The sequence below is a fragment of the Gaetbulibacter sp. NE genome, assembly GCF_025548475.1.
GTDB classification, from domain to species: domain Bacteria; phylum Bacteroidota; class Bacteroidia; order Flavobacteriales; family Flavobacteriaceae; genus Gaetbulibacter_B; species Gaetbulibacter_B jejuensis.
On record NZ_JAOQHY010000010.1, the window covers coordinates 1 to 108,896 of the forward strand.

A 108,896-nucleotide genomic window follows, 5' to 3' on the forward strand; every position below is an offset into this window, starting at 1 on the left:
TCAAGCACATTTCCAATGGGGCGAGAATTGCGAAGCAATGTAGCAACATTGGTCGGCTTTAGCCGAATGTGCTTGAATAATAAAGATATGGATAGTTTTAATTATCTATATCGACAGTTAAACGAAGGTCGACTATTTTTTTGATAAAGTCAAATAGCTTAAAACCCAAACTGAATTGTACACTCACTGCTTTTTTGGGTGTTTTTACAGTGCTTTTTTTAGTTTACTATTATTGGAATCACAACGTCTCCTTTGTCAAAAGTTTTAATTTGAATGGCTCCATTTTTTCCTTCTCGTTTTCCCCAAATTGCAATTGCTTGATTAATTCCTATTCTATTTATTTCTTTTATTTTTCTCGAAATTAGATATTCAGCGACAAAATTGTAATTGTGAGTTGGCATTCCATCAATCATATAGAAAATTGATTTTTTAGGGTCAATTTCTTTGAAGAATTCATAATCAATTCCTAATTCAGTATTAAATTCCGATACTTTATTTATTCCGATTATTTTCTCAATATTGTTTTCGTATTTAATTTCAGAACGAGGTAATTCGACAAGCTCTATATTCGGTTCAGTTTTTATTTTATTAATAAAATCATTTGGGTTAATCAAAACCCATTCATTATTAACAACAACTAATGTATTGTTATCAATTTTTATATTATCCAATGTCAATCTCGATTTACAATTTGTTAAAAGGATTGAAAATAAAAGCAAAATTCTTATTGATTCCCTCATTTTTCTCAAATGCACTATAATATTGAAGATAAGGACAGTTTTAATTATCCATATCACAATTAAACGAAGTACGACTATTTTTTTGATAAAGTCAAATACCTTAAAATTCAAACTGCAATTGTACACTCACTGCTTTTTCGGGTGTTTTTACAGTGTTTTTTTTATTTTAGTAGATAGTAGCTTGTTATTGGTTTAGCAATAAGCGAGTAATAGATTATACACGTTGTTACCAGTAGTTTTTATTTAAAAAAACCTAATTCTTTCAGAACTGTGAGTTTTTTTAATTCAAAAAGTTCATTCGGATAATTACCATATAAAACCTTAACCTTTCCATTTTTAATCTCATAATAAGGTTCAGGGTATTTTTCTTTTATTAATTCCAAATTCTCTTCTTTAAACTCAAATTCCATTGGTTTTTCAAATTCAATTTTTCTTGGCTTTATGTGAAATGTCGAATCAATTTTTCTATAGATATAAGGATTATATGGTGAAGCCCATTTTCCGTCAATAGTTTTATATAAATTGTGATATTGATATTTTACATGAATTAACTCACCACAATAATCAGCAACATATATTAATACATTTTCAAAATCGCTATATTTTTTTATAGAAAAATGGTCATACGAAATAAAACTTATTGTATCTTTAGGATAATCACCATGCAAATTTTCAAGGATTTTATATTTAGCATCATATTTTGAATCCATTGAGATTATATTGCAATAATAAACGTCATCAGCAGGTTCTACATTTATTTTTTTTCCAATAAACGCATAAAGCATTTTAGGTTTTTCTTTACAAGGAATGTATTCAGTGCAAACTTTTGGTTTTAATTCAATTCTTATACTATCTCTTTTAGCCAAATCTGAAACAAGATATGATTCAGTTATGTGTTGCGGAGATTTGAAAAATAATGAGTCAGTCAATTTTACCTTTATTTTAAAATTTCCATTTTCATCTGCTGTCACAAATAAATCTTTGTTTTTAGTAATTTCTGAATGTCTATTGTATTTTGGTAAATCTGCTGAAAAATATTTTGAAAGTGTATCGTTAACTGAAATTCTAACTCTATTCCTGTTTTTAGTAGTATCAATTGCAACTCCCTTGATTATAACTTTTTGCCCAAAAGTAATTGAACTGAAAAGCAGGAAAATTATGACTAAAATGTTTTTCATGAATTTTACATTTTGATTTTCAAATTTAATGTTGAATTACGTTTACTAAAAACTAAAATGAGCGAGTATGTCTTTTGACTGAGTAAATAATAAAGATATGGATAGTTTTAATTATCTATATCGATAATTAAACTAAGATCGACTATTTTTTGATAAAGTCAAACGCCTTAAAACTCAAACTGCAATTGTACACTCACTGATTTTTCGGGTGTTTTTACAGTGTTTTTTTTAGAGGTTTCAGTGTTTAAATTAGATAATGAAATACCCAATAAACGTACCGAATTGCTCAACTTGTCTTGGTACAATAAATCTTTAGCAGTGTCTAAAATAATACTCTTATCACTAATAAAATAAGGTAAAGTTTTACTACGTGTTTGTAGTGTAAAATCGCTGTATTTTATTTTTAAGGTGACGGTTTTTCCAGCAACTGAGCTTTTGTTTAAACGTCGTGCTACTTCTTCTGCAATATGGTCTAGTTTTTCGAGCATGAACACTTCAGAAGACAGGTTTTCGCTAAAGGTACGTTCAGCAGCTAAAGATTTTCTGGTTCTATTTGGCTTTACTTCGCTGTTATGAATGCCTCTAACCACATAGTAATAGTAACGCCCAGATTTACCAAAATGCGTGTCAAGATACTCCAGCGATTTTGCTTTTAAATCTTTTCCTGTAAAAATGCCTTTTTGGTACATTTTTTCGGCAGTAACTTTACCAACACCATAAAATTTTCTAATGTCTAGAGCTTCTAAAAACTCAAGCACTTCTTCAGGATTCACGGTTTTTTGTCCGTTAGGTTTGTTGTAGTCGCTTGCTACTTTTGCAATAAATTTATTGATAGAAATTCCTGCAGAAGCAGTTAAACCAACTTCATTGAAAATACGTTGCCTTATGTCTTTAGCAATAAGTGTAGCGCTTGGGTGTCCTTTTTTGTTTTGGGTAACATCAAGATAAGCTTCATCAAGCGATAACGGTTCTACCAAATCGGTATAATCATGAAAAATTTTCCTGATTTTTTTAGAAATTTCATGGTAGCGATCAAAACGCGGACGCACAAAAATAAGCTCAGGACAAAGACGTCTTGCTTTAACGCCACTCATAGCACTTCTTACACCAAATGTTCTGGCTTCATAGCTAGCAGCACTCACAACACCACGTTTACTACTACCACCAACAGCAATGGGTTTACCTTTTAATTCAGGATTGTCCATTTGCTCTACAGATGCATAAAAAGCATCCATATCTACATGAATAATCTTTCGTATTGGTAAATCGTTTTGCATAGTGTAAATTTAGACATTAAATGTCTTTTATTTTTATGATTGAAATAGAACGTAAATTTTTAGTAACTTCTCATGCGTTTAAAAACCAAGCGTATTCAAAAACGCATATAGTACAAGGGTTTTTAAATACTGACAAAGCACGAACAGTTAGAGTAAGACTGAAAGGTGATAAAGGTGTATTGACTGTAAAAGGACCATCTACAACTGATGGATTATCACGTTTTGAATGGGAAAAAGACATCGATAAAACAGATGCTGAAGCGCTTTTAAAACTCTGTGAAAAAGGAGTGATTGACAAAATGCGTTATGAGATTAAAGTTGCACAACATATCTTTGAAGTTGATGAATTTTTTGGAGACAATGAAGGCTTAATTATTGCCGAAGTTGAACTAAGCTCCAAAGATGAACATTTTGAAAAACCCGATTGGTTAGGAGAAGAAGTAACAGGAGACATTAAATATTATAATTCACAAATAAGCAAAAAACCATACAACACCTGGAAGTTATGAAAAGACTATTACTATTGTGCGTTGTAGCATTATTATATGTTGCATGCAAAGAAGAGCCTAAACAAACCACTACTGAAATAGAAGAACCTATTGAAGTTGTTGAGGACTCAACTCTAATTGAAGTAGAGGAAGAGGCAACACCTGAAAAGTCTATTAGTGAGTTAAAAAATGAACTTGCTGCAAAAGGGTTTAAGACCTTTGATTATGTTGATGAAAAAACGCAAGACACTATAATCATGCAACAGTATTTTATTGCCTTTTTAAAGCGTGGTACAATACGAAATCAAAATGAAGAGGAAGCTGCAATTTTACAAGAAGAGCATTTAGCACATTTACAAAAAATGTACGATTTAGGTTATGCTGATATTTCAGGACCTTTTGGTGACGATGGAGATATAAGAGGTATTACCATATACAATGTGCCAACACAAAAAATGGCCGACAGTTTAGCAAATGCTGATCCAATGGTGCAAGCAGGACGATTGGAAATTGAAATCCACCCTTGGTGGGCAGCAAAAGGGTTTCCTTTAAGATAATAAAAAAGCCACTCAAAATGAGTGGCTTTTTATTTATAACTTAGTATTTTAAAGTTACGCTTTCTTTTTATCTGCGCAACATGCCATTTTACAGTCTTCGGCGCAAGCTTTTTTAGCGTCTTCGGTTTTATCTGCACAACATGCCATTTTGCAATCTGCTTTACAAGCTTTTTCGTTAGAGAATGATTCAACCGTTTTCATGTCATTAACTTTGTACATGTCACCAGCTTTAGCAACAGCTTCTTCTAAAGAGTTAGGAGTTACTTTAGCTTCATCATACTCTACCATTGCTAAATGCTTGTCAAAATCTACAGTAGCAGATTTTACACCTTCCATTTTAGCAAGTTTCTTTTCAATGGTTTTTGCACAACCAATAGCACATGTCATTCCTTCAATACCAAACTCAGCTTTTGCGTAAGTAGCATTTGGGTCTAATTTTACTGAAGTTTCTTCAACATTAGTATCTACAGTTTTAACTTCAGGTTTTGCATCGTTTTTACAAGACACTATAAAAAGTGCTAAAACAGAGACAACTAATATATTTTTTATTGTTTTCATAATGAATTAAATTTTTCTCCTTTAGGGTATTTAATGAATTTTAATCTGAAACAAATCTAATAAATATTGCTGTTTTTAGTGAAATAATTAACGAATTTTGTGATTTACAGCAATATTGCATAAAAAAAACCGAAGTGTATACACTTCGGTTTTTAAAAAATTATTTAAAGACTTAATTAGTCAAAATCAGCATCAGATACACCTTCGTTGATTTTAACTTCTTTAAGTTTAAACTCAATAACTTGTCCCATTTGACTTCCAGATCTAACTCCAGGAAACTTTAATCCTTCAATTAACTGGTAGTCTTTTAAATCGGTTTCTTGACTTTGAGTTTGACCTTGCATATTAGTTGTTTGAATCTCTTTTACTTTTAATCCAGTTTCAACATCATAAAAATACGTTAGAGAAATTACTTCTCCTGAAACTTCAACTCTATAAGCATCTTTACCATCAATAGACTCAATTCCAGCTAATTTTACATTATCAGCAGTAAGCATATTTAATTCTGGGAATAAACCAGCCATAATGCTCATGTCTTTAGCCATATTTTCTGGTAATGGGTTTTTGTTCATTGTAACTTTTTCTTGAGTCATTACAACAGCCATCATAGGGCTACCATTCATAGAAATGCTTTGAGAAGCTTTTCCGTCAAGACGTTTTTCTTCACTTACAATAGTTGCTCCCATTGCTGATGCTTCGTAAGAGACTAATATAGAGTTAGTAGATTCAATTTTTGCTTTTCCACCAACAGCTTCTAAATAGTCATTAATAACTTTTTTGGCATCTACACCTTCAGGCATTGCTACATCATAGGTTGGTTTTTCAACAGGGTTTGCATATGCATCGTAATATTTAATTGGAATACCAGTTTTTTCAAGGTTTTCTAAAACATCACTTCCTTTACCTACAACTACTACACGAGCATTTTCAGTTTTAAAGTATTTGTTAGATACTCTTTGTACATCTTCAACAGTTACATCGTTGATTTTTTGAAGATAAGTAGTATAGAAATCTTTAGGTAAGTTGTTTAACTTGATGTTTAAAGCATAGTTAGCCACAGTTTGTGGTTGCTCTAATCCCATAATAAAGTTACCAACATATTTTGCCTTAGCGTCTCTAAGTGTTTGTGGGTCTACAGGTTCAGTTTTAATACGATTGATTTCTTTTAATGCTTCAACTACAGCACTATCAGTTACCATGTTTCTAACTTTAGCAGAAGCGTTGAAACGCCCTAAACCATATCTGCTAGCTCCAAGACTAGAGTAAGCACCATAAGTATACCCATGCTCTTCACGAAGGTTTTTAAACAAGTAACCTTCTCCACCACCACCTAAGATGTTGTTTGCAATTAAAGCTGCATGATAATCTTTATCATTCATTTTTAAATCAACATTGTTAGTTACAGTAATGCTTGATTGTGTAGCTGTTGGGAAATCTACAAAATTGATTTGAGTGTATTGCGCATTAGGTGCAGCAGGAAGGACTTTATTAGAAACGTCAATAGATTTTTCCCATCCATCAAAGTGAGCTTCAATTTGCTTTTTAATAGTTCTGTAGTCAATATCACCTATAACAACTAAATAAGCGTTGTTAGGATTAAAATACTTTTCATAAAAAGCAACTACATCTCCAAAAGTTATATTGTTAATGGTTTCTTCAGTTATGTATTCACCATAAGCATGATTTTTTCCATAAGCTAGTACGTTACGTACACGACTACTAATAGCGTCAATACTTTTTTCTTCTTGTTTTAGGCTTTCAATTAGTTTTACTTTTTCTTTTTCAAACTCCTCTTCAGTTAATAAAGGATTAATTGCAGCATCTGCCATTAATTCTAAAACACGATCAGAGTATTTTGATAAAGAGCTAGCGAATCCACCACTAAACCCAAAGTTAAGACTAGCACCTAAAAAGTCTATTTCTTCATTAAACTCATCTTTAGAAATAGAAGTAGTACCATTTCCTAACATGCTCCCTAAGATGCTTTCTACACCTGCTTTTTGACCAGTAGCTATTGGGTTGTTGTCAATACGTAATGAATACGATACTCTTGGTAATTTATGATTTTCAACAACCAATACTTTTAATCCGTTTTTTAATTCAAACTCACTAGGAACTTCCAACGAAATTTTTGGTTCTGGTCCTGCTTTAGGTGGTTTAGAACGGTCTATTTGAGCAGTAACACTTACTGTCACAAAAAACAGTACAATTAATACAGATAGTTTTGTTTTCATGTTATTATATATCGTTTTCATCTTAGTTTTCGTCTTTTTGAGGTAAGTATTCCAATTCTACACGCTGATTAGGGCTAAGATATTTTTTTGCCACATCACGAATTTCTTCTCTAGTAATTGATCTGTAAATATCAATTTCTTTATTGATTAAATTTACATCTCCATAAAGTAGGTAGTATGTAGCTAATGAGCTTGCAATACCTGCAATACTTGAGTTAGAGTTTACAAATTGATTTTCAAATTGATTGATAAGTTTTTGGTAATCACGCTCAGAGATTAATTCAGTTTGCATTACAGCAATTTCCTCATCCATTTCAGTTAAAAGTGTTGTTAAATCAACTTCTCCTAATGGAATAGCAAATAAAGCAAATACACTGTAATCCATTTGACCAAGGTTTACAGCTTGTACAGCTAAAGCTTGTTTTTGTTCGTCAACTAGCTTTTTGTACAATACAGAACTTTTCCCTCCACTTAAGTAAGAAGAAATCATGTCTAAAACATAAGCATCTCTTGTTCCAAAACCAGGAGTTCTATAAGTAGCTATAATTGCTGGTACTTGAATGTTTTTGTCAAATGCTTGAGCTTTGATAGTCTCAGTAATTGGAGTTTCTTTGGGGAAGTTTCTTACTACTTCAGGACCTCTTTTTACTTCACTAAAATAATCGCTAACCATTTTCTTGGTTTTATTAATGTCAATGTCTCCAGCAACAACTAAAACCGCATTATTTGGTCCATAATAATCTTTGAAATACTGATTAAACTCTTCTAATGTAGAAGCGTCTAAATCTTCCATGTAGCCAATATTAGGGTCTTTGTATGGGTGAACTTTAAACAAGTTTGATCCAATAGCCTCTAAAATTCCACCATAAGGAGCATCATAACGTTGGCGTTTTTCTTCTTTTACAACTTCGTTTTGAGTATCAACACCTACTTGGTCAATAACTGGATGAAGCATTCTTTCAGACTCTAACCATAACCCTAACTCCAATTTATTTGAAGGAAAAATTTCATAGTAGTACGTTCTGTCTTGAGAAGTATTAGCATTAAATGTACCACCATTTGCAGGAATAATTTTCATAAATTCCCCACGCTCAATGTTTTCAGACCCTTCAAATAAAAGGTGCTCAAAAAAGTGTGCAAACCCTGTACGAGGTGCATCAGGAGTTCCTCCAACATCTTTTCCACCTACGTTGTACATAACTGAGGTGATAACCACTGGAGCAGTATTATCTTGATGCAAAATAACGTGCAATCCGTTATCTAGATCAAATTCTTCAAATTCAACTTCTTGTGCAGATGTAGCAAAACCAGCTAATACAAATGCAGCTAAAGTAAATAAGCTTTTTTTCATTGTGAGTTTGTTTTTAGTTTATAATATAAATTGTAAGTCTTCGAGTTGCGAAAAATGTTACAAGTTTCACAAAAATAGTAAATCATAACTACGCATTGTGTGAAATAAATGTAAAAAAGAGGCATAAAATTATTTATATACGCAAATTTTCACGAAATTTAAAGGACTTGATTTCAAACATTTATATTATGAAAACATCTTTATCGGTAGCATTAAAATATGGAATTTTTATTGCGGTAACTTTAATAGCCTATTTTTTGTTTGTAAGATTGTTTAATCTTCATGAGAATATTTGGTTAAGACTTTTTAATGGGCTTATTATGGCCACAGGTATTTATTACGGCATAAAATATTATAAGTTATCTGTTAGTGACAGCTTTACTTATATTGACGGTTTTAAAACAGGATTAATAACAGGTTTTGTAGGAACAGTTTTATTTACAGCTTTTATGGCTATTTACATGTTTCATATAGACCCAAAATTTACTGAAACGCTTTTAGGAGAATGGTTTAGTAACTATGGAGAAGGCACTGGAATTTTAGTGTTTATTATCTTAATTGAAGGATTGGCTTCAACCGTTGTGCTCACCTTAACATTCATGCAATTACTCAAAAAAAGCTATAATATCTCTCAAAAAGCATAAAAGGTTTGTAGATTAAAGATTTAGGCGTATATTTGCACTCATTTTTGAGTAAAATTATTAACACAAACTTAAACGTTACGCTATGTACGCAATTGTAGAGATAGCAGGGCATCAATTTAAAGTTGAAAAAGACCAAAAAGTTTTTGTTAACCGTTTAGCAACAGAAGAAGGTGAGAAAGTTTCTTTCGATAACGTTCTTTTAATTGGTGATGGTAACAATGTAACTGTAGGCGCCCCAGCTATAGACGGAGCTCAAGTAGGAGCAAAAGTCGTTAAGCACCTAAAAGGTGATAAAGTTATTGTTTTCAAAAAGAAAAGAAGAAAAGGTTACCGTGTAAAAAATGGTCACAGACAAGCCTTATCTGAAATCGTAATTGAAAGCATCGTAGCTTCAGGAGCTAAGCCAGCTAAAAAAGCTGAGAAAGCTGCTCCAAAAAAAGAAACTAAAAAAGCTGAACCTAAAGTAGAAGCTAAAGCTGCACCAAAAAAAGCAGCAGGAAAAGCTGACGATTTAAAGAAAATCGAAGGTATTGGTCCAAAAATCGCTGAAACTTTAATTGAAGCTGGTATTGCAACTTATGCAGATTTAGCAAAAGCTAAACCTGAGCAAATTTCAGAAATCATCGCAGAAGTTCGTGGTAGTCATGTACCAGACACTTGGCCAAAGCAAGCTAAATTAGCAGCTGATGGAAAATGGGATGAATTAAAAGAATTACAAGACAAATTAGATGGTGGTATAGAAAAATAATTTCTGTATCATTTAATATTAACAATATAAAACCTTAATACAATGGCTCATAAAAAAGGAGTAGGTAGTTCCAAGAACGGTAGAGAATCAGAATCGAAACGATTAGGTGTTAAGATTTTTGGTGGTCAAGCTGCTGTAGCTGGAAACATCATCGTAAGACAAAGAGGTACAGCTCACAATCCAGGAGAGAATGTGTATGCTGGGAAAGACCACACTTTACACGCTAAAGTAGATGGTATTGTAAAGTTTGAAAAGAAAAAAGGTGGTAAATCTTACGTTTCTGTAGAACCTTTCGAGGCTTAAGAAACAGTTCTTTTAAAAAATTAAAGCGGCTAGATGTATTTCTAAGCCGCTTTTTTATTTCATAACATTAATATCATACAAACAATAAGTTTGGGTAACACTTGTAGCGTTTCTTTATAGGTTTATAAAATAGTTTGCATTTTGTCTACTTATAAACAAACCATTACAATATTTGCTTTTTTTATATCTGTGTCTCTTTGTGCTCAAATGTCAATCAATACTACAAATGAGATCGACACTAAGTTATATGATTTAAAAAAGGAACTTGAGTTGGCTAAAACCAGTTCCAACACTTCAAAAACAGCACAAGTGCAAGTTAAACTAGGAGATTTTTTTAGTCGCTTAGAACTCTATAGTGAAGCGATAAAGAACTATCAAGCGTATCTTAATATTCATAAAACTAAAGATTCAGGACTGGTTTATATTCAAAATGCACTTTCAACAATAAACCTTGATTTAAAAAAGTATAGTGAAGCCAACAAGTATGCGCAAAATAGCTTAACAATTTCTGAAGACATAAATTATTCAAGAGGAAAAGCAAAAGCAAATGCTTTGTTGGGTAGTGTAGCTGAAAAACAAGGCAATTATGAAAAGGCTTTAGAATTTCAAAAGTTAAGTCTTTCTATTTTTAATGTGCTAAATGACAGTACAGGTTTAGCAAGCACCAATGAAAATATTGGAAGCATTTATGAAGACTTAGAGCAGTATGACTTAGCATATCAATATTTTAAAACTGCAAATACGTATGCTAAGAATAGTGAAACGGATCTTCAAATTAACATCATTAATAACCTTGGTGATGTCAATCGTAAAACAGGAAATTATAGTAAAGCGCTTGGGTATACTGAGCAAGCTTTAATGCTAGCTCAAAAAACTAATAATGAATCTCAAATAGAAAGTGCTTTAAAAGATTTAGCAAGAACTTATGCTGATTTGGGAGATTACGAAAAAGCTTACGGTTACCTTAATAACCAAAGCATAGTTAACGAACAAGAACTTAGACAAAACAATGCCGAAATAGTAAGTGCAATGCAAGTATTATATGAGGTAAAAGAAAAAGAAGCCGAAGTTAAACTTCTAAACAAACAAAACCAGATTAATAAAGTAAGGCAGTATATTATCTTAACTATTACTGGAGCTATTATTTTAGCGCTTATAGTTGGGTTTTTGTACTGGAAAAAAAGACGAAAACACGAGAAACATATTTTAGAATATCAACAACAGTTACTGCAAGCCGATTTAGACAAAAAAACAGCCGAAGAACAAGCTCTAAAACGCGAAATAGATATAAAAGTGTCTTCGTTAACTAATTATAGTTTACACATTGCGCATAAAAACAAAATGCTTTCTGATGTTTCAAAAACACTTACCAAATTAAAAGGAAGAAATAGTGAGCTAGTAAAAACCAAATTACAAGAACTAGCAAGTGAAATTGAAGCTGACTTAAACAATAATAATGAGTGGACAGAACTTATGGGTTATTTTGGTCAAATTCATCCAGCGTTTTTTAAAATTTTAAAACAATCGGCTTTAGAAAAGTTGTCGTCTTCTGAAATGCGCTTATGCTTATTACTAAGATTAAATTTATCATCTAAAGAAATCGCAGAGATACTTCATATTACTTCTGATAGCGTTAGAATTGCTCGATACAGACTAAGAAAAAAATTGCCGTTAGACTCCAAAGACGATTTGCAAGCCTACTTACTCAATTTATAGGGAATGTTTTCCAAATCTTTATCGAGTGTTAAGTAATTGTAAATGTTGCTATGTTTTATAGGTGTTTTTCAAGGGTTAGTTACTATTTGTTAACACATTCTAAAGCTACAAAACATGGCTTAGGTCTAGTTTTGTCTAAAACAAAATTAACCTATCAATGAAACATTTATTTACTTTACTATTATTTATATCTGTACCCTTTTATGGGTTTTCTCAGTCAGGAAATCTACAAGGTATTATAACAGATGACAACGGAATTACAGTTCCAGGAGCAACTGTAATGATTGAAGAGCTTAAGAAAGCTGTCGTTTCCGATTTTGACGGTAAATTTACTATGGTAGATATACCTGAAGGAACGTATAACCTTTTAATTAAATATTTGGGTTATGCCGATTTTAAGAAAGAAGTAACAGTGACTGCTTCTCAAACAACAGAATTGAACATTACACTAACATCAAAAAGTACTGAGCTTGATGAAATAGAAGTAGTGGCTTATGGCTTTGGAAGTCAAGCCAGAGCACTAAACACTCAAAAAAATAAAACAAACATTACCAATATTGTATCAACTGATCAAATTGGTAAATTCCCAGATGCCAATATTGGTGATGCTGTAAAGCGTATTCCTGGTATTACAATGCAGGTTGACCAAGGTGAAGCGCGTAACATTATTGTTCGTGGTCTTTCTCCTCAATTAAATTCAGTAACATTAAACGGAAGCAGAATTCCTTCGGCTGAAGGTGATAACCGTAACGTACAAATGGATTTAATTCCTTCAGACATGATCCAAACTATTGAAGTAAATAAAGCGGTTACTCCTGATATGGATGGAGATGCTCTTGGTGGTTCGGTAAACCTTATTACTAAAACGTCACCTCAAGGATTCCGTTTATCTGCAACAGCAGGTTCTGGTATTAACTTTATTACTGACAAGAGAATTTTAAACGGATCTTTCTTAGTAGGAGACCGTAGCAAAAACAATAAGTTCGGATGGATGGTTTCAGCATCTATCAACGATAACGACTTTGGTAGTGATAATGTCGAAGCAGAGTGGACTGATGAGTTTGAGTTTAACAATGGAGATGAAGATAACCTTGAAGAAGTTGACGTAAACCCTTATGCAAACGTATTTGAAATTAGAGAGTATTTAGTACAACGTGTGCGTAGAAGTTTTTCAGCTAATTTAGATTATAAGTTAGATAAGAATAACACAGTTTACTTTAAATCTATCTATAACTGGAGAGACGATAGAGAAAACCGTTTTAGGTTAGAACACGAAATTTTAGATGGTGAAGATATTGGAGCAGGAGATTTTTCGGTTGATGCTAATGGTAACTTAACGATGTTTCCTGTAGAAGCTAAGCGTCAATCAAAAGGAGGAATTGACAGCAAGCGAAATAAAAATGCAAGATTAGAAGACCAACGTATGCAAAACTACAGTCTTGGAGGTGAGCACCTTTTAGGTAGTGTTCAATTCGATTGGATGGCTTCGTTTTCAAAAGCTTCAGAAGAACGTTTAAATGAGCGTTATTTAGAGTATGAAAGTGAATATGCAGTTAACTTTAATAATAATCAAGACAAACCATTGTTTTCACCTGTAAGTGCAACTGATGCTAATTATGAAGATTTTGAGTTTGGTGAATTAACTGAAGAAAACCAATATACCGAAGAAAAAGACTTTAACTTATTTGTTAATGCACAAGTGCCAATGTCTGTTGTAAATGGTAGAGATGGGTTCTTAAAATTTGGAGCAAAAACCAGATTGAAAAACAAAAATCGTGAAAACGACTTTACAGAATATGGTGACGAGACTGGAGCTTTGGAGTTTTTAGGAATGGTACCAACAAGAAACTATTCTGATTCTGATTTTCTTGCAGGTGGTCAATACCAAGTAGGTAATTTTGCAAGTCCTGAATTTTTAGGAGGACTAAACTTAAATGACTCTAACTTGTTTGAAGCTGAAAACCTTCCAGAAGAATATATTACTGCAAACTTTGATGTAAACGAAAACGTATATGCAGGTTACGCAATGTTAAACCAAGATTTATCAGATAAGTTAAGCGTATTAGCAGGTGTAAGATTGGAGCATACTTCTATTGAAAGTGAAGGAAATGAACTTGAGTTTGATACTGAAGGAGATGTTTCAGGGATTAACGTTGTAAAAGACAAAAACTCATACACTAACATTTTACCAGGTGTTCATTTTAAGTATAACCTTAACGATAACACAATATTACGTTTTGCGTGGACGAATACTTTGGCTAGACCTAATTATGTTGATTTAGTACCTTATAGAGAAATCAATAACGAAGACGAAGAAATTTTCTTAGGAAACTCTGAGTTAGACCCAACAACATCTATGAACTTTGATGTTATGGCTGAGCACTATTTTAAATCAGTAGGTATCATTTCAGGAGGATTATTCTATAAAGATATTCAAGATTTTGTGTACACTTTCCAAAGTGAAAACGAAGATGGATTCGAAGTATACCAACCATTAAATGGTGATGATGCATCAGTATTTGGAGCTGAGGTTTCTTTTCAACGTCGTTTAGATTTCCTTCCAGGATTTGCAAAGAACTTTAGTGTTTACTTAAACTATACGTACTTAACATCTAGTACAGATGGTATTCGTAATGAAGATGGTGAAGAGCGTACAGACTTAGATTTACCACAAACAGCACCTAATATGTTCAACGGTTCTTTAGGGTATGCAGGTAAAAACTTTAGTTTACGTTTATCAGCTAACTATTCTGATGCTTACATTGATGAAATTGGTGGAAATGCGTTTGAAGATAGATATTATGATGAGCAACTTTTCTTAGATTTTAATGCAAATGTTGCTATCAACAAAAACTTGAGTTTATACCTTAACATCAACAACATTACCAACCAACCATTACGTTATTATCAAGGTGTAAGTAGTAGAACCATGCAAATGGAATACTACGAAAAGCGTTTAACATTTGGTTTAAAGTATGATTTGTTTAAGAAGTAAGAAGATGAAGAACACATTTATATTAGGCATTATTGCTTTAGTACTGTTTTCTTGTGGAAACGGATTGCCAGAAGTGGCGCCAACACTAAAAACTGAAAAACTACCACACGATAGTGATGATCCAGCAATATGGATAAATCGTGAAAATCCTGAGCAAAGTATTGTCTTTGGAACCGATAAAGATGAGGTAAATGGAGGTGTTTATGCTTTTGATTTAGACGGAAAAATCATAAAAGAAAAAAGCCTTACAGGAGTTAGCTATCCTAATAACGTTGATATAGAATATGGTTTTAAATTGACTGATTCTACTGAAACAGATATTATGATGTTTACTGAAAGAGAGAAAAACCAAATTCGTTTATACTCAGTTCCTGATATGAAACCTTTAGATAATGGAGGTTATAAAGTGTTTACTGATGAAACTAATATAGAAATGAAAAGACCTATGGGAATTTCAATCTATAAAAACCCAAAAACAGGAGAAGTTTCAGCATTTGTAAGCAGAAAAGCAGGACCAACTCAAGGTTATCTTTATCAATATGCTTTGGTAAGTGATTCATTGGGAGTTCATGCTAATTTATTGAGAAAGCTAGGAACTTTTAGCGGGCAAAAAGAAATTGAAGCTATTGCTGTTGACGATGCTTTAGGATATGTGTATTATTCTGATGAAGGTGTTGGAATTAGAAAATACCATGCTGATCCAAAACAAGGAGATAATGAAATAGCATTGTTTGGTAGTGAGTATTTTAAAGATGATATTGAAGGTATTGCTATAGCAACTTACGGTGGAGATAATGGATTTTTGATTGTGTCTAACCAGCAAGATCACAGCTTCAATATTTTTAAAAGAAGTGATAATAGTTTTGTTAAAACGATAAACTTAGGAACGATAGAAACCGATGGTTGCGATGTAGTAACAGAATCCCTTGGTAAAAAATTTCCAAACGGATTGTTTGTATCTATGAATGACCAACAAGATTTTTTCTATCATGCCTTAGATTCTCTAAAGTTAAAATAATCGCTGAGTTATTTTTTTAAATTGATTAAGAGCCCTTTCCTAATTTTTTGGAAAGGGTTTTTTATTATACAATTTCCATCTTCTTCAACAGAAAACTTGCATTCATGTTTTGGCAAACCCCTTTCTTTAATTTGTAGTCAAAAAAGAGTTCGTCGTTTTTAATTTCAGCATCAAAGAAGTAGTTTTTTACAGCTTCTAATTCGGTTTCAATTTCGGTAAGACTTAAATCGTGCGTTGCAATAATTCCTGTTGCTTTTTGGCCAACTAATTTTTCTACAAACTTTCTTGATCCAATAGCTTTATCTGTTGAGTTGGTACCTTTTAAGATTTCATCTAAAATCACAAAATAGTTTTTGTCTTCAGCAATTGTATCTACAATAAATTTTAGTCGTGTAAGCTCACTAAAAAAGTACGAACTATCATCTGTCAACGAATCTGTAGTGCGCATACTTGTAATGAGTTTAATCGGCTTGTATTTGCTTGTTTTAGCACAAATAGGCAAACCAACATTTGCCATAACAATGTGCAACGCAACGGTTCTTAAAAACGTACTCTTGCCTGCCATATTTGCGCCTGTTACAATAAAGAATTGCTCTTGTAATAATTCTAAATCGCTATCAATTCGCTTTTCAGCATTTAATAAAGGATGTCCTAAACTTTCGGCTTTAATTGTAATATTTTCTGAAGTAATTTCAGGATAACTAAAGTCTTGATGATTATACGCATAGTTACCCAAAGTGTTGTATGCATCAAAAAACGTCACCACTTCAAACCAATCCTCAACCTTGTGTGCATACTTGCTAATCCATTGCTCTACGCGATACGTTTGCCTTATATCCCAAAGCAAATATCCATTTCCAAAAATGGCTGAGATAAAGTTATTTCGGTTATCTAAGGCGTCTAAAGCTTTTGAGAATTTTGTAAATATTTGTGAGGCTTTTTCACCTTCAGACTGTATTTTTTGTTGCTGTTGTTGCAATAACTCAGACTGAAATTCTTTCTGTTCAATTTCTTTCAGTAATAAAGCATATTGCCTAAAAGTGTCTTTAGCTTTTTCGGTGTTTTGGGCAACATTATTGATTGATTTTAAAAATCTTCCAGTAATCGCTAAGCCTAAAAGCAACCAATATCCAGCATATTTTATTGGAATAATTTCAGTAAATCCTAAGACCAAAAGTGCTACTGAAGCAACACTAAAACCAATTGTTAACCAATATAATGTTGCGTTTAAAAATGGTTTATAATCCTTTAGCCATTCAATAATAGATTTTGCAGAGTGCTCCACTTTTACACCTTGCGCTACACCAGAATAGTATTGCCTCCATTCGGGCTCATCAGCTAATTCTTTAATCACATTTTGTCGTGCTTCAATATTAGTAATATCGTTTGCCAACAAACAATTAACAAGCGATTGCGTGCCTTCATTTATAGTTGTTCTATTTATGTACTGAAAGAAAGAACCTCTTCCAAACAAATCGATATCTAAACTATAGGCATGAGCAGGATTTTGAAATACTTTTCCATCTGCTCTATCATGAAAATCACCTGAAGCTATTTTGATTTCATCCTCATTAATAGAGGCTAATCGTTTGTGTAGTTCGCGTTTGCTTTTAAGATCTGTATGTCTGGATAGTAAAAACAGAAACACAGCAATGCCAACCACAGCTATAATTACTGCAACTTGCCAGTTTTGATAGGTTAGATAGATACCAAAGCCAGCCAACAAAAATACAGTAAGCCTAAGCACACTGTATAATCCCATTTGTTTATAAATGCGTTTTGATTCTGATTTATGATGCTCTAAATGAGTTCTGTAAAATTTATTTGGGTCTTGCATTTAAATTTTTTATTCAAAATAAAATCCCAAGATATAAATTTACCTTGGGATTTTTTGATTTTATATACGTTTGAAGACTTCGACAAGCTCAGTCTGACAGCTTCAGTTTTAGCCTTTAAAAGCCGCTTTTAAGTATTCGCGATTCATACGCGCAATATTTTCTAAAGAAATACCTTTAGGACATTCAACTTCACAAGCACCTGTATTAGTACAGTTACCAAAGCCTTCTTCGTCCATTTGCTTCACCATGTTTAGTACACGATCAGTGGCTTCAACTTGACCTTGTGGTAATAATGCAAACTGCGATACTTTAGCACCAACAAATAGCATTGCAGACGAGTTTTTACAACTCGCTACACAAGCACCACAACCAATACATGTTGCAGCAGCAAAGGCATCATCTGCATCGTGCTTATTTACAGGAATAGCGTTAGCATCTATCGTATTACCAGAGGTATTTACAGAAATAAATCCTCCTGCATGTTGTACACGATCAAAAGCACTTCTATCTACCACTAAATCCTTAATTACAGGGAAAGCTGTTGCTCTAAATGGCTCTATAGTAATGGTATCACCATCCTTAAACATACGCATATGTAACTGACATGTTGTTACACCACGATCAGGACCATGTGCTTCTCCATTGATATAAAGTGAACACATACCACAAATACCTTCACGACAGTCATGATCGAAAGCTACAGGTTGCTCACCTTGCTCAATAAGTTGTTCGTTTAAAACATCTAACATTTCAAGGAAAGACATATCTGGTGAAATATCACTTACTGGATAATCTACCATTTTTCCTTTATCGCTTGCGTTCTTCTGACGCCAAATTTTTAACGTTAAATTCATAGTCTTTCTTATTTATACGAACGTTGTTTTAATTCAATATCTTTAAATTCCAAGTCTTCTTTATGAAGCACTGCATCTTTAGGTTCTCCTTTGTATTCCCAAGCTGCGACATACGTAAAGTTTTCATCATCACGTTTTGCTTCACCTTTTTGAGGCCCATCTTCTTCAACAGATTCTTCTCTAAAGTGACCTCCACAAGATTCTGTTCTGTGTAAAGCATCTTTAGCAAACAATTCTCCTAACTCTAAAAAGTCTGCTACACGACCTGCTTTTGCAAGTTCTTCGTTGTATTCATCAGCTGTTCCTGGAACTTTTACATCTGCCCAGAACTCTTTACGAAGTGTTGAAATCTCTTCAATAGCTTCTTTTAATCCTTTTTCATTACGAGACATTCCTACTTTGTTCCACATGATTTTTCCTAATTTCTTGTGGAAGTAATCTACAGAATGTGATCCGTTGTTGTTGATTAAACTTGCTATTCTATCTTTTACATTTTTCTCTGCTTCTTCAAACTCTTTAGTGTCTGTAGAAATAGGTCCTGTTCTAATATCATCAGCTAAATAATCTCCAATGGTGTATGGTAATACAAAGTAACCATCAGCTAAACCTTGCATTAATGCCGAAGCACCAAGACGGTTAGCACCATGATCAGAGAAGTTAGCTTCACCAATTGCATATAATCCAGGTACGGTTGTCATTAAGTTATAATCTACCCAAATTCCTCCCATAGTATAGTGTACCGCAGGATAAATCATCATTGGTGTTTCGTATGGATTTTGATCTACGATTTTTTCGTACATCTGGAATAAGTTACCATACTTAACTCTTACAACTTCTTGACCTAATTTTTTAACCAGAGCTGCATCGTTTTCATCTAAACCTTTAATGTGCGCTTGCTCTTTTCCGTAACGTTGAATTGCCGAAGCAAAATCTAAATAAACGGCTTCACCAGTAGCATTTACTCCGTAACCAGCATCGCAACGCTCTTTAGCTGCACGAGAAGCAACATCACGAGGTACAAGGTTACCAAACGCTGGATAACGACGCTCTAGGTAATAATCTCTATCTTCTTCAGCTATTTGTGTTGGTTTTAATTGACCAGCTCTAATAGCTTCTACATCTTTCATGTGTTTTGGTACCCAAATACGACCATCGTTTCTTAAAGATTCAGACATTAACGTAAGTTTAGACTGATGATCTCCAGAAACCGGAATACATGTTGGGTGAATTTGTGTATAACAAGGGTTAGCAAAGTAAGCACCACGTTTGTGAGCTTTCCAAGCTGCAGTAACATTACTTCCCATCGCATTAGTTGATAAGAAGAATACGTTACCATAACCACCTGTTCCTAAAACAACAGCGTGTGCTGAATGTCTTTCTATTTCTCCTGTAATTAAGTTACGTGTTATAATTCCACGTGCTTTACCATCTACGATAACAACATCTAGCATTTCGTGACGGTTGTACATTTTTATTTTTCCACGACCAATTTGGCGGTTCATAGCAGAGTAAGCACCTAATAATAACTGCTGACCTGTTTGACCTGCTGCATAAAACGTACGCGATACTAATACACCACCAAAAGAACGGTTGTCTAAAAGTCCGCCATATTCACGTGCAAAAGGCACACCTTGCGCCACACATTGGTCAATAATATTTGCTGAAACCTCAGCCAAACGGTATACGTTTGCTTCACGAGAACGGTAATCACCACCTTTTACAGTATCGTAAAATAATCGGTATGTAGAATCACCATCTCCTTGATAGTTTTTTGCTGCATTAATACCACCTTGAGCCGCAATAGAGTGCGCACGTCTTGGTGAATCTTGAAAGCAAAATGCTTTTACATTGTAGCCTAATTCTGCTAAAGTTGCAGCAGCAGAGCCTCCTGCTAATCCTGTACCAACAACAATAACATCAATAAGACGCTTGTTTGCTGGGTTAACAAGATTGATATGATTTTTATAATTTGTCCATTTGTCTGCAATTGGACCTTGAGGTATTTTAGAATCTAAAGCCATATTAGATATTTTAATGTCCTGTTAAATGATGAAACAATGCAATAAAGATGAATCCTGCCGGAATGCCTATTGCATAAATTTTACTAAATGTTTTCAATCCTTTTGTGTACTTGTTGTTAGCACCAACCGATTGAAATGCCGAATTAAAACCATGCAGTAAGTGCAATGCTAAAAACACAAATGCTACTACATAAGCTCCAACACGAAGTGGACTATGGAATTTTTCTACTAATTCGTGAAAGTATCTGAACTCACCATTGTGCATACCAGACATATCACCAACAATATATTTTGTATTAATCTCTGGAATCCAGAAATCAATAAAGTGAAGCACTATAAAAGCTAAAATTGCTAAACCACTCCAAATCATGTTACGGCTCATCCAAGATGAATTTGCAGCTCCATTGTTTTTAGCGTAGCTTATTTGTCTTGCTTTGTTGTTTTTAATTTCTAGTACAAAACCCATCACAAAGTGAAAGATTACGCCAAAAATTAATACAGGTTGCAATAAATACTGTACAGCCCAAAACGTTCCCATAAAATGAGAAGCTTCGTTAAATGCGTCTGCACTAAAAACTGAAAGAATATTAATTGCAAAATGCTGTAATAAGAAAATCATAAGGAAGAATGCCGAAAGTGCCATGGCAAATTTTCTTCCAATCGAAGAATTTAGAATTCCGCTCATTGTTGAAGTTTAATTTTTATCCCAACAAAGATAAGCTACATTGCTGTTTTAGACAAAGCTCAAACGTTATAATTGTGTATTTAGAATGATTTTAAACAGAAATTAATTTGAAACTATAGGAATTAATCCACGAAGTCCCATATCAACCACTTGCTCTCCAGCACTTGGTTCGTATTTTCCGTCAGCGTTAACTTCGGTCCATTCAAAACTGTTGTTTATTGAAAATGATAATGTTACTACAATATCTTGGGTTTCATTTCCTGTTATGGTAAATCCATTTTCAAACTCACCAGTAACCACACAAGACCCTTGAGGTATAGGTGATGAGTCAAATAATGGGTTTGGAACTGTTGTAGCACCTTCTGGAGCTTGCCCTTGGGTAACAAACCCTTCGGCTTCAAAAGCCCAAAAACCTTGTAATTTATTTCCGTTTACGTCTATGGTTTCACCATTCAAATCAAAAGATGTGATGTAGGTATTGTAGCCTACAAAACTACCTAAGGTACCAGTATAATCTGTACCATTTAATAGAAAATCAATTTCTCCTTCTTGGTAAGCTAATGAAACACGAACCCACTCATAGGTTCCTGCTGTGACATCACTTAGAGGGATAGTTAAAAAAGTTTCATTGTCACCAGCAAACTGAGCATTTTGGAAGTTAATCGCATTGTTTCCTCCAGCAGTTGTTTCGTCTCCTGAAAAAATAACTTCACCATCACCAAGCGCTGTAAATGCTCCAGGAGCCAATTCAATATAGTTGGCACTCATACGGTTTACGTTTGGCGACTGTGCAGCATTTCCTGATGGAATAGTTGCTGGTTCTCCAATATTGTTTAATCGTTCTTGGTTTGGGTCAAATTTTAGTTTTATGACTAAATTAGGGTTGTTTGCTTGTTGGTTGTCATCATTATCTTCACTGCACGCAAACAAGAGCAAACACATTAAACAAGTAAAAAGATTTAGAGTTTTCATAAGATTTGAGTTTTCTTTATAACTAGAATATATGCTAAATATTATAGTTAATTCTAACAGTTCTGTCAATAAACTTTGTTTGCTCTTTTTTTGATGCTATTACATGGTTTATATTATCAACAAATGTTATTAGTTCTCTTTTTTTATTAAAAACACCATAGTCTATGAGGTTTTGATTGTTTGAGGCGATAAAAAACACAACATATCCAAACCCTGTTTCTAGATTATAACTTGGTAAACCTAGATTGTTAAAAGAACTTACTTTTTCATATATAAAATCTTTATAGTTTTTAAGTATTTTTTCCATGCTATTTAACTTCAAAAGATTGTTTTTCGTTTCCAACTTGAACAGTATAAGTTCCTTTTGGTAAATAGTACTTTCCGTTTTCAGATTTGTTAATGTCTAAGCTAGAGTTTTCTTTTTCTAATGCTTTTTTGCCTTTTTCAGTTATAGTTAAATCGTAGCTAGCGTAATTGAATCCTTTACTTGAAGTGACTTTAATAGTATTTAATTCAGAATTATTTTCTGATACAATTTTTATGTTCTTAGGTTCAGATGAGTTTGAATAAAATGCAATTTCAATTTCAGGTTCAAAAGTATCGTACCATTGTCCCCAAGAACTTCCCCAACGCGAAGAGTGTCTTACATCGTTTACATCAAATAAGGTAATAGCATTGGTTTGCATTTTAGAGTTCATTTGCTGTAAATGCGCAATATTGGTTTTATAGATGCTACGACCATGCGTTCCTAATAGTAAATCATTTGCTTCAGGTTGAATTACAATATCATGAACAGCAACATTAGGTAAGCCATTACTAAACGCTTCCCATGAGTTTCCCATATCAAAAGATACATAGACTCCATTATCGGTTCCTAAGTACAGGATGTTTTCGTTTTTAGGATCTTCTTTAATAACGTTTACTGGAGAAGCAGGAATGTTTGAACCAATGTTTTTCCAGGTTTTTCCATAATCGTCACTCATATAGGCATACACTTTAAAATCGTCCCAACGATAACCATTCAACGTAGCGTAAACACGTTCTTTTTTGTGTTGCGAAGCAATAACACGACTTACCCATAGGTCTTTAGGGAATGTACTTGATATGTTTTGCCAACTTCCGCCAGCATTTTTAGTGATTTGCACTAGGCCATCATCACTACCTGTGTAAATTAGTCCGAATTGAAAAGGTGACTCGCTAATAGTTGTTAAGGTTCCGTAGGCAACATTTCCTTTTTTTCCACCATTGGTTAAATCACCACTTATGGCTTGCCAATCGGTTCCTTGATTCATGGAGCGCATTAACTTGTTTCCTCCTAAATACAAGATGTCTTGATTGTGAGGTGATAGTAAAATAGGCGTTTGCCAGTTAAAACGATAAGGGTTTTCTCCTAATTCGTGTTTTGGTTGAATATAAGCTTGGTCGTTAGTTTCCAGATTCAATCTAAAATAGTTTCCAAATTGATAACCAGTGTAAACGATGTTGTGGTTTCTACTGTCAATTTGTACTTGCATACCATCTCCTCCCATGATGCTTTTCCATGGATATTGACCACTTTGATGCCAACTTTTATCTTCTCTTGCAGTATGAGACCCAACCCAAACACCATTGTCTTGCAATCCTCCATAAACGTTGTAAGGACTTGCATTATCTACATTGATAGTGTAAAACTGACCTACTGAATTTACATTGAGTTTTTCCCAACTTTCACCATCGTCATAGCTCATGTTTAAACCACCATCATTACCATTAATTAAATGACCAGATTTTTTAGGGTTTACCCAAAGTGCTTGGTGATCGCTATGAACGTTTTCTGCACTAATAGATTTAAAAGTTGCTCCACCATCTTTTGATTTTAAAATTGGTACACCTAAAATGTAAATACCATTTACATCTTGAGGGTCAACACGTATTTCTCCAAAATAATAACCATAACTATAGTATAAATCGTCAATATAATCTTTGTGAGTTTTTTTCCAAGTTGCTCCACCATCTTCACTTTTGTAGACTTCAGCTCCAACAACAGGAGTGTCAAATAACATGGAGTTAGCATCTTCAAGATATCTTGCTAAGTCAATTGGTTTTACAGTACCACTGCTTACCAGTTGCTTTACGTTTTGTGCTCTATATTTTTCTTGAAAACCGTTGGTTTTTAAATACTCGTTTAGCTTTTTGTCGTCAAGTTTTAAAAACGCATCAGTGGTCATGGTTTTAAAATCGTCTTTTGAAAGCGTGTTTGAAGTTTCTTTTTTACCTTCAGAAGCTCTTCGGAATTGACTGTCATGCAATGCATAAATAACATTGTCGTTAAACACAGCTAAACCAATTCTACCTACTCCAGTTCCTGTTGGAAAACCGCTTTTCTCAGTTGAAATTTTAGTCCAGGTTTCACCAGCATCAGTACTTTTATATATTGCAGAATTATTTCCGCTTCCATCAAAATTCCAAGCTTTTCTGTCTTTTGTCCACGACGCAGCATACATGATATTGAAGTTGTTGGGAACATGTTGCACATCAATAATTCCACTCATATCGTCAACAAATAATTTTTGTGACCATGTATTTCCACCATCAGTAGTTTTGTAAATTCCGCGTTCTTGATTAGGAGAGTATAAATGTCCTGTAACACCAATAATAACTTCGTTAGGATTATTAGGGTTTATAAGAATTCGCCCTATATGATGAGAATCTTTTAAACCTACATTGGTCCAGTTTTTACCATTGTCAGTCGATTTTAAAATTCCAATTCCAGCATAAGATGAACGAGAGCTATTATTTTCTCCTGTACCAACCCATATGGTTTTGTTGTTCCAGTCTACTGCAATATCTCCAACGTTTTGTGTGTTTGCGTTATCTAGAATTGGTGTAAAGGTTGAACCGTTGTTTGTTGTATGCCAAACACCTCCTGAGGCATAAGCCACATAAAACTCGGTAGGGTCATTAGGGTTGACATCAACATCAGTAACACGACCACTCATTACAGTAGGTCCAATATTTTCAAAAGCGATGTTTTTAACTAAAGAGTTTTGAGTTAATTTGTTTTTTTGTTGAAGTGCTTTTTCAACAACATCAGCATTGGTTGAAGGTTGTTGGCTAAAGCTAAAAAGAGAAAAAAGGGTTGTACTTAAGAAGAGCGTGTTTTTAAATTTCATGATGTTGGTTTTCTAGGAATGAAAATTAACGATAATACTGCTAGTTGCAAAATTTGGATTAAAAGTTTAACAGAATATCATAACATGCTTGGGCTTGCGTTTTTGTTTGCTTATTTTTGAAAAAAAAGAAACGTTATTGTCTAGTTGAACTTGTCGAATCTAAAGCTTTAATCTAATAGAAAAATAGTTAGATAAACTCAGCGTGACAGATAACTAAATATTAATAAGATTCCCATTTTCAAGGGAATAAAAAAATAAATTTTTCTTATGAAATACTACCCAATAGATAGTAAACTTTTTATAAAAAACCGTAAAAATTTTATGTCACAAATGAAACCAAGTAGTTTGGCGGTTTTTAATAGTAACGACATCTACCCAGTAAGTGCAGATAGCACGATGCCTTTTGAGCAGCATAGAGACATTTTTTATTTAAGCGGAGTAGACCAAGAAGAAAGCATTTTAGTGCTTTTCCCTGATTGTCCCAATCCTAAACATCGTGAAATGTTATTCTTAAAAGAAACCAACGCGCATATTGCAGTTTGGGAAGGCGAAAAACTAACTAAAGAAGCCGCTTTTACTACTAGCGGAATCAAAACTGTGTATTGGTTACAAGACTTAGAAAAAATTATGTTTGAAGTCATGACGCAATGCGATACGGTTTACATAAATACTAATGAACATTACAGAGCCAATGTAGAAACTGAAACACGCGAAGACCGTTTTACTAAATGGCTTAAAGATAAATATCCTGCACATTCGGTAGCTAAGAGTAATCCTATTTTACAGCGTTTACGCTCAGTAAAAGACCCAATAGAAATTGAACTCATGCAACAGGCTTGTAATATTACCGAAAAAGCCTTCAGAAGAGTATTAGGGTTTGTAAAACCTGGTGTTTGGGAGTTTGAGATTGAAGCAGAAATGATGCACGAATTCTTAAGAAATCGTTCTAAAGGTTTTGCTTATACTCCAATTATCGCTTCAGGTAATAATGCCAATGTGTTACACTATATTGAAAACAACCAACAGTGTAAAGATGGTGATTTAATTTTGTTTGATACTGCTGCTGAGTATGCTAATTATTCAAGCGATTTAAGTAGAACCATTCCTGTAAACGGAAAGTACACCGAACGCCAAAAAGCGGTTTACAATGCAGTGTTGCGTGTTAAAAATGAGGCAACTAAACTATTGGTTCCAGGAACTATTTGGGCAGACTACCATGTGGAAGTTGGTAAACTTATGACCTCTGAATTATTGGGTCTTGGACTATTGGATAAAGCTGATGTACAAAACGAAAACCCAGATTGGCCAGCGTACAAAAAGTACTTTATGCACGGTACAAGTCACCATATTGGTTTAGATACGCACGATTATGGTTTGCTGCACGAACCAATGCAAGCCAACATGGTATTTACTGTAGAGCCTGGTATTTATATTCCAGATGAAGGTTTTGGTATTCGTTTAGAGGATGATGTAGTGATACAAGAACAAGGTGAACCTTTTAACTTAATGGCGAACATTCCAATTGAAGCCGACGAGATTGAGGAGTTGATGAATTCTTAATTTTATTTTTGTTATTTCTAAAACAAATATTAAATTTTGTTTATTATTCTGGAATGAGCCTTGTTAGGAAAATCAAAAAAGACATATAATTAATTAAAATGGCAGTAACTTACAAGTTAGAAAGAGAATTTTTATTACTATTAGAAGAACCTCAATTGAGGTTATTTGAAAGTGAATTCAAAATAAAGAAAGATGAGTTTCTAGGAATTAAATATGAAAAGCGTGGTTACACAGTAAATGATAAAATTGAGTTGATAATTGATAGTAAGATTCAAACTATTGGATTCTTTTCTGGTGCTGGTGGTTTAGACGTAGGTTCTCAATTGGCAGGAAGTAAGGTAATTTCAAGTTTAGACTTTGATAGAGATAGTGTAGCAACAATGAAGAGAAACAAATACTTTTCACATTCAACACATTTTCATAAAGACATCAAAGAAATGAGTGCTTTAGACTATTCTAAAATAATTAAAGAGAATAATCCTGAAAAACTAATTCTAGTTGGAGGTCCTCCTTGCCAACCCTTTTCTAAAGCAGGATATTGGGTAACCCACAAAAACAGACTTGGAAGCGAAGACCCAAGAAATATGATTGGACAGTATTTAAGAATGATTCAAGAACTAAATCCTGATGGTTTTATTCTTGAAAATGTTGAGAGTTTACTTCATCCAAAAAACAGACAAGCTGTCCAAGAATTAGAAGAAGCAATTGATAAATTGGGATATAAGTTTATAATATATAGAGCTAACGCTCTCGACTTTGGTGTACCTCAAAAAAGAAAAAGGGTATTTTTTATAGCTTCAAAAAATGGCATTGTTGGAGAACCAACTAAAACACACGGTTCAGAGAAAGAATTACTTTTAAATAAAGATTTAAAACCTTATGAACGAGTAATCGATTGGATTGGAAAATTTGATGATGATGAATATTTTGAACCTGAAGAAAGTACAGTAGGAAAAACTTATGATGAAGAATTAAAACAGATTCCACCTGGTAAAAATTACTTTGCATTAACAGAAAGAGACGGACATCCAAATCCTAAATTTGAAGCAAATAAAAGATTTTGGAGTTTTCTATTAAAACTACATCCTAATCTACCCTCTTGGACTATTGCTGCACAACCAGGACCTTGGGTTGGACCTTTTCATTGGAATAACAGAAGGTTAAGGGTTCCCGAAATTGCAGCATTACAAACCTTTCCGGAAGATTATCATTTTGTTGGAACAAGACGTTCAATACAAAAGCAGATCGGTAACGCAGTTCCTTCTTTATTGGGTGAGGCTATTGTTAAACACTTAATTTCAAACATATGAAAAAACCTAAAATTGTAAGTATATTTTCGGGTGTAGGCGGTGTTGACTTTGGTTTTGAAAAAGCTGGTTTTAAAACAGTATTTGCGTCTGATATTTGGGATAGAGCGTGTGAATCATTAAAGGTAAACTTCAATGATTGCGAAGTAGTTTGTGATGATATTGTAAACATTGACTTTAAAGAAATAAAAGCAAAACATAAAGAAATTGATGGTTTGGTTGGTGGTCCACCTTGTCCGCCTTTTTCTAAATCTAGATTTTATAGAACCGAAAAAGATAGAGGAATTGATGATATTGACGGTTTTACAACCGTTTCTAATTATTTCCGTGCAGTTGAAGAGTTAGAACCTAAGTTCTTTTTCTTCGAAAATGTACACGGATTTGTTTTTAAACCTCACAAAGCAGCTCTTGAATTGGTAGAAGAAGAAAGCGAAAGATTAGGCTATAAAATATTCCATAAAGTTATTAATGCTGCAGATTTTGGAGTTGCTCAAACAAGACAAAGATTTATCTGTATTGGAGTAAAAAAGGAATTAGAGGATTTCGAATACCCTAATCCAACTCATTCTAACCCAGAAAAACCAATAAAAGATACACTTCCTTGGGTAACTTGTGGAGACATTTTGAATGATATAGATTTTGATTTACCTGAAGATGATAAAATGCAAGCAGGTTCAAAACACAAAGACCTTTTAAAATTAGTGCCACCAGGCGATAATTATTTATTTTTTACTGAAGAAAGAGGTCATCCGAATCCAATTTTTAAATGGCGTTCACGCTATTGGTCATTTTTACTGAAATTATCCCCAGATAGACCATCTTGGACAATTCAAGCAAGTCACTCTAACAATATGGGACCATTCCACTGGAAAAATAGATTCTTAAGAATTCAAGAAATTAAGCGTATTCAATCATTTGAGGATGAACATATTTTTTTAGGCAATTATAGAGAGCAATGGAGACAAGTTGGTAATGCTGTTCCTCCAAAACTTGCCAATGTATTTGCCGAACAACTATTACTACAATATTTTAATAATTATGAGTGTAAGAGACACAATAATTCTAGACAGAAAAGACCTGAGGTATCTTCTTATTGATAGTTTAAGACTTTACTCGGACAACGTTGCATTTATTGATGGGAACAATCCTTACAGATTTTCAATAAATAAGAAAACATATTACGTTTTAATTAAAAACGTTCACGAATCTGGTGATGGTAGAGGAAATCAAGATGAATGCCGAATCCAAGTTGCGAAATCACAAAATTTCAATGCAGCATTAAATTCAGGAAATGACGTTATTGTTTTGGGATATTTTGCTGACGAAAAAGTTTTTACGGCTTGGAATCCTTTTATGATGAGAGATAGGTTCAACCAAAGACAAACAATCTCATTATATTCAAGATTTTCAGTTCAAAAACTTGCTAAAATTCAAAAAATCGCAGCTTACCGAGACAATAATGGACAATCTGTAATTAGCTTTATTCCTGACTATTTAGGTTTATATCTAGAGAACTTGAATTCAATTCATTTACTTTCGGATTTAGAACTAAAAAATCTTGTAGAACAATCTGACAATCTTAACAATCAAAATGCAGATGGTGAATTTGATACTTCAGAAGGTGTTCTTACAATTACACACGCTAGACAAAAAAGAGACCCAAATTTCAGAATTAAAGTTTATGATGCCTACAATAACAAGTGTGCAATGTGCGGAATTGGTTTAGAGTTAATTGAAGCAGCTCATATCGTACCACACTCGCACGAATTAGGTACAGATGAAATTGACAACGGAATAAGTCTTTGTGCTTTACATCATACAGCTTATGACCGTTCATTAATATATTTTGATGAAAAATTAGATATTCTAATTAACGAAAGTAAAATGGAATATCTTGAGAAAGTTGGACTTGACTCTGGAATTAGAAAATTTGAAAAACTTGCCTTTGATAAAATTCAAATACCCGAAAATCATACACTTCGACCGAACATTGGAAATATAAAAATAGCGAATCAAACTAGAGGAATATTTGAAAATTAAACTCCCACACCTTTCCCCTCCAAAACATAACGCTGTAGCTTTTTTAAAGTTTCTACTTTGTCGCTAGTGTTTACCAATAGCGAAATATTATTATTACTTCCTCCATAGGCAATCATACGCACATTAACGTCTTGTAATATCTGGAACAGTTTAGGTGTATCAGGATGAAACACAATGTTGTTACCAACTAAACAAACAATAGTTCTGTAGTCGTCAATTTCAACTGAGGCAAATTTTTGTAATTCTTCTGAGATGTGTTGTAGGTGAGAGGTGTCGTCAATAGTTAACGACACTGCAATTTCAGACGTGGTAATCATATCAATTGAAGTTTCATATTTTTCAAAAACCTCAAAGACTTTCTTCAAAAATCCGTGAGCTAACAACATACGAGCCGATTTAATCTTTATAGCAGTAATGCCATCTTTAGCTGCTATGGCTTTTATACCTTCACCATGAATAGTATTTGTGATTAAAGTACCATGAGCTTGTGGAGCCATAGTGTTTTTTAAACGCAACGGAATGTTTTGCTCTCTAATTGGCATAACCGTTTGCGGATGCAATATTTTAGCACCAAAATAAGCTAATTCGGCAGCTTCGTCAAATGACAAGTTTGAGATGGCTTGCGTGTCTTCAACATAACGTGGGTCGTTATTATGAAAACCGTCAATATCTGTCCAAATTTGTACTTCTGTAGCATTAATTGCAGCTCCAATAATAGTTGCAGTATAATCGCTTCCACCACGTTGTAGGTTGGCAACTTCACCTTCAGAATCCAAACAAATAAAACCTTGTGTAATGTAAATGTCTGCTTGTGGTAATTGCTCAATACAACGAGTTAAGTTTTGTTTGATGTAAAAATTATCTGGTTCATGGCTTTTATCGATACGCATAAAATCGAGTGCTGAAATCAATTGTGCATTAATACCTTCCTGTTGTAAAAATCTACTGAATAAAAGGGTAGATAAAAGCTCGCCTTGAGATACAATTCTGTTATACAATAACTCAGTATGAGTTTCTTTAGCCCAAAGACACAAAGATTTAAAAACTGATTGAACATAAGCTTGGGCTTCATTATGCAATTGCGAATCTTGTAGTAAACTATTAACGACATCCACATATTTTAAGCGTAAATTCTCAATAAGTTGAGGTGTTAGGTTGACGTTATTGTGTTTTATAGCTTCAGAAATCGCCACAAGCGCATTAGTTGTTCCAGACATTGCTGAAAGCACTACAATCTTTCTGTTGCCATCATTAATGATGTTTTTTACGTTGGTCATATTTTCAATAGACCCAACTGATGTTCCGCCAAATTTTAAAACTTGCATAGTCTTGTTCAATTAATTTTGAAGCAAAGCTATATTCAAAAGAGTTTAAACACATGAAATTTAAAAAATTAAACTAAATTTGCACACACTGTTAAATAATTAACAAAATGAAAACTATTGCAGCTTGTGTTGAAGAGCTTTTAGTAGCGCAACCTTTTTTAGAAGAAGCCTTATCTAGAAATATAATTAACTATTCTGCATTGGCAGAAGAATTGGCAGATCCTGTAAGTGAAATGCTTAGAAAGCCTGTAAAAACAGGAGCGATAATGATGGCGTTAAGACGTTATAGTCCACCAAAAGATCTAGGAAATTCACCACGATTAAAACGTGTTATAGAAAGTTTGGGAGACATTACTGTGAGGTCTAATTTAAGTGATTTTACATTTCAAAATTCTAAAACACTTATACTAAGTCATTCTAAGGTTTTGCAACATATTGATGCGCAAAGTAATGTGTTTTATGCGTTTACTAGAGGAATTCTAGAGAGTAATATTATCATTTCGAGTTCACAAAATGCTTATATAAAAGAAAGTTTTAAAGATGAAACCTTGCTAGGTTTAAAAGAACATCTTTCAGCAATAAGCATTAGTCTTCCTGAGAACAATTCAAAAGTTACTGGATTGTACTACCAGATTTTTAAGCGATTAGCTTGGGAAGGTATCGCATTGTACGAAGTTGTATCGACTACCAACGAGTTTACGGTTTTGGTTGAAGACGAAGTGGTTGACAAAGCCTTTTCGGTAATCAAACGTCTAAAAAGTTAGTCGTACATCTTTTTAAGGTCGTTTTCAAACAGTGTAAACTCATCGTTGTAAAAAGCTTTAAAATTTTCTTCGCTTACTTGTCCAGGAAATGGTGCATAGTAATGTGTAGGACTGTTTTCGTCGTTTCTCCACACAAGTACATAAGACAGCTCTAAGTCGTTCGTTTTTAAAAGCTTTAGTAAGGTGTCTGTCCACCAAGTAGTGTTAGGAATAGATTCTAATCCTGTTTCGGTAAAAGCAGCAAGTTTGTGTTTCTCTTTAGCATAGTCAGAAACAATTTTTAGCTTTTTGGCAGCAGTTTCTATATCATATCTGTCACGACCTAAATCGGCATAGTTATCCATTCCAACCATATCTACCCATTCATCACCAGGATAACGTTCTAAAAATTCTTCTTCGGTAGTAAATCTGTTATCAGGAGAAAAGGCATAAATAAAATTATGAACACCCAATTCGTCCCTCAAGTAACTAACGGTAAATTGCCATAAACTAATAAATTCTTCTTTTGAGCAATAAGGTTTTCCCCACCAAAACCAATCGCCATCAAACTCATGGAAAGGTCTAAAAATAACAGGAACCGATTTTCCATCAGCTCCTTTCAGGTTGTTTGCCCAATACCCAATTCTTTTAAGGATATTTTTATACTCATGATGTGCTTCACCACCAGGAATAATATATTTTACAGCAGGTTTTGAGATAGAATCCTTCCAATAAAAACCACCTCCAGAAACAGGATTATTAAAATGCCATGCAATTGTGGTAATGCCTCCTCTATTGTAAGTGTCTTCTACATTTTTTTTCAATTCATGCATTACTTGTTGTGTTCTACGTTCGCTAATCCCTGAAAAATTTATAAAATCAACACCTATAACTGCAGGATGAGAACCCACAACAGATTTTACATCACTTCGGTTCTTGTCACCTTTCCAGCCATGACCATATTCAGTAGCATGTTGGTGTCCAAAGAGAATGTGTTTTTTAGAAGTTTCTTTTAAATTATTAAAAAGATTTATGGTTTCGGCAGTAGCATTTTTATCTATTAAATGATTGGTCGAGGTTTTTGAACAACTAAACATTAATAAGGATAAAAGAACAAATAGCGAAAGTGATTTCATAATAAATAAGGTATAGGTTCAAAATTAAAGGTTTTAAGTATTCTCCCATAACACTATCTTTGCATTTCTTTATAGAATAATGACAATAAAATATAAGAACATAAATTTATACTTTACTGATGAAGGTAAAGGCGAAGCAGTAGTCTTGTTACATGGTTTTTTAGAAAACTCTAGTATGTGGACTAATTTAGCTCAAGAGATTTCCAAAAACCATAGAGTTGTAACCATAGATTTACTGGGTCATGGACAAACAGATAGTATCGGTTATATCCATACTATGGAAATGATGGCTGAAGCAGTAAAAGCTGTATTAGAACATTTGCAGATTGAACAAGCAAATTTTATTGGCCATTCAATGGGTGGATATGTTGCTTTAGCTTATGCAGAAAACTACACTAGTGATGTTACAGGTTTGTGTTTAATGAATTCTACCGCTCAAGAAGATAGTGGCGAACGTAAGTTAAACAGAGACAGAGCTATAAAGGCAGTTAAACAAAATCATAGAGCGTTTGTGAGTATGTCTGTTGCCAATTTGTTTGCTCCCGAAAATCGAGAAGCGTTAAAAGAAGCAATTGATTTTGTTAAAGAACAAGCTTTGGAGACTTCGCTTCAAGGTGTTGTTGCAGCATTAGAAGGCATGAAAACGCGTAAAGATAGAACAAGTTTTTTTAAAACACTTCCTATAAACAAAATGCTTATAGTTGGACGTAAAGATCCTGTTTTAGAGTTTAATACAACGGTATCTCATGTTGAACATTCTGATGTAAAAATTGTTGAATTTCCTGATGGACACATGAGTCATATCGAAAACACGAAAGAATTAACTTACAATATTTTGCATTTTATCGAAAATTAGAGCTTTTAAACAGTTTTTATTTTGTTTTTTTCTAAGTTAACAGTCCCAAATCTCGATAACATGAAAAAAACTACAACTAACCCAGCCTCTAAACTTGTTTGTGATATAGTTGGTCACAAATATGAAGTATCAAAAAAAGTAACTTCACATGTAAAAGAATATACGTGTAAACGCTGTAAAAAGCAACTTACCACGAATAGCAACGGAAATTTAACTGAGCTTACGCCTAAGTACAAAGAAATCAATACTATCCTTGAAGAGATTTACACAAGAAGGATGATACGTTTAAAGTCAAAAACACTCAGTTCATCGATATATTAACAATTGCTTGTAAGTTTTTACTTGATTTTCATATATTTAGAAATCCTCTAAAGTAATAACTAAAATAGCAAGTCAAGTGAAAAATCTCTACTGTTCTTTATTTGGTCATGAGTACAAAGTAGCTAAAAAAATTACGTATCATGTAAAAGAATACAAGTGCAAAAACTGTAATGCACAAACGACCATTAATGGTAAAGGAGAAATGATTCCTTTAACACCAAAATACAAAGAAATAAATTCGGTTTTAGAGCGTATACACAACCGAAGAGTTCACAACAAAAAACAAAAAGCGCTTATTCCTGATTATTAAGAGCGTTCCAACCCTTAGCAACTATTGGAATTTTAGCTTCTGCTCTAGTTACCAAATGCATTCCGCTGCTTTTTTCTGTAATAAATCCTATAACACTCAAATTTGGGTTTGCTTTAATTTTAGGATAATCGTCTTGAGAAACCGTCATTAAAAGTTCATAATCTTCTCCACCATTTAAAGCTACAGTTGTACTGTCTATATCAAACTCTTCGCAAGTTGAAATTACTTGAGGGTCTAAAGGTATTTTGTTTTCATACAATTCAACACCAACATCGCTGTGTTTGCACAAATGAATAATTTCAGAAGACAAACCATCGCTTATATCAATCATAGATGTAGGTTTTACTTCCAAGTCTTTTAGAAGTTTTACTATATCTTTTCTAGCTTCAGGTTTTAATTGACGTTCAATAATGTACGTGTACATGTCAAGGTCTGGTTGGTTTTGAGGGTTCACTTTAAACACTTCTTTTTCGCGTTCTAAAATTTGTAAACCCATGTATGCACCACCTAAATCACCAGTAACAACAAGTAAGTCGTTAGGTTTTGCTCCTGATCTATAAACCACATCATCAGCTGCAACTTCCCCAACAGCAGTAACCGAAATAATTAAACCAGTAGTTGAAGAGGTGGTGTCACCACCAATAACGTCAACACCATAAACGGCAGCAGCAGTTTGAATACCACTATACAGCTCTTCAAGCGCTTCAACAGGGAAGCGATTAGAAACAGCAATAGAAACCGTAATTTGTGTTGCATTGGCATTCATAGCATACACATCAGAAAGGTTGACCATTACACTCTTGTAGCCTAAATGTTTTAAAGGCATGTAGCTAAGATCAAAATGAACATTTTCAACTAGCATATCGGTTGTAAGTACAATTTGTTTAGACTTAAAGTCTAGCACAGCAGCATCATCACCAATACCTTTAATGGTTGATTTATGTTTAACCTCAAAGTGTTTTGTTAAATGATCTATAAGTCCAAATTCTCCTAATTCTGAAAGTGGAGTACGTTGTTGGTTTTTATCTTCTATCATGCTGCAAATTTAAAGATTATGAAGTAAATACTTATGCCATTTTATAAAATAATGAGCAAGCAGCTGTGTTATCTGTTTAGCTTATGCAACTATTTGCTAATATAATGTTAGGTTGTATGGTAAAACCCTTCTTATATTGTATATTTGCAGTCAATTTAGACGTAATTAAAACAATTATGATTAAAGTATCAGATACAGCTAAAAAGAAAGTTGTAGAGTTAATGATCGAAGATGGTTTCAACTCAGCAACAGACTTTGTTCGTGTAGGTGTTAAAAGTGGAGGTTGTTCTGGTTTATCATACGATTTAAAGTTTGATAAAGCTCAGAATGAAGAAGACAAGGTTTTCGAAGATAATGGTGTAAGAATAATTGTTGATAAAAAAAGCTTTTTATACCTTATAGGAACAACTCTTGAGTATTCAGGAGGTTTAAACGGAAGCGGATTTGTATTTAACAACCCAAATGCTAATAGAACATGTGGTTGTGGTGAATCATTTTCACTGTAATTTTTTGAAGCGAGATAACTAATGAGTAAGTATACCGAAGACGATTTAAGAGAAGAGTTAAAAACCAAGGAATATGAGTACGGATTTTATACAGATATAGAGTCTGATACCTTTCCTGTAGGTTTAAACGAAGATGTTGTTCGTGCTATTTCTAAAAAGAAAGAAGAACCAGAGTGGATGACTGAATGGCGTTTAGAAGCCTTTAGAGTTTGGGAACAAATGGTTGAACCAGAATGGGCAAATGTAAACTACGAAAAACCAGATTTTCAAGCCATATCTTATTATTCAGCACCTAACAAAAAGCCTAAATACGAAAGCTTAGATGAGGTTGATCCTGAATTATTAGAAACGTTCAATAAGCTTGGGATTTCTTTGGATGAGCAAAAGAAACTTGCAGGAGTAGCAATGGATGTTGTTGTTGACTCAGTTTCTGTTGCAACAACCTTCAAAAAAACATTAGCAGAAAAAGGTATTATTTTCTGCTCAATTTCAGAAGCAATTAAAGAACATCCAGAACTTGTAAAAAAACACATAGGAACGGTTGTTCCAAAAACCGATAATTTTTACGCAGCATTAAACAGTGCAGTATTTAGTGATGGGTCGTTTTGTTACATTCCTAAAGGTGTACGTTGCCCAATGGAATTATCAACCTATTTCAGAATTAACCAAGCAGGAACAGGACAATTTGAAAGAACACTTGTGGTTGCAGACGAAGGTAGCTATGTAAGTTACCTAGAAGGTTGTACAGCTCCAAGTAGAGATGAAAACCAATTGCATGCAGCAGTTGTTGAGCTTATTGCTATGGAAGATGCTGAGATAAAGTATTCAACAGTTCAAAACTGGTTCCCAGGAAATGCCGAAGGTAAAGGAGGCGTTTTCAATTTTGTAACCAAACGTGGATTGTGTGAGAAAAACTCAAAAATCTCTTGGACGCAAGTTGAAACAGGAAGTGCTGTTACTTGGAAATATCCAAGCTGTGTGTTAAAAGGAGATAACTCAGTAGGTGAGTTTTACTCTATTGCTGTAACTAATAATTTTCAGCAAGCAGATACAGGAACTAAAATGATTCACTTAGGAAAAAATACTAAGTCAACCATTATTTCCAAAGGTATTTCAGCAGGAAAATCTCAAAACTCTTACAGAGGTTTAGTTCAAATCAGTTCTCGTGCAGACAATGCTCGTAATTTTTCACAGTGTGATAGTTTGCTAATGGGTAATGAGTGTGGAGCGCACACATTCCCATATATTGAAGCTAAAAATAAATCGGCTCAAATAGAGCACGAAGCAACAACCAGTAAAATTGGTGAAGACCAGATATTTTACTGTAACCAACGTGGTATCGATACCGAAAAAGCAATCGCCTTAATCGTAAACGGTTTTAGCAAAGAAGTATTAAACAAGTTGCCAATGGAGTTTGCTGTTGAAGCGCAAAAGTTATTAGAAATAAGTCTAGAAGGCTCAGTTGGATAAACACTAAAAACAAACAGATGAAAAAAATCTTTTTAGCACTTTTAGTATCTGCAGTATTGTTTTCATGTAAAAACGATTCTAAGAACGATACAAGTTCTACCGAAACAACTACCGAAAATGTTGATGGTAAAACAGCAAAGCAAAATGATGGATTGACACTTGTGGTTGGGGAGTTTGTATACTATGCTGATGCTGCTGTTATTCAAACCAATACTACAGTGTATGGAGTTGTTATCGATAAAAAAATGCATGAGCTAAACGATGTGGCTCAACAATACAAAAAAGAAGCTACAGATTATGTGACTGTTGAGGTTAGAGGAAAAATAATTCCGAAACCACAAAATGAAGAAGGTTGGGATTACAGAGTCGAGATTAAAGAAATACTAAAAGTTTCTGCTTCTAAAGCAGATGAGAATAACGTTATAAAATTAGGAACAAAATAAGATATGTTAAAGATAGATAACTTACACGCAAGTGTTGAGGACAAAGCAATACTAAAAGGAATTAACCTAGAGGTTAAAGCAGGAGAGGTACATGCTATTATGGGACCAAATGGTTCAGGTAAAAGTACTTTGGCATCAGTAATTGCAGGAAGAGAAGACTATGAAGTTGAAGAAGGTGAAATCATTCTTGAAGGTGAAAATATCGATGAGCTAGCTGCTGAAGAGCGTGCACATAAAGGTATTTTCCTATCCTTTCAATATCCTGTTGAAATACCAGGTGTTTCGGTTACCAATTTTATGAAAACAGCCATCAACGAAACACGTAAAGCAAAAGGACTTGAAGAAATGCCAGCTAATGAAATGCTGAAATTAATTCGTGAAAAGTCTGAGCTTTTAGAAATTGACCGTAAGTTCTTATCACGTTCATTAAACGAAGGTTTTTCAGGTGGAGAGAAAAAGCGTAATGAAATTTTCCAAATGGCAATGTTAGAACCTAAATTGGCTATTTTGGATGAAACTGATTCCGGTTTAGATATTGATGCTCTTCGTATTGTTGCAAATGGAGTAAATAAGTTAAAGAGTAAAGACAATGCTGTAATTGTTATTACGCATTACCAACGTTTATTGGACTATATCGTTCCAGATTATGTGCATGTTTTACATAACGGACGAATAGTAAAATCAGGACCAAAAGAATTAGCTCACGAGCTAGAAGAAAAAGGTTACGATTGGATTAAAGAAGAAGTTGGCGCATAAATGCCAGTAATCAGTTAACAGTAAGTGGTAGTTGATATCACAAACTGAAACTGCAAACTGTAAAAAATGGAATTAAAAGATAAATTAGTCTCATCGTTTTTTGCTTTTGAAGATCATTTAGAAGATGCTTCTCCAATTCATGATATAAGAAACGAAGCTATAAAAACATTTGAGCAAAAAGGATTTCCTACTAAAAAAGAAGAAGCTTGGAAATATACTTCTCTTAATAGTGTTTTAAAACACGATTACAGCCTTTTCCCAAAGACTGAAAATGCTATTGAGTATAAAGATATCAAGCCTTACCTAATCCACGATATTGATAGTTATAAAATTATTTTTATAGATGGTAAGTATTCTTCACACTTGTCTCAAACCACACACGATGGTATTGACGTTTGTTTAATGTCTGCTGCTTTGGCTAAGCCTAAATACAGATTAGTTATTGAAAACTATTTTAATAAAGCTGCAACAAAAGACAGTTTACCATCACTAAACACAGCATTTTCTAGTGAAGGTGCATACATTCATATTCCTAAGAATAAGTTGGTTGAAAAACCAATTCAAATCGTGCATTTTTCAACAGGAAATGAAGCCGCTTTAATGTTGCAACCACGTAACTTAATTGTTGTTGACGAAAATTCTCATGTGCAAATCATAGAACGTCATCAAAGTCTTACAGATAATCCTGTGTTGACCAATTCTGTAACTGAAATTTTTGCTAACAAGCGTGCTATTGCTGACTATTATAAAATACAAAACGATAATCAAAACGCTTCATTAATTGATAATACGTTTATCAAGCAAAAGCAAGAAAGTCATGTGTCTGTACATACGTTTTCATTTGGAGGAAAACTAACAAGAAACAATCTTAATTTCTACCAAAATGGCGAGCGTATAGATTCTACTTTAAAAGGCATCACAATTATTGGAGATAAGCAGCATGTAGATCATAATACTTTAGTACATCATATAGAACCAAATTGCGAAAGTCATCAAGATTACAAAGGTATTTTTGGAGATAGTGCTACAGGTGTGTTTAACGGTCAAGTTGTTGTTGAAAAAGAAGCACAAAAAACCAATGCTTACCAGTCTAATAACAATATTTTAGTTAGTGACAAAGCAACCATCAACTCTAAACCTCAATTGGAGATTTTTGCTGATGATGTAAAATGTTCACATGGTTGTACTATTGGTCAGTTAGACGAAAGTGCTATGTTTTATATGCGTTCAAGAGGAATACCAGAAAAAGAAGCTAGAGCGCTTTTAATGTATGCATTTAGTAACAATGTATTGAATTCGGTAAAAATCCCAGAAATAAAACAACGCATTACTAAGCTTATCGCTAAAAAATTAGGCGTTAATATTGGGTTTGATTTATAACGGTTTATGTCTTTAAATGTAGCTGACATACGAAAAGACTTTCCAATACTTTCAAGAAAAGTCAATGGCAAACCATTAGTGTATTTTGATAACGCTGCAACTTCGCAAACACCACAACAGGTAATTGATTGTATTGTTGATTATTACAGTGGATATAATGCTAATATACACAGAGGTGTTCATACACTAAGTCAGGAAGCAACTGACAAATACGAAGAAGCTAGACTGAAAATACAAGCGCATTTTAATGCCAAAACATCTCACGAGATTATTTTCACTTCTGGTACTACGCATGGTATTAATTTAGTAGCTAATGGGTTTTCATCACTATTAAAAAAAGGTGACGAAATTATTGTTTCTGCCTTGGAACACCACAGTAATATTGTACCTTGGCAAATGCTGTGTGAGCGCTCAGGAGCAACGCTAAAAGTCATTCCAATGAACCAAGATGGTGAGTTGGTTATGTCAGAATTTGACAAGCTATTATCTCAAAACACCAAATTGGTATTTGTTAATCATATTTCAAATGCTTTAGGAACCATTAATCCTATTGAAACTATCATTAAAAAAGCGCATCAAGTAGATGCAGCAGTTTTAGTTGATGGAGCTCAAGCGTGTCCACATATTAAACCAGATGTTCAGGCTTTAGACGTTGATTTTTATGTCGCTTCAGCGCATAAAATGTGTGGTCCAACAGGAGTTGGTATACTTTACGGAAAAGAAAAATGGTTAAACCTGTTGCCTCCATATCAAGGTGGAGGCGAAATGATTGCTGAAGTTACTTTTGAAAAAACAACTTATGCCGATTTACCTCACAAATTCGAAGCAGGAACACCAAATATTTGTGGAGGCATTGCTTTTGGAGCTGCAATTGATTATATGAATGCAATAGGTTTTGATGCTATTGCAAATTACGAGCATGAGCTACTTGAGTATGCTACAGAAAAGTTACTAGCTATCGATGGACTTAAAATTTACGGAACTTCTAAGCACAAAACATCAGTTGTTTCTTTTAATTTAGAAGGAATTCACCCTTATGATGTAGGAACCATTCTTGATAAATTAGGTATCGCTGTTCGTACAGGTCATCATTGTGCACAACCTATAATGGATTTCTACAAAATTCCTGGTACTGTTAGAGCTTCATTTGCATTTTATAATACTAAAGAAGAGATTGATGCTTTAGTAGAAGGTGTCAAAAAAGCACAAAAGATGTTGTCTTAACAACTTTGGCTTCTTTTTTGTATTATTAATGGTCTAAACCAAAATACAATCAAGATGAAATTAATTTTACTCATATTAAACCTAGTACTATTGAACTCTTGTGGAGCATCTAAACAAGAATCGCTAACAAATAGTAATGAGAATGCTATAAATAGAGAAAAAGTGACGTTATCAGGAACTTATAAAATAGTAGCCATTGATGAAAACGATACATTACCTGACGATTTGACCATTTCCTTTGATAATAAAGGAAATAAAGTATCAGGATATTCTGGTTGTAATCAATTTATGGGTGATTATACGTTTGAAAATGATTCAATTGCCTTTGGACCTCTAATGTCTACAAAACGATTTTGTATGGACAGTATTAATGCAATTGAACGAAAAATATTAAGTGCATTATCTAAAACCCAAACATTAGTTTTTGCAAATGAAGAGTTGAGTTTTATGAGTGGAGACACAGTGGTATTAAAAGCTTCTAAAACCGAAACAAAATCTAATAAAGTTGCACAAGAAAGCGATTATATAATTGAGTACTCTGCAACTACAAGAGGATTTCATAATTCATTAAAATTGCAAAATGGTATTATGACAACTCTTAAAGGAATGGATTTAAAAGAAGCTAAAAAAACGTGTTCTGAAGAAGACTTAGCTACTTTAAATAAATTGATTCAAGAATTGGATTTAGAAAAAATAAACACACTAGAAGCACCTTCAAAAGCTCATCAATATGATGGTGCTCCAATAGGACGATTAATGATTGAATGTAAAGGAAAAACCTATCAAACACCTGCGTTTGATGCTGGAAACCCTAATAAATATGTTGCGCCTTTAATTGAAAAATTATTGGCTATTGCCGAAATGGGTAAATAATTGAAAAGCTGTATAACTATTCGTATTTTTGCATAAAAGAAAGACTGTGACAATACAAGAGATACAAAACGAGATTATAGACGAATTTTCAATGTTTGATGATTGGGAAGAACGTTACCAATACATGATAGATTTAGGTAAAACACTTCCACTGATTGATGCACAATACAAAACCGACGATTTTATTATAAAAGGTTGCCAAAGTAAAGTTTGGGTACATGCCAATTTAGAAGCAGACAAAGTTGTTTTTACAGCAGATAGTGATGCTATTATTACCAAAGGTATTATCGCTATTTTAATTCGTGTATTCTCATACCAACATCCTAAAGACATCATAGAAGCTAATACAGATTTTATTGATGAAATTGGACTAAAAGAACATTTATCACCTACTAGAGCTAATGGTTTAGTAAGTATGATAAAACAATTAAAAATGTATGCAGTTGCATACCAAACACAATTAAATTAATATGGAAACCACAATAGATACAAACGCTTTAGGTGAAAAAATAGTAAAGGTTTTAAAAACTATTTTTGATCCTGAAATTCCTGTAGACATCTACGAATTAGGTTTAATTTATGACGTTTTTGTTAACGAAGATTATGATGTAAAAATCTTAATGACTTTAACAACACCTAATTGTCCTGTTGCTGAAACATTGCCTTTAGAGGTTGAAGAAAAAGTAAAATCTTTAGACGAAGTAAAATCTGCTGAAGTAGAAATTACTTTTGATCCGCCTTGGAGTCAAGATTTAATGAGCGAAGAAGCCAAGTTAGAACTTGGTATGCTTTAATAAGGTTTTATAAATGCCAAGACGTACGCCTACTTCATTAAAAGACGATAAAAAAACTAATCTTAAGTCGTCTTTTAATGCGCTTGTTTATATTCCTAGGTTTTTTAGAGAAATCTGGAACGTAAACAAAAAACTTTTTATACTTGCTGCCTTTTGCAGATTAATTGGCGCATTGCTTCCTGTTATCATTTTATGGGTTGGAAAACTCATTATAGATGAAATTATTCTTCAAACCTCATTAGAGGTTACAGATTACACCCAACTTTGGACCTATGTTGCTGTAGAATTTACCCTAGTTATTTTATCAGATTTGGTAAGTCGTGCTATTTCATTAACTGATGGTTTACTTGGTGATGAATATAATATTGCAACTTCGGTTACTATTATAAAAAAGACCAATCAAATTAACATTAGCCTGTTAGAAGATGCCGATTTTTACGATAAGCTAGAACGTGCCAGAACACAAACCACAGGTCGTGTTGGTCTTATGTCTAACGTGTTAGGACAAGCACAAAGCGCCATTTCTATTGCAACACTTGTGGCAGGTTTAATTTATTTTGAACCGTATTTAATCATCCTGTTGGTGTTGAGTATAATTCCGTCGTTTATTAACGAAGTTCGCTTTAGTCAACAACAATATTCATTGGCTAAAAGCTGGACAGCAGAACGTAGAGAATTAGATTACTTACGATTTATTGGTGCCAATGATAAAACAGCAAAAGAAATAAAACTTTTTGGACTTACAGATTTTGTTGTAAATCGGTTTAAAAATCTTTCAGAAGAATACTATGAACTCAACAAAACCCTTGCTATAAAACGTTCGGCTTTAGGTTTTGTGTTTAACGTTTTGGGTTCATTAAGTTATTATGGTGCTTATGTGTTTATCATTTATCGTGTGCTTTCTGGCGCTATTACACTAGGTGAACTTACGTTTCTTTCTGGGTCTTTCAATAGGCTTATGAAAAACCTTCAAGACTTCTTTTCAAAATTCACACGTATTTCTGAAAGTGCTTTATACCTTAAAGATTATTTTGATTTTGTTGATATTTCTGTGGCTTCAAAAACCAAAGAAGATGTGCCATTACCAAAACAAATTAAACAAGGTTTTGAGTTTAAAGACGTGCGTTTTTCGTATCCAGGTTCTGAAGTTGAAATATTAAAAGGCATTTCGTTTACATTACAAGCTGGTGAAAAACTAGCGTTTGTCGGTCAAAATGGTGCAGGAAAAACCACATTAACCAAACTGTTATTACGTTTTTACGAACCAACTTCTGGAGAAATTTTGTTAGATGGTATTAATATAAATCGCTTTAATAAAGCCGAATACCAAGAGTTTTTTGGAGTGATTTTTCAAGATTTCTTTAAGTATGAATTTACTGTAAAAGAAAACATTGCTATTGGAGATATTGACGAACTGAACAATCAAGAAAAAATTGAAAATGCTGCCGAATTAAGTTTAGCAAATGATGTGATTTCAGAGCTAAAACACGGTTACAATCAACAATTAGGAAAACGTTTTGTAAACGGCATGGAACTTTCTGGTGGACAATGGCAAAAAGTAGCTTTAGCAAGAGCGTATATGAAAAATGCCGAAGTAATGATTCTAGACGAACCTACATCAGCACTTGATGCCAAAGCTGAAAGTGATGTGTTCACAAGGTTTATTGGACTTACCGAAGGAAAAACAAGCATTATTATTTCGCATAGATTTAGTACAGTTAGACAAGCCGATAGAATTTTGGTTCTAGAAGAAGGTCGTGTTCTTGAAATAGGAACTCACGAAGCGTTGATGGCAAACAAATCGTTATATGCTGAATTATTTACACTTCAGGCAGAAGGTTATCAATAGCTTTCAACATATTAAACACTCGATTATCGAGTAAAACAATTTATCTTTGTAGTATGGCAGAAGAAATTATAAACAGAGTCGCAAATAGTAAACTTGTTACTATAGATTTGGAAGACTACTATCCAAAAGGGCAACGCGTGTTATTTGATATAAAAGACTGGTTGTTTCAAGAACTTATTTTAAAAGAATTTGATTTTAGAGCTTTTGTTAAGGAGCACGATTGGTCACAATATCAAGATGCTTATTTAGCATTAACCTGTTCGGTAGATGCGATAATTCCATCTTGGGCGTATTTACTTATTACATCACATGTTTCGGCTTATGCCAAAAAAATTGTAGTTGGTGATTTGGTGACTTTAGAAACAGCAATTTACCAAGATATCATATCGCAATTAGATGTTTCTGACTATTCTGAAAAACCTCTTATTATAAAAGGATGTGCCAACAAACCTATCCCTGAATCTGCTTACACATTGCTTATTTCAAAATTACAACCTATAGCAAAATCTATTATGTATGGTGAAGCTTGCTCAACTGTACCTTTATATAAGAAAGGTAAAATGTGACTTTTGTAATAAAGTTGAGTCTAAGAAAAAGACTATTTTTGTACAGTAAAAATTTGATTTAAAAAGAAGTATAATGAAGAAACTATTATTTACAATTGCTTTAATTACAGTAGCGTTTACAACTAACGCTCAAACAATGGAAGAACTAAAGGCTGAACAAGCAGCAAAAAAGGATTCGATTGTAGCTATACAAGGTAGAGTTAATGCTCTACAAGCTCAAATTGATGCGCTTCCAGGATGGAGAGTAGGTGCTTTTGGTACAATTGGAGGAAGCATTTCTAACTTTAACAATTGGTATGCACAAGGAACACCAAATAACTCATCAGGTAGTATAGGTGTATCTTTTAACGGTTATGCTAATTTAATTCAAGAAAAATATTTCTGGAGAAATGCATTAACTGCAAACCTTAACTGGATTAAACTTGATGATAAGGATACTGATTTAGATGATGATGATTTTAACCCAACAACAGATGTGTTTAACTTGTCATCTTTATATGGTAGAAACATCACCAACAAATTAGCAGCTTCTGCATTATTAGAATACAGAACGACACTTTTAAACAATTTTAACGATCCTGGATATTTAGATGTAGGTGTTGGTTTTACTTGGACTCCTGTTGATAATTTAATAGTTGTTGTTCACCCTTTAAACTACAACTTTGTATTTGCTGATAATGATGCAATTTTTGATTCATCTCTTGGTGCTAAAATTGTAGCAGACTATACAAGACAAATAGGAGCTGTAAGCTTTAAATCTAACTTATCAATGTTCCAAAGCTACAAGAGTTCAGACCTTTCTAACTGGACATGGACAAACTCTTTTGGTTATACTCTATGGAAAATGATTGGTGTTGGTTTTGACTTTGGTTTAAGAAGTAACAAACAAGAAGCGTTAAACTATGCTTTAGGTAATTTTGATCCTTTATCTGGAGATGACGAGCCTTCTTTTGGCAATGTAGATAATGATTTACAAACCTATTGGACATTAGGATTAAGCTATAAATTCTAATTGAAATTGAATATAAAATTAAAAAGCACGCTAACTAGCGTGCTTTTTTTATGATTCGAAATCTTCGTTGGAATAATCTGGATACAAAAAGTGATTGTAAGGGAAGCGTGTGATATGAATTTTTCTAACTTCATCATAAACACGTTTTCTAAAGTCTTCTAGGTTCTCTTTATTCAATGCAGAAATAAACAAAGCATAATCACCTATTTTATTCATCCAAGTGGTTCTCCACTCTTCAAGAGAGTAATGTGCTTTGGTACGTTCTTCCATTAAATCGTCTTCATCAAATGGTTCGGCTTCATAGGCATCAATTTTATTAAACACCATTATAGTAGGTTTGTCAGAGCTATGAATTTCATCTAATATTTTATTAACCGATTCAATATGCTCTTCAAAATTAGGATGCGAAATATCGACCACATGAAGTAATAAATCAGCTTCTCGAACTTCATCTAAAGTACTTTTAAAACTTTCAACTAATTGAGTTGGTAGTTTTCTAATGAATCCTACTGTGTCTGTCATTAAAAACGGAAGGTTTTGAATAACTACTTTTCTTACAGTAGTGTCTAGCGTTGCAAACAGTTTATTTTCGGCAAATACTTCACTTTTACTTACAACATTCATTAAGGTAGATTTTCCAACATTGGTGTAACCTACAAGTGCAACTCTAACCATTTGACCTCTGTTACCTCGTTGTACAGACATTTGTTTGTCAATGGTTTTTATCTTGGCTTTAAGCAACGCAATTTTATCACGTACAATACGTCGGTCAGTTTCTATTTCGGTTTCACCAGGACCACGCATACCAATTCCTCCTTTTTGTCTCTCAAGGTGAGTCCACATTCCTTTAAGTCTAGGTAGCAAATACTCGCATTGAGCAAGCTCAACCTGTGTTCTTGCATAACTGGTTTGTGCACGTTGTGCAAAAATATCGAGAATTAAATTGGTTCTGTCCAAGACCTTGCAGTTAAGTATTTTACTTATGTTGCGCTCTTGGGCTGGAGATAATTCGTCATCAAAAATTGCGGTACCAATTTCATTTTCATTAATAAATTCTTGTACGTCATTCATTTTACCAGACCCAATAAAAGTTTTTGGGTTTGGCATATCCATTTTTTGGGTAAAACGTTTTACCACTTCGCCACCAGCAGTATAGGTTAAAAACTCAAGCTCATCGAGATACTCTTTGGATTTCGATTCGTCTTGTTCTTTAGTAATTACACCTATTAAAACTGCTTTTTCTAACGTTATGTCCTTTTTTTCTAGCATATATTAATTTAAAGCACAAAGTTACACAATTGTTTGCAGTTTAATTTTCTTATTTTTAGAGCTTCCTTTAGTCTATTCTTTTAAGCAAAACCACATTCAATGCAATACACGATAGCGTTTTATAATATTGAAAATTTATTCGACATTCATAATGATCCATTTACTAATGATGATGATTTTTTACCAACTTCGGATAAAAGATGGACTCAAAAAAAATACGATAGGAAAATTTACAAAATTGGATCGGTAATTTCACAGATTGGAACTGATGAGAATACTACACCTCCAGCAATTGTTGGTTTAGCTGAGGTTGAAAATAAACGTGTATTAAAAGATTTGCTTGCGAGTAAAGATTTGCAATCCATTAATTATGATTATGTGCATTATAATTCACTTGATGAACGAGGAATAGATGTTGCTCTTATATATAATAAGGATGTATTTACTGTAAACTCTTCAGAAACCTTCAATGTTTTCATCACAGATGAAGATGGTGAAATAGATTTCACTAGAGATGTTCTTTTGGTTTCTGGTATGTTGGGAGAAGAAGAAATACATATTATAGTTAACCATTGGCCATCAAGAAGAGAAGGTGAAGAAGCATCATCATATAAAAGAGTGTTGGCTGCTCAAAAGAATATTGAAGTTGTTAACCGTTTAAAACAAGAGAATCCTAATTCAAAAATTATTGTTATGGGCGATTTTAATGACAACCCAAATGATGATAGTGTTGAAGAGTTAGTGGCAGGTGCAAACCTTTATAATCCAATGCAAAATTTAAGAAGCATTGACAAAGGAAGTCTTAATCATGATTTTAATTGGAATGTTTTTGACCAAATAATGGTATCGATAAATTTTCTTGAGACTAAACCAAATACATTAAAATTTTCTGACGCCAATATTTTTGACTCAAAATTTTTAACACAATATAATGGTAAGTATAAAGGTCAGCCTTACAGAACTTTTGTTGGAAAAAAATACAAAGGCGGATTTAGTGATCATTTTCCAGTATTTATTGAGTTAAGAAAAACAGATTAAAAAAGTGCTTAATCATTTTATCGGAGATAAATGCATTTAATCTATTATCATAATGTTAATGGGTTGTTAAGATACTTTTTTTTTATCTTCGGTAGCTTATCAGGTATTGCTTAAATACTATGATTGTTTATAACCCCAGATTAATTTTTATAAACATAGTATTAAGGTATTAACAATCAATATCTTGAGATTATATAAAATAATTTGTTCAATTATTAACTGCTAAAACCAAATGAAAAAAATTACTATTTGGCTAAGTTTAAGCTTTTTGTTGGCATTTTGCCAAACATCAATAGCGCAATTTAGCTGCGATTCCCCTATTATGATAACCGATGGTTATACAGCTGACGGGATAACTACACCAGGAACAGCTGGAATTGAAGATTGGAATGACCCAAATCCAGATTCATGTACTTCAAATGCATTCTACTGGGATGACGATGTGTACCTTTTTGGGTATACCGCTGGAGCTAACGATGAAGAAATATCTATGACTATTTTTACCAGAAATGGTTGGAATGGTATTGGGATCTTTTCTGATTGTAACGGTACTGCTCTAGAAGGGTGTTTAGCATCTGCAAGTTCAACAACAGGTAATGTGTCTCAGACAGTTTTAGCAAATGTTGGAGCAGGTGAAACCGTTTACATTGCAATTGGGCAATGGGGATCACCAAATGACTTAGATTTTGATGTTACAGCGTTTAATGCTGTAGAATTAGTTGACCCTCCATCTTGTTCTACTTTTACCACTCCAGTTGACGATTCGATTGATGTACTTGAAGATACAGCTATCAATTGGACTCAAGCTACTGGTGGAGCAACAGGATATAGAATTTCTATAGGAACATCTACAGGAGGTGTCGATATTGTAAATGACCTAGATTTAGGCAATGTGTTAACTTATACACCAAGCACTCCGTTAGCTTATAGTACTGAGTATTTTGTTAATGTAACACCATATAATTCTAATGGAGATGCTCAAGGATGTGCTGAGTTAAGTTTTACAACTAGAGAAGAGCCACCAGCAGGTTCTATTTGTAACAACCCAATAATGGTAACCACACCATTACCTTATGTAACAACAGATGATACTTCTAATTATGGAGATGATTACACTGGAGGACCAGGAGCTAACTGTGGTTCAACTTCAGGATATTTAGGAGGAGATGATGTTGTGTATTCATATACACCAGCAGTTGATACTTCAATTGATATTGCATTATCAGGTGTAGGCACTTACACAGGTATCTTTGTATATACAGATTGTGCTAATATAGGTTCGCAATGTGAAACAGGAGCTGTAAATGGATTTGCCGGAGGAGATATGCTGATAGATAATTACACTGTTACAAGTGGAACAACCTATTATATAGTAATTTCAACATGGCCATCGCCTCAAAGTACACCATATACATTAACAATTACTGAAAACACTTGTGTAGACGCTGAGGCAATATTTTCAACGGTTAGCGATTGTGCTAATGGTGATCAATTTTTAGTAGAAGTTGATTTAACTAGTTTAGGTTCAGCAGGAACAATTACAATTAGTGACGATCAAGGTAGTACACCACAAACAGTTGATGCTGTAGGAGTTTATACTTTTGGTCCATATGCACACGGTACACCAGTTATCATGACAGTAGCAAACGATGATGATTCAAACTGTACATTGGTAAGTGCTAGTTTAACTGAGAACTATTGTTTAGACAATATCGTAGATTGTGCAGTAGGACCAGTAAATACAACATTCTGTTACTTTAATAATATAGACGATGATCCATCAGTAGCAACTTTTAGTTATACAAGTACAGATGGTAGCCAATTGAACCTGACGATAAATGCAGGTCAAATGGAAGGTTGTTGTGATGAATTAGTTGTAATAGATTCAGATGGGACAATACTATACAACCAAAATACACCAAACCCAGCAGGATTGACATTCCAATCTTCTGGAGATACAATATCATGGTATGTTAATTCAGATGTCTCAGTAAGTTGCGAAAGCAATGGTTATACACCATTTGATGTTACAGTTGCTTGTGCAACTTGTGAAAATCCAGAAGCTACTTTTTCAACGGTTAGCGATTGTGCTAATGGAAATCAATTTTTAGTAGAAGTTGATTTAACTAGTTTAGGTTCGGCAGGAACAATTACAATTAGTGACGACCAAGGCAGTACACCACAAACAGTTGATGCTGTAGGAGTTTATACTTTTGGTCCATATGCTCATGGTACACCAGTAATAATGACAGCAGCAAACGATGATGATTCAAACTGTACATTGGTAAGTGCTAGTTTAACTGAGAACTATTGTTTAGACAATATCGTAGATTGTGCAGTAGGACCAGTAAATACAACATTCTGTTACTTTAATAATATAGACGATGATCCATCAGTAGCAACTTTTAGTTATACAAGTACAGATGGTAGCCAATTGAACCTGACGATAAATGCAGGTCAAATGGAAGGTTGTTGTGATGAATTAGTTGTAATAGATTCAGATGGGACAATACTATACAACCAAAATACACCAAACCCAGCAGGATTGACATTCCAATCTTCTGGAGATACAATATCATGGTATGTTAATTCAGATGTCTCAGTAAGTTGCGAAAGCAATGGTTATACACCATTTGATGTTACAGTTGCTTGTGCAACTTGTGAAAATCCAGAAGCTACTTTTTCAACGGTTAGCGATTGTGCTAATGGAAATCAATTTTTAGTAGAAGTTGATTTAACTAGTTTAGGTTCGGCAGGAACAATTACAATTAGTGACGACCAAGGCAGTACACCACAAACAGTTGATGCTGTAGGAGTTTATACTTTTGGTCCATATGCACACGGTACACCAGTAATAATGACAGCAGCAAACGATGATGATGCTAACTGTACATTGGTAAGTGCTAGTTTAACAGAAGAATATTGTCTAGATAATATTGTTGACTGCGACTTAGGGCCAGTAAACACAACATTCTGTTACTTTAATAATATAGACGATGATCCATCAGTAGCAACATTTACTTATACAAGTTCAAATGGACTACCTCTTAACCTTACAATAAATGATGGTCAAATGGAAGGTTGTTGTGACGAGTTAGTTGTTATAGATTCAGATGGAACAATACTATACAACCAAAATACACCAAACCCAGCAGGATTGACATTCCAATCTTCTGGAGACACAATATCATGGTACATTAACTCAGATGGTTCAGTAAGTTGTGAGAACAATGGTTACACACCATTTGATGTAACAGTTGCTTGTGCAACATGTATAAATCCTCAAGCAACCTATCAAGTAGTTGATGATTGTGATAATGGTGATCAGTTTTTAATTGATGTTAACGTAACATCTTTAGGAGACGCTAACTCATTAACTATTAGTAATAACATTGATGCAACAACTGTTTCAGTGCCTTCAGAAGGAGTTTACCAAATTGGACCATTCCCTTTCTTAGTTGATGTTGTGGTAACTGTAAGTAGTGATGATGATGTTAATTGTGTAATTAATAGCTCACCAATTCAGTTATTGGCTTGTCCACCTGAAAACGACAACCCGTGTAATGCTATAGTGGCTAATGTAAATGAGGATAATTCATGTGATTTAGTAACAGCAGGAACTATAATAGAAGCAACACCTTCTGGAGTTCCAGATGGCGAATGTGGTGGTGACCCAGACGATGATGTTTGGTTCCAATTTACAGCATTAAACGAAGTTCAGCTGATTTCAATTACAAATATCACAGGAGGAACTACAAACTTAGATCATGGACTTTACGAAGGAACATGTGACGGTTTAACCGAGTTATATTGTTCAGCAGACACAGCAAGTGTAACACCTGAATTAGTTGTAGGAAATACATACTATATTAGAGTATTCTCAGGAGGTTCTGTAGGAGAAACAAGTACTTTCGATTTATGTATTAAAGATGCTCCAACAAATATAATCTGTGAAAATGCTGAAAACTTCTGTCAAGAAGGTGGAGCATTAGTAACTTCAAATATTATAGGAATTCCAGACCCTAACGATATTGCATGTTTAGGATCTGCACCAAACCCTACATGGAACATCATTCAAATTGGAGATCCAGGATTAATAGAAATTGAAATTTCTCAAGTAGATGATAATGGTAATGGTATTGATGTAGACTTTGTACTTTGGGGACCATTTGAATCAGTTGCAGATTCTTGTACTGAAATAGCTTTTGAAGATTGTCCTTCTTGCCCAAACAATACAAGTAACCCTGACTTTTACCCATTTGGTAATATAGTTGATTGTAGTTACTCTTTTGTTTCAGTAGAAAACTTAACAATTGATAATGCTCAAACAGGAGAAATATACATATTACTAGTTACTAATTTCTCTGACGATCCAGGAACAATCTCAATTAGTCAAACTAATGGAGGAGATGATGGAGACGGTAACGTAACAGCTGAAATAGAAGTAGATTTAGGACCAGATCAAAGTTTCTGTGGTTTCCCTTCTTACGATTTAGTTGCAGACTCTCCATTTGCTGATAGATATGAGTGGTATTGTGATGGATTCATAATAGAAGGAGAAGAATCTTCTGTTTTAACAGTTACTGAGTCTTGTACTTATACTGTTATTGCTTATGATGATCAATGTGATGCACAAGCTCAAGATCAAGTAACCGTTGTTTTCGGATTAGAGCCTGTTGCTAACCCTGTAGATGATATTGTAACATGTGACGATGCTTCAGGAGACGAAATCGAAGACTTTGATTTAGAAATGCAAACTGCAGGAATATTAGGAGCTCAAGATCCTAGTTTATTTAATGTAACGTATCACTTGACGCTTACTGATGCTCAAACTGATACAGGCGCTTTAACATCTCCATACACTAACATATCTAACCCGCAAACTATTTATGTAAGAGTAGAAGATGCAAATCCAGATGCTTCTTTCTGTTTTGCGACAACAAGTTTTGATTTAATAATATCAGGACCAACACCAACAGCAACAAGTATAGATATAGAAGCATGTGATGATAATTCAGGTGATGGTATTGAGGATTTCGATTTAGCAGCTTATGATGCTGATATATTAAATGGTCAAGACCCAACGGAGTTTACAGTTACTTATCATGAAACTGAAGCAGATGCTGAAGCAGGTCAAAATGCTATAGATACTTCTTCACTTTACACAAGTGACTCACAAACTATTTATGTAAGAGTTGAAAGCAATTCAGCATTTGATTGCTACTCTACTACTAGTGTAAATTTAATTGTGCTTCCTATTCCTGTTGCAACATTTAACACGGCAGATGTTGATTATGAGGTTTGCCCTAACGCAACAGTTCCAATAGAAATAGCATTAATCCCTCAAGGGTATTCTGAGTCAGATGTTACTGTTGAATGGTATCAAGATGGAGGTCTTATTAGTGGTGAAACAGGATTAACCTTACCTGTTTTAACACAAGGTCTTTATACAGCAATTATTACTTATAACGATTCTAGTTGTACTTACGAAGTATCAGAAACAGTTATAGAATTAGAGAGTTGTGTAATACCAGAGGGTATTTCCCCAGGAGTAAGTCCAGGACAGAACGACACATTTGATTTAAGTAGTTATGGTGTAACACGATTAGAGATATTCAACCGTAATGGTGTATTAGTATATTCTAAAGATAACTACACAAATGAGTGGTATGGACAGAGCAATAGTGGAGATGAGTTACCAGTAGGTACTTACTTCTATACGATGATCTATGAGAATGGAGCAAAGAAGCGTAGTGCTTGGGTATACATCAACAAATAAGACTAACCGAAATTAATCTAAGAACATGAAAAGACTCACAATACTAATACTAACGCTCGTAGGCTTTCAGGTCTTTGGGCAGCAGGATCCACAGTACACACAGTACATGTATAATATGAACGTCATTAACCCAGCTTATGCAGGCTCAAGGGAGAATCTAAGTTTTGGTTTACTGTACCGTACGCAGTGGACAGGATTAGAAGGAGCACCAAAGACAGGAACATTCTTTGGTCACCTTCCCGTAGGCGAGAAAGTAGGATTAGGGTTATCGATTATATCAGATAACATAGGTCCAGTAAACGAGACCAATGCTTATGCAGATTTCTCGTATACACTTCGATTAGGAGGCGAACACCGCTTGGCGTTTGGTGTTAAGGCAGGCGCAACGTTTCATGATATAGGACTCACAGGTCTTGATGTCGTGGACCCTAACGATCCTTTCTTCTCGGAGAACATCAATAGTGTGACACCCAACATAGGTGCAGGAGCATTTTATTATACAGACCATTACTATTTGGCAGTATCTGTACCTAATATTTTAAATTCGGTACACCTTGATGCCAATGGTTTTGAGTTAGGCTCAGAAGTTAGCCATTACTTTATAACAGGAGGATACGTGTTTGACTTATCACAAAATACCAAGTTGAAGCCATCATTTTTGGTGAAGTCAGCCTTTGATGCACCAACCTCTTTTGATGTAAACTTAAATGCGTTGTTTTATGATAAGTTCGAGATAGGAGCCTCTTATAGACTTGACGATTCATTTTCAGGGCTTATCAATTTTGCGATTACCCCATCGCTACGTATAGGTTATGCTTATGATAGTGTTACTTCAGATATAAAGAGGTATGCACCAGCATCGCATGAGTTCATGTTATTGTTTGACCTTAACTTCCCTAAGAAGGTATCACGATCACCAAGATATTTCTAACCATTCAAGCCAAACCAAAGATGAAAAACATACAAAAATATTTATTGATAACCTTGCTGAGTGGATTAAGTGTAACAGCTCAGAACAAGGACACCAAGAGAGCAGACAAGCACTTCAACAGGTTTGAGTTTGTTGAGGCAGCAGAAGAATATTCAAAGTTAGTAGAAGACGGAAAAGGCGACAGTTATGTATACGGTCAATTAGCCGAGTCTTATTACAATGTATTCAATACAGAGGAAGCAGAACGCTGGTACGCCAAGGCACTGGAGAGCAGTGACAACCCAGAGATGATTTTTAAGTATTCTCAAATGCTTAAGGCCAATGGGAAGTACGAAGCGTCTAATGTACAAATGGCTAGATTTGCAGAGATGCGTCCAAGTGATGATAGAGCCATTGCTTATAAGAAGAATCCAGACTATCTACCAAAGATATTAGAAAAAGGCAAGAAGTTCAACATCCAGAACATGGGCTTTAACAGCAAGTATTCTGACTTTGGAGGAACGCTACAAGATGGTAAGCTGTACATTACATCAGCAAGAAACACCTCACGTAGAACCTATGGATGGAACGAAGAGCCATTTTTAGATATTTATGAAATGTCAAAGAATGCAGATGGAACCTATCTAGCAGCAGCATTAGTAGAAGATAAAGTAAACACAAAGTATCATGAAGGAGTAGTATCATTTTCCCCAGATGGAAACACGATGTACTTTTCAAGAGAAAGTTTCTTTGAGAAGATGTATGAGAAAGACTCTATCACCAAAAATAGATACAGTGTACTGCAATTGTTCAAAGCAACTAAAGAAGGGGATAAGTGGAGCAATGTAGAAGGCTTTGCAATCAACAGTGAGAACTACTCGGTAAAAAACCCATCAGTAAGCGCAGACGGAAAGACATTATACTTTGCATCTAATATGCCAGGTGGCTATGGTCTTTTTGATATCTATAAGGCCAGCATCAACGACGATGGCACATTAGGAGAAGCAGAGAACCTAGGGCAGAAGGTAAACACCCAAGGTCAGGAGATGTTCCCTTATATAAGCAGTAACGGAACGCTGTACTTCTCATCAAACGGTCACTTGGGCTTAGGAAACCTAGATGTATTCCATACCAAGGAGATAGATGGTAAGATGGCACCAGTTAGAAACATAGGAGTGCCAATCAATAGTAATGCTGATGACTTTGCATTTAGATTAGATGAAGAAAGCGGAGAAGGCTTTGTCTCATCAAATAGAGAAGGTGGAGTAGGAAGCGATGATATTTATGCTATTAAGAAACTACAACCATTATGTGATGTACTTATCACAGGAACAGTAACCGATTCAAAGACAGGTAACCCAATTAACGCAGCATCAGTAACGATGTATGATAGTAAGGGGAATAAAGTATTGTCAAAAGTAACCGACTCAGACGGTACTGTAGAGTTCATTGTAGAGTGCGGAGAAGGTTCAGCCCTTGAGGTGTCTATGGACGGATATGAGAGTAAAAGAGTAACAGTAGAAGGCTCAGAGGAAGAAGAAGTAGCAGTAGCTATAGCACTAGATCCAATAGAAGAGATAGTGGCAGTGGACAGAGTAAACTTAGACCCAATTTATTTTGATTTTGACAAGTCTAACATTACCTCACAGGCAGCATTTGAGTTGGATAAGCTGGTACAGGTGATGCAAAAGTATCCAGAGATGGTTATCTCAGTATCGTCACATACAGATAGTAGAGGGTCAGCATCATACAACATGGCCTTATCGGACAGGAGAGCAAAGACAACAGTATCTTATGTAGTCTCTAAAGGGATAGACAGATCAAGAATAACAGGATCAGGCAAAGGAGAGAGTGAGCCTAAGGAAGACTGTGGATCAGGATGTACAGAGGAACAACACCAGATGAACAGAAGGTCAGACTTCATCATCGTTAGTGGTGGACCTATGTAATATTGCTTTAAGTAAAAAATAAAAAAAGCTCTATCGTAAAAGATAGAGCTTTTTTTATGAGATTTTTACCAGAAATAGTATGGCAATAGCTATGGTTACAATTGGTAAAAGTATTAATGAGACAATACTATATTGAGGATTGTTACTCTTTGTTTTAGTATTAAGAATTTTTCGTTTTTTGCCACTATAGTACATCCAATTTCTAAAATAAAGTGCTATTGAAACTAAGATAAAAAGTGTCCAAGCTTTAGAGGATGACATAGTATTTACTTTCATTTGGGCTAAGAATTCAGAAAAGAAAATACCTAAAAGCAATACTAATGAACATTGTACTAAAGAAATGTAGGCAACACTAATTGTGTTTGAACGCTGTTTATACCTTTTTTTAATTTGATTAAAAAAGGAAAAGAATAAAGTATCAAAGGTTGTCATTTATTAAATATAAAAAAACCTGCTAAATAATTTTAGCAGGTTTTTAATAAGTTATCTAGCTTAATTAATCTACAGATATTTTTACATTATCAACATGTAATGTCATATTTTGGTTTGATGTATCACTTCCTGTATATCTAAACGCTATATAAGCAGTTCCTGTATAAGAAGAAAGGTCTACAGAACCAGAGCTTACCCAAGTAAACCATGTATCAAAATCTACAATATAACTTTTGTCTACTGTTAAAGTTGTCCAAGTTGCAGTTGTTACTCCATCTTCAGTACCATCAAAATCAGTTGAGATTAATACTTCTAAAGGGTCATGACCTGCATCAGGATAAGCATGCTCAGTTGCAAAAGTAAATGTTTCACCTGTTTGAGCATCCATATCAATTCCTGGAGTGATTAACCAAGCAATATTAGAAGAGTCTCCAGAGTTATAAGGATTAAGCTCAGCATAACCGTTTCCAGAATATACTTGCTCAGTCCAAACTACACTACCAGCTTCAGCATAGTTAATCCAACCATCAATATTAAGTTCAGTATTATCGATTGCCGAACCAAATCCTTCTTCAAAAACAGGATCGCAACGTTGATCGTTAAAGTCAATATCACTAGTATCATTAAGGCTTAATACTATTTCATCTCCTCCGTAAGTTTGGTAAACAACTCCTGAAATAGTTCCTCTGAATTCAGTTGGAACAGGTAAGTCAGAAAAACTTGCAAATGAGCTAGTAAATACATCAAATTCATAACCTGATTCACAACTAGACATTGCTCTTTGTGTATCAAAATCATCATAAGGATCAACAAATGGTCTACCTTCTAAATCACTTAAAAACTGCATGTTTTCTAAAGATACAAACATTCCTAAGTGTGAAGAGTTAATGTCTGAAGGATCTACAACTAAAGGAACAATGGTTTCAGTAACATCAGATCTAAAAATATAGTCAGGTACCATCGCAGCTGTTATTTCAGTTACTTCATCGCCATCTTCTAATCCAATACTTAAAAGTTCATTAGAGTTTTCTCCAATGTATAATCCATTTAAAGAAACATAAACTTCTCTACCCTTATTAAATTGATTGTATGAATCAACTTGATTTAAAAGTATACCTATTGCTGCTGTAGGGTTTTCAGGTGCATCTTGCATGTAAAACTCTTTATAGAAATTTCCTGTTAAATCTGAAGAAGATACATAACCTTTTACAACAATGTTAGATTCTATTGCAGTAGGTGCTCCATTATATAAGTTTTTTACATCTGCAATACTCATCATTGACCAGTTGTCTGACATAGCTACAGAATCTAAAATACGTTGAAGACCTAAGTTTTCTTCAGTTCCTAAATTACTAGGAATAGTAAAGTCGTCATCTTCTACACATGAAGTAATAGTAAATAATACCATTAAGCTTAATGCGTACGTTAATAATTTGTTTGTTTTCATAATTTGTTAATTAATTTTATTTAATTTTTCTTTTTCTAGAATCTAAAATACACATTTACAAAGTAGTTAGTACCACGACCGTACCAATATTTTGGTCCAAACACTCTTTTTGGGTTTGCAGTGTCGTCTCTAAGCTCTCTATAATTAGCGTTTCTACCTTGTTCAAAACCTCCAGTTTTGTACTCTTTGTCCAATAGGTTACCTACACTTGCAAAGAAACCAATGTAGTAATCGTCAATTTTCCAAGATTTTCCTCCTATAAGGTTAACTACCATATAATCGTCAAATTCTTCTTGTTTTAATAACTCAGTAGCAATAGCTTCATCATAGTCATTAAATGGTAATCCATCAGCATCTAAATAGAAATTTTCAGTTCTTGTTAATGGATTAATATCTAAGTATGCGTTTGAGAAAAAGTTTGCTGTTGCACCAAACCACCAGTAGTCTGGATCACGATATTCAAAACCAATTGAAGCAGCACGTTGTGGTCCTCCAGCAATTTTATAATCTTTTAAGTTAGCTTCTCCGTAAGAGATTGAACCATCTTCTGAAGTGAAACTAGCTGATGTTAAGTATAAATTAGGATTGTTATCGTATGTGTATTGTCCTACTGAAGCAGCACCTTTTAACTTAATAGTAGGTGTTACTTGCGCTTCAATACCAAACTCTGCTCCTATATGTCTTTTATCTATACCTTGTAATACTTCTTGAACAAAAGCAGAAGTTTCGTTATCCTGAATATCAAAACCACTTAAACCATCAGCATAGTAAAAAGACACTTCGTTAGCATCTTCTATTTTTGAATAGAAACCTGTAAGTCTAGCTTTTACAATTGGAGATCTAAAAATATAACTTGCATCAACTGAGGTTACTTTTTCTTCTTCAATACCTCTTACGATATTATGGTTTTCTCTTGAGTTAGAGTACGTGTTTCTTAAAGAAGGTGCTCTTGTAATGTAACCAGCGTTAACATCAAATAAGTGTTTACCTGTAATTTTATAGGTAAATCCACCTTTAGCACCAAAACCAGTAAAAGATAGTTTTTCACCTTTACCGTATGAACCGTCTCCAGCAAATCTACTGTGTTCCCAAAGACCTTCTCTTTGGTATTGTGTGCTTGTTAAACTACCAGCAACATAAAAATCAACTTTGTTGTATTTAAATTGCGCTTGAGCATAACCTGAAACGATATCGGCATGTAAGTTGTAGTTATATCTAAACTTGTCTCCTTCACCTACACTACGGTCAGGGTTTTGAGCATCAAATTGATAACCATCAAAAGCATCTACGTTTAAAGCTCCAACAGTAGAACCTAAAACATCAATGATTTCACCAAAATTTTCTGATTTTAATTTTCTGTAATTAACAGAAGCATTTAATAATATATTTTGAGAAAGCTCAGAACTTAAAATAGTATTAGCTGTAATTTGCTTGTCGTCACTTCTGTCTTCATATAAAACATAAGCAGCATTATCACCATTAATATTATTGGTAAGGTTGGCGTCTATAATTCTGTTCCAGTCTAACTGACCATCGTTAATAAATTCTTGTTCAGCTGTATAAGCACCTGCATAATCAGGACCATCATTATCTGCTAAAAAGTAACTTGGTAGTTTTTGGTAATAAGCAGGACTTGGGTTAGCTCCACCTGAGAAATCTAATCTACTATTTCCTAATTTACCAAATTGGTAAGCAACATTTGTGTTTAAAGATGTTTTGCTGCTAATATCCCAATAGTGGTTTAACATTAAAATTGGTTCTTCAACTTCTTTTACACGAGAGTTACGCTTTTCACCATCTAAATAACCCCAATATTCATTATACTTAATTCCTTTTAAGTCATAAATTTCTTGTGTGTTAGGAGAAGATTTTCCTCTTCTGTTAGGCGCATAAATTGAAGTAAAGTTTATGCTGTGCTTGTCATTTATTTTTTTCTCTATAGAAGCAAAAAATGAATTAGCATCATATAGTGTTGCATCTTGGAAACCTTCATTTCCCCAACGTCTTCCTACCATAAAAGTGTAAGCCCAACCACCTTTTACTAAACCAGAAGCATAACTAGCCATTAAACGGTTAGTATAACTTCTATTTGAAGATGAATACGTAACACGAGCACCTTTTCTGTAGCTAGAAGCTCTTAAATTAATATTAGTAGTCCCTAAAACACCACCAAAGTTGTAAGCAGAAGGTGTTAAACCAGTAGTTAATTCTTGGTTACGTAACACATCATTAAGTCCACCCCAATTACTCCATTGTGGTCTTCCGTCAAAAACTTTGTTCATTTCAATTCCATTAAGTAATATGGAACCGTTTTCAGAATCTAAACCTCTTACTCTAAAGAAAGAAGAACTAAATTCAAAGGCAGCAGTACGCTGAAAGATGTCTTGCGATGATTGTAAAAGACCAGAAATGTTGTCGGCAGCACTGGTATCATCGTTTAACTCATCGTCAGAAAGAGTGATAGTAAATAAGTCAACAGAGTCAGAGACATCAATATCTAATGTCATGTCTGTAATATTTACTGTTCTTCCTTCATTTACTACAATAGGATATCTTTTAGTAGTATATCCATTTTTTGAAATTCTTAAAACTTGCTCACCTAGTGGCACGTTTGAAGAAAATGTAAACTCACCAAGAGCATCTGTAGTAGTTGTTTGTTGTGTTTCTTCTATTGTAATCGTTACACCAGGAATTGGTTCAGATGTTACTGCATCTTTAACACTACCTTTTACAATTGTGCTTTGAGCATACATTGTAAGAGATGAAAAAATTCCAAATAGAAAAATTAATAAACTTTTTTTCATACTAAATTTTAAGTTAATTGTCTTGTCTACATTAAATAATTATTATTTAAGGCGTGCAAATTTACATTATTTATAATAAATATATACTTTTGGCCTGAGTTTTGTACTCATATTAATGATAACATAACATAGCTATAAATGAAATACTTGAAAATTTGTGCTGCATTACTACTTGTAGCATCTTTTTTTACCGCTAATGCGCAAGAGAAAAAGAAATTTAAAATTCACACAGTTGCTTTTTACAATTTAGAAAATTTATTCGACACTATTAATGACCCATTAAAGTTTGACGAGGCGAGTCCAATTATGGAAATGAGCGCTAACAGACAAGAGGTTTATGAGAAAAAGGTTAAAAATATGGCGCGAGTAATTTCTGAAATTGGTGCAGATGTTACAGGAAACGCTCCAGCTATTATTGGTGTTTCTGAAATTGAAAACAGAGATGTACTTGAAGATGTTGTTAACGATCCTCAATTATTAGATAAAGATTATGGTATTATTCATTACCATTCACCAGATGCTAGAGGAATTGACGTTGCTTTATTGTATCAAAAAAAGTTATTCAGACCAATAAGCACAAGTTCTCACGAGTTGAAACTCTATGATGATATTAGTAGAAAACGTGTGTATACTAGAGATCAACTTTTAGTGAGTGGAGAATTAGATGGCGAGTTAGTGCATGTTGTGGTTAATCACTGGCCTTCTCGTAGTGGAGGTGAAGCACGTAGTAGACCAAAGCGTGTTGCAGCAGCTAAACTTAGTAAGCGTATTGTAGATTCGCTTCAGTCTATCGATCCTTATGCTAAAATATTCATCATGGGCGATTTAAATGACGATCCTACCAATGAAAGTGTAAAAAAGGTTCTTAAGGCTGAAAACAATAAAGACAAAGTAAAACTTAAAGGAATTTATAACCCTTATGAAGATTTTTTCAAGAAAGATGGCTTAGGAACAACAGCATATAGAGACGCATGGAGTTTATTTGACCAAATTTTGGTTACTAAACCTTTAATTGAAAAAGATTACAATTCATTTAGAATGTACAAAGCAGGTATTTTTAACAAAAACTACTTAACTAATAAATATGGACGTTATAAAGGATATCCATTAAGAAGTTTTGCCGATGGTGGATTTACCGATGGCTTTAGTGACCACTTCCCAGTATACGTTTATGTCATTAAAGAAGTAAAAGAATAAGAAGAATTCTCTTCAAATAAAAAAAGCGCAAATATTTATTTGCGCTTTTTTATTTATGCTATACCCAACCAAGTTTTCCATGGTATCATATACAATACAAATGCTAACGCAATAGTATAAAATATAGCCAAAAGTTTAAACTTAGGTTTAGACGTTAATTTCTTTTTATGTTTAGAATAGCCAATTGTAATAAGTACAACAGCAATAATCATTGCAAAAGGATGCTCAATAATTTTAGAGCGTAAATCATCATTTCCCATGATACTATTCATTCCCATATCACTAATCAAAGCCATATAATCAGATACAAAAAAGAATATTAACCCTAATAAGAGCTGTATATGAGAAGTAATAAGAGTGAATAATGAAACTCTAAAATCAAAGGCTTGAAATTCTTTGTTGCCAAAAAACTTAACAAGAGCATTAACAGTAGCTATGATTAAAACCAAAAGCACCAAGTAAGCCCAATAGGAATGTAAAAATTTAATAGTATCGTACATAGTTAGTATATAAAATGTTTGTAAAACAAAAATAACGATTTTATGGCACCAATAAGCATAAGCTTATTCTGAAATTGTAAAATGTCGCTTCGCTTCATTACCAAATTCATCTACCACAGTAATTAAGTGCTTACCTTGTTTGGGGATAATGGCGAGTTCGTGGATGTCTTTCGTGCTTCCCATATAAATATCATCAACATACCAAAACAAAGTAGTTTCAGGTTTGGAATGTGCAATTTGGAGCACTAAATCGTTGGTTGAACCGTCAAAATCTTTTGGCAGAAAAATACTGTTGTTTTCCTTTGGGTAAATAAATGCCATTGAAACACTGTTTTCACCCAAACAATCACTTCTAAATTTGGGCAAAGTCTTGTAAAACGGATTTTTGGTTTTGTAATAATACCCCATCAAAGGTGGCAGCACAAACCACGATTTATGTGTAATATTGCTTGTGCTTTCGCAAGAAGAATTCACTTGAAACGTTTTAGTCTTATCCAAATGCACCAACACATGATACGGACAAGGTTTTGTTTTCAATCCGCTAATTTGAATGAATTTGCTTTCGGTATCATCACAATTAGGCGATGCTCTATGACCACTTTTTTTACAGATAGTAACCTCTTGCATTTCATCAAAAGGTTTTGCAAACCATAGGCTGTTGGGTAACACATCAAACACGTCAAATAAAATAGGAGCAGCTGCTTGTACTCCAACCAAACCTGGTCTGCCTTCGCCATCGGCATTTCCAACCCAAACACCAACCACGTAATCTGTTGTGGTACCAATAGCCCAAGCGTCACGAAAGCCAAAACTGGTTCCTGTTTTCCAAGCAATTTGTTTTGAGCCATCAAAAAACTCCCAACTTTCGTCACCTTCTGGTCGGTTGACTTCTTTTAAACTTTCGTAAGTGAGATAAATGGAGCCTGCATCAAACAGTGTTTTTTCACTGGTTTTTTTTCCGAAGTCAACCGTTTCCGAAGCCAAAAATGTAGGTTCACAAAATTCGTTGGAATAATATTCACTCGACGTTTCAGAAAAATGATTTAAAGTCGAAGACAATGCCGCGTAGCTTTTGCACAAGTCCCAAAGGTTACTTTCGGCACCACCAAGAATAAGCGATAAACCGTAATGATTAGCATTGTATTTTAAATCTTTTAGCTGAAGTGTTTTTAAGTAATGATGAAACCGATCCAACCCAAACTCCTGAAGCATCCTCACCGAAGGCACATTTAGCGAACGAGACAAAGCTCTACTTGCTGGTATGGCACCATCGTATGTTTTGTTGTAATTTTCGGGATTGTAACTCCCAAATTGCGTGGGTACATCGGCCACTAAAGTGTTGGGTAAAATATCACCAGCATCGAGCATTGCAGCATATAAAAACGGTTTTAAAATACTACCTGTACTTCTTGGTTTATCAATAATATCCACATCTTTTTGATGGGATTTATCGGTAGGCGTGTTGCCAACGTAAGCCAAAACCTGTCTGGTTTTTACATCTAGAACCAAAACTGCAGCATTGTAAATTTCATTCTGACTTAATTCATTGTAATGTCTTTTTACAATACGATTAACCTGCTGCTGCAATGGTGTGTTGATGGTTGTTTTTATGTGTTTACCAGAATAATTTTGAGTCACTTTTTGCAACAAATGAGGTGCGATTTGTGGCAACGGATACGGTTTTTTTGGCAAACTTTCGGCAACGGATAAATTATAAGTTAACGAATCAATAATTTGGTTTTGAAGCAATTTTGCTAAAAGACGGTTACGTTTTTTAAGTAAACGTTCTTGGTTTTTCCCAGGATAAATTAAACTAGGAGCATTAGGTAAAACAGCTAAAGTGGCACTTTCAGCCCAAGAAAGTTCATTCGAATTTCTGTTAAAATAACGCCACGAAGCAGCATCTAAACCAACGACATTGCCTCCAAAAGGTGCATTGCTGCTGTAGTAAGAGAGAATTTTATCTTTAGAAGTTCGCAACTCCAAGCGTGTTGCTAGAATGATTTCAATGGCTTTTTCAAAATAGGTTCTGTTTTTGCCCTTTCTGGATAAACGAATCACTTGTTGGGTAATGGTGCTTCCGCCACGTTTTATTCCATCAGATTTTAGATTTTCGCGTAAAGCTTTAAAAATGGAAACTGGATTAAAACCAGGATGCTTGTAGAAATATTCGTCTTCAAACTGAATAATACAATTTTTGAATTTCTCTGGAATACTATCGTTATGCGGAAATCGCCATTGGCCATCTTTTGCAATTTTAGCGCCTAATAATTCGTCGTTTTTACTGGTGATAACTGTTGCAGTTGGGTCTTTGAAAAGTTGTTTAGGCAAACAGAAATAGTAGGCAATCAGCAATACAAAAAGTACTGCTGACTTTATTTTGTTGTTCTTTATGTAGGTTAATATTCTGTTCATTTAACTTTTCACCCTTCCGACTTTAAACCCTTACTTGGGTTTAAAGCCACTTTCCCTTTAAGGGAAGGAGTTTGTTGCTTGCTAGCTTGTTTTTTGTTCGTTAGCTCGTACTATTCTCTGTTTAACTCTCCTCCTTTGCAAGGAGAAGAGGTTTCAATTTCAATAAAGAAATTGAAAGCGAGGTGGTTCTTACTCTCTAAAATGACTACTTATCTCTTCCAGAACTTCAGTTAGGTTTTCAAACACCAATTTATTTTCAAAACGAATTATCTTAAATCCTAATCCTTCTAAAACTTGTGTGCGCTCATAATCATAATTTTGTTGTGCAAAATCTAAATGATATGCACCATCCAGTTCAATGATTAGCTTTTCCGAAGCACAATAAAAATCCACAATGAAATTGGTGATGCTGTGTTGCCTTCTGAATTTTCTGCCTTTTAGTTGCTTTCTTTGAAGGTGTTTCCATAAAGTAGCTTCAGCAGGTGTTAGATTTTTTCGAAGTTCTTTTCGACGTTCTTCTAAATGTTTATGGTTGTGTATTTTGTTTTTCATAGTGTACTTTCCTTAAACCCTTCCGACTTTGATTTCTTTCTTGAAATCAAATCCACCTTCCCTTTTAAAGGGAAGGAGTGAAATTATTCGGTTATTAATTTACAATTATCATTAACAAATTATTACTACTTTCAACTCTCTCCTCCTTGTAAGGAGGAGTGGCTTTAGTTTCAGCATAGAAACTAAAGTCGAGGTGGTTTTAAAGAGATTCCTGCTTTCGCAGGAATTCATACTCACGTTCTACCTTACAAATTTTCACATTGTACCAACTGTACCAATCTTGTCTGCCTTTTTGTTGCGCTACTAAATGTTCGGTGTTTTGTTTCCAGTTTTTTATAGCTTCCAGACTTTCCCAATAGCTCACTGTAATTCCAACGCCTGCACTGAGCGCAGTCGAAGTGTCGTTTCTTGCGCTATCCATACCTAAAAAGCCGTTTTGAGTTTTGGCAAGTGCTTCCATTTTGTTTGCCATTTCAGCATAACCTTCAATATCTTCTTTTTGAGTTGAAGTGAAAATGACTGCATAATAGGGTTTAAAATCTTTCTTCATAGCGTGAGCTTTCTTTTGTCCCAAGTTAAAACTTGAACACCTTTAGAGTAATGTATTCTATCAGGTTTGTTATTGATTAAGTGATTGAATTTAGGGTAATCTAGTTCTAACTTTTTTATTGAAATAGATTCCATTGGCCATTCAACGTGATGCACATCGTACTCAATAATATGGTTTTTATAATCCTGAAAAACCGCATAACGTTCGGTTAGCCAAATATCGGTTTCATCTTTTATAATCTGTTTGTTGTCAAAACGATATTCAGTGTAAAATGAATTGTCGTAATTCTTGTTTATGGAAGTAAAGCTAAAGTCCGTTCGTTCCATTTTAGAATAATAATACGGAAATTTAGACATTGCTTTTAAAACCTTGCACGAGGAGCGTTTACCGCCTTCCATACTTAAAAAGTAAACACTGGGTTTGCCATTGCAAGTAATATAAACCCGTATGTTTATTTCATGAAAATCTGATATGTGTGGGACTTTAGGCAAGCTTCTTACACCAATATTATTCATATTAAAAGCCACCAAACTCACCCAAGTTTTTCCATGAATTGTATCTACCGATACGCCTTTAGGTAGAAAAGGGACTATTTGCTCTGGAGTAATTTCCCAATGCAAAAAAATGACTTTGTTCCATTCCTGATAATATTTCCAAGAGCGCGAAGGAACTTCAAAAGGCCTGTGTTTAGTATGTTTTAGAATTTCTTTGGCTTTCATAGTATTTTTTCAGAAGCTGAAAATTTAGTTGATTTAACACGTCTAATTAACCCTTCCGTCTTTGATTTCTCTTTTGAAAATCAAATCCACCTTCCCTAAAAGGGAAGGAGTTGGGTTTGTTTGTATCTTGTTTTTTATCCTTTAGTTTGTTTACTCTCAATTTTTACTCTCCTCCTTACAAGGAGGAGTGGCTTCAGTTTTCCTGAAAAACTGAAGTCGAGATGGTATTTCCACGCTACTTCTCAACGGCTATCCACTGTCCTTTAGTTCTCACTAAATACTCATTGTCATACATCGCTTCGGCTTGAATCCCTGGTAAATAATAAGTTCCTAAATAGGACGCATTTAACATCACGTTAAAGGTTTTGGTGTCATGTTTTCCTTTTTTACTTAAATCGAAATAGAAATTCACACGGTCGTCTCTTATGTCAGTATAACGTGCTTGACTTGTTGTCGTGTTGCCAAAATCGGTGAAACGTGTGTTCACAATTTCCCAACCAGAAGGGAAAATTTGCGTCAACGCTACATCGTTCACGTTTTCATTTTTAAGATTACTAACGCTAACAGTTGCCACAAAATCCTGACCTTGTTGCAGTTTAGAAACATCCATTTTGTTGCCTTTTAAATCTTTGTATTGCACCGAAACGCTTAATCCACGTTGTTCTGCAATTTCTTCACCCAAAGGCAATTTCCCTGAATTCAATACACGTACATACACCACATTGTCAATGTTATTGGTGAATGAAAGTGAATTAGCACCATCAATAATGTTGAGTTCTCGCTGCGCAATGGCACTTTTGGTGTTTATGGTTTCGGTTTTGCCATTGTTGGTATAGCTTATGTTCAAGGCTTTTCCTCCATTGGCTTCTACCATTTTTGCCATAGCCAATAAACTGTAGGCTGTGGTTTGGGTGCTCATCCAACGATTTCCAGACAGTTCTTTGGCAATGTATTGTGCCAATTCGCGCTGTTTTGGGTTTTGGGTCAAGACCATAGTTTCCAATGCCATGGCTCTATTTCTATCTGCCGAACCATAAGTATAATAGTTGTAACGAGGCGGTTGAAAATCAATATTGGCACGTTGCGAAATGCTTTCACTCGCTTCTTTTTGTCCTGCCAAGGCATAGGCTGCTGCCAATCGCCATTTGGCTTCGTTGGAAATTTCGGTAAACTCACGCAAACGGTTCATACTGGCTAAATCGGGTTCACCTGCCAATGCCAAAGTGTATAATCGGTAGGCTTGTGCTAAATCGGAATTGTAGGTTCTGTAACTCGGTCTCCAATCGCGAGCAGCTTGTTTTTGATAACTTAACCAATTGCTTTTGAAGGTTAACGGCAACACAAAACCTTTCTTTTCGGCTTCCAACATAAAATGGCCTGCATAACTGGTGCTCCAATCGTTAGCGGTGTTTTCTCCCATCCAATAACTCATTCCGCCATTTGGCTGCTGAAAATGGGCTAGTTTTTTAATGCCATTTTCAATGTTGGATTGAATGTTCTGCTTTTTATCATAGGTTAAATCGAAAATATCACTCAAGAATAACTGCGGAAAAACAGCTGAAGTAGTTTGTTCCAAACAACCGTGAGGATATTGAATTAAATATTGTAACCTGCGTGTGAAATCCATTGGAGGCAAGGTTGAAAATTCTACCGTTACGCTGTTGGTTCCTGCAACACCAAAGGTTGAAAAATCCAATGTACCTGTAGCTTTGGCTTCTAAAGTTTTGTCGATAGCTTTTGAAGTTATTGGATTTGGATTCACCACATCCAATTCTACTTTGTAAGTCGATTTTTCACCATTTCCAGAGGCAATGACTTCAACGGTATTGATACCTTTTGCTTTACTCACATCCAATTCAAAATACGCCATTTGCTCATCGGGTTTAGCAAAACTCAAGTTTTGGGTTTGCGCACCAACTACGGAAATGCCATCGCTTAATTTCAAGCTAATATTGACGTTTTTTACTTTGTTTTCCATCGCAAAAACAGTCACAGGAAGCGTTACTTTTTCGCCAGGGCTTAATTTCCGCGGAAGCGAAGCCAACACCATCAACGGTTTTTTCACTTGTACGGTTTTTTCGGTGCTTCCGTAAGCTTCTTTGGTATTGTCTCCAGCAACCACCATAGTGCGAACCGAACCAATATAATTTGGCAGTTTAATGCTGTGCGTGTTGTTTTCACCAGCTTTTAAAGTAAATGGGCCTAAATAGGTAACCACAGGTTTAAAACGGTTGGCTTTTTTGTTCTTTCCAGCCAATGCGCTGCCATCACCACCAATGGCAATTACTTGGTCGATACTACCAGAATAAGCGCCAATAACATCGTCGAAAATATCCCAAGTTTTTACGCCCAAAGCTTGACGCTTGTAAAATTCGTCCCAAGCATTTGGGGTTTTAAAACGCGTTAAATCGAGCAAACCTTCTTCAACCATCGCAATAGTGTAAGTCATGGATTTGTTGTTTTTTTCTGAAACCGAAACTTTAAATTCTTGTTCTGGTTTTAACACATCTGGCATTTTTAGTTGAGGTTCCAACTTGGTATTTGGGTCTTCCACCATAATTGGAATGACGCCATACAAACGAATTGGTAAATCGTTTGCCGAAATAGCGTGTGGCTGCAACAATGAAATATTTACGAACACATTTGGCGCCATTATATTGGTTATAGGAACATCCACAACCGTTTCGCCTTGTTGGGTTTTTACCCATCTGTAATCGAGGACTTCGGTGCCATTTTCGATGCTCACCAAAGCACGTCCTTCGTTACCAGAATTAAAAGTGATTTTTGCCGTTTCGCCAACATTGTACTGTTCTTTATCGGCTGAAAACACTAACATTTTAGCCGCTTCTTTATCGTTTGAAGGTGCTTTTTGCCACCAGTTTTTATAGAAATAAGCGGTTCGTCCTGTGGCGTGACCACTTTTTGGGTCAACCACTCTAATGAGATAACGACCACGTTCGTTATCTGGAATTTTTATGCTGAATGAGCCTTTTCCGTTGGCATTGGTATTGACTTTTGTGTCTAAATACGGTCTGTGGTAGGTGCTCGACACGTAACTCGATAGGTTATCGTAAGAAGAATTCCACCACCAACGCCATTCAATTTTATAGACTTTTACTTCAAGATTGTTACGCTTAATAGGTTTACCATCTTTATCGACCACAACCACATCAAAGGTTTGGTTTTCATCTGTAAAAAACGAACCGTAGGCATTTCCTTTAGGTGATTTCAATCCAACAAACGACTCGTAAGGCGCATATTGTTTGGTAAAAGCATCCATTGAGAAGTCGCCACCATTTTCAAAGGCACGAACCAAAAATTGTACGTTCAGCATGCCAGGAGCATTTTTGCCGACTTCCAATTTTTTGTTGATGCTTGCTAAACCTTCAGCATTTACATTGCCTTCAAACACGTTGATTTCTTCGGTGTTGAACTCGCGAGTTGGATCGTTAAAAACGTAATCGGTATAATTTTTAAACCCTGAATACGATGTGCTGAATTTTGCCTTCACTTCAGCTTTTAAGTTTTTTCCAGCAGCTCCGTGAAGCCATTTTACGTCCAAAGTTCCGTTTAATAGTTCGTTACTTGTTAAAATGTCGTTTTCAAAATCGACTTTAAGTTTTAATCGGTTGGGTTTTACGGTTTCAATTTTCAATCCTTTATGAAAGGTCGCTCCACCAACCGAAACTTTGGCGTTGTAATTTCCGGTTTTGTCTTCGGTTGATGTTGGTACGGTAAACGTGTAAAAATTGTTGAGGTTATCCGCAGTAATATTTTTGTAAACCAACTTGCCGTTAGGGTCAGTGATTTCCAGTTTTACGGGATGTCCTTTGGGGAGTTTGTTGGCAACATCATTCAACATAAAAGTTAAATGTAGCGTGTCTCCAGGTCGCCACACACCACGTTCGCCATAAATATAGCCCTTAAGTCCGCGTTGTAATTTATTTCCTGAAACATCAAATTTACTTAACGACAACGAATTGCCATCAGCCAACTTTACATAGGTTTTGTTGGCGCCTTTGGTAACAATGGCAAATGACGCGTGTTTTTCGGCATCAATAGTTACGAGTCCATCTTTGTCGGTAAATAAAGAAGCGATTTCTTGTTGCTGAAAGTTGTAAATTTTAACCGACGCATTGGCTTCAGGGTTGGTGGTTAAAATATCAGTTACCGCAAAATAATAGGAATTGTTGGTACTTTTTTTAGCAATCACGCCCAAGTTTGAACCCAATAGATTTTGAGATACGATACGGTTTTCGTTGTAATACGCTTCGTGACAAGGGTTATCGCGTTCACGCCAATTGTAGGTGTAGTTTCGGTATCTGTAAGTGAGGTTGTCCCAATATTCTTCTTCCTTTAATTCCTCATCTTCGGTAAAAGTCTCATTGTAATCGCCTTCGTAATAATAGTCTTCTTCGTAGTAATAATCGTCGTATTCATCATCTTCTGCATTGGTGACAGAGGTGTTTGCAGAGCAATCGTACAACGAATAATTTTTGTTGAAACTCAATTCCACACGATACATTGCGCCAGCATCAGCCTTAAAATAATGGGATAAATCAATACTGTAGGCTTTCCATTTCCCAGTGTTTTCGGCAGCAGTTTGTAGTTGAATGGTTTGTTTGGCAATGCGACGACCAACCTTTTTAATATTGTATTCGTTGTTGCTGTTGAGGTTATTGTCCTGAAGGAATTGCAGAATATTATCTTCAAAAATCTTGATGATGCGTACATCAACAGCACTTAAATTTACCGCTTCAAAATTGAATTTCAATTCTTGTGAATTTGGTAAAATGGTACCATTGCTGATTAATCGAACTTGCGGTTTTAATTCTTCAAAAGCAATGCTTTCAGAAAATGGTTTTTTGAGTTTAAAGCCTTCATCGTTGGAAATGCCTTGAAACACATCTACCAGAATATTGCCAACCAGCTTACTGTCAGGATAAACTTTTAGCACATTGCCATCAACAACATATTTTGGGTTTTTTACATTTTGAATAGTGACCAATCCGTCAAAATTTTGCTGCTTCTTTAATGGGTCGGAAAAGTTAATGGAAAGGTATTGTTCAGGTGATTGAATAACATCTACATCAATAATGGTGAAGTTGTTAATCCCAGGAATGACCACTTTGTTTTCGCCAGAATTATCTGCTTTTATAGCTTTTCCATTCCACTTTACGAGAATTTCGCTATCCTCAATTTTTCGGTTGATGCTATCAATTCTAAATTCAAAAACTTTTGAACGCGTGTTGTTTTCATTAAAAACAATGGACAGATTTTTTCCGTCTTGAGAGGCTTCAACTAATTTTTTAGCATCTTCTAAATTAATCACATCTGCCGAACGTAAAATAGACTCTAGATACTGCCAGTTTTTGCTGTAGGATTGTAGGTTGTTGGTAACGATACTGAAATTTGGCGTGATAGTTTTAAACTGAAAGGTGTAATCTTCAAACCCTTTCGGAATGTTGTCGTAAATCTTGTTCAGCTTTACTGAAACAGTGTATTCTGTTGCAGGTTCTAGAGGTTCGTCTGGAGTAAAAATTAGTGTGTGTTTGTTGGCTACTGTTAGTTTTCCTTCAGAATGTGGTGAGATAGACACGATCTTATCGGTAATTTCTTGTCCCATTTCCCAACCCTCAACATCGTTTGCCAAATTAATTTGAATAGGATCAACTACCGAAACTAATCCTGAAGAGGTGTAACTTATATAATCTCTAAATTTAAAAAGGTTGTCGGTTTCTACTTCTTTCTTTTTGCAGGATGCGACTAGCGTAAGCACAGCTACGATAGCCAAAAATTTTCTTAATGGCATAGATTGATGGTTTTAAAAAATTGAACTTAATAAAAAGAAGTGTAGGTAATTCCTTATAAAATAATTACGCTCAATTTTTAAGTTTTAGTCTTTGGGTTTCTGTTAAATAAGTCTTAAATTTTTAATTAAACTTAAAGTTTTAAAGTTACGTTTTTTAAAAATGAACTCTCAAGTTAAAACGACAATTTATTAGTATCTTCGCATAAAAATTTAATAATTCATAAAAAAACGACAAATATGGATGCAATCGCTACCGATTTCGGAATAAAAGAAGCGTTACAACAATTAGGAGTTAAAGATATAAATGAAGGTACATCTACAGGTGTAAATAACTTCTCTAATGGAGATGTTATTGAAAGTTATTCTCCTGTTGATGGAAAATTGATAGCCAAAGTAAAGGCGACAACAAAAGACGATTATGAAAAAGTGATGCAAGCAGCTACTTCAGCTTTTAAAACTTGGAGAGTAATGCCTGCGCCACAACGTGGAGAAATAGTACGTCAGTTTGGTGATAAATTAAGAGAAAAGAAAGAAGCTCTTGGTAAATTGGTGTCTTATGAAATGGGTAAATCTTACCAAGAAGGTTTAGGTGAAGTTCAAGAGATGATTGATATCTGTGATTTTGCTGTAGGGTTATCTCGTCAGCTTCATGGTTTAACGATGCACTCTGAAAGACCAGGACATAGAATGTATGAGCAATACCATCCGCTTGGTGTTGTTGGTATTATTTCTGCATTTAATTTCCCTGTAGCTGTTTGGTCATGGAACACAGCTTTAGCTTGGATTTGTGGTGATGTTTGTGTTTGGAAACCTAGTGAGAAAGCTCCAATTTGTGGAGTAGCTTGTCAAAACATTGCAGCTGAAGTTTTTAAAGCTAATAATTTACCAGAAGGGATTTCTTGTTTAATCAATGGAGATTATACAGTAGGTGAAATGATGACTAAAGATACACGAGTGCCTTTAGTATCTGCAACCGGATCAACAAGAATGGGTAAAATTGTAGCTCAAGAAGTTGCAGGACGTTTAGGTAAAAGCTTATTAGAATTGGGAGGAAACAACGCAATAATTGTTACACCAGATGCTGATATTAAAATGACTGTTATAGGAGCAGTGTTTGGAGCTGTAGGAACTGCAGGACAACGTTGTACTTCTACAAGACGTTTAATCATTCACGATTCAATATACGATAAAGTAAAAGACGCTGTAGTAGATGCCTATAAGCAATTACGAATTGGTAATCCATTAGATGAAAACAATCATGTTGGACCATTAATTGATACTGATGCAGTAAAAATGTACCAAAATGCATTAACACAAGTTGTTGAAGAAGGTGGAAATATTGTTGTTGAAGGCGGTGTACTTTCAGGAGAAGGTTATGAAAGCGGTTGCTATGTAAAACCAGCAATTGCTGAAGCCAGAAATGATATGAAAATTGTACAGCATGAAACTTTTGCTCCAGTGTTATATTTATTAAAATACTCTGGTGATGTAGAAAATGCTATTGAGATGCAAAACGGTGTAGCTCAAGGATTGTCTTCAGCGATTATGACTAATAACTTACGCGAGGCAGAGCGTTTCTTATCTCATGCAGGAAGCGATTGTGGAATTGCTAATGTAAATATAGGAACATCAGGAGCTGAAATTGGTGGAGCCTTTGGAGGTGAAAAAGAAACTGGAGGAGGACGCGAGTCTGGTAGTGATGCTTGGAAAGTGTATATGCGTCGCCAAACAAACACTATAAATTATACTACTGAGTTGCCATTAGCGCAAGGTATTAAGTTTGATTTATAAACTGTTTTTTTTAAATAAATTAAAGCCACATCAAACGATGTGGCTTTTTTAGTTTTAACAAACTTTTAGTGTTGTTTTTAAAATTTTTGGAACTGTTTTTGAGTTATTGTTTTAAACGATTCAGGTTTCTGTAAGTCAAATATATATGAATCAAAAGCACATTCAACACTTATATTGGAGAGCAGGTTTTGGTATTACACCAAAGCAAATTGAGCAACTTATTGGTAAAACCAAAACACAGGTAGTTGACACGCTCTTTAGGCAATCTTCAAAAACTACCCCTTTAGAAATCGACTTAATAGAGCTCGAAAGTTTTTCTGGTGATAGGCTTAAAAAGAGTAAATCCGCTAGGATGGACTTCAATAAAATAAGTCGAGAAAAAATACTTGAATTTAATGGTGCTTGGATGCAAAGACTCATTGATACAAATGAGTTGCTACGAGAAAAAATGACTTTGTTTTGGGCAAATCATTTTGTTGTAAAAGAAGATAATGCAGTATTTGTTCAGCAATATAACAATGTTTTAAGACAATATGCTTTAGGGCATTTTGGTGATTTTGTAAAAGCCATATCCAAAGAGCCTGCAATGATAAAGTACCTTAATACCAAACAGAACCGAAAACAAAGCCCTAACGAGAATTTTGCCAGAGAATTAATGGAACTTTTTACTTTAGGAACAGGTCATTACACTGAGCAAGATATTAAGCAAAGTGCAAAAGCATTTACAGGATATAACCATGATTTTGAAGGTGATTTCAATCTTAGACAAAGACAGCATGACACAGGGTTTAAATACTTTTTTGGTAAGGCAGGAAAGTATGATGGTGATGATATAATTGACATTATTTTAGAACAAAAACAATGCGCTAAGTTTATATGTGAAAAGGTGTACAAGTATTTTGTGAATGATAGAGTAAATTCAGTTCACATTGAACAGATGGTTAATCAATTTTATCCTAATTATAACATTGAAAAGTTAATGCGTTTTGTTTTTTCAGGTGATTGGTTTTATGCTGAAGAACATATTGGTTCAAAAATAAAATCACCAGTTGAATTAATTGTTGGGATAAATAATACTGTACCATTTAAGCTGAAAAATGAGCGCGATTCTTTAAAAATTCAACGTGTTTTGGGTCAAGTATTACTTTCTCCTCCTAATGTTGCTGGCTGGAAAGGTGGAAGAAGTTGGATAGACAGTAACACAATTATGATTAGGCTAAGATTAGCTTCGGTTTTATTGAATAATGCGTTTATATCTAGTAAAGAAGATGGTGATTTTGTTGATGCTTATAAACAGCGTTTATTAAAAAGAAATAAAAACAACCTACCTTTTCAAACAGATGCTAAATGGTCGGTTTTTGAGTCTAATTTCAGCAAAACAAAGGTCAATGACCTTAAAGAGTATATTATTCAACAACCTTTAAACAATGGTACGCTGTCTTATCTTAATAATTTAAACAAATCTTCAAAACAAGATGTATGTATTCAACTTATGTCGTTGCCAGAATATCAAATGTGTTAAGTTATGGATAGAAGAAAATTTATAAAAAACTCAACCTTAGCAAGCAGTTTGTTTTTTGTTCCAAGCTTTGTAAAAGCCTTTGAAACAGTAGCAAGTTCTAAACTAGGCTTTAAACGATTGGTCATTATTCAATTGTCAGGAGGAAATGATGGGCTAAATACTGTTGTTCCTTTTAGAGATGATTTGTACCATAACGCAAGACCAACAATAGCATTAGGAAAAGACGATGTTTTAAAGTTGAATGATGATATAGGATTACACTCTAGCTTGGGTCCTTTAAAACGATTGTATGATCAAGGTTACTTGTCTATCATAAACAATGTTGGGTATCCAAACCCTAATCGGTCACATTTTAGAGCTACTGACATTTGGCAAACCGCAAGCGGCTCTGAAGAGTATAAGCAGAGTGGTTGGATAGGTCGTTTTTTGGATAATTATGGCGAACATCCTTACAATGCAATTGAAATAGATGACAGTCTTTCATTGGCTTTAAAAGGTGAAGAGTTTAATGGTATTGCAACTAAAAACCCTGAAGCATTATTTAAAACCGCAAACGACCCATATTTTAGAGGAGTACTTAACCACTATAATGATGAACACTTAAGTGAACACAATTTGGGCTATTTGTATAAAAGTATGATAGCTGCAGAGTCATCAGCAAAGTACATTTATGAAACTACAAAAACGATTAGTTCAACTCAAGAATATCCTAATAACCAATTTGGAGCGCAGTTAAAAACAATGGCTAAATTTATTAATTCAGGTATTGATACTAAAGTGTTTTATTCCTCTTTAGGAGGTTTTGATACTCATGCAAACCAAAAAGGCACGCATAGTAGGTTATTAGAAATTTATGCAGAAAGTATTGAGGCTTTTGTAAAAGATTTGAAACAGCAAAACACCTTTAAAGACACGCTCATTTTAACGTTTTCTGAATTTGGGCGACGCGTAAAACAAAATGCAGGACATGGTACAGATCATGGTTCTGCAAACAATGTATTTATTGTTGGTGAAAACTTAAAGCGACAAGGACTTTACAATGATATGGCTAGCTTATCTAACTTGGATGCCAATGGAGATATAAAATTTGAAATCGATTTTAGGTCTATTTATGCTACAGTATTAAACAAATGGTTAATGGTAGATGACACTAAAATTTTGAACAAAAACTTTATGAATCTAAAGTTTATATAAAACAAAAACCTTACTTCAATGCCGAACTTTTATCGGGAGAAATAAGGTTGATTTGTAATTGATTAATAGCACTGCTAAAATCATAAAAATTAAATATATAGGTAAAAAAATACTATGAGATGCAGAAAAAAATGTATGAACGGTAAATTCAATAAAAAACTAGCTGTATTTCACTTTTCTTAAAATTCTCATCGTGTCTTTATAAAGTGAATACACGTTGCTTTTATGTGCTTTTAAAAATGGTTTAGCTTCGTCAAGTTTATCAATAGCTTCATGAAAAAGGTTGAGGTAACATATTAAGTATGTTGCTGGTAAGTTTAATAAATCTTCTTCTTCATTTTTATTTAAAAGAAGCCCTTTTTTTAGTTTTTCAAGAATTTTATTGTTGGTGTTGTATATATGATGAAGTACTTTTTTGTCGTATTGTGGAGGCTGAAACAGTAGCTGTGTATTAATGCTGTAGTTTGCGTTGTTTTCAAAACTAATTATGGTTTCCTCTAAAGGATAATACTTATAAGAATTTTGAAGTCCAAGGCTAACGTATTCAACTATTTTAAAAGAACTTTCAGTGTATTCAATAGAAACTTCATCGAGTGTTGAATAAAACAAGCGCACTTCTTCGTTTATCAATTTAATATCTACTCTTGAAAAGAATATTTCATTTTTCACTACTTTTTTCTGCCCTGACCAACACACTACAAAGTATTCTTTAAACACCTTATATTGAGGGTTAAAATCTTTACGTTTGGTCATAAAATCAAACACACCATCAAGTGTGTGTTCTATATTGTTTTGCGCATGAGATTCAATGGCTTCAACAAGTTTTGAATTGACATCTTTTATTTCAATATCAAACACTTTAGGCATGCTCATGCTACCGTCTCTAAAAAAGACTGAGCCACCATAATATTTCCAAATGTTTTTTCTTAATGAAGTAATTTTATCATTTGGTCTAATGGTTACCAAACCCACAACTTTGTCGTCAGGTAAATGAGGAAATGGTATGTTTTCGTATTGTACAATAGGAGGATTTGTAAGATAAGCGTTGATGAGGTTTTGAATTTTACTATCGTCAAAAAAATCAACGCCAATAATAGCATTATCTGAATCTTCAACACCAATAACTATATAAGAATTGTTTTTAGGGTTGCTATTAGATAAGGCGCAAATGTGTTTTAAAAATTTAGCTTTTCCTTCCTTTTGACTAATATCAACTTTTCGCTTTTTGTCATAAAAACTGTTCTCATCGTTATGAGCTAGTAGGTTTTTTATGAGTAGGCGTTTATTAATCATAATTTAAATTTCCTGTGAAAGCAGGAATCTATATTATAGTTCAATGTTCTTTTTTCACAATTGTCGAGCTCGCTTGAGCGGTAGGAAATACAAGTAGGTCAGCGATATTTACATGAGCAGGTCGTGTTACTGCAAAATAAATTATTTCAGCAACATCTTCAGCCTGTAGTGCCTTGTAACCTTTGTAAACAGAGTCTGCTTGCTCACCTCCTTTAAAGCGTACTTTAGAAAACTCTGTTTCAACCAAACCAGGATTTATAGCAGTTACTTTTATTCCAAATTCGTTTAAATCTATTCGCATACCTTCAGTAATCGCTAACACGGCATGTTTGCTGGCACAATACACATTGCCTTTTGGATAGACTTCTTTTCCTGCTGATGACCCAATGTTTATTATATGACCTGATTTTCGCTCAGTCATTTGTGGAATAATCGCTTTGCTAACATAAAGTAAACCTTTTACGTTTATATCCATCATTGCGTCCCAATCGTCGAGACTTCCATCTTGTATTGGGTCAAGTCCATGGGCATTTCCTGCATTATTGATTAATATATCAATGGTTTTAAAATTTTCAGGTAACGAAGCAATAGCATCTAATGTTTCGTTTTTGTGTCTTACATCAAAATTAAGAGTCACAACATCGGTTTCTTTTTCTAAAGCCTTTTTTACAATCTCTAAACGTTCTTGCCTACGACCACAAAGTATCAAGTTGATACCATGTTTAGCAAATAGGTGTGCTGTTGCTCGTCCAATACCACTTGTGGCTCCAGTGATTAACGCTGTTTTTTTCATAGTCTCTTTTTTTTATTTTCTGGCGGAATTAGATACTTAGAGTTTTCAGTTTTATAATATGTGTCGATGATGAAAAACATACAAAAACTAAAAATGCAAGTGATACAAATATGCCACGAAAATGAAACAATTTTACTTTCTGTTTTGTCAGGAAAAAATCTAATGATTACTGCGGTTAATCCCATTAAAAACATTGCAGACCAGAAGAGGTATATGCTTTTTTGATAGGGAAGTTTAACCATAAAAAAGCCTATAACTATTGAAATAGAAAAATAAACTAATAACCTAAGTATTAATTTAAAGGCTTTTTTCTTCATTATATTTTTTGTTTTAAGGTACTTTATGGCCTTGGCAAGCGGTTAAAATTAAAAACCAATCTTCAAGCTCTAAATCAATAGTAGCAGCCTTTGAGGTAGCAACAATGCGTTCTTTATTAGTAGTTCCTACAACAGGTGTTATTTGAGCAGGATGCTTTAATATCCAAGCCAAAAGTAGTTGGTCTTTTGAGGCGTTATATTTATCAGTTAATGCTTCTAGTTGCTTGTGTATGCGTTGGGTTTGGTTAGTTTCATCTTTAAAAACTATTCCTAGAGGAGACCAACACATTGGCTTTATACCGTTGGTTAACATATAGTCTAGTGTGCCATCGTGCATAGCTGTATGTTGTGTAAGTGAAAACTCAATTTGGTTTACATCTATATCTATTCTTAACCCAAGAAGCTCCATTTGTGAAGGTGTAAAATTTGAAACTCCAAACGATTTTATCTTTCCTTCTTTTTTTAAGATTGTAATAGCTTCAGCAATTTCATTAGGATGCATTAATGGACTTGGTCTGTGTAATAATAATAGATCTAAGTAATCGGTTTTTAAATGCTTTAAAGAGTTTTCGGTAGACCAGATAATGTAATCTTTACTGTAGTCATAATGTTTCACTTTATTATTGCGGTTTTCAGTAATATACTGTATGCCACATTTACTTATCAGTTGTATGTGTTCTCTATCAATGCCACTTATAGCATAGGCATCACCAAATTGAGATTCATTGGTGTAGCCTCCATAAATATCAGCATGATCAAAAGTTGTGATTTGTTGTTCTATGCAATGGTGCATAAAGGCTTCCATTTCTTTTTTAGAAAACTGTTTTCCCCAATTTCCCCAGGTCATCGTACCTGCAATAATTTTAGAATAGTTCAAGAGATTTTAATGTTTATTGTAATTATCAGATAAAAATACTTAAAACACATTTATTATTAAACTTTTGTTGGTTTATATATTTATTATGAATTGATTATTAGTTGTTTATTCGTGGTTTCATAAGGGGAAACATCTAAAATGCTATTTAGTACGTACATATTTATGTAACCAAAAAACAATTAATATGATTTTTATGAGACAAGCTAAATTAATTTTAATGTCAGTTTTAACACTAGGTTTCTTAGCATGTAGTGATGATGATACAACAAGTTCTCCACAAGGAACATCAAAGATTTCAGTAAAATTAATGGATGCACCTGGAGATTATGACAATGTATTTGTTGAAGTAGTTGACGTTATGGTTAAAGTAAATGACGACAGTGATGATGATAGTGGATGGGTAAGCGTTGAAGCTATAAATACAGGAGTTTATGATTTACTAGAACTCACAGGAGGAATTAATGTGCTTTTAGCTGATGATTATGAAGTGCCCTCAGGAACACTTAATCAAATACGCTTGGTTTTAGGTGATGACAATACAATTGTAATTGATGGGGAAACACAACCATTAAATACACCTTCAGCGCAACAATCAGGTTTAAAAATTCAAGTAAACGAAACACTGCTCCCAGATTATGAGTATACTTTTCTTTTAGATTTTGATGTAGATGAGTCTGTGGTAATTGCAGGAAACTCAGGAAATATTAATCTAAAGCCTGTTATTAGAGCTTCGGTTGAAGCTGAAACAGGTATTATTAGCGGAAGTGTTTTACCAATAGGAATCCAAACAGAAGTTAGTGCAACCAATGGTGTTGATACTGTATCTGCCTTTGTAGATGAATCAGGTTATTTCCAATTAGTAGGATTAGCTTCAGGAAGCTATACTGTTACAATAACTCCTGATGTAAGTTCTGAATTGCCAATACAGACTATTGAAAATGTTGAAGTCAATGTAGGCTCAAATACTGATTTAGGCGTTGTAACCTTAGAGTAAATTATTAAAACATATAAATATTTGTTAAAGCGTAGTGCAATTGGCACTACGCTTTATTTTTTAACCAATTATTAACAACAGCACACAAAAAATTTTAACAATTTGCATCACTCAAATAAGCATACTATATTCGAGCTTTTTAAAAACCAAAAAATGATGGAAGATACAAGTACAATTGATATTAAGTCAATTAACGAGAAAATTGAAAAAGAAAGTGCTTTTGTTGATTTACTTACTTTAGAAATGAATAAAGTAATTGTTGGGCAAAAACACATGGTTGAACGATTACTTATCGGATTACTTGGACAAGGTCATATCCTTCTAGAAGGAGTTCCTGGGTTAGCAAAAACATTGGCTATTAACACGCTTTCTCAAGCGGTTGATGGTAGTTTTAGCAGAATTCAGTTTACACCAGATTTATTACCTGCCGACGTTACAGGTACATTAATCTACAACATGAAGCAAAACGACTTCTCTATAAAAAAAGGACCAATATTTGCCAATTTTGTACTTGCTGATGAGATTAACAGAGCACCTGCAAAAGTGCAGTCGGCATTACTAGAAGCGATGCAAGAAAAGCAAGTAACTATTGGTGACGACACCTTTAAATTAGATAAGCCGTTTTTGGTTATGGCAACACAAAACCCAGTTGAGCAAGAAGGAACTTATCCGTTACCTGAAGCACAAGTCGACCGTTTTATGTTGAAAACAGTTATTGATTATCCTAAAATTGAAGAAGAACAATTAATTGTTCGCGCTAACTTAAAAGGTGCTTTCGAAAAAGTAAACCCTGTAGTATCACTTCAACAAATTCTCAATGCTCAAAAAGCAGTTAGAGAAGTGTATATGGATGAAAAAATAGAAAAGTACATCCTCGATATTATTTTTGCTACACGTTATCCTGAAAAATATAAACTAGCCGATTTAAAACCACTAATTTCTTTTGGTGCATCACCTCGTGGAAGCATCAATCTTGCAACTGCTGCAAAATGTTATGCTTTTATAAAACGTCGTGGATATGTTATTCCTGAAGATGTTAGAGCTGTGGTTTATGATGTGTTACGTCACAGAATTGGAATTACTTACGAAGCCGAAGCCGAAAATGTAACTTCAGTAGACATCATTAATAAAATCGTAAACGAGATTGAAGTACCTTAATTAGTTGGCAGTATTCAGTCGTGAGTCTTCAGTGTAAAACTGAAAACTAATTACTGGATGCTATTTTAGGACTGCTTACTGCATACTGAACACTGCATACTAAAAAAAATGGATACTAAAGAATTACTAAAAAAAGTACGAAAAATAGAGATTAAGACACGTCGATTGTCTGATCATATTTTTGGTGGTGAGTATCACTCAACCTTCAAGGGTCGTGGTATGACTTTTTCTGAAGTAAGGCAGTACCAATATGGTGATGATGTTCGTAATATAGACTGGAATGTAACTGCACGTTATAACGAACCATATATCAAGGTTTTTGAAGAAGAGCGAGAACTTACCATGATGCTTATGGTAGATGTTTCAGGTTCTGAATTTTTTGGAACCGAAGCTCAGTTTAAAAATGAAGTTGTAACCGAAATAGCTGCAACACTAGCATTTTCTGCAACTCAAAACAATGATAAAATTGGACTCATTCTCTTTTCAGATGATGTTGAGCTGTATATTCCACCTAAAAAAGGACGCTCGCATGTACTTCGTATTATAAGAGAGCTCATAGAATTTCAACCTAAAAGTAAACAAACCAATGTTGCTGAGGCGTTGAAGTTTCTTTCTAACGTAATGAAAAAGAAAGCCATAGTTTTTGTGCTTAGCGATTTTATTACTGATGACTATAAGCAAACCTTAAAAATTGCATCAGGAAGACACGATGTTACTGGTATTAGGGTTTATGATAAACGCGAAGAAGACATGCCAAATATAGGTGTGGTACAAATGCAAGACGAAGAAAGTGGCGAGTTAATGCTTGTAAACACCCAGTCTAAAACAGTAAGACGTAACTACAGCAAATACTATAAAGAGCGAGTAGATTATTACAAGGACAGTTTTACAAAATCTGGTGCAGGAACTATTGATTGTCGAGTAGACGAAAGTTATGTGAAAAAATTGCTAGGGTATTTTAAACGTAGAGGATAAAACAATTTATGATTAACGATTTTAGAAATATGAATTTTAAAATAAAGAACAGAACAATGTTATTGTCTCTGTGCTTTGTGCTTTGTTCTGTATTCTCTTTTGCTCAGGTTACATCATCAATAGATTCTACTAAAATAAAAATAGGTGAGCAAATCACTTATAAAATTCAAGTTGAAGCAGACACCACTGCACTTGTGGTTTTTCCTGAAGGTCAAACATTTTCACCTCTTGAAATGATTGAGTCTTATAAAGTAGATACTACAAAGCTCGATGCCAAGTATAGTCTTATCAAAAAATATGGTTTAACGCAGTTTGATTCAGGTCACTATACCATACCAAGACAAAAAATTGTTATTGGAGATAAAACTTTTTTTACCGATTCGTTAAAAGTTGAGGTTTCCAATGTAGTTGTCGATACGACCAAACAAGGTCTTTATGATATTAAACCACTTATAGGTGTTGAAAAAAGTAAATCCAATTGGATAACAACTCTACTTATTGTAATTGCTATTTTAGCATTAGTTGCCTTTTTACTGTATTGGTTTATATGGCGAAAAAAGCCACTAACCGAAGAAGAGGAAATTGCATTACTTCCGCCTTATGACAGAGCAAAACTTGCTTTAAAAAAGCTAGATGAAACTAATTACCTTCAAAACGCTGAGTTAAAAGAATACTATTCAGAATTGACCTTTATTATCAGAAGGTATTTAGATGAAAAGGTGTATGATAAAGCCTTAGAAAGTACAACGGACGAGCTGATTTCAAGATTAAATCTTTTAAAAGATGCTAATCAAATTGACATTTCAAAAGAAGACATTAAAAACCTTGAGAATATTCTTAAGCGTGCCGATTTAGTAAAATTCGCTAAATCTGCTCCAGATGTTGCACTAGCCGAATTAGACCGAAATACTATCGATCTAGAAATTGACCATGTAAAAGAAGCCTTACCAGAACCTTCTGAAGAAGAAAAACTGCTTGACCAACAGTATAGAGAAACGCAAGAACGTAAGAAAAAGAGAAAGAAAATTATACTAACTGCTGCAATAGTTTTAGCACTTATGGCAGCAACTTTTACTGGGTTTTCAATTAAATATGGGTTTAACTATGTTGTGGATACCATCATAAGAAAAGAAACCAAACAACTTCTAGAAGGTAATTGGGTAACTAGTGATTATGGTGTGCCTCCAATAAGAATTTCAACACCAGAGGTTCTTAAACGCATAGAAGTTCCTGTTCCTGATGAGATGAAGGATAAAATGAAATTGACCACTTTTGGTTATGAATTACCAAATGAGCTAACTATAGTCATTTCAACCACAACTTTAGCCCAAAAGCAAGAAGGTATAGATTTAAACTTAGCTGTTGAAGATAACCTAAAAACGTTAGAAGGTAAAGGTGCAAAAAATATTATTACTAAATCAGATAAGTTTACCACACCTAATGGAGCCGAAGGCTTAAAAACCTATGGAACTTTAGATTTTCCTAAATCGCCAACCGATTTTATACATGGTAAATACACAATTTTGAGTTTTACTAGTAATGGAGTGGTTATTCAACAAGTACTTATCACTTGGATTGAAGATGATGAGTATGCAAATCAAATTGTTGATAGAATAATTAATTCAATTGAATTACAACAAAAAGAAACCGAATAGATGTTTGAAGGTATTGAGTTTTTAAATAAAGAGTTGTTTTGGTTGTTGTTATTACTACCATTGTTGTTGGTTTGGTATATCCTTAAACACAAAAAACAAACAGCCGAATTAAAAATATCTAGCCTTAAAGGGTTTAAGGTAACTAGTTCATGGTTGCCAAAACTTAAGCATCTCTTATTTGCGTTTAGGTTAATAGCATTAGGATTATTAATTACTGCATTAGCAAGACCACGAACGGTTGATGTTTCAACAAAAACCAAAACCACTAGAGGTATTGATATTGTAATGGCTATTGACGTGTCGGCAAGTATGTTGGCAAAAGACCTTTCACCTAACCGTTTGGAAGCCTTAAAAAAGGTAGCTGCTCAATTTATAAAAGGTAGGCCAAATGATAGAATAGGACTTGTTGAGTATGCAGGAGAAAGCTATACAAAAACGCCTATAACAAGTGACAAAGCTATAGTGCTTCGTTCGTTAAACGAGATTAAATACAATACTATTATTGAAGGCGGAACAGCAATAGGAATGGGTTTAGCAACCTCTGTTAACCGTTTAAAAGATAGTAAAGCCAAGAGTAAAGTTATTATTCTATTAACCGATGGAGTAAACAATTCAGGATTTATCGATCCAAAAATTGCTAGCGAATTAGCGGTTGAGTATGGTATAAAAACCTATACTATTGGTTTAGGAACCAATGGTATGGCATTGTCTCCTGTTCAAATTTTATCAAACGGAAACTTTCAATACGGAAGAGTTCAGGTCGAAATTGACGAGGAGCTGCTAAAAGAAATCGCTGAGGTTACAGGCGGAAAGTATTTTAGAGCAACTAACAATAAAAAGTTAGCCGAGATTTATGACGAAATCAATAAGTTAGAAAAAACCGAAATAGAAGAATTCAAGTTTTACAATTACGAAGAAAAATACCGTCCGTTAGTGCTACTGGCAGGATTTTTACTGTTGTTAGAATTCTTATTAAAAAATACAGTTTTTAGAAGTTTTATATAGATGTTTCAATTAGAAGAAAAAATATGGTTTTGGTTGCTACTGGTTATTCCGGTAATACTACTGTTCTTTTTGTTACTCCAATTATGGAAGTATAAAACGCAGCGTAAATTTGCTAATAAAACACTTTTAAAACGATTAAGTCCTAATCAGTCGTTATTCAAGTCAATTCTAAAAGTATTAGTGCTTTGTTTGGCATTTACGTTTATTACAATTGCACTGGTAAACCCAAAAATTGGTACAAAATTAGAAACCGTAAAACGTTCAGGAGTAGATATTGTTTTTGCTGTTGATGTCTCTAAAAGTATGCTTGCTGAAGATGTTGCTCCTAATAGATTGGACAAGGCAAAACAGCTAGTAACTCAAATCATAAACAATTTAGCAAGTGATAGAGTAGGTATTATTGCTTACGCAGGAAAAGCGTTTCCGCAATTACCAATTACAACCGATTATGCTTCGGCAAAAATGTTCCTTCAGAATATGAATACCGATATGCTATCCTCTCAAGGAACAGCAATCAACGAAGCTATCGAATTGGCTAAAACCTATTACGATGATGAGGAACAAACCAATAGAGTGTTAATCATTATTTCTGATGGTGAAGACCATAGCAATATTGCTACTAATGTTGCCGAAGAAGCTGGTGAAGAAGGCATCAGGATTTTTACAATTGGTGTAGGAGACGAAAAAGGAGGACCAATTCCAATAAAGCGAAATGGAGTGGTTTTAAACTATAAAAAAGATAACCAAGGCGAAACGGTTATCACACGTTTAAATGAAGTCACTTTAAAGGAAATTGCCAAAGAAGCAAATGGAGCTTACATTAATGGAAAAAACACAAACGAAGTTGTAGATAGCATTAGAGATATTCTTAACAAGATGGATAAAACCGAGTTTGAAGCAAAAGAATTTGCCGATTTTAAAGACCAGTACCAATGGTTTTTAGCCTTCGGAATTTTTCTATTGGTTTTTGATGTTTTGTTGTTAGAACGTAAGACAGGTTGGTTAAAGAAGTTGAATTTATTTAACGAAAACTTATGATAGTAAATGTCAAAAAATTAGTAATATTCGTTGATTTTGAAGCTTATGCCATGAAACAGATTGCTTTATTAATACTTATGTTGACCGCTTTTTCTGTCTATTCTCAAGACAAAGAAAAAGAGCAATTATTGGCTTTAAAAAAAGCTAATGACCATGTATATGAAGCTAACGATTTAATAGAAAAAGACGACTATATTTCTGCTGAAATGGAATATAGAAAAGCTATTTCAGAACAGCCGTCAAATGTAGTTGGAGCTTATAATTTAGGAACATCTTATGTTCAAAAAGGGAGTTACGAAGAAGCCTTGTATCGATTAGAACAAGCCACAAAATATTCAACTGATAAAGCAGCAAAACATAGTGCGTTTCACAATATTGGAAATATTTTAATGGAAAACGAACAATGTAAAGAAGCTGTTGAAGCTTATAAAAATGCATTGCGAAACGACCCAACCGATGATGAAACACGTTACAATTTAGCATTGGCTAAAGAATGTGCAGAAAACCAACAAGGTCAAGATCAAGATAAAAAAGACGACGAAAACGGAGAGGACGAAAAGAAAGAAGATCAAGAAAAAGAGCAAGAACAAGACGATCAAGAAAAAAAAGACGAAGGCGACCAAGACAAGAAAGAAGGTGACGATAAGAAAGATGAAGAAGGCAAGCCTAAAGATGAAAAACAAGAACAAAAAGATGGAGATAAAGACAAACAGCAGCAAAAACCGCAACCTGGTCAATTATCACCTCAACAAATAAAGAATTTGCTTGAAGCCATGAATAACCAAGAACAGAAAGTTCAAGAAAAAATGAATGCCGAAAAGCAAAAAGGAATAAAAGTACAAACAGAAAAGGATTGGTAATGATAGCTTGAAGCTGGAAGGCATAAGCTAGAAGAAACAAATACAATAACAGTAAACGTTAAATCATAAAATCAAAGAGTTTTACACCATGAAAATCTTAAAAAACATAACATTGTTAATTGCTCTACTTGTTACAAGTATAGGGATTTCTCAGGTTAAGTTTGAAGCTAAGGTGAGCAAAACTAAGTTAGGTATTAATGAACGCTTACGTATTGATTTTGAAATGAATAAAGATGGAGACAATTTTACACCTCCAGATTTTCAAGATTTTACGGTTATTGGTGGACCAAACACATCAGTAAGTAATACATGGTTAAACGGTAAACGTTCGTTTTCTAAAACCTATAGCTACTTTTTAGCACCAAAAAAGCGAGGTAAGTTTACTATTAAACAAGCAACTATTGAAATTGATGATCAGGTGTATAAAACTCAAACGGTTTCAGTAGAGGTTACTGCTGCTGTGAGTAGACCTAATGATCCTGATAATGCCGAAAATGTTGCGAATGAGAATATTCATCTAGTTGCCGAAATTTCTAAAACCAACCCTTACCTTAATGAAGCAATAACTGTAGTTTATAAGCTATATGTGTCGTCTTCAACAGGAGTAAGTAATTGGCGTGAAATTGATAATCCAAGATATAATGATTTTTGGAGTCAAAACATCAATATCAAAGGATTAAAGGTTCAAAACGGAACGTACAATGGTGAAGACTATCGTTATGTGGTACTTCGTAAAACAGTGCTTTACCCTCAAAAATCAGGAAAGCTTGAAATAGAACCTTTGTCGCTAGATGTTACTGTAGATGTGCCAACAAACCGAAGAGATATATTTGGAGGAAGATTAATGACCTCTGTACATAGAACAGTATCTGCAGGTAGCAAAACTATAAACGTAAAACCACTTCCTGAAAGTACTAAACCAGCTGATTTTACAGGAGCTGTTGGTGATTTCGATTTTAATATTTCAGCTTCTAAAAATCAATTAAATGCTTCGGAATCTTTACAGTTAAAAGTTGAAGTATCAGGAAACGGAAATTTAAAACTTTTTAATCTTCCTAAAATTACAGTACCTAGTTCATTAGAAATTTATGAGCCAGAGCATTCTGAAAATGTGAGAACCAATTTAGATGGTACACAAGGAAGCATTTCTGATAGTTACACAGTTGTGCCACAATTTAAAGGAAAGTATCCTATACCAAGTGTGTCGTTTTCGTATTTTGATTTAAAGACTGAAACTTACAAGAGAGTATCTTCAAAAGAGATTATAATTGATGTTTTAGAAGGTCCTACAAACAATTCAGCATCAGATAACAGCATTACTACTGCAGCAAATAACAAACAGAAGGTTGTATTAAGCAACGACCAATTTGCTTTTGTAAAGACTGAAACAAATCTTACGCCAACAACTACTACTCATTTCTTCAAGTCTACAGGATTTTGGAGTGCTTTGTTGTTACCGCTTTTAGCAATTCCTTTAGCAATAGTTTTTAGAAGAGAAAAAGAAAAGCGTAATGCAGATGTGTTCGGTAATAAAATTAGAAAAGCCGATAAGCTAGCTAAAAAATACTTAAGCGAAGCGAAACGTGCTTTAGGTAAAAAAGAAGCCTTTTATATTGCTTTGGAAAAAGCGCTTCATAACTACTTAAAAGCAAAACTGCACATTGAAACAAGTGATTTAAGTAAAGATAAAATACAAGCATTACTTGCTGAAAAAAGTGTAGACGCTAGTGTTGTATCAGAATTTATTGAAATCCTTAAAAACTGCGAATTGGCAAGATACACACCAATTTCTAATGTGGAGATGCAACAGGATTATGATAAAGCTGCAAAAACTATTTCGTTAATTGATAAACAAATGCAATAAGATGAAAAAGATATTGGTAATTATAACAGTATTGGTGTCTTCTTTTGGTTTTTCTCAAAACGAAGCATTGTTTGATCAGGGAAACACGTTATACAATGAAGGTAAATATGCCGAAGCAATAGAGAAGTATGATGCTATTTTAAAAAGCGACAAACACTCAGCCGAATTGTATTTTAATTTGGCCAATGCGCATTATAAACTCAATAATGTAGCTCCTAGCATTTATTACTACGAAAAAGCATTACAGTTGTCGCCAAACGATAAGGATATTAAAAACAATATGGCTTTTGCAAAGAATATGACCATTGATGCTATCGATGTAATGCCAGAAGTTGGTTTTTCAAGACTAATGAAAAGCGCAACAAATACATTTAGCTATGATAATTGGGCTTATTTATCGGTAGTAGGAATTATATTGTTTGTAATACTTTGTATTGTATATTATTTTAGTCAATCTACCGGTAAAAAGCGAATAACTTTCGTTTCTAGCTTATTGTTTTTAGTATTATCATTAGTGGCTTTAGCCTTTGCATTTCATAAATTTGAAATCGATAAAAACAATAAACCAGCAATAGTGTTTGCTCAAGAAAGCCAAGTTAAGAGTGAACCAAACCTAAGAAGCGAAGAAGCCTTTAAACTTCATGAAGGCACTAAAGTTCAAATTTTGGATACAGTAAACGATTGGAAAAAAATTAAACTTTCAGACGGAAAACAAGGCTGGATTCAGAATAAGGATATCAAAGAACTATAGTTTTAAAATATATTTAACGAATATTTAAAGTTCAAGTTTTATATTTGCAACTTATGTAATTTTCCTTTATGGGTAAGAAAGTCACATCATTAGCTATACTAATAATCTTTTCAGCTTTTTTAGCTGCACCTACAATTATTTCTATTGTGGACAAAGATTTTAATGTAGCTGCTTTCTACAGTGTAAACGAAGAGGAAAATAGCCAAAGCGAAATAAGTAAAAATGTTGAGGTTAAGTTTTTAGACAATTCATTATACGATGATTTAATTGTATTTGATAATAGTATAAAACACAACTCGCATTACCAAATTAACTATTCTTCTCTAAGCCTAGAGAACCTCTCTCCACCTCCCGAACAGCACATATTATAATTAGTTTTTTTACCTATTAGCTTAGTAATAGGTCACATTTTTATTATCAAATTTTAAAAACAAATTTTAATATGTTTAAAACAATTAAAAGTGATTTGCCGGCAAGTATTGTCGTGTTTTTTGTTGCCTTACCATTGTGTTTAGGTATTGCTCTAGCCAGTGGAGCACCATTATTTTCAGGATTAATAGCTGGTATAGTTGGAGGTATTGTTGTAGGAGGTTTAAGTGGATCTAAAATTGGAGTAAGTGGTCCAGCAGCAGGTTTAGCAGCTATCGTATTAACTGCTATTGGAACTTTAGGCGGTTATCAAAACTTTCTTGTAGCTGTTGTAATTGCTGGTGGTATTCAAATTTTATTTGGAGTTTTAAAAGCTGGAGTTATTGGGTATTATTTCCCGTCTTCAGTAATTAAAGGAATGCTTACAGGTATTGGTATCATTATTATTTTAAAACAAATCCCACACTTTTTTGGGTATGATGCTGAGCCAGAAGGAGCTGATAGTTTTTTAGAAGCTTCAGGAGAAAACACATTTTCTGCATTGCTTAGTATTTCTGATAATATTATTTGGGGCTCTTTTATTATTGGAGCTGTAGGTTTAGCAATTCTTATCCTTTGGGATAAAGTTTTGTCTAAAAAAGGTAAAATATTCCAATTGATACAAGGACCTTTAGTAGCCGTAATTTTAGGTATTATATGGTATGTGTTTACTAAGGATAACGAAAGCTTATCTATTGCTGAGTCGCATTTAGTAAGCGTTCCAATACCTGAAAGCGCATCGGACTTTTTTGGTCAATTTAGTTTCCCTAATTTTTCTGCTATCACTAATCCTGATATTTGGGTTGTAGCATTTACAATTGCACTTGTAGCAAGTTTAGAAACTTTGCTTTGCGTTGAGGCAACTGATAAGTTAGACCCTCATAAAAATGTAACACCAACTAACAGAGAGTTATTGGCTCAAGGTGCTGGTAACATGATTTCTGGTTTTATTGGAGGATTACCAATTACTCAGGTAATTGTTCGTAGTTCTGCCAATATTCAATCTGGAGGTAGATCAAAATTATCGGCTATTATTCATGGATTCTTCCTTTTAATATCTGTAATTCTTATACCTCGTTTGCTTAATATGATTCCATTATCAGTATTAGCAGCAATATTACTAGTAGTAGGTTACAAACTTGCAAAACCAGCATTGTTTAAACAAATGTATAAACTAGGATGGAAGCAATCTGTACCATTTTTTGTTACTGTAATAGGTATTGTATTTACCGATTTGTTAGTAGGTATTAGTTTAGGTCTTGCAGTTGGTATAGTAGTTATTTTATTAAAGAGTTACCAAAATTCTCATTTCCTTCATATTGAAGACAAGAGCAATGGAAAACATAAAATAAAAATGACACTTGCCGAGGAAGTTATCTTTTTAAATAAAGGAGCAATCCTTAAGGAGTTGGACAGCATACCAAGAGATACATATCTTGAAATTGATTTAATTAAAACAAGATATCTAGATTATGATATTATTGAAATTCTTGAAGACTTTATCTTAAAGGCTGAAGAACGAAATATTTACATGAAACTAATCTCTAAACGTGGTGTGGTTGAAAACCCTTCGAGCTTTATTAGGTTCTTTAATGAAAGACCTAAATCGAAAATAAGTTTAAGCTAAAAACACCATGTCAAAACAATATAAAATATTAGTACTTACCGATCTTAAAGATTCACCAAGTACTTTACTCAACAACGCTGTCAACCTTGCAAAAAAGGTTGATGGCGAAATTGATCTCTTCTCAGTACAAAAATTTACTGATGTGGTTGAAAGAGAAAGTCAACTTTCAGCCATGAGAACTTTAAATGAGAAGTACAATGCATTTGAAAAAGACATAAAAAATACTGTCGAGCCAATTTCAAAAGCATGTGATATAAAAATCAACTATCAGTTTTCTTTTGGCAATGTTAAAGACGAAATCAAAAACTACATAAGTCAGCAACAACCTGATGTAATAGTTTTAGGTAAGAAAAAGAAAGCCTTTAGCGTGGTAGGAGATAGGATTGCTAATTATGTATTAAAACAGCATAAAGGAACCGTTTTAATTGTACCTTCAAAGAGTACTTTAGAGCCTAATCAAGAATTGTCATTAGGTTTGTTACAAGACTCAGGAGATACAGTAAACAATGCTTTTGTTAAAAACTTGTTTGAGAAAAACACCCAACCATTAAAATCATTTAAGTTGGTTGATGGCGAAATGCATTCCACCACTTCAAATGCACTATTCAACTCTAAAGTAATTGAATACGTATTTGATAAGAGTGATAATGCAATCAGTAACTTGTCAAATTATTTAACAAAAAGCAATGTAAATCTTTTGTATTTCAACAAAGAAGAAACAAGGTCTGGTAACAGTTCAAAATCGTCTTCAATGTTTAATGCAGAACGATTAATAAATAACCTTAATGTATCACTTTTAATTGCTTAAGTGAATATACACAAGGAGGGAAGTATATTTTGGTAAAAATAAGCCATAAAAAGCGATAATATAAAACCAAAGCTAATGTTTAGAATTGCTTTTTTCTTTGAGAAATAAAGGTTAAATTAGAAAGTAAACTTTTAAAAACTGCTAAATATGAAGCTTTTTTCAAACATAAGAGGAGATGCATTTGGAGGTATTACTGCAGGTATTGTAGCATTACCATTAGCATTAGCATTTGGAGTATCGTCTGGTTTAGGTCCAAGTGCTGGATTGTATGGCGCAATCTTTATAAGTTTTTTCGCAGCGCTTTTTGGTGGAACTAATACCCAAATATCAGGACCAACAGCACCTATGACAGCAGTAAGTATGGTAATTATTGCTGGTATTATTGCTGCTAACGATGGAGATGTTGAAAAGGCTCTACCTGCTATTTTAACAGTGTTTTTATTAGCTGGTTTAATGCAAATTGGTCTTGGTGCTCTAGGTTTAGGAAAATACATAAGGTACATTCCATATCCTGTAGTTTCTGGTTTTATGACAGCAATAGGTGTTATTATTTTAATTACACAAATTTTACCTGCTGTTGGGTATTATCCTAAAGAAGACCAAGAGTATGTAAATAAGTTTAAGCCAAAGGCTGAAAGTGTAATTCTGAAAAATATTCTTGAAGAGGAAGCAGATGAAGGAATTCTAGTACTTGAAGACTTTAAAGAAACCATTAGAAGAGCAGAATTAGTAACCGAAGCCGACATACTCAAAGAGTCTAAAACGCTAGCAGCTAAAGAAGCTTCAGGTGTTTTAGGAACATTTAAGGTTTTAGGAAGAGCTTTAAAAAACATTAGTTTACTTGAAGTTTTATTGGCATTAGGTACAATACTTATTATTTATGGTTTTAAACGAATTACAAAAGCGATACCAAGTACTCTAGTTGCTTTATTGGTGATGTCTGGGATTGCTGTAGGATTTGGTTTAGACTATAGACCTATTGAGGAAATACCTAGCGGATTTCCAATGCCTAATATAGAAATCATCACTCAGTTTAAACTCAGTAGTATAACACCTTATATTTTTACAGCTTTAACTTTAGCGCTTTTAGGAGCTATCGATTCACTTTTAACAAGTGTAGTAGCTGATAATATGACCAAAACTAAACACAAACCTAATAAAGAACTTGTGGGACAAGGTATAGGTAATACAATTGGAGCGGTTTTTGGAGGGCTTCCAGGAGCAGGTGCAACCATAAGAACTGTGGTTAACATTCAATCTGGAGGAAAAACAAGATTGTCAGGTATGATTGCAGGTGTAATGCTATTGGTAATACTATTGGCTTTAGGTCCAGTTGCATCAAAAATTCCTGCAGCTGTTTTAGCAGGTATTTTAATAACAGTTGGTATAGGTGTAATGGACTATAAAGGACTTAAAGCAATACCTGTATTGCCAAAAGACATAAAACTAGGACCATTAAATTTAAGTTCAGAAGTATTGATAATGTTAGTTGTGTTAACACTTTCAACCTTTTGGAATTTAGTTTACGCTGTTGGAATAGGCTTAGTAATAGCATCGTTGATGTTTATGAAAAAACTTGGGGATTTAACAGCACAACGTTCTGATGTTAAAAAACTTGGAGAAGAAAAAGCATGGGCAGATGAGGTTGATTTTCCTGTAAAATTGAAAGAAGAAGTCTTTATTAAACACATAAAAGGCCCTTTGTTTTTTGGCTCAACTAGCGATTTTCAAAGTTTAGCAGCTCAAATACCACATACAGCCTCAACAGTAGTCATTCGTTTAGGGCGTATGCAATATATGGATCAATCTGGTTTATATGCTATGGAAGATGTATTACAAGAGCTAAGAAAAAATAATGTTCAAGTTCTTTTTGTAGACTTATTAAAACAACCAAAATATATGATGGAGCGTATTGATATCATACCAGATTTAATACCTCGAGAGCACATCTTTAAAAATTTTAAAGAGTGTACACAATGGATAAAAATTAACGTAAAAGACAAATATTAAAAAACAGAAAATTATGAAAGCACATACAAAAGAATCTCAGGCAACTATGACTCCTGAAAAGTCTTTACAATTCTTAAAAGAAGGAAATATAAGATTTCAAAATAATTTAAAAGCAAATAGAAACTTACTAGAGCAAGTTAACGATACTAGTGATGGACAGTTCCCTTTTGCGACTATCTTAAGTTGTATTGACTCTAGAGTGTCAGCAGAGTTAGTATTTGACCAAGGTTTAGGAGATATTTTTAGTGTTCGTATTGCTGGAAATTTCGTAAATGAGGATATATTAGGAAGTATGGAGTTTGCATGTAAACTTGCAGGAACTAAGTTAATAGTAGTTTTAGGTCATACAAGTTGTGGAGCTGTAAAAGGAGCTTGTGACCATGCTGAAATGGGTAATTTAACAAAACTCATACAAAAGATAACACCTGCTGTTAATGCAACTGAAGAGCCTAAAGATGAAAGCTTAAGAACATCTAAAAACTTAGATTTTGTGGATTCAGTATCAAAAAAGAACGTGGAATTAACACTAGAAAGAATTCATGCAGAAAGCCCTATCCTTTCAGAAATGGAAAAGAATGGAGAAATTAAGATAGTAGGTGCAATGTATGATATCAATACAGGAGGAGTAACATTTTATGAATAGTTATTTATTATATTAATCTTCAGAAACAAAAAGCCACTCCAATTGGAGTGGCTTTTTTAATTAACTAATTCTAAATATGAGAAAAATTAAAATGTAATCTCACCTTCGTTAGGTTGATATACATAGTTAAAAGTATAGTATCTATATTCGCTCTCCATACTTGGACTATCAGGAGCGTCTTTGTAATAGCTTAAAATTTCTACTTTTGCATATTTGCCATCGTGGGTTTTAATAACCAATACTCTTCCAGCAGTTGGGTTAATAACATGGTTTACTGGGTCGTAACTGTACCAATCACTAAGTACATAGCCTTCTTCAGAGTCTTGTGTTAATAGTTCTGTATTTACAGATGCAATATCATTAAATGTACCTTCTATTATATATCCAGCAGCTTCGCCACTTCTTGCAGGCTCATCAATAGTACCCATAGAAGAACCACCATTTAAGATTATTGATGTACCTCTAAAAGCAATATCCCACTCGGTTTCACTAGTTGTTGTTGTTCCTAAAGAAAAGCTGAATTTTGTAAATTCTCCAGAGATATCTTCTCCACTACCTTGTCCTCCTGTTTGCGGTGCGTATAAATTTGATACAGTTTCTGCCTCAACGTCTAATAATTGTTGACCTCCATTGTCGTCATCGCTACTACAAGATGAGAATCCTATTAAAACGATTGCTAATGCTAAAAATTTAAGTGTCTTCATGATGTTTAAGTGTTATTTAATGTTTATTAAATTTGAATATTAAGTTTTCCGTATATAATGCGACCTGAAATATTGCTTATGTTTTGTGTATCTGTAAAGCCAAAAACATTGTCAATACCAAAGCCTAATGTGTAATTCTTATAAAGTGTTTTGTTAAATGCGATGTCCCAAGTAGAATAACCATCTACAAACTCATCGTATTCATCTAAATAAGTGTTTCCGTTAGTGTCGTAAAGTCCGTATTTACTTCTGTAAGTTCCTCTAAGGTTTGCATCGAGTTTCCAACGTTCAAACGTGTAGAAAATCTTAAAATTAGCCATGTGTCTCGAACGGTTGTACAGCCCAAAGTAATCTTCTTTTTTAAGCTGAAATGAAGGTGAACTAGGAGTTAATCTTGCATAAACCTCACCATTTTCAAAGGCATCAACAGCTGCTTTGTCTTTAGCAAATAGTAATTGATAACCTCCCATTAACTTTAAATTATTGCTAGGTTTCCAATTCACATTAAACTCTAATCCTTGTGTAAATACCTTATGAACATTATAGTAGCTAAATACATTTTGCCCATTGGTTTTATTAGCGATTACTCGAGTATCAATTAAATCTTCAATATTGTTTCTAAATACATTAAGGTCTACTTTTACTGTACTAGAAAGTCTGTAATCTGCACCTACGTTAATACCAATTGAGTTTTCAGGGTTTAATTCGTTTTCAAATTCTGAAATAGGAACAACAATGTTAGCAAGCTCTCCATTAGCTTCCATTTGCGGAATTGCAGTAGTAACAGCATTGTAACCTAAAACCGTATAACCTACTGATGAGTTTGTAAAGTCGAAGTACAACTGTCTAAAATCAGGAGCTTTAAATCCGTAACCAACTGATCCTTTAATAGCAATTTTATTAGATAACTTATACCTAAATGCAGCTTTAGGGCTAAACTGTGATTTGTATTCGCTATGGTTGTCAAAACGAGCACCAAGGATAACGTTTAGTTTTTCGGTTGGATTGGTGTCATACTGTAAGTAGGCATAAGGAGAATTAAACTCAGGGTTGGTCGAAAAATCAGTACGTTTTAAGGTTTCATGATTCCAACCAATACCACCAATAAAATCACTTTTTTCTGAAGATTTATAACTCGCTCTAATTTCTGGTCTTAGTAATAGTTGGTTAAAATCACTTTCACTAAATCTAGAATTGTCTTTATTGTTTAAGTATTCATCTGCAATGTAGCGTGTCGCGTAAAACTCAAAATAGCTGCTCCATTTTTCGTTATAGGTATGGCTTAATTTAGCATGAGCATTCCACTCATTAATATCACTTTCGCCTTTTAAATCTTCTGATGCTACATAATCTTGATTTTGTGTATAGTATCTTCCTGATAAAAACAGGCTAGTATTTTCGTTAAAATTATAAGTAAGCTTTGTGTTGAACGTGTGGTTTTTAAAAGGTTCAACAGTGTTTAAGGCATCATTTTCATTAAGGTCGTAACCATCACTACTAAAACTATTTACAAAAGCACTTACAGAAAACTTTTCTTTTCTGTAACCTAAATTAAAGCTGTTGTCTAGTGTATTGAAGCTTCCAACTCTAGAGTTTAGCTCTCCATTAAACCCATAATTAGGGTTTTCAGTAATTATATTTATAACACCACCAAGAGCTTCACTTCCATATAAGCTAGACGAAGCACCTTTAACAATTTCTATTTGTTTAATGTTTCCAACTGTAATTCGGCTAATGTCTAGTGTTCCTGCTGAACGACCAATAAGAGGTACTCCATCAATTAAAACTAATGTGTATTGAGAGTCTAAACCTTGTAGTTGTATACCTTCACCACCACCAAAATCAGGCACTGTAATTAATCCTGTTTGCTCGTTTAATATGTCACTTAATCGTAATGAGTTTACACTTTTTATTTCTTTTTTTGAGACTAACTGAGCTGGTAATGGTAACGAAGATAATTGTCTTACTGTACGTGTTGCAGTAACAATTACTTCGTCAAGTTGCTTGGTTTCAGTAGAATCAGTTTCAACTTCTTGAGCAAACGCTACCAAGCTAAAAAAAAGTGAAAAATAAATACAGATTTTATTTTTATTTAGACTCATTCTTGATTAAATTTGCTGCAAATATAAAATGTTATTTTAAATCAGTCTAAATAAGAACAAAATTTTTTCAATAAAATTTAAAACAGTAAAACAAAACTTTAATAATGAAACAATTAGCCTTAACAACAGTTTTAGCGTTTGCATTTATAATTAATTTAAATGCTCAAAGCACAAAAAAGCAAGACCAGGACGCCATAAAGAGTATGTGTGGTTGTTATGAAGTTACTTTTAACTTTGCCGAAACTTTTGAATACTCAGGAGATTCAACTTATATACCATCAAAAGTAAAACATGATAAAGGGTTAGAGTGGGTTCAATTAGTTGAAGATGATAAAGATAAAATTTCTATGCAACACTTATTAATTGTTGGTCCTCCTAATAATAAAATGATTGTAAAACATTGGAGACAAGATTGGGAATTTGAAAATACCGATTTGTATGAGTACAACTATGATAATAGCTGGAATTATGTTAGTCTTCCTAAAAGTGATGTTAAAGGACAATGGACTCAAAAAGTATTTCAAGTAGATGATAGTCCTCGTTATGAAGGATCTGCTTCTTGGGTACATGTTGATGGTAAAAGTTACTGGGAAAACACAACGTCTGCACCATTACCAAGACGTGAGTACACTAAACGTAGCGATTACAATGTAACTATTAGAAGAAATCGTCATGAAATCGTTGATAATGGTTGGATTCACGATCAAGATAACGACAAGGTAATTCGTGAAGAAGGAAAAGCTGATGTAGTATTAGCTCAAGAAAAAGGGTTTAATACTTACGTTAAAGTTGAAGACAGTAAATGTAAAGCAGCTCAAGATTACTGGAAAGAAAACGAAGCTAAATGGGCTATTGTACGTGCTAAATGGAGTGAAGTTTTTGCAAGACATACAAACTTGTCTTTGGAGGAAAAAGTTGATAATAAAGGACTCTTTAAATATTTATTTGATGAAGAGAACTATAAAACAGCTGAAGAAATCAATCCATTAATTGAATCATTTGTAAAAAAATAAGATGCAAAATTTTAAACTAAAACTCCTTGCTTTAGCACTTCTATTAAGTGTTCAAGGATTTTCACAAGACAATATTTTTTTAAGTCGTGATTTTTGGGATACTAAACCTACACCTAAGGTTATTGACCAAAAAATAAAAGAAGGCAACAATCCTGCTGAGGCAAACAGGAATAATTTTGATGGTGTAGTGTATGCGATTTTACAAAACGCACCATTAGAAACCATTATTCACCTTCAATCTCAAGAAGGAAATGATGCTAACAAATTAACTCACGATGGTAGAACGTATATTTTTTGGGCTGCCTACAAAGGAAATATAGAGTTTATGAAGCACCTTTTAAAACAAGGGGCAAAAACCGACTTAACTGACGATAAAGGAAACACTATTTTAAATTTTGCAGCGTCATCAGGTCAAAAAAATACGGATGTTTATGAGCTTTGTATCGCTAATGGTGCAAACCTAAAAACAGACTTAAACCCTGATGGAGCTAACGCTTTATTATTGTCTGCTCCTTATGATTCAGATTTTAAATTGTTAGACTATTTCGTGTCCAAAGGTGTAGATTTAAAAAGTACTGACGCTAATGGTAATGATGCCTTTAACTATGTTGCTAAAACAGGAAATATTGATCTAATGGATAAGCTTATAGCTAAAGGGATTAAAGGAAACGACCAAGCATTTATGTTTGCTGCTTATGGAACACGCGGAAAAACCAATGGTTTAGAAGTGTATAAATTTTTAGAAGAAAAAGGATTAAAGCCTAATTCAACAAACCACGAAGGTGTTTCGCCATTGCATGTGCTTGCTTCACGATCAAAAGATACTGAAGTCATTAATTACTTTTTAGAAAACGGATTAAATGTAAATGCTAAAGATCACAATGGTAATACACCATTTTTAAATGCAGCTTCTAGAAACGACTTAGCTATAGTAAGCTTGTTGTACGATAATAAACTTGAAAACATTAATCAAGCTAATAAAAAAGGAGAAACCCCTTTAATGCTTGCAATGCAAAACAATAGTCCAGAGGTTGTCAATTTCTTGATAGAAAAAGAAGCTAATTTAGAACTAGTAGATGCTGATGGTAACAATCTAGCTTACTATGTTGTTAGTGGTTATTCAAACAGAAATAAAGACGGTTTCTTAAAAAAGTTAGACCTAGTAAAGAGTACAGGGTTAGACCTAAAAGCGCCTCAAAAAAATGGAAACACTTGGTATCATTTAGCTGTTGAAAAAAACAGTTTAGAGCTTTTAAAAATGGCTACTGAATTTGGTCAAGATATCAATGCTAAAAACAAAGAAGGAAATACCGCTTTGTTAATTGCAGCGATGAAAGCAAAAGACGATAGTATTTTAAAATTCCTGATAGAGCAAGGAGCTGATAAAAAAATCACTACCGATTTTGATGAAACAGCTTACGATTTAGCTTCAGAAAATGAGCTACTAAAAGAGAATAATGTTTCAATTAGATTCTTAAAATAAAATTTATTGTCTGTTCGAGCGCAGTCGAGAACTTTTAGTTAGGTCTCGACTGCGCTCGACCTGACACTTACTAATAATTAAAACATGAAATTAAAACACATAACCCTTTTAAGCATTTTAGTTTTAGGATTGGTATCCTTTACAACCTTAACAGAATCTACCAAGTATAAGTGTATGATTCAAATGACGAATTATACAGGAGAAGGCGCTTACATTGTGATTTCGTTAATCAATCCAGAAGGAGATTATGAAAAAACCTTGTATGTAAAAGGTGATGACGATGAGTGGTATAATACGGTTGAAGAATGGTGGCAATTTTATGGCAAAAAACGTCATAATATTGATGCAATCACAGGCGCAACAGTTGCTGGTGGCGAACGCGCTATAGAAGTGATAGATATTGAAGACTCTAAAATAGATGCAGGTTACAGCATCCGTTTTGAAACCGCTGTTGAAGATGATGAATATGTTGTTGATGATGTACAATTCCCATTAACAACAGAGAACATCAAAGGAAAACACGAAGGTAAAGGCTTTATTCGCTATATTAGAATGATGCCGAATTAATGCGTTGAAATCGAAGGCGAAGATGAAGCCGAAGGTTACAAGACGTCTGAAAAGAAAAGGCGAATTGTCATCCTGAACTTGATTCAGGATCCAAATTGACACAGTGTTTTTTATTAATGGATTCCGCATCAAGTGCGGAATGACAAGATTATAATAATTGTCACTTCGAGTGCAGTCAAGAAGTCTCTAAACAAAAAATTAATACAAGTTTGTCATTTAAAGTAATGTAGGAATAAGAAAGAATTTTGAAAGACTGCTTACTGCCACTGAAAAACTGTTTACTAAAAAGAACACAATGACCATATCCATTTGGAGATACAGTCACCTTGCGTTGGCTGTATCTTCTTTTGTTTTTATCGTTTTAGCTTCTGTAACCGGAATTATTCTGGCATTTCAGCCTATTTCCGAACAATTAGAACCTTACCATGTTGCCGATTTAGACAACATCACAATTGCTGAAACTCTTACTGTTTTTCAAGAGACTTATCCTGAAATTATTGACATAAAAGTTGATGGTAATGATTTTGTGGTTGCCTCTGTTTTTACTGAAGAAGGAAACGATTTAAGTGGTTATTTTAATCCCGTTACTGCCCAATATCTTGGCGAAGAGTTAAAACCATCACCTTTTTTTCAATGGGTAACCAATTTCCATAGGTCGTTATTCTTAAAAAGCGTCGGCCGATTTTTTGTAGGTTTATGTTCATTCTTGTTGTGCTTAATTGCTGTTACTGGAACTGTCCTAATCATAAAGCGACAACGTGGTTTTAAGCGCTTTTTTTCAAAAATAATTAAAGAAGATTTTAACCAGTATTGGCATGTCGTTTTAGGGCGTTTGTCTTTAATTCCAATCATCATTATTACGGTTACAGGCGTGTATTTATCGTTAGAAAAGTTTGATGCTTTACCGGAAGCTAAAATGTCACATCAAGTAGATTTTGATGCGCTTTCTGAAGCACCAAAACAACCTTTATCGCATTTTGAAGTGTTTAAAAACACACCACTTTCTAAAGTAAAAGCTATTGAATTCCCTTTTTCTAGTGATGTAGAAGATTATTTCACAGTAAAATTAAAGAATAAAGAATTGCTTGTTAATCAGTTTACAGGCGATGTTTTAAGCGATATACAACTACCTAATGTCACGCTGTTTTCTAATTTAAGTGTGAATTTACACACCGGAAAAGGCAGTATTTTATGGTCTATTATTTTAGCCATTGCAACGGCAAATATTCTGTTTTTTATCTATTCTGGGTTTGCCATGACCTTAAAACGTCGTAAAAGCCGATTGAAAAATAAGTTCAAACCTCAAGATGCTGAAATTGTTATTCTTGTGGGTTCAGAAAACGGAAGCACGATAAACTATGCCAATGCATTTTACAAACAACTTATTGCTACTGGAAAAAAAGCAGTAATTACCGAAATGAATGCCTACACGCAGTATCCAAAAGCAAAGCATTTGGTAATAATGACTGCGACTTATGGTCAAGGCGATGCACCAACAAACGCCAATATGTTTTTACAAAAACTACAATCGGAAACCAATGCAAACACCTTGCAGTTTTCGGTGGTTGGATTTGGCTCGTTAGCATATCCTGATTTTTGCCAATTTGCGTTTGATGCTGATAAAGCCTTACAGCAATTATTTCAACAAGATGTTCCTGTGTTTACCATCAATGATAAGTCGGTTGAAGCATTTAATCAATGGGTCAATCAGTGGTGCGACGCTACAGGAATTACTGTGAATATTCCGCAAGAGCAATTAGTGACCAAACCCAAGCAGCTTAAAAAATTTAAGGTAATCAGCAAAACAGAAGCTAATACAGATGACACGTTTTTTATCAGCTTAAAGCCTAAAAAGCATCATCAATTTACTTCGGGCGATTTATTGGCTATCTATCCAAAAAACGATTATAGAGAGCGTTTGTATTCTATAGGAAAAGTTAACGGAAATGTTCATTTGAGCGTGAAGTTACATGATAAAGGGTTAGGTTCTGGATTTTTATATAACGCTGAAATAGGCTCAAAACTAAAAGCGCGTTTGGTGAAAAATTCTGCATTTCATTTTCCTAAAAAAGCAAAACGTGTGATTATGATTGCAAACGGAACTGGAATTGCACCATTTCTTGGAATGCTTCAGCAGAACAAAAAAATAGAAACCCATTTATATTTTGGACTGCGAACAACGGAATCATTTAATATGTATAAAACACAAATAGATGACCTTATTTATGAAAAAAGATTAAGTAATTTTAAGTTAGCTTTATCTAGGGAAGGAATGAGACAATATGTTCAGGACAAATTACATAATGACGCAAAATTTATTGCAGAAACACTTTACAATAATGGTGTGATTATGATTTGCGGTTCGCTAGCAATGCATAAAGGTGTAATAAGTGTTTTAGAGGATATTGTTATGACGCACAATAACAAACCATTGAGCTATTATCAAAACAACCAGCAAATAAAAAGCGACTGCTATTAAATGCTGCTTTGTTCTTGAGTGTCTTCAGGAACAGTTTCTTCATCAACGTCTTTTCCTTTGTTTAAAATACTTGGAAATAGCATAGGAGCTAAAGATTTTACAGGTTTGTATAGAATAGACGTTTCTAAATCTTCTTCATCTGCAAACGGAATGGTGTTGTTCATATTGTCAAAAACAATAAGCAATATGCTTAATATTAACCCAATTTTAAGTGCGCCAAATACAGCGCCTAAAAGCTTGTTTAAAATTCCTAAAGCAGCAAAATCTGCTAGTTTAGTTAAGGCTTTTCCTGCTAAAGCAATTGCTAAAACAATAACTATAAACGTAATGGCAAAGGCAAGAATGTTTACATATTTTTCATCCCAATCTACACTATCTTCAAAAAAAGAAGCAGCATAATCACTAAAATGAATGGCGCCATAAACACCAGCAACCAAAGCTACAAGTGAAGCAACTTCAACAAAAAGCCCTTTAAAAAGCCCTCTTACAAGTCCAAAAAGCAACAACGCTCCTAAAACAATATCAATAACAGCCATTATGTTAATTTTTTTCAAATATAACTTTTTAATAGTTAAAAATATTGTGCCTTAAATTTGTCAGTTCTAGCCAAGTCTAGAACAGCTAGATTATAAGTAAAACTTTTTTTAAGGTTTCTGTAACCTTGTAGGTTTAAATATCAAGGTTTTTTAACTTTGCAACTTAATTAAATTGAGATTCCTACTTTGGTAGGAAAATATATATGTCTAGAGACGAACAGTTAAAACAACGATGGGAACTTTTGGTTAACAAGCTGTCTGTGCAGTTTGCTGATGGCGACACGTTAGATTTAGATGCCATAATATACCTTATTGGCGTTCAGGAATTAGGACAAATACACCGTCGTTTTAAAAAAGACCACAAACTAGATTTGATGCATATTGCCATATGTAGGTTGTTAGAACCTTATGGGTATTATGAATTTGATTTTTTTGATGACGATGGTTGGCCACATTATAAAGTAAAAGAACAATTGCCTCACCTTAAAGCAGGTGAGCAAAGTATTTTAATGAAAGAAGCCATTGTCAATTATTTTTTGGAAGCTGAGTTTATTGAATAGATTTACTAAATTTGCACTCATTTTATTGATATCATGATAGACAAGATTAAAGCGCTTATTGCTGAAGCAGAAGCATTCAAAGCTGAAACTAAAGATGAAGTTGAAGCATTTAGAATTAAATACCTTGGAAAAAAAGGGTTGCTTAATGATTATTTTAAAGAATTTAAAAATGTAGCTAACGACCAGAAAAAAGAATTTGGTCAAGTTATCAATGCTTTAAAAAAGACTGCTGAAGATAAAGTAAACGCTTTAAAAGAAGAGCTAGAGAGCAAAGAAGAAGATAAAGGTATTTATGGTGATTTGTCACGTCCAGGAGAACCTATTGAAATAGGAGCGCGTCATCCAATATCTATTGTAAAAAATCAGATTATTGATATCTTTTCACGTATAGGATTTAATGTAAGCGAAGGTCCTGAGATTGAAGACGATTGGCACAATTTTACAGCGTTGAACTTGCCAGAATACCATCCAGCACGTGATATGCAGGATACGTTTTTTATTCAAACCAATCCTGATATCTTATTACGTACACATACCAGTTCGGTACAAGTGCGTTATATGGAAAACAATAAACCACCAATTCGTACTATTTCACCAGGTCGTGTTTACAGAAACGAAGCTATATCTGCGCGTTCGCACTGCTTTTTTCATCAAGTAGAAGGTTTGTATATAGATAAAGACGTGAGTTTTGCTGACCTTAAGCAAACGCTTCAATATTTCACCACTGAAATGTTTGGAAAAAGTAAAATACGTTTACGTCCGTCGTATTTTCCGTTTACAGAACCTAGTGCAGAAGTAGATGTGTATTGGGGACTTGAAACCGAAGTAGATTATCGTATTACAAAAGGAACAGGTTGGTTAGAAATTATGGGTTGCGGTATGGTAGATCCTAATGTATTAGAAAACTGTGGTATAGATTCTAAAGAATATTCAGGGTTTGCATTTGGTATGGGAATAGACCGTATTGCTATGCTACTACACCAAATAGGTGATATACGTTTATTAAGCGAAAATGATGTACGCTTTTTAGAGCAGTTTAAGTCTTCGATTTAAAATTTAGGGATTGGTTGCGTAAAATCTGATGGATTTTCTATGAGAAAATCGGAAGTAGTGAATTATATACGTTGTTGTACAGCGTTTTTTATAGTTTAAATTTCTTTCCTTCTTTATAATCAATTGGCAATTTTGGACTTTTTACTCCGAATGGTCCCGATCCATTATGATTGTAATAGAATTTTTCTTTCTCGTCTGAATATCTGCCAGCACAAAGCAGATTGAAAGTGGTGCTTTTTCTACTAGATTTAAGAACGTTTATGTCAATCCAAATAGGCACTTTACCTTTTCGATACAATAAATTAACCACTTCTTCGTCGGTCAAATCCAATTTCATTTTTCCGCAATCCTCTTCATAAATGTCAAATTCCGAATAGTTTGAGTCATTAGTAGATTCAGCAAAAATGACATTATATCGAAAATTGGTTTTCAATTCAGTTTTTACATAGTTCTCTGCAAATTTTAGTGCTTGAAAACTTGCTCCTTGCAAATGAAAAAGAAATTCAATTTTAGTCATTTTCAAAATGTATGGTAACGGTCTCCTTTACTTTGATATTATTAAATTTAACAAGAGTAGAGAGGAGAACTCGAACGGTCTTTAGGTAAT

At 34.0% G+C, this 108,896-nt stretch carries 89 protein-coding genes; 56 read left to right on the forward strand and 33 right to left on the reverse strand.

What is annotated here, in order from left to right; all coding sequences use genetic code 11:
- Window positions 1-218: 218 nt before the first annotated feature.
- From OD803_RS11760 to dinB, 3 genes are all read right to left on the reverse strand, one after another.
- The gene (locus OD803_RS11760) at window positions 219-671 is read right to left on the reverse strand and encodes a hypothetical protein (RefSeq protein ID WP_131506467.1); all 453 of its coding nucleotides are present in this window, start codon (window positions 669-671) and stop codon (window positions 219-221) included.
- Between the two features lie 308 nt (window positions 672-979).
- Window positions 980-1,918 carry a hypothetical protein gene (locus OD803_RS11765; protein WP_262733545.1) on the reverse strand — a complete coding sequence of 313 codons (939 nt, stop codon included), beginning with the start codon at window positions 1,916-1,918 and terminating at the stop codon, window positions 980-982.
- 167 nt (window positions 1,919-2,085) lie between these two features.
- A complete protein-coding gene (dinB, locus tag OD803_RS11770; RefSeq protein WP_262733546.1) occupies window positions 2,086-3,195 on the reverse strand; it encodes a DNA polymerase IV in 1,110 nt (369 codons plus the stop codon).
- A gap of 35 nt (window positions 3,196-3,230) precedes the next feature.
- On the opposite strand from dinB, the gene OD803_RS11775 reads away from it, so the two are divergent.
- Window positions 3,231-3,704, forward strand: coding sequence for a CYTH domain-containing protein (locus OD803_RS11775; protein ID WP_262733605.1), 474 nt, complete (start codon window positions 3,231-3,233; stop codon window positions 3,702-3,704).
- Window positions 3,701-4,240, forward strand: coding sequence for a YciI family protein (locus OD803_RS11780; protein ID WP_262733547.1), 540 nt, complete (start codon window positions 3,701-3,703; stop codon window positions 4,238-4,240). The genes OD803_RS11775 and OD803_RS11780 overlap by 4 nt, the downstream gene beginning before the upstream one ends.
- A 54-nt stretch (window positions 4,241-4,294) precedes the next feature.
- Here the strand turns inward: OD803_RS11780 and OD803_RS11785 are convergent, their stop codons facing one another.
- The 3 genes from OD803_RS11785 to OD803_RS11795 form a co-directional block, all read right to left on the reverse strand.
- On the reverse strand, window positions 4,295-4,798 hold the full coding sequence (locus OD803_RS11785) for a cation transporter (protein WP_129759892.1): 504 nt from the start codon (window positions 4,796-4,798) through the stop codon (window positions 4,295-4,297).
- A gap of 176 nt (window positions 4,799-4,974) precedes the next feature.
- The gene (locus tag OD803_RS11790) at window positions 4,975-7,032 is read right to left on the reverse strand and encodes a M16 family metallopeptidase (RefSeq protein WP_262733548.1); all 2,058 of its coding nucleotides are present in this window, start codon (window positions 7,030-7,032) and stop codon (window positions 4,975-4,977) included.
- Window positions 7,033-7,054: 22 nt separating this feature from the next.
- Complete coding sequence (locus OD803_RS11795) at window positions 7,055-8,383, reverse strand: M16 family metallopeptidase (RefSeq protein WP_131506474.1); 1,329 nt, start codon at window positions 8,381-8,383, stop codon at window positions 7,055-7,057.
- A gap of 188 nt (window positions 8,384-8,571) precedes the next feature.
- On the opposite strand from OD803_RS11795, the gene OD803_RS11800 reads away from it, so the two are divergent.
- From OD803_RS11800 to OD803_RS11825, 6 genes are all read left to right on the forward strand, one after another.
- Complete coding sequence (locus tag OD803_RS11800; protein ID WP_134198264.1) at window positions 8,572-9,027, forward strand: DUF4199 domain-containing protein; 456 nt, start codon at window positions 8,572-8,574, stop codon at window positions 9,025-9,027.
- Window positions 9,028-9,109: 82 nt separating this feature from the next.
- Complete coding sequence (rplU, locus tag OD803_RS11805; RefSeq protein ID WP_262733549.1) at window positions 9,110-9,775, forward strand: 50S ribosomal protein L21; 666 nt, start codon at window positions 9,110-9,112, stop codon at window positions 9,773-9,775.
- Window positions 9,776-9,817: 42 nt separating this feature from the next.
- A complete protein-coding gene (rpmA, locus tag OD803_RS11810) occupies window positions 9,818-10,078 on the forward strand; it encodes a 50S ribosomal protein L27 (RefSeq protein WP_129759897.1) in 261 nt (86 codons plus the stop codon).
- A gap of 141 nt (window positions 10,079-10,219) precedes the next feature.
- On the forward strand, window positions 10,220-11,794 hold the full coding sequence (locus tag OD803_RS11815; protein WP_262733550.1) for a tetratricopeptide repeat protein: 1,575 nt from the start codon (window positions 10,220-10,222) through the stop codon (window positions 11,792-11,794).
- Between the two features lie 157 nt (window positions 11,795-11,951).
- The gene (locus OD803_RS11820) at window positions 11,952-14,789 is read left to right on the forward strand and encodes a TonB-dependent receptor (protein ID WP_262733551.1); all 2,838 of its coding nucleotides are present in this window, start codon (window positions 11,952-11,954) and stop codon (window positions 14,787-14,789) included.
- Between the two features lie 4 nt (window positions 14,790-14,793).
- A complete protein-coding gene (locus OD803_RS11825; protein WP_262733552.1) occupies window positions 14,794-15,807 on the forward strand; it encodes a phytase in 1,014 nt (337 codons plus the stop codon).
- 64 nt (window positions 15,808-15,871) lie between these two features.
- Here the strand turns inward: OD803_RS11825 and OD803_RS11830 are convergent, their stop codons facing one another.
- From OD803_RS11830 to OD803_RS11860, 7 genes are all read right to left on the reverse strand, one after another.
- Window positions 15,872-17,644: a MutS-related protein gene (locus tag OD803_RS11830; protein ID WP_262733553.1), complete on the reverse strand. Its 1,773-nt coding sequence runs from the start codon at window positions 17,642-17,644 to the stop codon at window positions 15,872-15,874.
- Between the two features lie 108 nt (window positions 17,645-17,752).
- Window positions 17,753-18,499, reverse strand: a complete 747-nt coding sequence (locus OD803_RS11835; RefSeq protein WP_129759902.1) for a succinate dehydrogenase/fumarate reductase iron-sulfur subunit — start codon at window positions 18,497-18,499, stop codon at window positions 17,753-17,755.
- An 8-nt stretch (window positions 18,500-18,507) separates the two neighbouring features.
- Window positions 18,508-20,520 carry a fumarate reductase/succinate dehydrogenase flavoprotein subunit gene (locus OD803_RS11840; protein WP_134198258.1) on the reverse strand — a complete coding sequence of 671 codons (2,013 nt, stop codon included), beginning with the start codon at window positions 20,518-20,520 and terminating at the stop codon, window positions 18,508-18,510.
- 10 nt (window positions 20,521-20,530) lie between these two features.
- Window positions 20,531-21,205 carry a succinate dehydrogenase cytochrome b subunit gene (locus tag OD803_RS11845; RefSeq protein WP_134198257.1) on the reverse strand — a complete coding sequence of 225 codons (675 nt, stop codon included), beginning with the start codon at window positions 21,203-21,205 and terminating at the stop codon, window positions 20,531-20,533.
- A gap of 102 nt (window positions 21,206-21,307) precedes the next feature.
- The gene (locus OD803_RS11850; protein WP_262733554.1) at window positions 21,308-22,177 is read right to left on the reverse strand and encodes a hypothetical protein; all 870 of its coding nucleotides are present in this window, start codon (window positions 22,175-22,177) and stop codon (window positions 21,308-21,310) included.
- A 34-nt stretch (window positions 22,178-22,211) separates the two neighbouring features.
- Window positions 22,212-22,484, reverse strand: a complete 273-nt coding sequence (locus OD803_RS11855; protein ID WP_262733555.1) for a hypothetical protein — start codon at window positions 22,482-22,484, stop codon at window positions 22,212-22,214.
- 1 nt (window position 22,485) lies between these two features.
- Window positions 22,486-25,329, reverse strand: a complete 2,844-nt coding sequence (locus tag OD803_RS11860; protein ID WP_262733556.1) for a sialidase family protein — start codon at window positions 25,327-25,329, stop codon at window positions 22,486-22,488.
- 267 nt (window positions 25,330-25,596) lie between these two features.
- On the opposite strand from OD803_RS11860, the gene OD803_RS11865 reads away from it, so the two are divergent.
- The 4 genes from OD803_RS11865 (at window position 25,597) to OD803_RS11880 (ending at window position 30,236) form a co-directional block, all read left to right on the forward strand.
- Window positions 25,597-26,889: an aminopeptidase P family protein gene (locus OD803_RS11865; RefSeq protein ID WP_262733557.1), complete on the forward strand. Its 1,293-nt coding sequence runs from the start codon at window positions 25,597-25,599 to the stop codon at window positions 26,887-26,889.
- 98 nt (window positions 26,890-26,987) lie between these two features.
- Window positions 26,988-28,199 (forward strand): DNA cytosine methyltransferase, encoded by a 1,212-nt coding sequence (locus tag OD803_RS11870; protein WP_262733558.1) that lies wholly within the window; start codon window positions 26,988-26,990, stop codon window positions 28,197-28,199.
- Window positions 28,196-29,293, forward strand: a complete 1,098-nt coding sequence (locus OD803_RS11875; protein WP_262733559.1) for a DNA cytosine methyltransferase — start codon at window positions 28,196-28,198, stop codon at window positions 29,291-29,293. The genes OD803_RS11870 and OD803_RS11875 overlap by 4 nt, the downstream gene beginning before the upstream one ends.
- The gene (locus tag OD803_RS11880; RefSeq protein WP_262733560.1) at window positions 29,235-30,236 is read left to right on the forward strand and encodes an HNH endonuclease; all 1,002 of its coding nucleotides are present in this window, start codon (window positions 29,235-29,237) and stop codon (window positions 30,234-30,236) included. The genes OD803_RS11875 and OD803_RS11880 overlap by 59 nt, the downstream gene beginning before the upstream one ends.
- On the opposite strand, the gene OD803_RS11885 is transcribed toward OD803_RS11880, so the two are convergent.
- Complete coding sequence (locus OD803_RS11885) at window positions 30,233-31,561, reverse strand: aspartate kinase (RefSeq protein WP_262733561.1); 1,329 nt, start codon at window positions 31,559-31,561, stop codon at window positions 30,233-30,235. The genes OD803_RS11880 and OD803_RS11885 overlap by 4 nt on opposite strands.
- 107 nt (window positions 31,562-31,668) lie before the next feature.
- On the opposite strand from OD803_RS11885, the gene OD803_RS11890 reads away from it, so the two are divergent.
- The gene (locus OD803_RS11890) at window positions 31,669-32,325 is read left to right on the forward strand and encodes a hypothetical protein (RefSeq protein ID WP_134198243.1); all 657 of its coding nucleotides are present in this window, start codon (window positions 31,669-31,671) and stop codon (window positions 32,323-32,325) included.
- Here OD803_RS11890 and OD803_RS11895 read toward each other — a convergent pair.
- Window positions 32,322-33,440: a glycoside hydrolase family 26 protein gene (locus tag OD803_RS11895; RefSeq protein WP_262733562.1), complete on the reverse strand. Its 1,119-nt coding sequence runs from the start codon at window positions 33,438-33,440 to the stop codon at window positions 32,322-32,324. The two genes, OD803_RS11890 and OD803_RS11895, sit on opposite strands and share 4 nt — an antisense overlap.
- A 79-nt stretch (window positions 33,441-33,519) precedes the next feature.
- On the opposite strand from OD803_RS11895, the gene OD803_RS11900 reads away from it, so the two are divergent.
- The 3 genes from OD803_RS11900 (at window position 33,520) to OD803_RS11910 (ending at window position 34,927) form a co-directional block, all read left to right on the forward strand.
- Window positions 33,520-34,296 (forward strand): alpha/beta fold hydrolase, encoded by a 777-nt coding sequence (locus tag OD803_RS11900; protein WP_262733563.1) that lies wholly within the window; start codon window positions 33,520-33,522, stop codon window positions 34,294-34,296.
- 60 nt (window positions 34,297-34,356) lie between these two features.
- Window positions 34,357-34,617, forward strand: coding sequence for a DUF1660 family phage protein (locus OD803_RS11905; RefSeq protein WP_134198240.1), 261 nt, complete (start codon window positions 34,357-34,359; stop codon window positions 34,615-34,617).
- Window positions 34,618-34,693: 76 nt separating this feature from the next.
- Window positions 34,694-34,927 (forward strand): hypothetical protein, encoded by a 234-nt coding sequence (locus OD803_RS11910; protein WP_262733564.1) that lies wholly within the window; start codon window positions 34,694-34,696, stop codon window positions 34,925-34,927.
- Here the strand turns inward: OD803_RS11910 and thiL are convergent.
- The gene (thiL, locus tag OD803_RS11915) at window positions 34,911-35,963 is read right to left on the reverse strand and encodes a thiamine-phosphate kinase (RefSeq protein WP_262733565.1); all 1,053 of its coding nucleotides are present in this window, start codon (window positions 35,961-35,963) and stop codon (window positions 34,911-34,913) included. The two genes, OD803_RS11910 and thiL, sit on opposite strands and share 17 nt — an antisense overlap.
- Before the next feature lie 176 nt (window positions 35,964-36,139).
- Here thiL and OD803_RS11920 point away from each other — a divergent pair, with 176 nt between their 5' ends.
- From OD803_RS11920 to OD803_RS11975, 12 genes are all read left to right on the forward strand, one after another.
- Window positions 36,140-36,469, forward strand: coding sequence for a HesB/IscA family protein (locus tag OD803_RS11920; protein WP_262733566.1), 330 nt, complete (start codon window positions 36,140-36,142; stop codon window positions 36,467-36,469).
- Between the two features lie 21 nt (window positions 36,470-36,490).
- Entirely contained in the window at window positions 36,491-37,939 is a 1,449-nt protein-coding gene (sufB, locus tag OD803_RS11925; protein WP_262733567.1) for a Fe-S cluster assembly protein SufB, read from the forward strand.
- 17 nt (window positions 37,940-37,956) lie between these two features.
- On the forward strand, window positions 37,957-38,382 hold the full coding sequence (locus tag OD803_RS11930) for a hypothetical protein (RefSeq protein ID WP_262733568.1): 426 nt from the start codon (window positions 37,957-37,959) through the stop codon (window positions 38,380-38,382).
- A 3-nt stretch (window positions 38,383-38,385) separates the two neighbouring features.
- A complete protein-coding gene (sufC, locus tag OD803_RS11935; protein WP_129759926.1) occupies window positions 38,386-39,138 on the forward strand; it encodes a Fe-S cluster assembly ATPase SufC in 753 nt (250 codons plus the stop codon).
- 66 nt (window positions 39,139-39,204) lie between these two features.
- Window positions 39,205-40,518 (forward strand): Fe-S cluster assembly protein SufD, encoded by a 1,314-nt coding sequence (gene sufD, locus OD803_RS11940; RefSeq protein ID WP_134198237.1) that lies wholly within the window; start codon window positions 39,205-39,207, stop codon window positions 40,516-40,518.
- A gap of 6 nt (window positions 40,519-40,524) precedes the next feature.
- On the forward strand, window positions 40,525-41,742 hold the full coding sequence (locus OD803_RS11945; RefSeq protein ID WP_262733569.1) for an aminotransferase class V-fold PLP-dependent enzyme: 1,218 nt from the start codon (window positions 40,525-40,527) through the stop codon (window positions 41,740-41,742).
- 54 nt (window positions 41,743-41,796) lie between these two features.
- Window positions 41,797-42,615, forward strand: coding sequence for an META domain-containing protein (locus OD803_RS11950; RefSeq protein WP_262733570.1), 819 nt, complete (start codon window positions 41,797-41,799; stop codon window positions 42,613-42,615).
- A gap of 46 nt (window positions 42,616-42,661) precedes the next feature.
- Window positions 42,662-43,084: a SufE family protein gene (locus tag OD803_RS11955; RefSeq protein ID WP_262733571.1), complete on the forward strand. Its 423-nt coding sequence runs from the start codon at window positions 42,662-42,664 to the stop codon at window positions 43,082-43,084.
- A 1-nt stretch (window position 43,085) separates the two neighbouring features.
- On the forward strand, window positions 43,086-43,409 hold the full coding sequence (locus tag OD803_RS11960) for a DUF59 domain-containing protein (protein ID WP_262733572.1): 324 nt from the start codon (window positions 43,086-43,088) through the stop codon (window positions 43,407-43,409).
- A gap of 13 nt (window positions 43,410-43,422) precedes the next feature.
- Entirely contained in the window at window positions 43,423-45,258 is a 1,836-nt protein-coding gene (locus tag OD803_RS11965; RefSeq protein WP_262733573.1) for an ABC transporter ATP-binding protein, read from the forward strand.
- A gap of 53 nt (window positions 45,259-45,311) precedes the next feature.
- A complete protein-coding gene (locus tag OD803_RS11970; RefSeq protein ID WP_262733574.1) occupies window positions 45,312-45,824 on the forward strand; it encodes a DUF2480 family protein in 513 nt (170 codons plus the stop codon).
- A 73-nt stretch (window positions 45,825-45,897) separates the two neighbouring features.
- Window positions 45,898-46,836, forward strand: a complete 939-nt coding sequence (locus OD803_RS11975) for a DUF3078 domain-containing protein (protein ID WP_262733575.1) — start codon at window positions 45,898-45,900, stop codon at window positions 46,834-46,836.
- A gap of 48 nt (window positions 46,837-46,884) precedes the next feature.
- On the opposite strand, the gene hflX is transcribed toward OD803_RS11975, so the two are convergent.
- Window positions 46,885-48,105 carry a GTPase HflX gene (gene hflX / locus OD803_RS11980; RefSeq protein ID WP_129759935.1) on the reverse strand — a complete coding sequence of 407 codons (1,221 nt, stop codon included), beginning with the start codon at window positions 48,103-48,105 and terminating at the stop codon, window positions 46,885-46,887.
- Between the two features lie 99 nt (window positions 48,106-48,204).
- On the opposite strand from hflX, the gene OD803_RS11985 reads away from it, so the two are divergent.
- From OD803_RS11985 to OD803_RS12000, 4 genes are all read left to right on the forward strand, one after another.
- Complete coding sequence (locus OD803_RS11985) at window positions 48,205-49,143, forward strand: endonuclease/exonuclease/phosphatase family protein (protein ID WP_262733576.1); 939 nt, start codon at window positions 48,205-48,207, stop codon at window positions 49,141-49,143.
- Between the two features lie 232 nt (window positions 49,144-49,375).
- A complete protein-coding gene (locus OD803_RS11990; protein ID WP_262733577.1) occupies window positions 49,376-54,922 on the forward strand; it encodes a gliding motility-associated C-terminal domain-containing protein in 5,547 nt (1,848 codons plus the stop codon).
- A gap of 25 nt (window positions 54,923-54,947) precedes the next feature.
- A complete protein-coding gene (locus tag OD803_RS11995; RefSeq protein WP_131506506.1) occupies window positions 54,948-55,853 on the forward strand; it encodes a PorP/SprF family type IX secretion system membrane protein in 906 nt (301 codons plus the stop codon).
- A gap of 20 nt (window positions 55,854-55,873) precedes the next feature.
- Window positions 55,874-57,781 (forward strand): OmpA family protein, encoded by a 1,908-nt coding sequence (locus OD803_RS12000; RefSeq protein ID WP_262733578.1) that lies wholly within the window; start codon window positions 55,874-55,876, stop codon window positions 57,779-57,781.
- A 54-nt stretch (window positions 57,782-57,835) separates the two neighbouring features.
- Here the strand turns inward: OD803_RS12000 and OD803_RS12005 are convergent, their stop codons facing one another.
- From OD803_RS12005 to OD803_RS12015, 3 genes are all read right to left on the reverse strand, one after another.
- On the reverse strand, window positions 57,836-58,213 hold the full coding sequence (locus tag OD803_RS12005) for a hypothetical protein (protein ID WP_129760806.1): 378 nt from the start codon (window positions 58,211-58,213) through the stop codon (window positions 57,836-57,838).
- A gap of 64 nt (window positions 58,214-58,277) precedes the next feature.
- Entirely contained in the window at window positions 58,278-59,660 is a 1,383-nt protein-coding gene (locus OD803_RS12010) for a DUF5689 domain-containing protein (RefSeq protein WP_262733579.1), read from the reverse strand.
- Between the two features lie 35 nt (window positions 59,661-59,695).
- Entirely contained in the window at window positions 59,696-62,464 is a 2,769-nt protein-coding gene (locus OD803_RS12015) for a TonB-dependent receptor (RefSeq protein ID WP_262733580.1), read from the reverse strand.
- A gap of 138 nt (window positions 62,465-62,602) precedes the next feature.
- On the opposite strand from OD803_RS12015, the gene OD803_RS12020 reads away from it, so the two are divergent.
- Window positions 62,603-63,661, forward strand: coding sequence for an endonuclease/exonuclease/phosphatase family protein (locus tag OD803_RS12020; RefSeq protein WP_262733581.1), 1,059 nt, complete (start codon window positions 62,603-62,605; stop codon window positions 63,659-63,661).
- Window positions 63,662-63,714: 53 nt separating this feature from the next.
- On the opposite strand, the gene OD803_RS12025 is transcribed toward OD803_RS12020, so the two are convergent.
- The 6 genes from OD803_RS12025 to OD803_RS12050 form a co-directional block, all read right to left on the reverse strand.
- Entirely contained in the window at window positions 63,715-64,161 is a 447-nt protein-coding gene (locus OD803_RS12025; protein ID WP_262733582.1) for a hypothetical protein, read from the reverse strand.
- 63 nt (window positions 64,162-64,224) lie between these two features.
- Window positions 64,225-66,576: a penicillin-binding protein 1C gene (gene pbpC / locus OD803_RS12030; RefSeq protein ID WP_262733583.1), complete on the reverse strand. Its 2,352-nt coding sequence runs from the start codon at window positions 66,574-66,576 to the stop codon at window positions 64,225-64,227.
- 189 nt (window positions 66,577-66,765) lie between these two features.
- Entirely contained in the window at window positions 66,766-67,128 is a 363-nt protein-coding gene (locus OD803_RS12035; RefSeq protein WP_262733584.1) for an endonuclease domain-containing protein, read from the reverse strand.
- 199 nt (window positions 67,129-67,327) lie between these two features.
- Window positions 67,328-67,678 carry an antibiotic biosynthesis monooxygenase family protein gene (locus OD803_RS12040; protein WP_262733585.1) on the reverse strand — a complete coding sequence of 117 codons (351 nt, stop codon included), beginning with the start codon at window positions 67,676-67,678 and terminating at the stop codon, window positions 67,328-67,330.
- On the reverse strand, window positions 67,675-68,397 hold the full coding sequence (locus OD803_RS12045) for a YqjF family protein (protein WP_262733586.1): 723 nt from the start codon (window positions 68,395-68,397) through the stop codon (window positions 67,675-67,677). Before OD803_RS12045 ends, OD803_RS12040 begins: the two co-directional genes overlap by 4 nt.
- Window positions 68,398-68,632: 235 nt before the next feature.
- Window positions 68,633-74,209, reverse strand: a complete 5,577-nt coding sequence (locus OD803_RS12050) for an alpha-2-macroglobulin family protein (RefSeq protein ID WP_262733587.1) — start codon at window positions 74,207-74,209, stop codon at window positions 68,633-68,635.
- A gap of 237 nt (window positions 74,210-74,446) precedes the next feature.
- Between OD803_RS12050 and amaB the strand changes: the two genes are divergently transcribed.
- The 3 genes from amaB (at window position 74,447) to OD803_RS12065 (ending at window position 78,716) form a co-directional block, all read left to right on the forward strand.
- Window positions 74,447-76,000, forward strand: coding sequence for an L-piperidine-6-carboxylate dehydrogenase (gene amaB, locus OD803_RS12055; RefSeq protein WP_262733588.1), 1,554 nt, complete (start codon window positions 74,447-74,449; stop codon window positions 75,998-76,000).
- A 145-nt stretch (window positions 76,001-76,145) separates the two neighbouring features.
- A complete protein-coding gene (locus OD803_RS12060) occupies window positions 76,146-77,522 on the forward strand; it encodes a DUF1800 domain-containing protein (protein WP_262733589.1) in 1,377 nt (458 codons plus the stop codon).
- A 3-nt stretch (window positions 77,523-77,525) separates the two neighbouring features.
- Window positions 77,526-78,716, forward strand: a complete 1,191-nt coding sequence (locus OD803_RS12065; RefSeq protein ID WP_262733590.1) for a DUF1501 domain-containing protein — start codon at window positions 77,526-77,528, stop codon at window positions 78,714-78,716.
- A gap of 159 nt (window positions 78,717-78,875) precedes the next feature.
- Here the strand turns inward: OD803_RS12065 and OD803_RS12070 are convergent, their stop codons facing one another.
- From OD803_RS12070 to OD803_RS12080, 3 genes are all read right to left on the reverse strand, one after another.
- Complete coding sequence (locus OD803_RS12070) at window positions 78,876-80,009, reverse strand: ATP-binding protein (RefSeq protein ID WP_262733591.1); 1,134 nt, start codon at window positions 80,007-80,009, stop codon at window positions 78,876-78,878.
- A gap of 40 nt (window positions 80,010-80,049) precedes the next feature.
- The gene (locus OD803_RS12075; protein WP_262733592.1) at window positions 80,050-80,802 is read right to left on the reverse strand and encodes an SDR family NAD(P)-dependent oxidoreductase; all 753 of its coding nucleotides are present in this window, start codon (window positions 80,800-80,802) and stop codon (window positions 80,050-80,052) included.
- A gap of 330 nt (window positions 80,803-81,132) precedes the next feature.
- On the reverse strand, window positions 81,133-81,996 hold the full coding sequence (locus OD803_RS12080) for an aldo/keto reductase (protein ID WP_262733593.1): 864 nt from the start codon (window positions 81,994-81,996) through the stop codon (window positions 81,133-81,135).
- Window positions 81,997-82,189: 193 nt separating this feature from the next.
- Between OD803_RS12080 and OD803_RS12085 the strand changes: the two genes are divergently transcribed.
- The 14 genes from OD803_RS12085 to OD803_RS12150 all read left to right on the forward strand — a co-directional run bounded on the left by OD803_RS12085 (window position 82,190) and on the right by OD803_RS12150 (window position 97,792).
- Window positions 82,190-82,990: a DUF4382 domain-containing protein gene (locus OD803_RS12085; RefSeq protein ID WP_262733594.1), complete on the forward strand. Its 801-nt coding sequence runs from the start codon at window positions 82,190-82,192 to the stop codon at window positions 82,988-82,990.
- Window positions 82,991-83,143: 153 nt separating this feature from the next.
- A complete protein-coding gene (locus OD803_RS12090) occupies window positions 83,144-84,148 on the forward strand; it encodes an AAA family ATPase (RefSeq protein WP_129760824.1) in 1,005 nt (334 codons plus the stop codon).
- A gap of 108 nt (window positions 84,149-84,256) precedes the next feature.
- Window positions 84,257-85,123 carry a DUF58 domain-containing protein gene (locus tag OD803_RS12095; RefSeq protein WP_262733595.1) on the forward strand — a complete coding sequence of 289 codons (867 nt, stop codon included), beginning with the start codon at window positions 84,257-84,259 and terminating at the stop codon, window positions 85,121-85,123.
- 29 nt (window positions 85,124-85,152) lie between these two features.
- Window positions 85,153-86,778: a BatD family protein gene (locus OD803_RS12100; RefSeq protein WP_262733596.1), complete on the forward strand. Its 1,626-nt coding sequence runs from the start codon at window positions 85,153-85,155 to the stop codon at window positions 86,776-86,778.
- Window positions 86,779-87,783: a vWA domain-containing protein gene (locus tag OD803_RS12105; RefSeq protein WP_129760827.1), complete on the forward strand. Its 1,005-nt coding sequence runs from the start codon at window positions 86,779-86,781 to the stop codon at window positions 87,781-87,783.
- Window positions 87,784-88,821, forward strand: coding sequence for a VWA domain-containing protein (locus tag OD803_RS12110; RefSeq protein ID WP_262733597.1), 1,038 nt, complete (start codon window positions 87,784-87,786; stop codon window positions 88,819-88,821). It begins immediately after the preceding gene.
- Window positions 88,818-89,681: a tetratricopeptide repeat protein gene (locus tag OD803_RS12115; protein ID WP_332006940.1), complete on the forward strand. Its 864-nt coding sequence runs from the start codon at window positions 88,818-88,820 to the stop codon at window positions 89,679-89,681. The genes OD803_RS12110 and OD803_RS12115 overlap by 4 nt, the downstream gene beginning before the upstream one ends.
- 88 nt (window positions 89,682-89,769) lie before the next feature.
- Window positions 89,770-91,545, forward strand: coding sequence for a BatD family protein (locus OD803_RS12120; RefSeq protein WP_262733598.1), 1,776 nt, complete (start codon window positions 89,770-89,772; stop codon window positions 91,543-91,545).
- A 1-nt stretch (window position 91,546) separates the two neighbouring features.
- Window positions 91,547-92,296, forward strand: a complete 750-nt coding sequence (locus tag OD803_RS12125; RefSeq protein WP_131508662.1) for a tetratricopeptide repeat protein — start codon at window positions 91,547-91,549, stop codon at window positions 92,294-92,296.
- 68 nt (window positions 92,297-92,364) lie between these two features.
- Entirely contained in the window at window positions 92,365-92,667 is a 303-nt protein-coding gene (locus OD803_RS12130) for a hypothetical protein (protein WP_131508664.1), read from the forward strand.
- Between the two features lie 71 nt (window positions 92,668-92,738).
- Window positions 92,739-94,331, forward strand: coding sequence for a SulP family inorganic anion transporter (locus OD803_RS12135; protein ID WP_262733599.1), 1,593 nt, complete (start codon window positions 92,739-92,741; stop codon window positions 94,329-94,331).
- 7 nt (window positions 94,332-94,338) lie between these two features.
- A complete protein-coding gene (locus tag OD803_RS12140) occupies window positions 94,339-95,139 on the forward strand; it encodes a universal stress protein (RefSeq protein ID WP_129760833.1) in 801 nt (266 codons plus the stop codon).
- A 147-nt stretch (window positions 95,140-95,286) separates the two neighbouring features.
- The gene (locus OD803_RS12145) at window positions 95,287-97,149 is read left to right on the forward strand and encodes a SulP family inorganic anion transporter (RefSeq protein ID WP_262733600.1); all 1,863 of its coding nucleotides are present in this window, start codon (window positions 95,287-95,289) and stop codon (window positions 97,147-97,149) included.
- A 13-nt stretch (window positions 97,150-97,162) separates the two neighbouring features.
- Complete coding sequence (locus OD803_RS12150) at window positions 97,163-97,792, forward strand: carbonic anhydrase family protein (RefSeq protein ID WP_129760835.1); 630 nt, start codon at window positions 97,163-97,165, stop codon at window positions 97,790-97,792.
- 86 nt (window positions 97,793-97,878) lie between these two features.
- Here OD803_RS12150 and OD803_RS12155 read toward each other — a convergent pair whose 3' ends face one another.
- A complete protein-coding gene (locus OD803_RS12155) occupies window positions 97,879-98,496 on the reverse strand; it encodes an HmuY family protein (RefSeq protein WP_131508671.1) in 618 nt (205 codons plus the stop codon).
- Window positions 98,497-98,522: 26 nt separating this feature from the next.
- A complete protein-coding gene (locus tag OD803_RS12160; RefSeq protein WP_262733601.1) occupies window positions 98,523-100,598 on the reverse strand; it encodes a TonB-dependent receptor plug domain-containing protein in 2,076 nt (691 codons plus the stop codon).
- Between the two features lie 104 nt (window positions 100,599-100,702).
- Here OD803_RS12160 and OD803_RS12165 point away from each other — a divergent pair, with 104 nt between their 5' ends.
- From OD803_RS12165 to OD803_RS12180, 4 genes are all read left to right on the forward strand, one after another.
- Window positions 100,703-101,611, forward strand: a complete 909-nt coding sequence (locus OD803_RS12165) for a DUF6607 family protein (RefSeq protein ID WP_131508675.1) — start codon at window positions 100,703-100,705, stop codon at window positions 101,609-101,611.
- 1 nt (window position 101,612) lies between these two features.
- Window positions 101,613-103,094 carry an ankyrin repeat domain-containing protein gene (locus OD803_RS12170; protein WP_262733602.1) on the forward strand — a complete coding sequence of 494 codons (1,482 nt, stop codon included), beginning with the start codon at window positions 101,613-101,615 and terminating at the stop codon, window positions 103,092-103,094.
- A gap of 84 nt (window positions 103,095-103,178) precedes the next feature.
- The gene (locus OD803_RS12175; RefSeq protein WP_165353698.1) at window positions 103,179-103,661 is read left to right on the forward strand and encodes a DUF2271 domain-containing protein; all 483 of its coding nucleotides are present in this window, start codon (window positions 103,179-103,181) and stop codon (window positions 103,659-103,661) included.
- 295 nt (window positions 103,662-103,956) lie between these two features.
- Window positions 103,957-106,140, forward strand: a complete 2,184-nt coding sequence (locus OD803_RS12180) for a PepSY domain-containing protein (RefSeq protein WP_262733603.1) — start codon at window positions 103,957-103,959, stop codon at window positions 106,138-106,140.
- On the opposite strand, the gene OD803_RS12185 is transcribed toward OD803_RS12180, so the two are convergent.
- Window positions 106,137-106,676, reverse strand: coding sequence for a CvpA family protein (locus tag OD803_RS12185; protein WP_262733607.1), 540 nt, complete (start codon window positions 106,674-106,676; stop codon window positions 106,137-106,139). The two genes, OD803_RS12180 and OD803_RS12185, sit on opposite strands and share 4 nt — an antisense overlap.
- Window positions 106,677-106,879: 203 nt before the next feature.
- On the opposite strand from OD803_RS12185, the gene OD803_RS12190 reads away from it, so the two are divergent.
- Both OD803_RS12190 and pheS read left to right on the forward strand, forming a co-directional pair.
- Window positions 106,880-107,236, forward strand: a complete 357-nt coding sequence (locus OD803_RS12190) for a hypothetical protein (protein ID WP_129760841.1) — start codon at window positions 106,880-106,882, stop codon at window positions 107,234-107,236.
- Between the two features lie 33 nt (window positions 107,237-107,269).
- The gene (pheS, locus tag OD803_RS12195; RefSeq protein WP_129760842.1) at window positions 107,270-108,289 is read left to right on the forward strand and encodes a phenylalanine--tRNA ligase subunit alpha; all 1,020 of its coding nucleotides are present in this window, start codon (window positions 107,270-107,272) and stop codon (window positions 108,287-108,289) included.
- Between the two features lie 88 nt (window positions 108,290-108,377).
- On the opposite strand, the gene OD803_RS12200 is transcribed toward pheS, so the two are convergent.
- On the reverse strand, window positions 108,378-108,806 hold the full coding sequence (locus tag OD803_RS12200; protein WP_262733604.1) for a hypothetical protein: 429 nt from the start codon (window positions 108,804-108,806) through the stop codon (window positions 108,378-108,380).
- Between the last annotated feature and the right edge of the window lie 90 nt (window positions 108,807-108,896).

Excerpts from the sequence above, each read along its gene's own strand:
- OD803_RS11765 (WP_262733545.1), bottom strand. The coding sequence starts at position 1,918 with ATGAAAAACATTTTAGTCATAATTTTCCTGCTTTTCAGTTCAATTACT.
- dinB (WP_262733546.1), bottom strand. The coding sequence starts at position 3,195 with ATGCAAAACGATTTACCAATACGAAAGATTATTCATGTAGATATGGAT.
- OD803_RS11775 (WP_262733605.1), top strand. The coding sequence starts at position 3,231 with ATGATTGAAATAGAACGTAAATTTTTAGTAACTTCTCATGCGTTTAAA.
- OD803_RS11780 (WP_262733547.1), top strand. The coding sequence starts at position 3,701 with ATGAAAAGACTATTACTATTGTGCGTTGTAGCATTATTATATGTTGCA.
- OD803_RS11785 (WP_129759892.1), bottom strand. The coding sequence starts at position 4,798 with ATGAAAACAATAAAAAATATATTAGTTGTCTCTGTTTTAGCACTTTTT.
- OD803_RS11790 (WP_262733548.1), bottom strand. The coding sequence starts at position 7,032 with ATGAAAACAAAACTATCTGTATTAATTGTACTGTTTTTTGTGACAGTA.
- OD803_RS11795 (WP_131506474.1), bottom strand. The coding sequence starts at position 8,383 with ATGAAAAAAAGCTTATTTACTTTAGCTGCATTTGTATTAGCTGGTTTT.
- OD803_RS11800 (WP_134198264.1), top strand. The coding sequence starts at position 8,572 with ATGAAAACATCTTTATCGGTAGCATTAAAATATGGAATTTTTATTGCG.
- rplU (WP_262733549.1), top strand. The coding sequence starts at position 9,110 with ATGTACGCAATTGTAGAGATAGCAGGGCATCAATTTAAAGTTGAAAAA.
- rpmA (WP_129759897.1), top strand. The coding sequence starts at position 9,818 with ATGGCTCATAAAAAAGGAGTAGGTAGTTCCAAGAACGGTAGAGAATCA.
- OD803_RS11820 (WP_262733551.1), top strand. The coding sequence starts at position 11,952 with ATGAAACATTTATTTACTTTACTATTATTTATATCTGTACCCTTTTAT.
- OD803_RS11825 (WP_262733552.1), top strand. The coding sequence starts at position 14,794 with ATGAAGAACACATTTATATTAGGCATTATTGCTTTAGTACTGTTTTCT.
- OD803_RS11830 (WP_262733553.1), bottom strand. The coding sequence starts at position 17,644 with ATGCAAGACCCAAATAAATTTTACAGAACTCATTTAGAGCATCATAAA.
- OD803_RS11835 (WP_129759902.1), bottom strand. The coding sequence starts at position 18,499 with ATGAATTTAACGTTAAAAATTTGGCGTCAGAAGAACGCAAGCGATAAA.
- OD803_RS11840 (WP_134198258.1), bottom strand. The coding sequence starts at position 20,520 with ATGGCTTTAGATTCTAAAATACCTCAAGGTCCAATTGCAGACAAATGG.
- OD803_RS11845 (WP_134198257.1), bottom strand. The coding sequence starts at position 21,205 with ATGAGCGGAATTCTAAATTCTTCGATTGGAAGAAAATTTGCCATGGCA.
- OD803_RS11850 (WP_262733554.1), bottom strand. The coding sequence starts at position 22,177 with ATGAAAACTCTAAATCTTTTTACTTGTTTAATGTGTTTGCTCTTGTTT.
- OD803_RS11855 (WP_262733555.1), bottom strand. The coding sequence starts at position 22,484 with ATGGAAAAAATACTTAAAAACTATAAAGATTTTATATATGAAAAAGTA.
- OD803_RS11860 (WP_262733556.1), bottom strand. The coding sequence starts at position 25,329 with ATGAAATTTAAAAACACGCTCTTCTTAAGTACAACCCTTTTTTCTCTT.
- OD803_RS11865 (WP_262733557.1), top strand. The coding sequence starts at position 25,597 with ATGAAATACTACCCAATAGATAGTAAACTTTTTATAAAAAACCGTAAA.
- OD803_RS11870 (WP_262733558.1), top strand. The coding sequence starts at position 26,988 with ATGGCAGTAACTTACAAGTTAGAAAGAGAATTTTTATTACTATTAGAA.
- OD803_RS11875 (WP_262733559.1), top strand. The coding sequence starts at position 28,196 with ATGAAAAAACCTAAAATTGTAAGTATATTTTCGGGTGTAGGCGGTGTT.
- OD803_RS11880 (WP_262733560.1), top strand. The coding sequence starts at position 29,235 with ATGAGTGTAAGAGACACAATAATTCTAGACAGAAAAGACCTGAGGTAT.
- OD803_RS11885 (WP_262733561.1), bottom strand. The coding sequence starts at position 31,561 with ATGCAAGTTTTAAAATTTGGCGGAACATCAGTTGGGTCTATTGAAAAT.
- OD803_RS11890 (WP_134198243.1), top strand. The coding sequence starts at position 31,669 with ATGAAAACTATTGCAGCTTGTGTTGAAGAGCTTTTAGTAGCGCAACCT.
- OD803_RS11895 (WP_262733562.1), bottom strand. The coding sequence starts at position 33,440 with ATGAAATCACTTTCGCTATTTGTTCTTTTATCCTTATTAATGTTTAGT.
- OD803_RS11900 (WP_262733563.1), top strand. The coding sequence starts at position 33,520 with ATGACAATAAAATATAAGAACATAAATTTATACTTTACTGATGAAGGT.
- OD803_RS11905 (WP_134198240.1), top strand. The coding sequence starts at position 34,357 with ATGAAAAAAACTACAACTAACCCAGCCTCTAAACTTGTTTGTGATATA.
- thiL (WP_262733565.1), bottom strand. The coding sequence starts at position 35,963 with ATGATAGAAGATAAAAACCAACAACGTACTCCACTTTCAGAATTAGGA.
- OD803_RS11920 (WP_262733566.1), top strand. The coding sequence starts at position 36,140 with ATGATTAAAGTATCAGATACAGCTAAAAAGAAAGTTGTAGAGTTAATG.
- sufB (WP_262733567.1), top strand. The coding sequence starts at position 36,491 with ATGAGTAAGTATACCGAAGACGATTTAAGAGAAGAGTTAAAAACCAAG.
- OD803_RS11930 (WP_262733568.1), top strand. The coding sequence starts at position 37,957 with ATGAAAAAAATCTTTTTAGCACTTTTAGTATCTGCAGTATTGTTTTCA.
- sufC (WP_129759926.1), top strand. The coding sequence starts at position 38,386 with ATGTTAAAGATAGATAACTTACACGCAAGTGTTGAGGACAAAGCAATA.
- sufD (WP_134198237.1), top strand. The coding sequence starts at position 39,205 with ATGGAATTAAAAGATAAATTAGTCTCATCGTTTTTTGCTTTTGAAGAT.
- OD803_RS11945 (WP_262733569.1), top strand. The coding sequence starts at position 40,525 with ATGTCTTTAAATGTAGCTGACATACGAAAAGACTTTCCAATACTTTCA.
- OD803_RS11950 (WP_262733570.1), top strand. The coding sequence starts at position 41,797 with ATGAAATTAATTTTACTCATATTAAACCTAGTACTATTGAACTCTTGT.
- OD803_RS11960 (WP_262733572.1), top strand. The coding sequence starts at position 43,086 with ATGGAAACCACAATAGATACAAACGCTTTAGGTGAAAAAATAGTAAAG.
- OD803_RS11965 (WP_262733573.1), top strand. The coding sequence starts at position 43,423 with ATGCCAAGACGTACGCCTACTTCATTAAAAGACGATAAAAAAACTAAT.
- OD803_RS11970 (WP_262733574.1), top strand. The coding sequence starts at position 45,312 with ATGGCAGAAGAAATTATAAACAGAGTCGCAAATAGTAAACTTGTTACT.
- OD803_RS11975 (WP_262733575.1), top strand. The coding sequence starts at position 45,898 with ATGAAGAAACTATTATTTACAATTGCTTTAATTACAGTAGCGTTTACA.
- hflX (WP_129759935.1), bottom strand. The coding sequence starts at position 48,105 with ATGCTAGAAAAAAAGGACATAACGTTAGAAAAAGCAGTTTTAATAGGT.
- OD803_RS11985 (WP_262733576.1), top strand. The coding sequence starts at position 48,205 with ATGCAATACACGATAGCGTTTTATAATATTGAAAATTTATTCGACATT.
- OD803_RS11990 (WP_262733577.1), top strand. The coding sequence starts at position 49,376 with ATGAAAAAAATTACTATTTGGCTAAGTTTAAGCTTTTTGTTGGCATTT.
- OD803_RS11995 (WP_131506506.1), top strand. The coding sequence starts at position 54,948 with ATGAAAAGACTCACAATACTAATACTAACGCTCGTAGGCTTTCAGGTC.
- OD803_RS12000 (WP_262733578.1), top strand. The coding sequence starts at position 55,874 with ATGAAAAACATACAAAAATATTTATTGATAACCTTGCTGAGTGGATTA.
- OD803_RS12005 (WP_129760806.1), bottom strand. The coding sequence starts at position 58,213 with ATGACAACCTTTGATACTTTATTCTTTTCCTTTTTTAATCAAATTAAA.
- OD803_RS12010 (WP_262733579.1), bottom strand. The coding sequence starts at position 59,660 with ATGAAAACAAACAAATTATTAACGTACGCATTAAGCTTAATGGTATTA.
- OD803_RS12015 (WP_262733580.1), bottom strand. The coding sequence starts at position 62,464 with ATGAAAAAAAGTTTATTAATTTTTCTATTTGGAATTTTTTCATCTCTT.
- OD803_RS12020 (WP_262733581.1), top strand. The coding sequence starts at position 62,603 with ATGAAATACTTGAAAATTTGTGCTGCATTACTACTTGTAGCATCTTTT.
- OD803_RS12025 (WP_262733582.1), bottom strand. The coding sequence starts at position 64,161 with ATGTACGATACTATTAAATTTTTACATTCCTATTGGGCTTACTTGGTG.
- pbpC (WP_262733583.1), bottom strand. The coding sequence starts at position 66,576 with ATGAACAGAATATTAACCTACATAAAGAACAACAAAATAAAGTCAGCA.
- OD803_RS12035 (WP_262733584.1), bottom strand. The coding sequence starts at position 67,128 with ATGAAAAACAAAATACACAACCATAAACATTTAGAAGAACGTCGAAAA.
- OD803_RS12040 (WP_262733585.1), bottom strand. The coding sequence starts at position 67,678 with ATGAAGAAAGATTTTAAACCCTATTATGCAGTCATTTTCACTTCAACT.
- OD803_RS12045 (WP_262733586.1), bottom strand. The coding sequence starts at position 68,397 with ATGAAAGCCAAAGAAATTCTAAAACATACTAAACACAGGCCTTTTGAA.
- OD803_RS12050 (WP_262733587.1), bottom strand. The coding sequence starts at position 74,209 with ATGCCATTAAGAAAATTTTTGGCTATCGTAGCTGTGCTTACGCTAGTC.
- amaB (WP_262733588.1), top strand. The coding sequence starts at position 74,447 with ATGGATGCAATCGCTACCGATTTCGGAATAAAAGAAGCGTTACAACAA.
- OD803_RS12060 (WP_262733589.1), top strand. The coding sequence starts at position 76,146 with ATGAATCAAAAGCACATTCAACACTTATATTGGAGAGCAGGTTTTGGT.
- OD803_RS12065 (WP_262733590.1), top strand. The coding sequence starts at position 77,526 with ATGGATAGAAGAAAATTTATAAAAAACTCAACCTTAGCAAGCAGTTTG.
- OD803_RS12070 (WP_262733591.1), bottom strand. The coding sequence starts at position 80,009 with ATGATTAATAAACGCCTACTCATAAAAAACCTACTAGCTCATAACGAT.
- OD803_RS12075 (WP_262733592.1), bottom strand. The coding sequence starts at position 80,802 with ATGAAAAAAACAGCGTTAATCACTGGAGCCACAAGTGGTATTGGACGA.
- OD803_RS12085 (WP_262733594.1), top strand. The coding sequence starts at position 82,190 with ATGAGACAAGCTAAATTAATTTTAATGTCAGTTTTAACACTAGGTTTC.
- OD803_RS12090 (WP_129760824.1), top strand. The coding sequence starts at position 83,144 with ATGATGGAAGATACAAGTACAATTGATATTAAGTCAATTAACGAGAAA.
- OD803_RS12095 (WP_262733595.1), top strand. The coding sequence starts at position 84,257 with ATGGATACTAAAGAATTACTAAAAAAAGTACGAAAAATAGAGATTAAG.
- OD803_RS12100 (WP_262733596.1), top strand. The coding sequence starts at position 85,153 with ATGAATTTTAAAATAAAGAACAGAACAATGTTATTGTCTCTGTGCTTT.
- OD803_RS12105 (WP_129760827.1), top strand. The coding sequence starts at position 86,779 with ATGTTTGAAGGTATTGAGTTTTTAAATAAAGAGTTGTTTTGGTTGTTG.
- OD803_RS12110 (WP_262733597.1), top strand. The coding sequence starts at position 87,784 with ATGTTTCAATTAGAAGAAAAAATATGGTTTTGGTTGCTACTGGTTATT.
- OD803_RS12115 (WP_332006940.1), top strand. The coding sequence starts at position 88,818 with ATGATAGTAAATGTCAAAAAATTAGTAATATTCGTTGATTTTGAAGCT.
- OD803_RS12120 (WP_262733598.1), top strand. The coding sequence starts at position 89,770 with ATGAAAATCTTAAAAAACATAACATTGTTAATTGCTCTACTTGTTACA.
- OD803_RS12125 (WP_131508662.1), top strand. The coding sequence starts at position 91,547 with ATGAAAAAGATATTGGTAATTATAACAGTATTGGTGTCTTCTTTTGGT.
- OD803_RS12130 (WP_131508664.1), top strand. The coding sequence starts at position 92,365 with ATGGGTAAGAAAGTCACATCATTAGCTATACTAATAATCTTTTCAGCT.
- OD803_RS12135 (WP_262733599.1), top strand. The coding sequence starts at position 92,739 with ATGTTTAAAACAATTAAAAGTGATTTGCCGGCAAGTATTGTCGTGTTT.
- OD803_RS12140 (WP_129760833.1), top strand. The coding sequence starts at position 94,339 with ATGTCAAAACAATATAAAATATTAGTACTTACCGATCTTAAAGATTCA.
- OD803_RS12145 (WP_262733600.1), top strand. The coding sequence starts at position 95,287 with ATGAAGCTTTTTTCAAACATAAGAGGAGATGCATTTGGAGGTATTACT.
- OD803_RS12150 (WP_129760835.1), top strand. The coding sequence starts at position 97,163 with ATGAAAGCACATACAAAAGAATCTCAGGCAACTATGACTCCTGAAAAG.
- OD803_RS12155 (WP_131508671.1), bottom strand. The coding sequence starts at position 98,496 with ATGAAGACACTTAAATTTTTAGCATTAGCAATCGTTTTAATAGGATTC.
- OD803_RS12160 (WP_262733601.1), bottom strand. The coding sequence starts at position 100,598 with ATGAGTCTAAATAAAAATAAAATCTGTATTTATTTTTCACTTTTTTTT.
- OD803_RS12165 (WP_131508675.1), top strand. The coding sequence starts at position 100,703 with ATGAAACAATTAGCCTTAACAACAGTTTTAGCGTTTGCATTTATAATT.
- OD803_RS12170 (WP_262733602.1), top strand. The coding sequence starts at position 101,613 with ATGCAAAATTTTAAACTAAAACTCCTTGCTTTAGCACTTCTATTAAGT.
- OD803_RS12175 (WP_165353698.1), top strand. The coding sequence starts at position 103,179 with ATGAAATTAAAACACATAACCCTTTTAAGCATTTTAGTTTTAGGATTG.
- OD803_RS12180 (WP_262733603.1), top strand. The coding sequence starts at position 103,957 with ATGACCATATCCATTTGGAGATACAGTCACCTTGCGTTGGCTGTATCT.
- OD803_RS12185 (WP_262733607.1), bottom strand. The coding sequence starts at position 106,676 with ATGGCTGTTATTGATATTGTTTTAGGAGCGTTGTTGCTTTTTGGACTT.
- OD803_RS12190 (WP_129760841.1), top strand. The coding sequence starts at position 106,880 with ATGTCTAGAGACGAACAGTTAAAACAACGATGGGAACTTTTGGTTAAC.
- pheS (WP_129760842.1), top strand. The coding sequence starts at position 107,270 with ATGATAGACAAGATTAAAGCGCTTATTGCTGAAGCAGAAGCATTCAAA.
- OD803_RS12200 (WP_262733604.1), bottom strand. The coding sequence starts at position 108,806 with ATGACTAAAATTGAATTTCTTTTTCATTTGCAAGGAGCAAGTTTTCAA.